Source organism: Faecalibacter macacae, from assembly GCF_003687725.1.
Classification (GTDB): Bacteria; Bacteroidota; Bacteroidia; order Flavobacteriales; family Weeksellaceae; genus Empedobacter; species Empedobacter macacae.
Map to the genome: position 1 here is coordinate 1 of NZ_RDOJ01000011.1, position 103,092 is coordinate 103,092.

93 protein-coding genes are annotated in these 103,092 nt (G+C 29.9%); 31 read left to right on the forward strand and 62 right to left on the reverse strand.

Annotated features, from left to right (window positions below):
* Positions 1-142 precede the first annotated feature (142 nt).
* The 9 genes from EAH69_RS08735 to ffh all read right to left on the reverse strand — a co-directional run bounded on the left by EAH69_RS08735 (position 143) and on the right by ffh (position 14,112).
* Positions 143-2,551 (reverse strand): heavy metal translocating P-type ATPase, encoded by a 2,409-nt coding sequence (locus EAH69_RS08735; protein ID WP_230466759.1) that lies wholly within the window; start codon positions 2,549-2,551, stop codon positions 143-145.
* 335 nt (positions 2,552-2,886) lie between these two features.
* Complete coding sequence (locus EAH69_RS08740) at positions 2,887-4,167, reverse strand: cryptochrome/photolyase family protein (protein ID WP_121934819.1); 1,281 nt, start codon at positions 4,165-4,167, stop codon at positions 2,887-2,889.
* 78 nt (positions 4,168-4,245) lie between these two features.
* Positions 4,246-5,391: a cytochrome-c peroxidase gene (locus tag EAH69_RS08745; protein ID WP_121934905.1), complete on the reverse strand. Its 1,146-nt coding sequence runs from the start codon at positions 5,389-5,391 to the stop codon at positions 4,246-4,248.
* Between the two features lie 9 nt (positions 5,392-5,400).
* Positions 5,401-7,005, reverse strand: coding sequence for a DUF6850 family outer membrane beta-barrel protein (locus EAH69_RS08750; RefSeq protein ID WP_121934820.1), 1,605 nt, complete (start codon positions 7,003-7,005; stop codon positions 5,401-5,403).
* 15 nt (positions 7,006-7,020) lie between these two features.
* Positions 7,021-8,346 (reverse strand): DUF4876 domain-containing protein, encoded by a 1,326-nt coding sequence (locus tag EAH69_RS08755; protein WP_121934821.1) that lies wholly within the window; start codon positions 8,344-8,346, stop codon positions 7,021-7,023.
* Between the two features lie 21 nt (positions 8,347-8,367).
* Positions 8,368-11,100, reverse strand: coding sequence for a TonB-dependent receptor (locus tag EAH69_RS08760; protein ID WP_121934822.1), 2,733 nt, complete (start codon positions 11,098-11,100; stop codon positions 8,368-8,370).
* 140 nt (positions 11,101-11,240) lie between these two features.
* Positions 11,241-11,573 (reverse strand): DMT family transporter, encoded by a 333-nt coding sequence (locus tag EAH69_RS08765; RefSeq protein ID WP_121934823.1) that lies wholly within the window; start codon positions 11,571-11,573, stop codon positions 11,241-11,243.
* A 200-nt stretch (positions 11,574-11,773) separates the two neighbouring features.
* Positions 11,774-12,574: a hypothetical protein gene (locus EAH69_RS08770; RefSeq protein WP_121934824.1), complete on the reverse strand. Its 801-nt coding sequence runs from the start codon at positions 12,572-12,574 to the stop codon at positions 11,774-11,776.
* A 164-nt stretch (positions 12,575-12,738) separates the two neighbouring features.
* Positions 12,739-14,112, reverse strand: a complete 1,374-nt coding sequence (gene ffh / locus EAH69_RS08775) for a signal recognition particle protein (RefSeq protein ID WP_121934825.1) — start codon at positions 14,110-14,112, stop codon at positions 12,739-12,741.
* Positions 14,113-14,240: 128 nt separating this feature from the next.
* On the opposite strand from ffh, the gene EAH69_RS08780 reads away from it, so the two are divergent.
* A complete protein-coding gene (locus EAH69_RS08780; RefSeq protein WP_121934826.1) occupies positions 14,241-14,612 on the forward strand; it encodes a hypothetical protein in 372 nt (123 codons plus the stop codon).
* Positions 14,613-14,666: 54 nt separating this feature from the next.
* Here the strand turns inward: EAH69_RS08780 and fumC are convergent, their stop codons facing one another.
* Positions 14,667-16,064 carry a class II fumarate hydratase gene (fumC, locus tag EAH69_RS08785; protein ID WP_121934827.1) on the reverse strand — a complete coding sequence of 466 codons (1,398 nt, stop codon included), beginning with the start codon at positions 16,062-16,064 and terminating at the stop codon, positions 14,667-14,669.
* 135 nt (positions 16,065-16,199) lie between these two features.
* Between fumC and EAH69_RS08790 the strand changes: the two genes are divergently transcribed.
* Positions 16,200-16,406, forward strand: a complete 207-nt coding sequence (locus tag EAH69_RS08790) for a hypothetical protein (protein ID WP_121934828.1) — start codon at positions 16,200-16,202, stop codon at positions 16,404-16,406.
* 61 nt (positions 16,407-16,467) lie between these two features.
* On the opposite strand, the gene EAH69_RS08795 is transcribed toward EAH69_RS08790, so the two are convergent.
* Positions 16,468-16,887, reverse strand: coding sequence for an SRPBCC family protein (locus tag EAH69_RS08795; RefSeq protein WP_121934829.1), 420 nt, complete (start codon positions 16,885-16,887; stop codon positions 16,468-16,470).
* Between the two features lie 113 nt (positions 16,888-17,000).
* Between EAH69_RS08795 and pafA the strand changes: the two genes are divergently transcribed.
* Positions 17,001-18,644 carry an alkaline phosphatase PafA gene (gene pafA, locus EAH69_RS08800; RefSeq protein WP_121934830.1) on the forward strand — a complete coding sequence of 548 codons (1,644 nt, stop codon included), beginning with the start codon at positions 17,001-17,003 and terminating at the stop codon, positions 18,642-18,644.
* A 37-nt stretch (positions 18,645-18,681) separates the two neighbouring features.
* On the opposite strand, the gene EAH69_RS08805 is transcribed toward pafA, so the two are convergent.
* Positions 18,682-19,662 (reverse strand): OmpA family protein, encoded by a 981-nt coding sequence (locus EAH69_RS08805; protein WP_121934831.1) that lies wholly within the window; start codon positions 19,660-19,662, stop codon positions 18,682-18,684.
* Positions 19,663-19,825: 163 nt separating this feature from the next.
* Between EAH69_RS08805 and EAH69_RS08810 the strand changes: the two genes are divergently transcribed.
* From EAH69_RS08810 to EAH69_RS08825, 3 genes are all read left to right on the forward strand, one after another.
* Positions 19,826-20,656, forward strand: coding sequence for a sulfurtransferase (locus tag EAH69_RS08810; RefSeq protein ID WP_121934832.1), 831 nt, complete (start codon positions 19,826-19,828; stop codon positions 20,654-20,656).
* A 12-nt stretch (positions 20,657-20,668) separates the two neighbouring features.
* Positions 20,669-21,370 carry an SIMPL domain-containing protein gene (locus EAH69_RS08815; RefSeq protein ID WP_121934833.1) on the forward strand — a complete coding sequence of 234 codons (702 nt, stop codon included), beginning with the start codon at positions 20,669-20,671 and terminating at the stop codon, positions 21,368-21,370.
* A gap of 258 nt (positions 21,371-21,628) precedes the next feature.
* Positions 21,629-22,450 carry a hypothetical protein gene (locus EAH69_RS08825; RefSeq protein WP_121934835.1) on the forward strand — a complete coding sequence of 274 codons (822 nt, stop codon included), beginning with the start codon at positions 21,629-21,631 and terminating at the stop codon, positions 22,448-22,450.
* A 189-nt stretch (positions 22,451-22,639) separates the two neighbouring features.
* On the opposite strand, the gene EAH69_RS08830 is transcribed toward EAH69_RS08825, so the two are convergent.
* Complete coding sequence (locus tag EAH69_RS08830; protein WP_230466760.1) at positions 22,640-23,740, reverse strand: putative type IX sorting system protein PorV2; 1,101 nt, start codon at positions 23,738-23,740, stop codon at positions 22,640-22,642.
* 103 nt (positions 23,741-23,843) lie between these two features.
* Between EAH69_RS08830 and EAH69_RS08835 the strand changes: the two genes are divergently transcribed.
* Genes EAH69_RS08835 through EAH69_RS08845 form a run of 3 tightly spaced genes read left to right on the forward strand, consistent with a single transcriptional unit; the run spans position 23,844 to position 25,951 of the window.
* Entirely contained in the window at positions 23,844-24,593 is a 750-nt protein-coding gene (locus EAH69_RS08835; protein WP_121934836.1) for a CDP-alcohol phosphatidyltransferase family protein, read from the forward strand.
* Entirely contained in the window at positions 24,580-25,338 is a 759-nt protein-coding gene (locus EAH69_RS08840) for a 3'-5' exonuclease (RefSeq protein WP_121934837.1), read from the forward strand. Before EAH69_RS08835 ends, EAH69_RS08840 begins: the two co-directional genes overlap by 14 nt.
* 4 nt (positions 25,339-25,342) lie before the next feature.
* A complete protein-coding gene (locus tag EAH69_RS08845) occupies positions 25,343-25,951 on the forward strand; it encodes a fumarylacetoacetate hydrolase family protein (RefSeq protein WP_121934838.1) in 609 nt (202 codons plus the stop codon).
* Positions 25,952-25,988: 37 nt separating this feature from the next.
* Here the strand turns inward: EAH69_RS08845 and EAH69_RS08850 are convergent, their stop codons facing one another.
* A complete protein-coding gene (locus EAH69_RS08850) occupies positions 25,989-27,083 on the reverse strand; it encodes a GEVED domain-containing protein (RefSeq protein ID WP_121934839.1) in 1,095 nt (364 codons plus the stop codon).
* Between the two features lie 111 nt (positions 27,084-27,194).
* Here EAH69_RS08850 and EAH69_RS08855 point away from each other — a divergent pair, with 111 nt between their 5' ends.
* Positions 27,195-27,830 (forward strand): DUF4919 domain-containing protein, encoded by a 636-nt coding sequence (locus tag EAH69_RS08855; protein ID WP_121934840.1) that lies wholly within the window; start codon positions 27,195-27,197, stop codon positions 27,828-27,830.
* Between the two features lie 34 nt (positions 27,831-27,864).
* On the opposite strand, the gene EAH69_RS08860 is transcribed toward EAH69_RS08855, so the two are convergent.
* Positions 27,865-28,521 (reverse strand): HAD family hydrolase, encoded by a 657-nt coding sequence (locus EAH69_RS08860; RefSeq protein WP_121934841.1) that lies wholly within the window; start codon positions 28,519-28,521, stop codon positions 27,865-27,867.
* Positions 28,522-28,669: 148 nt separating this feature from the next.
* Here EAH69_RS08860 and EAH69_RS08865 point away from each other — a divergent pair, with 148 nt between their 5' ends.
* The gene (locus EAH69_RS08865) at positions 28,670-29,245 is read left to right on the forward strand and encodes a hypothetical protein (protein WP_121934842.1); all 576 of its coding nucleotides are present in this window, start codon (positions 28,670-28,672) and stop codon (positions 29,243-29,245) included.
* Positions 29,246-29,320: 75 nt separating this feature from the next.
* Here EAH69_RS08865 and EAH69_RS08870 read toward each other — a convergent pair whose 3' ends face one another.
* The 5 genes from EAH69_RS08870 to EAH69_RS08890 all read right to left on the reverse strand — a co-directional run bounded on the left by EAH69_RS08870 (position 29,321) and on the right by EAH69_RS08890 (position 36,916).
* Positions 29,321-30,727: an efflux transporter outer membrane subunit gene (locus EAH69_RS08870; protein WP_121934843.1), complete on the reverse strand. Its 1,407-nt coding sequence runs from the start codon at positions 30,725-30,727 to the stop codon at positions 29,321-29,323.
* Complete coding sequence (locus tag EAH69_RS08875) at positions 30,727-33,882, reverse strand: efflux RND transporter permease subunit (protein WP_121934844.1); 3,156 nt, start codon at positions 33,880-33,882, stop codon at positions 30,727-30,729. The genes EAH69_RS08870 and EAH69_RS08875 overlap by 1 nt, the downstream gene beginning before the upstream one ends.
* Before the next feature lie 10 nt (positions 33,883-33,892).
* A complete protein-coding gene (locus EAH69_RS08880; protein WP_121934845.1) occupies positions 33,893-35,134 on the reverse strand; it encodes an efflux RND transporter periplasmic adaptor subunit in 1,242 nt (413 codons plus the stop codon).
* Between the two features lies 1 nt (position 35,135).
* The gene (locus EAH69_RS08885; RefSeq protein ID WP_121934846.1) at positions 35,136-35,630 is read right to left on the reverse strand and encodes a GbsR/MarR family transcriptional regulator; all 495 of its coding nucleotides are present in this window, start codon (positions 35,628-35,630) and stop codon (positions 35,136-35,138) included.
* Positions 35,631-35,866: 236 nt separating this feature from the next.
* The gene (locus EAH69_RS08890) at positions 35,867-36,916 is read right to left on the reverse strand and encodes a 2Fe-2S iron-sulfur cluster-binding protein (protein WP_121934847.1); all 1,050 of its coding nucleotides are present in this window, start codon (positions 36,914-36,916) and stop codon (positions 35,867-35,869) included.
* Positions 36,917-37,034: 118 nt separating this feature from the next.
* Between EAH69_RS08890 and EAH69_RS08895 the strand changes: the two genes are divergently transcribed.
* A complete protein-coding gene (locus EAH69_RS08895; RefSeq protein WP_121934848.1) occupies positions 37,035-37,400 on the forward strand; it encodes a methylglyoxal synthase in 366 nt (121 codons plus the stop codon).
* Between the two features lie 49 nt (positions 37,401-37,449).
* On the opposite strand, the gene EAH69_RS08900 is transcribed toward EAH69_RS08895, so the two are convergent.
* The 3 genes from EAH69_RS08900 to EAH69_RS08910 are packed head-to-tail and all read right to left on the reverse strand — an operon-like array spanning position 37,450 to position 40,913.
* The gene (locus EAH69_RS08900; RefSeq protein WP_121934849.1) at positions 37,450-38,154 is read right to left on the reverse strand and encodes a DUF4328 domain-containing protein; all 705 of its coding nucleotides are present in this window, start codon (positions 38,152-38,154) and stop codon (positions 37,450-37,452) included.
* Between the two features lie 36 nt (positions 38,155-38,190).
* Positions 38,191-39,357, reverse strand: a complete 1,167-nt coding sequence (locus tag EAH69_RS08905) for an AI-2E family transporter (protein WP_121934850.1) — start codon at positions 39,355-39,357, stop codon at positions 38,191-38,193.
* Positions 39,358-39,374: 17 nt separating this feature from the next.
* A complete protein-coding gene (locus EAH69_RS08910) occupies positions 39,375-40,913 on the reverse strand; it encodes a SulP family inorganic anion transporter (RefSeq protein WP_121934851.1) in 1,539 nt (512 codons plus the stop codon).
* A 159-nt stretch (positions 40,914-41,072) separates the two neighbouring features.
* Between EAH69_RS08910 and EAH69_RS08915 the strand changes: the two genes are divergently transcribed.
* Both EAH69_RS08915 and EAH69_RS08920 read left to right on the forward strand, forming a co-directional pair.
* Complete coding sequence (locus EAH69_RS08915; protein ID WP_121934852.1) at positions 41,073-42,851, forward strand: aminopeptidase P family protein; 1,779 nt, start codon at positions 41,073-41,075, stop codon at positions 42,849-42,851.
* 232 nt (positions 42,852-43,083) lie between these two features.
* Positions 43,084-43,401 (forward strand): molybdopterin cofactor-binding domain-containing protein, encoded by a 318-nt coding sequence (locus tag EAH69_RS08920; RefSeq protein ID WP_230466763.1) that lies wholly within the window; start codon positions 43,084-43,086, stop codon positions 43,399-43,401.
* Here EAH69_RS08920 and EAH69_RS08925 read toward each other — a convergent pair.
* The 3 genes from EAH69_RS08925 to EAH69_RS08935 all read right to left on the reverse strand — a co-directional run bounded on the left by EAH69_RS08925 (position 43,381) and on the right by EAH69_RS08935 (position 45,841).
* The gene (locus tag EAH69_RS08925; protein ID WP_121934854.1) at positions 43,381-43,851 is read right to left on the reverse strand and encodes a hypothetical protein; all 471 of its coding nucleotides are present in this window, start codon (positions 43,849-43,851) and stop codon (positions 43,381-43,383) included. The genes EAH69_RS08920 and EAH69_RS08925 overlap by 21 nt on opposite strands.
* 66 nt (positions 43,852-43,917) lie before the next feature.
* On the reverse strand, positions 43,918-44,904 hold the full coding sequence (locus tag EAH69_RS08930; RefSeq protein ID WP_121934855.1) for a lipoate--protein ligase: 987 nt from the start codon (positions 44,902-44,904) through the stop codon (positions 43,918-43,920).
* A gap of 112 nt (positions 44,905-45,016) precedes the next feature.
* A complete protein-coding gene (locus tag EAH69_RS08935; RefSeq protein WP_121934856.1) occupies positions 45,017-45,841 on the reverse strand; it encodes an enoyl-ACP reductase FabI in 825 nt (274 codons plus the stop codon).
* Between the two features lie 442 nt (positions 45,842-46,283).
* Between EAH69_RS08935 and EAH69_RS08940 the strand changes: the two genes are divergently transcribed.
* The 4 genes from EAH69_RS08940 (at position 46,284) to EAH69_RS08955 (ending at position 49,997) form a co-directional block, all read left to right on the forward strand.
* On the forward strand, positions 46,284-47,420 hold the full coding sequence (locus tag EAH69_RS08940; RefSeq protein WP_317124738.1) for a glycosyltransferase: 1,137 nt from the start codon (positions 46,284-46,286) through the stop codon (positions 47,418-47,420).
* Positions 47,417-48,181, forward strand: a complete 765-nt coding sequence (locus tag EAH69_RS08945) for a hypothetical protein (RefSeq protein ID WP_147439116.1) — start codon at positions 47,417-47,419, stop codon at positions 48,179-48,181. The genes EAH69_RS08940 and EAH69_RS08945 overlap by 4 nt, the downstream gene beginning before the upstream one ends.
* A 481-nt stretch (positions 48,182-48,662) precedes the next feature.
* The gene (locus EAH69_RS08950) at positions 48,663-49,013 is read left to right on the forward strand and encodes a hypothetical protein (protein ID WP_121934858.1); all 351 of its coding nucleotides are present in this window, start codon (positions 48,663-48,665) and stop codon (positions 49,011-49,013) included.
* Between the two features lie 96 nt (positions 49,014-49,109).
* Complete coding sequence (locus tag EAH69_RS08955; protein WP_230466761.1) at positions 49,110-49,997, forward strand: hypothetical protein; 888 nt, start codon at positions 49,110-49,112, stop codon at positions 49,995-49,997.
* A 52-nt stretch (positions 49,998-50,049) separates the two neighbouring features.
* On the opposite strand, the gene EAH69_RS08960 is transcribed toward EAH69_RS08955, so the two are convergent.
* From EAH69_RS08960 to EAH69_RS08975, 4 genes are read right to left on the reverse strand one after another with little or no spacing between them, the layout of a single operon-like run.
* On the reverse strand, positions 50,050-51,240 hold the full coding sequence (locus EAH69_RS08960; RefSeq protein ID WP_121934859.1) for an aspartate aminotransferase family protein: 1,191 nt from the start codon (positions 51,238-51,240) through the stop codon (positions 50,050-50,052).
* Entirely contained in the window at positions 51,240-51,764 is a 525-nt protein-coding gene (locus EAH69_RS08965) for a hypothetical protein (protein ID WP_121934860.1), read from the reverse strand. The genes EAH69_RS08960 and EAH69_RS08965 overlap by 1 nt, the downstream gene beginning before the upstream one ends.
* A gap of 41 nt (positions 51,765-51,805) precedes the next feature.
* Entirely contained in the window at positions 51,806-53,449 is a 1,644-nt protein-coding gene (locus tag EAH69_RS08970; protein ID WP_121934861.1) for an OstA-like protein, read from the reverse strand.
* A gap of 9 nt (positions 53,450-53,458) precedes the next feature.
* Positions 53,459-53,911 carry a Fur family transcriptional regulator gene (locus tag EAH69_RS08975; RefSeq protein ID WP_121934862.1) on the reverse strand — a complete coding sequence of 151 codons (453 nt, stop codon included), beginning with the start codon at positions 53,909-53,911 and terminating at the stop codon, positions 53,459-53,461.
* Positions 53,912-54,083: 172 nt separating this feature from the next.
* Between EAH69_RS08975 and EAH69_RS08980 the strand changes: the two genes are divergently transcribed.
* The gene (locus EAH69_RS08980) at positions 54,084-56,438 is read left to right on the forward strand and encodes an ATP-dependent helicase (protein WP_121934863.1); all 2,355 of its coding nucleotides are present in this window, start codon (positions 54,084-54,086) and stop codon (positions 56,436-56,438) included.
* Positions 56,439-56,578: 140 nt separating this feature from the next.
* Complete coding sequence (locus EAH69_RS08985) at positions 56,579-58,027, forward strand: alanine/glycine:cation symporter family protein (protein WP_121934864.1); 1,449 nt, start codon at positions 56,579-56,581, stop codon at positions 58,025-58,027.
* Positions 58,028-58,096: 69 nt separating this feature from the next.
* Here the strand turns inward: EAH69_RS08985 and EAH69_RS08990 are convergent, their stop codons facing one another.
* The 5 genes from EAH69_RS08990 to map all read right to left on the reverse strand — a co-directional run bounded on the left by EAH69_RS08990 (position 58,097) and on the right by map (position 61,818).
* Positions 58,097-59,314 (reverse strand): hypothetical protein, encoded by a 1,218-nt coding sequence (locus tag EAH69_RS08990; RefSeq protein ID WP_121934865.1) that lies wholly within the window; start codon positions 59,312-59,314, stop codon positions 58,097-58,099.
* 121 nt (positions 59,315-59,435) lie between these two features.
* A complete protein-coding gene (locus EAH69_RS08995; RefSeq protein WP_121934866.1) occupies positions 59,436-59,951 on the reverse strand; it encodes a YceI family protein in 516 nt (171 codons plus the stop codon).
* A gap of 23 nt (positions 59,952-59,974) precedes the next feature.
* A complete protein-coding gene (locus tag EAH69_RS09000) occupies positions 59,975-60,547 on the reverse strand; it encodes a YceI family protein (protein ID WP_121934908.1) in 573 nt (190 codons plus the stop codon).
* Positions 60,548-60,748: 201 nt separating this feature from the next.
* Positions 60,749-61,048, reverse strand: a complete 300-nt coding sequence (locus EAH69_RS09005) for a hypothetical protein (protein WP_121934867.1) — start codon at positions 61,046-61,048, stop codon at positions 60,749-60,751.
* 8 nt (positions 61,049-61,056) lie between these two features.
* Positions 61,057-61,818: a type I methionyl aminopeptidase gene (gene map / locus EAH69_RS09010; protein WP_121934868.1), complete on the reverse strand. Its 762-nt coding sequence runs from the start codon at positions 61,816-61,818 to the stop codon at positions 61,057-61,059.
* 159 nt (positions 61,819-61,977) lie between these two features.
* On the opposite strand from map, the gene EAH69_RS09015 reads away from it, so the two are divergent.
* On the forward strand, positions 61,978-62,397 hold the full coding sequence (locus EAH69_RS09015; RefSeq protein WP_121934909.1) for a hypothetical protein: 420 nt from the start codon (positions 61,978-61,980) through the stop codon (positions 62,395-62,397).
* Positions 62,398-62,845: 448 nt separating this feature from the next.
* Here EAH69_RS09015 and EAH69_RS09025 read toward each other — a convergent pair whose 3' ends face one another.
* Both EAH69_RS09025 and EAH69_RS09030 read right to left on the reverse strand, forming a co-directional pair.
* Positions 62,846-63,085, reverse strand: coding sequence for a hypothetical protein (locus EAH69_RS09025; RefSeq protein ID WP_121934870.1), 240 nt, complete (start codon positions 63,083-63,085; stop codon positions 62,846-62,848).
* Positions 63,086-63,172: 87 nt separating this feature from the next.
* Positions 63,173-64,096: a hypothetical protein gene (locus EAH69_RS09030; RefSeq protein ID WP_121934871.1), complete on the reverse strand. Its 924-nt coding sequence runs from the start codon at positions 64,094-64,096 to the stop codon at positions 63,173-63,175.
* A gap of 223 nt (positions 64,097-64,319) precedes the next feature.
* Between EAH69_RS09030 and EAH69_RS09035 the strand changes: the two genes are divergently transcribed.
* Positions 64,320-65,081, forward strand: coding sequence for a hypothetical protein (locus EAH69_RS09035; protein WP_121934872.1), 762 nt, complete (start codon positions 64,320-64,322; stop codon positions 65,079-65,081).
* A gap of 250 nt (positions 65,082-65,331) precedes the next feature.
* Here EAH69_RS09035 and EAH69_RS09040 read toward each other — a convergent pair whose 3' ends face one another.
* From EAH69_RS09040 to EAH69_RS09075, 8 genes are all read right to left on the reverse strand, one after another.
* Complete coding sequence (locus EAH69_RS09040) at positions 65,332-66,282, reverse strand: sulfite exporter TauE/SafE family protein (protein WP_121934873.1); 951 nt, start codon at positions 66,280-66,282, stop codon at positions 65,332-65,334.
* 12 nt (positions 66,283-66,294) lie between these two features.
* Positions 66,295-67,533, reverse strand: a complete 1,239-nt coding sequence (locus tag EAH69_RS09045; RefSeq protein WP_121934874.1) for a sulfate adenylyltransferase subunit 1 — start codon at positions 67,531-67,533, stop codon at positions 66,295-66,297.
* Between the two features lie 138 nt (positions 67,534-67,671).
* Positions 67,672-68,577, reverse strand: a complete 906-nt coding sequence (gene cysD / locus EAH69_RS09050; protein WP_121934875.1) for a sulfate adenylyltransferase subunit CysD — start codon at positions 68,575-68,577, stop codon at positions 67,672-67,674.
* A 12-nt stretch (positions 68,578-68,589) separates the two neighbouring features.
* A complete protein-coding gene (locus tag EAH69_RS09055; protein WP_121934876.1) occupies positions 68,590-69,294 on the reverse strand; it encodes a phosphoadenylyl-sulfate reductase in 705 nt (234 codons plus the stop codon).
* Positions 69,295-69,764: 470 nt separating this feature from the next.
* Positions 69,765-70,874, reverse strand: coding sequence for a serine hydrolase domain-containing protein (locus EAH69_RS09060; RefSeq protein ID WP_121934877.1), 1,110 nt, complete (start codon positions 70,872-70,874; stop codon positions 69,765-69,767).
* Between the two features lie 17 nt (positions 70,875-70,891).
* A complete protein-coding gene (locus tag EAH69_RS09065) occupies positions 70,892-71,323 on the reverse strand; it encodes a hypothetical protein (protein ID WP_121934878.1) in 432 nt (143 codons plus the stop codon).
* Positions 71,313-71,762: a hypothetical protein gene (locus EAH69_RS09070; protein ID WP_121934879.1), complete on the reverse strand. Its 450-nt coding sequence runs from the start codon at positions 71,760-71,762 to the stop codon at positions 71,313-71,315. Before EAH69_RS09070 ends, EAH69_RS09065 begins: the two co-directional genes overlap by 11 nt.
* Complete coding sequence (locus tag EAH69_RS09075) at positions 71,734-71,988, reverse strand: hypothetical protein (RefSeq protein ID WP_121934880.1); 255 nt, start codon at positions 71,986-71,988, stop codon at positions 71,734-71,736. The genes EAH69_RS09070 and EAH69_RS09075 overlap by 29 nt, the downstream gene beginning before the upstream one ends.
* Positions 71,989-72,087: 99 nt before the next feature.
* Here EAH69_RS09075 and ligA point away from each other — a divergent pair, with 99 nt between their 5' ends.
* Both ligA and EAH69_RS09085 read left to right on the forward strand, forming a co-directional pair.
* Complete coding sequence (gene ligA, locus EAH69_RS09080; protein WP_121934881.1) at positions 72,088-74,085, forward strand: NAD-dependent DNA ligase LigA; 1,998 nt, start codon at positions 72,088-72,090, stop codon at positions 74,083-74,085.
* Positions 74,085-74,639, forward strand: a complete 555-nt coding sequence (locus EAH69_RS09085) for a hypothetical protein (protein ID WP_121934882.1) — start codon at positions 74,085-74,087, stop codon at positions 74,637-74,639. Before ligA ends, EAH69_RS09085 begins: the two co-directional genes overlap by 1 nt.
* Before the next feature lie 318 nt (positions 74,640-74,957).
* On the opposite strand, the gene EAH69_RS09090 is transcribed toward EAH69_RS09085, so the two are convergent.
* The 8 genes from EAH69_RS09090 to porU form a co-directional block, all read right to left on the reverse strand.
* Positions 74,958-75,284 (reverse strand): hypothetical protein, encoded by a 327-nt coding sequence (locus EAH69_RS09090; RefSeq protein WP_121934883.1) that lies wholly within the window; start codon positions 75,282-75,284, stop codon positions 74,958-74,960.
* A 190-nt stretch (positions 75,285-75,474) separates the two neighbouring features.
* Positions 75,475-76,098 carry a hypothetical protein gene (locus EAH69_RS09095; protein WP_121934884.1) on the reverse strand — a complete coding sequence of 208 codons (624 nt, stop codon included), beginning with the start codon at positions 76,096-76,098 and terminating at the stop codon, positions 75,475-75,477.
* Complete coding sequence (locus EAH69_RS09100) at positions 76,091-76,306, reverse strand: hypothetical protein (RefSeq protein ID WP_121934885.1); 216 nt, start codon at positions 76,304-76,306, stop codon at positions 76,091-76,093. Before EAH69_RS09100 ends, EAH69_RS09095 begins: the two co-directional genes overlap by 8 nt.
* 79 nt (positions 76,307-76,385) lie before the next feature.
* Entirely contained in the window at positions 76,386-77,468 is a 1,083-nt protein-coding gene (locus EAH69_RS09105; RefSeq protein ID WP_147439118.1) for a fatty acid desaturase, read from the reverse strand.
* A 187-nt stretch (positions 77,469-77,655) separates the two neighbouring features.
* A complete protein-coding gene (locus tag EAH69_RS09110; RefSeq protein WP_121934887.1) occupies positions 77,656-78,051 on the reverse strand; it encodes an OsmC family protein in 396 nt (131 codons plus the stop codon).
* Positions 78,052-78,057: 6 nt separating this feature from the next.
* Positions 78,058-78,942, reverse strand: coding sequence for a pirin family protein (locus EAH69_RS09115; protein ID WP_121934888.1), 885 nt, complete (start codon positions 78,940-78,942; stop codon positions 78,058-78,060).
* A gap of 110 nt (positions 78,943-79,052) precedes the next feature.
* On the reverse strand, positions 79,053-80,234 hold the full coding sequence (gene porV, locus EAH69_RS09120) for a type IX secretion system outer membrane channel protein PorV (protein WP_121934889.1): 1,182 nt from the start codon (positions 80,232-80,234) through the stop codon (positions 79,053-79,055).
* A 232-nt stretch (positions 80,235-80,466) separates the two neighbouring features.
* Positions 80,467-84,363: a type IX secretion system sortase PorU gene (gene porU / locus EAH69_RS09125; protein ID WP_121934890.1), complete on the reverse strand. Its 3,897-nt coding sequence runs from the start codon at positions 84,361-84,363 to the stop codon at positions 80,467-80,469.
* A 167-nt stretch (positions 84,364-84,530) separates the two neighbouring features.
* On the opposite strand from porU, the gene gldJ reads away from it, so the two are divergent.
* From gldJ to EAH69_RS09140, 3 genes are all read left to right on the forward strand, one after another.
* Positions 84,531-86,144 (forward strand): gliding motility lipoprotein GldJ, encoded by a 1,614-nt coding sequence (gene gldJ / locus EAH69_RS09130; protein ID WP_121934910.1) that lies wholly within the window; start codon positions 84,531-84,533, stop codon positions 86,142-86,144.
* Positions 86,145-86,209: 65 nt separating this feature from the next.
* The gene (locus EAH69_RS09135) at positions 86,210-87,490 is read left to right on the forward strand and encodes a UDP-N-acetylmuramoyl-tripeptide--D-alanyl-D-alanine ligase (RefSeq protein WP_121934891.1); all 1,281 of its coding nucleotides are present in this window, start codon (positions 86,210-86,212) and stop codon (positions 87,488-87,490) included.
* A 34-nt stretch (positions 87,491-87,524) separates the two neighbouring features.
* Positions 87,525-88,058 carry a hypothetical protein gene (locus tag EAH69_RS09140; RefSeq protein WP_121934892.1) on the forward strand — a complete coding sequence of 178 codons (534 nt, stop codon included), beginning with the start codon at positions 87,525-87,527 and terminating at the stop codon, positions 88,056-88,058.
* A gap of 38 nt (positions 88,059-88,096) precedes the next feature.
* Here EAH69_RS09140 and ctlX read toward each other — a convergent pair whose 3' ends face one another.
* The 5 genes from ctlX to EAH69_RS09165 all read right to left on the reverse strand — a co-directional run bounded on the left by ctlX (position 88,097) and on the right by EAH69_RS09165 (position 93,677).
* Positions 88,097-89,035: a citrulline utilization hydrolase CtlX gene (ctlX, locus tag EAH69_RS09145; protein ID WP_121934893.1), complete on the reverse strand. Its 939-nt coding sequence runs from the start codon at positions 89,033-89,035 to the stop codon at positions 88,097-88,099.
* Positions 89,036-89,038: 3 nt separating this feature from the next.
* The gene (locus EAH69_RS09150; protein ID WP_121934894.1) at positions 89,039-89,953 is read right to left on the reverse strand and encodes a dimethylarginine dimethylaminohydrolase family protein; all 915 of its coding nucleotides are present in this window, start codon (positions 89,951-89,953) and stop codon (positions 89,039-89,041) included.
* An 82-nt stretch (positions 89,954-90,035) separates the two neighbouring features.
* Entirely contained in the window at positions 90,036-91,013 is a 978-nt protein-coding gene (locus EAH69_RS09155) for an amidohydrolase family protein (RefSeq protein WP_121934895.1), read from the reverse strand.
* Positions 91,014-91,169: 156 nt separating this feature from the next.
* On the reverse strand, positions 91,170-91,430 hold the full coding sequence (locus EAH69_RS09160; RefSeq protein WP_121934896.1) for a hypothetical protein: 261 nt from the start codon (positions 91,428-91,430) through the stop codon (positions 91,170-91,172).
* Positions 91,431-91,433: 3 nt separating this feature from the next.
* On the reverse strand, positions 91,434-93,677 hold the full coding sequence (locus EAH69_RS09165; RefSeq protein WP_121934897.1) for a RelA/SpoT family protein: 2,244 nt from the start codon (positions 93,675-93,677) through the stop codon (positions 91,434-91,436).
* 335 nt (positions 93,678-94,012) lie between these two features.
* Here EAH69_RS09165 and EAH69_RS09170 point away from each other — a divergent pair, with 335 nt between their 5' ends.
* Positions 94,013-95,914, forward strand: a complete 1,902-nt coding sequence (locus tag EAH69_RS09170) for an AMP-binding protein (RefSeq protein WP_121934898.1) — start codon at positions 94,013-94,015, stop codon at positions 95,912-95,914.
* A 28-nt stretch (positions 95,915-95,942) separates the two neighbouring features.
* Here EAH69_RS09170 and EAH69_RS09175 read toward each other — a convergent pair whose 3' ends face one another.
* The 4 genes from EAH69_RS09175 to recG form a co-directional block, all read right to left on the reverse strand.
* A complete protein-coding gene (locus EAH69_RS09175) occupies positions 95,943-96,455 on the reverse strand; it encodes an ankyrin repeat domain-containing protein (RefSeq protein WP_121934899.1) in 513 nt (170 codons plus the stop codon).
* Between the two features lie 72 nt (positions 96,456-96,527).
* Positions 96,528-98,051 (reverse strand): catalase, encoded by a 1,524-nt coding sequence (locus EAH69_RS09180; protein ID WP_121934900.1) that lies wholly within the window; start codon positions 98,049-98,051, stop codon positions 96,528-96,530.
* 283 nt (positions 98,052-98,334) lie between these two features.
* On the reverse strand, positions 98,335-98,493 hold the full coding sequence (locus EAH69_RS13945; protein WP_230466762.1) for a hypothetical protein: 159 nt from the start codon (positions 98,491-98,493) through the stop codon (positions 98,335-98,337).
* Between the two features lie 177 nt (positions 98,494-98,670).
* Positions 98,671-100,776: an ATP-dependent DNA helicase RecG gene (gene recG, locus EAH69_RS09185; protein WP_121934901.1), complete on the reverse strand. Its 2,106-nt coding sequence runs from the start codon at positions 100,774-100,776 to the stop codon at positions 98,671-98,673.
* 111 nt (positions 100,777-100,887) lie between these two features.
* Here recG and EAH69_RS09190 point away from each other — a divergent pair, with 111 nt between their 5' ends.
* From EAH69_RS09190 to EAH69_RS09200, 3 genes are all read left to right on the forward strand, one after another.
* Positions 100,888-101,484 (forward strand): thioredoxin family protein, encoded by a 597-nt coding sequence (locus EAH69_RS09190; RefSeq protein WP_121934902.1) that lies wholly within the window; start codon positions 100,888-100,890, stop codon positions 101,482-101,484.
* A gap of 189 nt (positions 101,485-101,673) precedes the next feature.
* Positions 101,674-102,378, forward strand: coding sequence for a LuxR C-terminal-related transcriptional regulator (locus EAH69_RS09195; RefSeq protein ID WP_121934903.1), 705 nt, complete (start codon positions 101,674-101,676; stop codon positions 102,376-102,378).
* Between the two features lie 66 nt (positions 102,379-102,444).
* Positions 102,445-103,008 (forward strand): TlpA family protein disulfide reductase, encoded by a 564-nt coding sequence (locus EAH69_RS09200; RefSeq protein WP_121934904.1) that lies wholly within the window; start codon positions 102,445-102,447, stop codon positions 103,006-103,008.
* The last annotated feature ends 84 nt before the right edge of the window (positions 103,009-103,092 follow it).

Sequence of the window (103,092 nt, forward strand, 5' to 3'; positions counted from 1 at the left end):
CTAATTAAAAATCAAAATATTTATAAAAATAACTTGGTTTTGTCATAGAAATCAGCTTGACAATATTTAATCAAAATAAGTCATTTCAGAATCGCATCAAGAAACAAAAAAGCTGGAAATTGACTTCCAGCTTTTTCTATTTCTAAATCTTACGATAATTCAGTAAAATACTATTGGTTACAACACTGATGCTACTAAACGCCATCGCAGCTCCTGCAACCATCGGATTTAAAAGAAATCCATTGTAATAATATAATACTCCGGCTGCAATCGGAATCCCGATTACATTATAAATAAACGCCCAAAATAAGTTCATTTTAATCGTTTTTACCGTTTGTTTTGATAAATGAATCGCCTGAACAACTTTATTCAAATCACCATTCATAATCGTTAATTGCGCGACATCCATCGCAATATCAGAACCATTTCCCATTGCAATGGAAACATCAGCTTTAGCCAATGCAGCAGAATCGTTGATTCCGTCACCAACCATCGCTACAATTTTTCCTTGTTGTTGCAATTTTTCAACAAATTCTAATTTTTGATTAGGTAAACAATTTCCGATGACACGATCAATTCCAACTTCATTTGCAACTTTTTCTCCTGCTTTTTGCTGATCTCCGGTTAACATATAAACTTCAATACCTTCTTTTTTTAGGTTTTGAATTGCAGTTTTTGACGAAGATTTAATTTGATCCGCAATTCCGAAAATTCCGATTAATTCTTGATCTTTTATAAAGACAGAAATCGAATAATTATGATTAATATATTCATCAATTATTTGTTTTTGATCCAGTTTTAAAGCGATATTTTTTTCATTCAACCAATCTAATTTTCCAATAGAATAGTTTAAATTGTTAAATGAAGTTTCTAATCCAAAACCAATAACTTCATCAATTTTCAAGTCATTTTGAATATTAATATTTGAAGGAATTATAGCTAAAATAGCTTTAGAAATTGGATGATGAGTTCCTTGTTCTAAACTTTTTAATACAGAATAATCTTCATCATTACCAAACCATTTAGATTCTACAACAGCAGGTTTACCTTCGGTAATTGTTCCAGTTTTATCTAAAATAATTGTGTTTACTTTTATTGCTTTTTCTAGACTTTCAGCATCTTTTACTAAAATTCCGTTTTTGGCACCTTTACCCATAGCGACCATCAAAGCCGTTGGTGTAGCCAATCCAAGTGCACAAGGACAAGCAATAACCAAAACAGTGATAGAGGTTAATAAAGCCAAGTTTAAATTTTCGGAAGGATTTGCTATAAACCAAACCAAAAATGTAAGCAAAGCAATTCCTAAAACTATAGGAACAAATATTCCTGCAATTTTATCTACTAATTGCTGCACTGGCGCTTTAGAGGCTTGAGCCATCTGTACTGAATGAATGATTTTTGCTAATACAGTATCATCACCAATTTTATCAGCTCGGTAATGAATCATTTGTGTTTGATTGATTGTTCCTGTAAAAACTTTAGCATCAATTCCTTTTTCAACAGGTAAAGGTTCGCCAGTTAAAGAACTCTCATCAAAAGCAGAATTTCCTTTAATAATAGTTCCATCAACAGCAATTTTTTCACCAGCTTTAGCAACTAAAATATCATTGATTTTTACTTCTTCAATCGCTTTGATTTTAATTTCATTACCATCTAAATAAGACACTTCTTTAGGTTGTAATTCCATTAAACCTTGAATAGCTTGAGTAGTTTTGAACTTTGCTTTTTCTTCTAAATATTTACCAATCAAAATAAAAACAACAATGATACCTGCAGCCTCAAAATAAATAGGAGCGTGGTGTGTTCCTGGTTGATGAAAAGTATGCGGAAAAATGTAGTTGTATAAACTGAATAAATAGGCAATTCCCGTACTTAATGCTACTAAAGTATCCATATTAGCCGTTCTATTCTTGAATTGTTGAACTGCATTTACAAAGAATTTTTGGCCAAAAATGAACAGAATCATCGAGCTTAAAATCCACATGGTGAAGTTTGCCCATTCCCAATCCATAAAAAACATTCCGATTACAAACAACGGAATTCCTAAAGCTACAGCTCCTAAAGTATTATTTTTTTGAAGTTCTAAACGCAAAGCCATCATTTCATCAAATGGCAAAATATCATCATCTTTATCATCCGGAACAACAAGTTCAAAACCAATTTGATCCAATTGTTCTTTTAAAGTTTCAGGATTTGTTTTTGATGGAATATACTTTATTGTACCAGATGTACTTGCGTAATTAACATCAGCAGAAATAACACCTTCTTGGCGTCTTAAAAATGATTGCGAACTTGAAGCACAAGAAGCACAAGTCATATTTAATATAGGGAAAGTTTCTGTTGTTGATTCGTATTCTAAACCAAAATCATCTAAAGTTTTGTATACAAATTCAGTGATTTTGAAGATTTTTTTCGCTTCAATTGAAATTGATTTTGAGGTTGTATCTATTGATACATTTTCAATCAATTCATTTGTTTTAATTTGATCTAAGACCTTTTGGTAATCGGTGTTTTGATCAAAATTTAATATATCTATTGTTAGGATTGACATGTAGTTTATTTTATATTTAAAGGTCGGAATTATTTAAATGATTAGCCAATATCATTCATCAATTAATTTTATGTTTCGATTATGATATTTATATTCTTAGAATAACTATTACTTATATTTATCCTGAACTTGATTCAGGAACTCATAAATGGGAAGCTGAAATGAATTCAGCTTGACAAATATGAATCGAGAAGTAATACATTATTAATAATTTTCATCTAAGTTCTCGATACAAAAATCAAAGATTTTCAGTCGTACTGACAGTAATAAAACATTCTTAGACAAGCTCAGAATGACAACTAGTCAAATTTCATTCTTCTGTATGGAAGAATCTTTTAATTATTTAATCCTTCCTTGTATGTAGAAATCGCTCTTTGACGAGCAAAATCATGTGGAACGATAGGTTCGATATAATTATTTTCCTCAAAATTTGGAATCCATTTTTTTATGTATTTAAAATCTTTATCAAATTTTTGTTGCTGCAACGTGGGATTAAAAACTCTAAAATAAGGAGTCGCATCACAACCCGAACTTGATGCCCATTGCCAATTACCAACGTTCGATGCCATTTCGTAATCATTTAATTTTTTAGCAAAATAAGATTCTCCCCAGCGCCAATCGATCAAAAGATGTTTGCAAAGAAAACTAGCAACAATCATTCTGACACGGTTATGCATAAATCCAGTTGCATTTAATTCTTTCATTCCTGCATCAACAATTGGATAACCGGTTTCTCCTTTACACCAAAGTTCAAATTCATTTTCGTTATTTCGCCATGAAATATGATCATATTTTGGCTTAAAAGCAGAATATGCAGAATAAGGAAAATGAGCTAAAATTTGAATAAAGAAATCTCTCCAGATTAATTCATTCAGCCAAGTTTCTAAATTATTTTCGATTGCTATACGAACACATTTACGAATAGAAATAGTTCCGAAACGTAACGGTAAACTTAATTTACTTGTAGAATCTAAACTCGGAATATCTCTCGTTTCTTTATAATTATGTAAAGAATCGAGTGGGATAGAAGGCTCGCTAAATTCTATATCTGTTCTATGAAAACCAATTGATTCAAGAGTAGGGAATTCAAAATTTGAAGGATAAAAACTTTCTAAATTAAGTTGAAATGCTTTATAATCATTTGCTGTTACCTTTAATTTCCATTGTTTTGAATAAGGCGTAAAAACAGTGTAAGGCGTATTATCTTTCTTTAAAATTTCATCATATTTAAAAATAACATGATCTTTAAATTGAAGTAAATTAAAATGTTGTTTTACCTCATTGTCTCGATTTATTCCGTAAGTTTCATAATCTTCGTTACAAAAAATATGTTCAATATTATATTCTTTTTTTAATTGAAGTAAAACATCAATTGGATTACCATATCTAATTAATAATGATGATTTTAATTGTAAAAGTTCAGTGTTGATATTTTCTAAACTTTGATGAATATAATCAACACGACGATCATATTTATCATTTAAATCATCTAAAATATTAGTATCAAAAATAAAAAGTGGAAGTACAGGATTTCCTTGATTTAAGGCATGAAATAATCCAATATTATCTTCTAATCTTAAATCTCTTCTAAACCAAAATATATTAATTGTATCCATTGTATAAATTTAAGTTTTAATAAAAAAGCGACTTTAAAACTAAAGTCGCTTTTCAAATTTAATATTTAGAAACCAGAATTATTTTGGTAATTCTGGAGCTCTCATTTTGTATTGATTCTGTTTTAAACTCATTAAGAAAGATTCTAATGCATCCATTTCTGCTGCATTTAAATTCAATTTCTGAACCAATGGAGAAGTTTTAGGGAATAATGAGTCATTCTTTTGTTTCTCGTTTGGTTGAAAATGGAACATTCCTGCGTTGTACATATTCAATACACCGCGAATAGTTGGAAATAAACCATTGTGCATATAAGGTGCATTTTGAGGAACTTCTCTTAATGAAGGCGTTTTAAACTCTCCAACATTTTTAGCTAATTTTGTTGTGTTATAAAAACCTAAATCTTCATATTCACGACCATAGTAAGTTAAACCAATATTATGGAATTTACTATCAGAAAATAAAGCTGTATTGTGACAGTTAATACAACGTGCTTTTGTACGGAAAAGGTGTAAACCTTCAACTTCTTGATTATTTAATTGCGTAGAATCTCCAGCAATAAATTTATCAAATCTTGTTTTTGGAGATAAAATTGTACGTTGGAATGTTGCTAAAGATTGTACAATTCTTTCGTTTGTAACTTTGCTATCACCAAAAGCATCTTTAAATAACTTTTTATACCCATCGATTTGACTAATTTTCTTCGTTGCAAAATCGATGTGATGATTCATTTCTTTAGGATCTTTAATTGGGAAAACCGCTTGCTCTTCTAAAGTAGTAGCGCGACCATCCCAGAACATCGCTTTAGTGTAAGCAACATTCATTAAAGAAATAGAATTACGAGTACCTTGTTGACGATCTTCTCCATAAGGAACACGTCTTGCATCGCCCCAGTTTTGTTCTGGATCGTGACAGTTGGCACAAGAAATTTGATTAGAATTTGATAAACGAGGATCAAAAAATAAAGTTTTACCTAAATCTGCTTTTTCTTTAGAATATGGATTGTTTGCAGGAAAAGGAACTTTTCCTAATGTCCCAATATCCTCAAAACCATCTGCATATACACTTGCATCTACATTTGGTTTTGGCCATTTAGATTGGTCACCACTTGAATATAATGTTTTTAACTGATCAATAGTATAACCTTGATCAATTACATTATTAGGTTTTAAAGCTAAAAAAGTAAAAGTAACACCTAGTGCAACTAAAGGAATTGCCTTCTTCATTCTCATTTATTAATAATTCAACTGAATACCGAAATTAACTTGGTAAGTAGTTTCTGTATTCAAATCAATAGTTTGATTTCTATTTTTATCTAACGCGAAGATACTTCTTAATTGCGTATATATTACGACATTTTTGTTATTTTTAACAGGTAAAATGTAGCGTACATCGGCTTTTGCGTCCAGTTTATCCATAGAATTGTAAACAAAATCGTGTGCGATTACTTCCTTATAAAATACATTATCTGTTGCACCAGTTAAGTTTAAGAAATCTAATTCATTTTTTAAAGCAGTGTAATAATTCAATCCAACACCTACATTAAATTTAGCATCATTTTTAGATTCAATGTCACGATTAGCGTAAATTCCGGCAGTTAATGAATTAATCTTTTGATCTACATAACCCAATTGATCCATGTATCTGTTTTGATTATATGCTGCAAATGCACCAACATAATATTTTACAATTTGGTTATTTTGTTTCAATAAATTAACATCAAAAGTAATGTTACGCTGACGGTTCATGTAATTAGTTCCTAAAGCTTTAACATCATAATTTTTAGATGTTGTTTTAAAACCACTTAATGAAGAACGTAGTATTTTATCGTTTATATTTTGTTTTAAACGAATTGCTCCTTGATGAGTAATTGTTTGATATTGAAAGCGTTTAAATTTATCATTCATAAACTTATCATCGTAGAAATTCTCTAAATTTTCTTGATAAGTATATTGTCCTGATAATAATGTATTTGCTGAATTGTATTGATATCCGGCTCCAGCTTTTTTATACGTTGTACGTGTATAATAACCAGAAGAATAATTTAAAAATGGTCGATTAATTACACGTCCAAAACCAGAGTTGTAACGTAAATAAGTATCTGGATATGCAATATTATTTAATTGCGAATTACTGTAATAATATGAGTAATCTTTGTCTTTTACAGCATAACCTGCCAAAGCAAATATTTGATGATTCCCATATGTATAACCTGCATGGATTTCTCCACTTAATTTTCTGTTAGAAATTTCTGGTCGTGGATCAACTTCACGCGCTAATTTATTGGCATATAAACCTGCTTTAGCAGCAAGATTAAAATTACCAAAGCTTTTAATTACTCCTGCGTTAATATCATATTGTTGATTATTCCAATTAGAAGAACGAGGTACAAAATAATATTGAGGATGTAAAACCTCCATATCATCCGTACGCGTGTCGTCTAAAGTATATGCTAAATCTTTTTCCGTATATTTTTGTAAATCTATAGAACCAAAAATCTTTAAATCTTCTTTTACATTAAATAAACCTTGACTTCTAAAACCATATCGCATAGTTTCTGAAGCTGTTTGTTTACGAGCAAATTCATTTTTCTTGAAGTTAAAATAAACTTCAGTTTGAGTAAAATTTTGAATATTTTGGTTTGCAAATGTAACAGGAAGTTGTTTTAATTGCGCTAATTCTTGCTCGTATAAAGGATTAGAATCTATCTTGATTGTATCCTTATCTTGAGCAATCGCAAAACCACCTAATGTAGTTGCCATTAAGACAAAAACCTTATTTGCATTTTTACGTGCAAATAAGGATATATCGTATGAATTTAAATCTATTTTAGATTTCATTCTTTATTTTTTAAATTAATTAGCAAAAGCTTTTGGTTCAGCTTTTATACTGATAAAGTCTTCTGTAGAATTATTCGTATCCTTTAAAATAATACGACCGTTAACAACTTTTTGTGTCTTTCTAATTACAGAAAAAGAACTAAACGCTCCAGCAGGAACGTATGTTACACCAGCGTCGTGCATTGCGTTTAATTTTTTAGGAACTAAATTATTTCCTAAATCTCTAGTCGTATCTAAACCGTCTAAAATTAAATTATTAGGTATTTGTAAGTATAAACTATTGTTCGCATTACTTGGGTTACGAAGCTTGTCAAAAGCTGCAACTTCTTCAGCAGAAGCTCTAAAAATAACATATCCATCTCTTCCTTGATTATCCAAAACCATGTCTTGACCTGAAACCCAATGTACAATTTCTAAATCTGGAACATTTGGATTTTGAATATCATAGCGGAATTGATTTCCTGTGTATGAAGTCAAATTCGCTTCAAAATCTGCGTTAGATAAATCAACAGTTAATTCAGGTTCTTGAATACTAACTGAATTTCCATTATTATCTGTATAATTTGATTTATGATTAATTGCTGTTGCTGCAATTGTAATACTTTCTCCTGGCTGAATTGGATACTGTTGTCCTGAACCCGGAATACGATAAACTGCATCTGCGTATACATAATCTGTATTAGCAGCGTTACCTTTTGTATTTCCTTCGCTCATTGCCCAATTTAATTGCCCAGAAGGTAAGTGGAAAGGATCAGTTCCAACTGTATTATTTCCAAATAATTGAGCGAAAATTAAACCATCAGCATATATAACTTCAGCCGAATTATTATAAATCTCTACGAATTGATCACGAAAAGATGCAGCTCTTGTTGTATGTGAACCTGCATAATAAACTTGTTTAATCACTAAACCACCAATTGTATTGGCTGAGAAGATTTCTACTGTAATTGTAGTTCCGCTTGATAAAATATCAATATTCTGTGTTACACCATTAAAAACAATATACTCATCCGAACCTGAATCATACCCAAAGTATTCCTCAAATTGAGTAGGAGTTAATGTAAAGTTTACAGTTGCTGAATATTTTCCTGGTAAAACTGCTGGTAAAACATAATTTCCGTTCGCGTCTGTAACGCCAATATATTCTACACCAGTATCAACATTTCTGAAAATTACATTGGCATTAACTGCATTTTTATCTGTAACAAAATCACCACCAAATTTAACATGCGCTGTAACACTTACAGGAGATAAATTCATCCCACCAAAATCATCATCCATACATGAGTTGAATAATAATCCTGCGATAAAAGGTGTTAATAATAGTAACTTTTTATACATTATATTGTTTTTTCTAGTTTATTAAAAAGAGTATTCTAATTTTCCTCCTAAAGAAAATTGAGCAATTGGATAAATTTGTTTTACACCATTTGTATCATAATAAGTCGGTTTTAAACCTAATACATTTGTCGTGTAAACAGAAACTTTAAATCCATTCATAAAATCCTTCGATAATCTTAAATGAACATTATGAATCGAATTTTGTAGACTTTGATCTCCTTTAACAGGTGTCTTGATTAAATGTCCGTACAAATCTGTATTCGTTTGATCTGCAACCGGAATTGCATGATATTGCATTTGTTCATCTAAATATCCTATTGGAAATCTATCTTGGTTACGATTATGATTCATTAACAAGATATGTTCTGTTCTAAGAGATAACAATAATCCTACTTTGCGTAAATGATAATTAAAATTAGACCCAAGTGTTAATTGGTCTGTCTTAGAAACTAGTGCATTATAAACTGCATATTTTTCTGGTTCTGTAATCACAGAAGAAATAGAATATTCAGTCTTATTTGGCGTATTTGTTGTTTTTATATACGAAGCATTTACTTGTATATCTAAGTTTAAAGGTTTGATACGATTAAATGTCATAAACGCTTCTAAACCTAAATCTTCAGATTGTAAATTATTTCTTAATTCGCTTGCGAAGAAACCAATATTCTCTTGTCCAATTACAGTGTAAGAGGCTGGAGTAGTGGTAGTATCTAATGCGATTTGACTAATAGTTCTGTAAAATGGATCTGAAATAGAAGAAATTCCGTCCGTCATTTTATTGTAAAAACCTGTCAGGTTTAATGTACCAAATTTGAAGTTTAAATCAGCTCCAAATTCTGTGTTCATTGAACGAATTGGTTTTAAATCTGGATTATCAGCAGGTAATTCAAAAGTCTGAATCCAACCAATTAATCCAGTTCCAGGAACAGAATAAATTCCGTCACCTAATAAATAATCATAGTAACGATTTCCAGTATATAATTGATTTAATGATGGTGTTTTACTTGCCATACCAAATCCTCCGCGTAAGCGTAAGAATTTGTTAAAAGCATAAGAAGTATTTACACGTGGTTGAAACGTTGAAAATCCTAATTGATTTTCGTAACGTAAACCTAAATCAAGTTTTAATACTGCATCATTTTCATAATATTTTGTGATTTGATCTTCCGCATACGCAGAAAATTGAAATACAGTTTTAGTATTTCTAAAGTTATAATCACGGTATCCTAAACTTCCGCCAGCTCCACTTAAAGTAAGATAATTAGGAACGCCGTTACCTGTTGTATAACGTCCGCGTCCTTTATTTGCACTTGTTCTAGTAGAAATACCCGCAGAAATCGTATGTATCCATTGGTTTTTACTTTTAATCGATTTATTACCTTCTAAGTTTAAATAAGTAGAAACTGGAATTCCTTCCACATTCATGTTATAAAAATATTGAGAAGGAACTATAATCGCTTGATGAATTCCATCAGTTGTAGCATCAGTAATCGCTGCATTACCTAAATTACGCCATTCTTCTTTGTAAGAATTTGACTTTTCATAATTAAGATTTGCATCAATATTAAACGTATCAATCCAAGATTTGTTAAAATTCCATTTTAAATTATTTGAAATTCGGATTGAAGTACGATCATCTTTTACCTTCGCATCAGAAAAATCATCTGGATTACTTTTTAATTCATCATTACGGTAACCAATATTTGCTGTAAGCGTATTGGTTAGAGTAGTTGCTGCATTATTCGTTTTCCAAGAAATATTTCCGTTGATACGGTTATATTTAGTTAAGCTATTTCTTGGATCTGAATTAGATTCTAAAAAGTTTATTTGAGTATTAATAAAGTTACGAGAACTTAATTTAAATCCTTTAGATAAATTGTATTCAGTTGTAGCATCTCTCATAGAAATCGATGCACGGTAAGGAGTTTCACCAACTTTGGTTTGAACTAAAATTAAGCCAGAAGTCATGTCACCATATTTTGCTGGCGCAATACCTTGAATTACTTTAATCTCTTCGATATTATTTGTAGGAACTTCTCTTAAATCGAAACCATAATTTGCGTTAGAGAAAGTGTTTTCAGATCCATCTCCAAAAGTATTTCCGGAATTATAGCTAAATGCTCCCGAAGTATTAGGAGAAAAGGTTTGCATATTCTCGTTATTAGACAACGGAATATCATTAACTACGATTGATGTACCAAACGCACGATTGGCAAAGTAATCTTGTCTATCGCCACTAGCATTTGATAATTTAGTAATGTTTGCATTATTATTTGCCGTACGGAAAACAATATTTTTGAACTGATTGTTATTAAAGTCAGGCGTAAACTGACCAGGTAACTGTTCTAAAACTTCGTTAATAGAAAATGCTTGTACATTTTCAATCGCTTCTTTTCCTAAAACAATTTCAGAATATTCTTTTTTACGTTTTGGAAAGATAACAACTTCTTCTAAACGTAAATTTTGTTTAAAAAGAGTAGTAGTTACATTATTAAAATCTGGATCAACAAAAACTTCAATTAAATCTTTACCTAATTGAGAAATAAGTAATGTTGTATTTTCACTTGAGACTTCTAATTGATAAGTTCCATCTTCTTTTGTATGCGTCCATTTTTTACTAATCGGTTCTTGAACCAATACGTTAGATAATGGTTTATTATTCTCGTCAACTACTTTTCCTGTAATAGTCTTCTGAGCCTGTAAACTTGATAACGTACCAAGTAATAAACCTAGTGTAAATAACCCTTTTTTCATTATAACTGAATTCGGGTGCAAATTTATTTTAAATTAATCTAAATAGCAATAAATTGGTTAGTTATTTATCTTTTTAGCTATTTAATCTCAATAAAAACAATGTTATGTTAAATAGAAAAAGTTAAAAGATTATTAAATAATTAATGACTTGTTGATTTTGAAAATAGGTTAATTACCAATACACCTGAAACTATTAATAATATACCAATAATAGCAGGTATATCTAGTTTTTCGTTATATACAAAATATCCTACAAGTGAAATTAAAACGATTCCTGCAGCAGACCAAATTGCATAAGAGATACCAATAGGAATACCTTTTAATGCATGGCTTAATAAATAAAATGATCCAACCATTGCAACCACAAAAATAATGCTTGGTATAGGTTTAGAAAATTGTTCAGTCTTCTTAAGAAATGATGTTCCCAAAGTTTCACATAAAATTGCTGCAGCTAAAAATAAATAATATTTCATTTTAGTTTATAATAATATCAAAAATACAATATTAAGATATTATTCCTTTTAAATAGGGATATCTTTTCTTCTTACTTAACATAATATATATTATAATAATAAAAATAACATAGTTATTTTATTATTAATAATCTTTATTATGTTAAATTGGATATTTATGAAGCACTATTATTAAAGGATTAATCTAAAATATCTTTTATTTAATAAACAGCTGTTTCAGGTTCTAAAGGTTTTCTTTTTGTGACGATTGGATAAATAAATTTTTCAGGTTTTTGTGCTGGAATATATTTCAGAATAATATAATCTGTAAACATAATGATTGATGAAAGATCTTTATTATCATAAATCACTTTTGGATTATTAATGATTGTATGATTATCGATTACAATTTGATGACCGTAACCTAATTCTGAAATTGTATCTAATTTAATACTTTCTTTTGATAGCTTTGATTGTATCATTCGATACAACATTACATCTTTTGGTTCTAATTTAAATTCATAACCTCCAGCATAATCTGTTTCGGCATATTTTAAAGGATAATTTTTTCCGGCTTCTATATTTACCTTAACTATATAATTTTCTTCAATTTGAATTTCATAAGGCATTGTAAAATTTTCTCTTTGTGTGTAATAGTAATGTAGTTTGTTACTTACGATTAATTCATTAAATTCTACTTCATTTTTCGTTTTATCATTAATTAAAGCTTTATAATTATGTTTTACAACTTCGTTATAGCTTTTAGGATTTGTTCCAATTATATTAGATGAATCAGCTATTTGTACAGTTTCAGTATCTACTAATTGATTTTCTAATTTTCTACTATTAAAATGATATTGAATCAAGTACGTATATTTTCCATCATTTAAACTCCAAACTAATTGTCTATTATTATCAACTAATTCGTAACGAACATCGATTTGTTCTTTATTCTTTAATTGATGGCAACTTATAAATGTACTTCCTATTAATAAAGTTATTGCGAATATTATCTTTTTCATAAATGTGCTTATTATTATAAATATAATAAATCCCGTATAATGAACTTCTAATCTATTTTAAATATTTATAACACTTGCTATTTAACATAATATTTATGTAAATAAAATAAAAAAAACCTCCAATTTCTTGAAGGTTTTTGATTATATAGAATTAATAATATTAATTACATTTTTGGCATACCACCAGGCATTCCAGGGAAACCACCTGCAGGCATATTTTTAGCCATTGATTCCATCATTGACTTTCCTTGAGACGAGTTCATGAATTTCATCATTTTACCCATTTCAGAGAATTGTTTCAATAATTGATTCACCTCTTGTAACGTTGTTCCAGAACCAGCTGCGATTCTTTTCTTACGAGAATTATCAATAATATTTGGATTTTTACGCTCTTTTGGAGTCATCGATTTAATGATTGCTTCTACACCTTTAAATGCATCATCATTAATTTCAACATCTTTTAAAGCTTTTCCAGCACCTGGGATCATTCCGATTAAATCTTTCATGTTACCCATACGCTTGATTTGTTGAATTTGTTTTAAGAAATCATCAAAATCAAAACTGTTTTTAGCAATTTTCTTTTGTAAACGCTTTGCTTCTTCTTCATCGAATTGTGCTTGTGCACGTTCAACTAACGAAACAACGTCACCCATTCCTAAAATACGATCCGCCATACGTTCTGGATAGAAAACGTCTAAAGCTTCCATTTTCTCACCAGTAGAAATAAACTTAATTGGTTTATCTACAACTGTACGAATCGTTAATGCAGCTCCACCACGTGTATCACCATCTAACTTTGTTAAAACAACACCGTTATAATCTAATACATCATTGAAAGCTTTTGCAGTATTAACAGCATCTTGTCCAGTCATCGAATCCACAACGAATAAAGTTTCCGTTGGATTAACCGTTTGGTGAACACGACGAATTTCTTCCATCATTTGCTCATCAATCGCTAAACGACCAGCAGTATCTATAATTACTACATTATTTCCGTTTTGTTTTGCTTGTGCTAATGCATTTTGTGCAATTTCAACTGGATTTTTGTTTTCTAAATCTGCGAAAACATCAACACCAATTTGTTCACCTAAAACCTGTAACTGATTGATAGCGGCAGGACGGTAAACGTCACCAGCAACTAATAAAACTTTTTTGTTTTTAGAAGTCTTTAAGTAATTAGCTAACTTTCCAGAAAATGTTGTTTTACCAGAACCTTGTAAACCTGCAATTAAAATAATAGCTGGATTCGCCTCGATGTTTAAATCGGCTTGCTTACCTCCCATTAATTCAGTTAATTCGTCATGAACGATTTTAACCATTAATTGGCTAGGATTTAATGATGTTAATACATCAGAACCTAATGCTTTTTTCTTAACTGTATCTGTAAAATCTTTAGCTACTTTGTAACTAACATCAGCGTCAACTAAGGCACGTCTTACCTCTTTAATCGTTTCTGCAACGTTAATTTCTGTAATCTGTCCTTTTCCTTTTAAGGTATGTAAAGCTTTGTCTAATTTATCTTGAAGACTTTGAAACATGTCTGTATTGTTTTTTTAAAGGTTTACAAAGATAATAATTTCTTTCTATTAGAATAGTATATAAATTATTTAGCTTGTTTAAAATAAATGTTTAATTTTAAACACTTGAAAATAAATATTATAAACGTATGAAACATTTCTATCTTTTTGTATTTGGATTATTATTCTCGTCAATTGTTACTTCACAGGCGCCGATTGATATACAAAATAATGAAGATACACCCTTTTATTTTTATACAATTCATTATGGTTTTAATAAAGATGTATACATATCAGATGTATATTCATTAGATATAGAACGTAATGATGTGTATAAATATTCTAAAGACAGGTTTGAAGATGTTAAGGATTATATTATCGAAAATGGTATTGCGAAAGAAATTCAATCTGGATATGAAAAAAATTATTTTAAAAAAGAACAAGCCGAAACAGAAAGAAAATATTTAATGTATCAATTCAAGAATCAAGATTATAAAATTATTACTTTTAAATATAAATAAGAAAAGCCGTTCTTTTAAGAACGGCTTTTCTATTTGAATAAATTAATTAATTTCTTATTTTAAAGAACCTACCATATCTTCTGGTTTAACCCACTCGTCAAATTCTTCAGCAGTAACATATCCTAATGCAATTGCAGTTTCTTTTAACGTAGAGTTATTTTTGTGAGCTGTTTGAGCAATTTCAGCAGCTTTGTAGTAACCAATTTTAGTATTTAAAGCTGTAACTAACATTAAAGAGTTATCTACTAATTCTTTAATACGTCCGTAGTTTGGCTCAATACCTTGTGCACAGTGCTCGTCGAAAGAAACACATGCATCACCAATTAAACGAGCTGATTGTAAGAAATTAGCAGCCATTAATGGTTTGAATACGTTTAATTCGTAGTGACCTTGAGTACCACCAATTGTAATAGCAACATCGTTACCCATTACTTGTGCAGCAACCATTGTTAATGCCTCACATTGTGTTGGATTAACTTTACCAGGCATGATTGAAGATCCTGGCTCGTTTTCTGGAATTAAAATTTCTCCAATACCTGAACGAGGTCCTGATGCTAACATACGGATATCATTCGCAATTTTGTTTAAAGAAACAGCTAATTGTTTTAATGCTCCGTGAGTTTCTACGATTGCATCGTGAGCAGCTAAAGCTTCGAATTTGTTTTCAGCAGTAACAAATGGGTGTCCTGTAAATTCAGCAATATATTTAGCAACTAGAACATCGTAACCTTCCGGTGTATTTAAACCTGTACCAACTGCAGTTCCTCCTAAAGCAACTTCAGATAAGTGAGCTAAAGTATTACGTAATGCTTTTAAACCGTAGTTTAATTGAGCAACGTAACCTGATAATTCTTGACCTAATGTTAATGGAGTTGCATCCATTAAGTGTGTACGTCCAATTTTAACTACGTTCATGTACTCAGCAGATTTTTTAGCTAAAGTATCACGTAATTGCTCAACTCCTGGAATTGTAACTTCTACAACAGCTTTGTAAGCGGCGATGTGCATACCTGTTGGGTAAGTATCGTTAGAAGATTGAGATTTGTTAACGTCGTCGTTTGCTTTTAAAACTGGTTCTCCTTCACCAATTTTACCACCAGCTAAAACTTGAGCACGGTTAGCAACAACTTCGTTTACATTCATATTAGATTGAGTACCTGAACCTGTTTGCCAGATAACTAATGGGAATTGGTCAGCTAATTCACCTGCTAAAATTTCATCACATACTGCAGCAATCGCATCACGTTTTTCAACTGGTAAAACACCTAATTCAGCATTTGCATAAGCAGCAGCTTTCTTTAAGTAAGCAAAACCTTCGATGATTTCTTTAGGCATTGAAGCCGATTCACCAATTTTAAAGTTATTTCTTGAACGTTCTGTTTGAGCACCCCAATATTTATCAGCAGGAACTTTAACTTCCCCCATGGTGTCTTTCTCAATTCTATATTCCATTTTTTTGTATTTATTTCGTTAATTGAAATGTTATTGCTTACAAATTTAAGCAATAGCTTTGTTAAAGAAAAGTGATAATTATTAGTTTTAATACTAAAAATAATATATTACTTTTGTACAACTAAATTATATGTCATGGCACAATTCTTAGGATTTTTCGCATGGTTATTTATGGAATTCGCTGGATTCTGGTGTATTGCTTTCTTAGCAACTATCCCATTTATCTGGATTCCAATGTGGATGAACAATACTCGTAAAGAAAAAGCTGGTATTATCACTGCAGAAGAACCACGCCAAACAATTGCAAATCAAGAAGGATACACTGTTTTATTCAAAAAGTAAGACCTTCATTTTTTCGAAAAAATGAAAAAGGATTCAATATTGAATCCTTTTTTTATATAATTTATTCAACATATTCTCTCAAAGAAATTTCTAAAAGTTCTTCCCAACCCGCTTCAAAACTATTTCTTGAAAAATTAGCATCATCTTGTGGAAAGCTTGCAATTCCGTCATGAATTAATTTAAGCTGACTATAATTTTCAAATTCTTTATCAGGATTTATTAAAAAAGTTACTTCAGATTCTCCTTCATAAATTGGATATGTCCATGTATAAACCAATTTATGATACAAAAAGACATCTTCAATTCTACATTCATGTAAATATTCACCGGCATAAAATTCAAATTGATTACCGACTTCTAATTCAAAACCTTTTACATCAAAATACCATTCTTTCATTGCATTTGGATTTGAAATAGCGTTCCATAATACTTCTATCGTGCAATTGTATTGCTTTTCAATAATTAAAGGATTTCCTATCATAGTTTGTGGTTTTTATGTTGATTAATCTCTTCAATTATAATTCCAAATTTCACATTTAGATAATATTGTAAGAAGATTAATAGTATTAAATTTGAAAGCTAAAATAAATACACATGAAATTCAATAAAACTTTTATAGGTGTTTTATCTCTATTCGCGAGTTTATCGCTTAATGCACAAGAAAAACATTCAGATAAACCAAAATTAGTCGTTGGAATTGTAGTCGACCAAATGCGTTGGGATTATTTATACCGTTATCAAGATCGTTATACAAAAGATGGATTTAATCGCCTTTTAAGCGAAGGATTTTCCAATGAAAATACATATATCCCCTACGTTCCAACGTATACTGCAATTGGACATAGTACAATTTATACAGGTTCTGTTCCTGCGATTCATGGTATCGCGGGGAATGATTTTATCATTCAAGCTACAGGACAAGAAATGTATTGTACACAAGATGATGAGGTTAATGGAGTTGGAACAACATCTAAAGCCGGAAAAATGTCACCTAAAAATCTATTAACTACAACAGTTACAGATCAATTAAAACTTGCTACAAATTTTAGATCCAAAGTTTATGGTGTTTCGTTAAAAGATCGTGGTGGAATTTTACCTGCAGGTCATTTTGCTGATGCTGCTTTTTGGTTTGATGGCGAAACTGGAAATTGGATTTCGAGTACTTTTTATATGAATGAGTTACCGCAATGGTTACAAAAATTTAATGATAAAAAATTAACTGATAAATATCTTGATAAATGGACAACATTATATCCTATTGATACTTATAAACAAAGTGAAAAAGATGGAAATCCTTACCGCGCGAATTATAAAGGAAATGATAAAATGATTTTTCCTTATGATTTAAAAGCAATGAAAAAAGATAATGGATTTGGATTGATTCGTTCTACTCCATTTGGAAATACGTTGACAAAAGATATTGCTTTAGCAATTATTGAAAATGAAAAATTAGGTAAAAATGATGCCGGAATTACAGATTTCTTAGCGATTAGTTTTTCTTCTACTGATTATGTTGGACACCAATTTTCTCCAAATACAATTGAAGCTGAAGATACTTACCTACGTTTAGATAAAGATTTAGGAGATATTTTTAATTATTTAGATAAAAACATTGGTAAAGGAGAATATTTAGTTTTCTTAAGTGCCGATCATGGTGGTGCTCATAATCCTAAATATATTCAGGATAAAAAAGGAAATGCTGGTTATTTTCAAACTAGTACAGTTAAAAAAGAACTGAATGCTAAACTTGAATCAAAATTTAAAGCAAAAGATATTGTAAGATCTTTATCAAATTATCAAGTGCATTTAAATTATGATGTTATCAATTCTAATGATTTAGATGAAGATAATATTCGTGAAGAAATTGTAAAATATATGCAAAAAGTTGATGGAGTTTCTTTTGCCGCAGACATGGACAATATTGCAAATTCTCCAATTCCTGCTATCATCAAAGAGCGTATGATTAATGGTTACAACAGAAAACGCTCTGGAGCTATTAATTACATCTTAGATCCACAATGGTATGGTGGAAAAGTAAATGCAGGAGGAACTACGCACGGAACTTGGGGATCTTACGATTCGCATATTCCATTTGTATTAATGGGTTGGGGAATTAAACCTGGAAAAAATTATAATCCAGTACATATGACTGATATTGCTCCGACTATTTCAGCATTATTAAAAATTGAAGAACCAAACGGAAACATTGGAAAACCTGTTGTTGAGGTTTTACAATAATAAATTTAAAAAGCGACCTGTTGAGGTCGCTTTTTTTCTATAATTTAATCAATTCTACTCTTCTATTTTTTGCTTTATTCTCTTCAGAATCGTTAGCTACTAAAGGATTTTCTGCGCCAAAACCTTTAGCAGAAAGTCTATTCTTGTCAATACCAGATTGAATCAAATCATTCATAACTGAATTTGCACGATCATTAGATAATTTTTTATTGTGATTTCCATCGCCCGAATTATCTGTATGACCTTCAATAGATATTTTTAAAGAATTATCTTTTTTCAAAGCTTCTGAAATTTGTGAAATCAACTCTTTCCCATCCATTGAAACGTTTGATTTATCGACATCAAAATTAATATATAAAATAGATTTTCCCTTTTCGTTTAAATCTTTTACAATATCATCTGCTGTAATTTTTTTAATGGTTTGATTTAATTTCCCTTCTTGTAATATATTTAATTTTCCAGTAGCATTGTCAGCAGTAAACTGAACATAGATATTTCCTTTATCTTTCGTACGAAGCACATAACATTTAACAGCTTCATTACCATAACCTATATCTCCTTCATCGCCGATATTTGGATCATTATCCTTTCTTGTATTATAATTATCATTGGTTAATTTACCATCAAAAACTTTTACTGCACCAATTGATTTTAAATAATCATCGAAACTTTTTATAAAATAATGCTGAGAAAAAGGAACTTCTCTTGTACCTCTAATATTTGCTTTGTAAACTTTCCCTTCAATAGGTATATATTGGTCTTTTATAGAAAAATAAATTAAATCAAAATCTCTAACTAAAGGTTTATTCATTTCCTCAATATTTTCAGGAAGCGAAAAAAATGGAAAATCGCCAATTTCAGTTGTAATAAAAGGGATTTCTTCTATAGAGAAAGAATTTGAAACTTGTATACTATCAGTTAAATTTCCTTCAACAGTATTAATATCAGTTTTATTTTCAGTTTTATTACATGAGAATAATAATACAGTTGAACTAAGTAATAAAATTAATCTTTTCATATTTTGTTAATTGATAATTAGATAAAGATAAAAAAGCTCTAAAAATAAACAAATTACTAAAAGTTAAATATTTAAAATATGAATTAAATACAACAATGAATTATATTAAAAACTTATAATTAATTCTCAAAAAATTATATTTTTACAGAAACACTACAAAACAATGAAGTATCAACATCCTGTAATTTCTGTACAAGAACTAGATGAGATTATTGAAAATCCTAATCTTATTTTATTAGATTGTTCAATTGATAAAGTTGGCAAAAAATTAGATGATTTAGATTTTGAATTGATTCCAAATTCACATTTTTTTGATATTGAACATCGATTTTCAGATCAACGATCTGAATTGCCGCATACACTTGTAGATGAAAAAACTTTCACCAGAGAAGCACAATTATTAGGAATTGATAAAGAGAGTATCATTGTTTGTTACGATCGTTGGGGTGTTTACTCAAGTCCACGAGCTTGGTGGATGTTCAAAACGATGGGATTTGATGAGGTTTATGTTTTAAATGGAGGAATTTCAGCATGGAAAAATGCAAAGAAATCTATAGCTAAAACTTATAAATTAACTGAAGATTTAGGGAATTTTGAAGCTCATCTAAATGAAAATTGGTTAGCTAATGTTAATGATGTTTTAGATGCAATCGATCAATACGAAACAAAAATTATAGATGCTCGTTCTTCTTCGAGATTTCATGCTGAGGTTGATGAACCAAGACCAGGTTTAAGAAAAGGTCATATCAAAAACGCTGGTAATATTCCTTTTGAAATGGTTTTAGAAGAAGAATTTATTAAATCTGATGAAGATTTAATAGAAATCTTCAATAAATATAACGAAAAAGAAGAATTGATTTTTACTTGCGGTTCTGGAATTACAGCTTCAATTTTAGCGTTAGCAAATCATCAAATCAATCCAAATCAAACGATAAAAGTGTATGATGGTTCTTGGTCCGAATGGGGAAAAGATCCTGAATTACCTATCGAATAAATAAACTATATCATGAAAAAACAATCATTACTATTTTTTACCCTTTTTTCTACTGCATTATTCGCACAAGAGAAAAATTTTATAGATCAACCTTTTATTGAAACTGCTGCTAAAGTTGATACTTTGGTTAGTCCAGATCGCATTTATTTAACTATAATTTTATCTGAAAAAGACTCGAAAAACAAAATTTCTGTAGAAGAGTTGGAAAATAAAATGGCATCGAAATTAACAAGTTTAGGAATTGATTTGAAGAAACAATTATCGATGCAAGATTTGGCAAGTAATTTTAAAAAATACTTTCTAAAACAACAAGATATTGTCAAAGCGAAATCATATTCGTTATTGGTTTATGATGCACAAACGGCGAGCAAAGTAATAGTTGGATTAGAAAACGAATCTATTTCTAATGTTTATTTGGACCGAACTGAATATTCAAAATTAGAAGAATTGAAATTAGATTTAAAATCAAAAGCAATTCTTAAAGCAAAAACTATTGCCAAAGCAATGACTGAGCCTATTGGACAAAAAGTTGGTTCGGCGATTTATATTTCTGATCATACGACAAGCAATTATGGACTTGCTGGTGCAGCTCCTGGAATAGTTGTTAGAGGAATGTCTAAGATGAAAGTAAATGAAACCTATCAACCCTTAGATATCGAGTTTGATAAAATCAACGTTGAAGCAAGTGTAAATGCAAAATTTAAAATCGAATAACGACTTTTTTAAAAAAGATCAAAAGTTATTTAGTATAGCATTTAAAACATTTTTTATCGTTTTAATACTTAATATTTTTTTTCATTTTATAAATATCAAACATTTTATAGTCGATATTATATTAGATAATTTAATAAGGATTTCTATTAGTTTTATGATCTTTCTAATACCTGTTTTTATATTTCCAAAGACGAGAAAATTTTTCTATTTCATGATTTATTCATTGATTGCCTATTCTATTTATTTAAGTTTTTAGCCATGTTAATCTATAAAAACTACGATGAGTCTACAGTAAAATTTGATAATCAAATAAAGTATAGTTTCTATATTCTAAATTTAATTCTTGTATCGGCCATTATATATATTTTGATTCAAGAAATCATCTTTGAGTTTGCTATCTTCTTTATCATCTATTGGTTTGTACTTGGATATTATATTTATAAAAAGACATTATCTGTTGAATATTTCGAATTGCATGATGAATATATTTTAACAAAAGGATTTTTTGATCGTAAATGGAAAAACACACCAATTCAAGAAATTACGTATGATTATAATTACAAAAAAGAAGTAGAATATTTAACGATACATTTAGGTGATAAATTATTTGAATTTGAAGCATCATCAAATCTGACGATTACTGAATATATTGAATCAAAATGTGAAAAAAATATTTTTTATAAACATTCATGGAAATATTATTTCTATCATATACTTTGTTTTTCTCCTTTTTTATTGACAATTCTTTTTGGTGCAATTTTAAAGAATGAACAAGATCAATTAATGCATGCTTCTGTCAAAGAAAAAGGTTTGATTGAAGTGAAAGATCAAATTAAAGAAATTCGTTTTAAAGGAAGAAGTGCATCTGCAACAATTGATTTAATAAAATACAATGAATTTGATTTCTCATATAAAAATGATTCAATTCGTTTAAAGAAATTAAAAGATGGTGATTCTATAAAATTCTATCTCTCTCCATACGAATATGAAAGAAAAATTATGAAAACAGAACCATTAAACTGGTACGATAAATACTATAGATATAAGTATATTTCAATTGAAGAACTTAAAAAATTATAATAAAACTTTGCCTTTTGAGTAAAATCCAAAAGGCATTTTTTTTTCAAATCTGAGTGAATTTCGCCACTTTTCTTTTTATTATCTTTTTAATGACACTTATTACTCTATTAAACCTATCGGATATATTATTTATATATAGTAATATATTAAAAAGTAAGGTTAAACCCATACAGTTTAACCTTTTAAAATTTATTTATTTAAATGACCAAAATCTAATCGAAGTGAAAAAATATTTGAATACAAGCCTAATCCTTGATCACCAAAATTAGTTAAAGCATAATCTATGGAAATTCCACCATATTTAAAGCCTACTCCAACATTTGGTTGAATACTAGTCTTTTTATCACCGTTAAATTGCTCAATTTGTTGTAGATTATTTAAACCACCTCGAACAAAAACCATATCATCATAACCTAATTCAAAACCTACCATTGGATTGATGGAGAAATTCCCCATAGATAAAGCAGCATTTGTTTCTTGAAATTCCATTCCAAGATCAACTTCTCCTAATAACGACCAACGATCATCAAATTGAAACTTCTTCCCTATCCCAACTTGTAATTTTGGTAAAGTTAATTCTGTACCTTCAGCAGGTAAATCATTTAAAATTGTTTCATTAGGGTCTGCAGGACCATCAACAACAATAGGTTTTACTTCGTCATAATTAATTTTCCATGCATTGAATGTCGTCGTAATATCACGAGCCATAGCACCTAAATACCATCCATCATCTGTACGATATTGCATACCTAAATCTAAACCAAAACCAATTCCTTTAGCAAATTTCCCAATATGACGATAAACCACCTTAGCGTTAGCACCTACTTGAATATCCTTGTTTCCTAAAAAATAACCTGCATATGACATTGTTAAAGCATAATCAGCTGTAGAAAACTTTGTTATTTTATCGTAATTAATATTTCCTTGATTATCGATTAATTCTGTTGTATTTAAAATATCATCAACACCAAAACGCATTAATGAAAACGCAACTGTCGAATTACTTTCTCGTAACGGAATTGCAACTGCAGCATAATCAAACTTCGCAATTGATTGGAAATATTCAGCATGCATTGCTGTAGCATCAACTCCCCAATAAACTTCCGTTAAACCTGCAGGATTCCAATAACTAGCGTTTGCATTTCCAATATTAGCAACAACTGCATTACCCATTGCAAATGAGCGAGCATCAACACCAATATTAAGAAATTCGTTAGAGTATTTTCGGGCTGTTTGTGCCTGAATTCCTAAACTTGTAAATACGCTTAAAAGGAAAACAATTTTTTTCAAAGGTCTTTTTATTATGAAATTAGAACTCAAAATTAAATGAATTATTGTATTTTCTTTACTATAAACGCTTTTGTTTGTACTTTTGTGACTGAAATTTATTTACATGAAATTATTTACAATCCCTAATTATCTGACATTATTAAACTTATCTTGTGGTGTATTGTCTTGTGTGTTAATCTCTTCAAGCAACGGAAACATAACTCCACAAACGGTAACAATAGTAATGATCTTAATGATGATTTCTTTGGTTGCAGATTTTTTAGACGGTATGGTTGCTCGTTTATTAAAACAAAGTAGCCCTATTGGTGGCGAATTAGATTCTTTGGCTGACTGTATTTCTTTCGGAATGGTTCCTGGATTAATGCTTTTTGCTATGTTTAATAACCTATCTACTGATTTCATTTTCGAGAATGAAAATTTAAAAATTTCAGCATTATCATTAGTTGCTTTATTAGTTCCAGCATTTTCAGCTTTACGTTTAGCAAAATTTAATTTAGATGAAGATCAAACAACATATTTTAAAGGATTAGCAACTCCTTCAAACACGTTATTTATTTTCTCTATTTTTTCATTATACTTCAATAACGGTAAAATTATAAGTCCAGAAATTGACACTTATTTATTAATCGCAATTTCAGTTATTTTTAGTATTTTATTAATCGTAGATTTACCATTATTTGCATTCAAATTTAAAGGATTAGGATGGCAAGAAAATAATTATAAATATATATTTTTAATCATTACAATTGCGTTGTTAGCTCTTTTTCAAGTTGCAGCAATTCCTTTTGTAATCTTATTATACGTAATCATTTCAATTTTATTTAGAAAAAAAATTACAAATGAACTTGACTAAAAACATCTGTTTCTTTGATTTAGAAACAACAGGAGTAAATATATCTAAAGATAGAATCGTAGAAATTTCTATCGTAAAAGCTTTAAAAGACGGTGGAAAAGAAGTTAAAACTTGGAAAGTAAATCCAGGTATTCCGATTCCTCCTGAAACAACAGCAATACACGGAATAAGTGATGAAGATGTAAAAGATGCACCAACTTTTAAAGAAATCGCACCTCAAATCATGGAAATGATTAAAGATTCTGATTTGGCTGGATTCAACTCTAATCGATTTGATATTCCATTATTAGCAGAAGAATTAATTCGTAATGATTTTGATTTTGATTTAACTAAACATCGTCCGATTGATGTTCAAGTTATCTACCACAAAATGGAGCCAAGAAATCTTTCAGCAGCATACAAATTTTACTGTGATAAAGATTTAGTTGATGCACATTCTGCAGAAGCTGATACATTAGCAACCTATGAAATTTTTAAGGCACAGGTAGAGAAATACGAGGAATTAGAAAATGATAATCAATTTTTAAGTGAATTTTCTAATCAAAAGAAAACTGCAGATTTAGCTGGATTTATACATATAGATGCGCAAGGAAATGAAACTATCAGTTTTGGAAAATACAAAGGACAAAAAGTTGCTGAAGTATTCCAAAAAGATCCAGGATATTATGCATGGATTCAGAATGCTGATTTCCCATTATATACCAAAAAAGTTTTTACAAGAATTAAATTAAAATCATCATTCTAAGAATATGAAAATTATATGTGTTGGTCGCAACTACGAAGAGCATGCAAAAGAGCTAAATAATGAAGTACCAGATGCACCAATGTTTTTTATGAAACCTGATTCGGCTATTTTAAGAAAGAATTTTCCTTTTGTAATTCCTACATTCACAAAAGAAGTTCATTTTGAAACTGAATTAGTAATTAAAATTGATCGTGTAGGAAAAATGATTCAGCCACAATTTGCTGATCGTTATTTCTCTGAAATTGGTTTAGGAATTGATTTTACTGCACGTGATGTTCAACAAGAATTAAAAGCAAAACAATTTCCTTGGGAAATTGCAAAAGCATTTGACGGATCAGCTTTTGTTTCTGATTTCTTCCCGAAAGAAAATTTCGATTTAACGAATCTAAATTTTAGTATGACAAGAAATGGAGATCAAGTACAAACTGCTAATACAAAAGATATGATTTTTGATATCAATACGCTGATTGCAGAATGTTCTAAATACTTCACATTAAAGAAAGGAGATTTAATCTATACAGGAACACCAGCCGGAGTTAGTAAAATCAACTCTAAAGACACTTTAGAAGGTTTTATTAATGAAGAAAAAGTTTTCGAAGTAAAGGTATTATAATACAAAAGCGTTACAAATTGTAACGCTTTTTTTTGTGTTATTTCTTGATAATTTTATGTGATTCTATTTCTCCTTTTTTATTAGTTATTTTAACAACATAAATACCTTTTTTAAAATGCTTAACATCTATCATACGCTTTGCTTCTGTTTTTAATATTTCTTTACCTGAAATATCAAAAATTTGGATAAACTTTACATTTTCTATAGTATTAATTCTTAAAATATCAACGACAGGATTTGGACTTAATTCTAGTTTAATAGTTGATAAATCATTAGTATTTAAATTCTCTACTACAGCTAAAGTATAGTCTTCTGTTTCGCCATAATATTGACTAATATCACATGATTTATCCCAAGTAGCTGTATTTTGATCAACTGTCACAACTCTTAATCTCATTCTATATTCTCCTAATTCTACATCAGATGGTAAAGTAAAAGTTCCATTAATTACTTGATTTGTGCCACTACCTAAATAATAAAATTCGTTTTCATCGAATTGAAAATTATTATTAAAATCAATCCACATTGATACAGATTGATTATACCAGCCGTAACCAATTGCTACATCAATTTGGTTAGTAGAACCTTTTTCTATATTTATTACGTTTGAGGTAAAATCATTATAGCCGTTAACACCACAAGCAGATTCATTTATAAAGTCATTTATTGAAACTGAATTTATAGAAGCTCCATCAGTACAATCTAATATTGGTTTACAATAATCGGTCGGAGTTGAAAAACATTTTACGCTTCTTATTTTAAGATCATCATAATCACTTCCGCAATTTGCATTCGTGTGCAAATAGAAACGAATTATCATATTTTCTGATGGAGTGAAATTAACTTTATTAGTTCCTGAAACCAAAACTTCATTCCCATTTTCATTTGTAATAGTTAAAAAATCAGAACTAATTGAACCTTGAAATTCATAATTAACACCTGCGGTTAATTGCACCTTTGAATACTCTCCAGAATATCCATATTCAGTAATATATTCAATATTACCACTGCAACTTGGTGTATATACATTTTCTGGATACTGACCGTTTGGTGCATCTGTACAACCTTGTATATCTTGTGCTGATAAACTTAAGACTACTCCTAATAATAAAGGTGTAAAAATTTTCTTCATAATATAATTAGTTAATTAAAATGAAGATATAAAATATTTATTACAATATACTATTTAAAGGAAAATGATTGTGTCATTACTTTTTGTACTTTAGATTATTATTTAAAAAACATGAAAATATTTTTATTTACTTTTATTTTATGCCTTCCATTTATTTGTAATGCACAAATGAATGTGAACTTAGAACGTATTGAAACACTTGCAAAAGATTCTACTAATTCAGATTTTTATTATCCGATTTTGAAAGAAAAATTTAAATCAGAACCCGAAAAGTTAAGTTCGCATCAAATTCAGACTTTATATTATCAGTCATTAAATGAATTAGGAAGTTTTAATTATAGTATAAAAACTTCTGCAGCTTATGCAGATTTTAAAGAAGTAAAATTCAAGAAATTTATAATAGACGCTGAAGCTAAATTAGAACAAATGCCAACCAATATTTCGTTATTATTTTTATTGTCTTTAGCTTATGGTGAAATTAAAGATGGTACGAGTAAAGCGAATAATTATGCAAAGAAATTTAAAATAGTAAGTGAGGCAATAGCACAAAATAAAAGTTTAACGAACAAAGATTATTTGATTGAATTAAATTGCATAACTGACGAATATATTTTGATGCAAACTATGGGAATTGACCCATCAAAAATGAAAAGAACTTCTGTAATTGAAAATGGTCATTATATTGATACATTTGAACTAAATCGAGAAAAAATATATTTTAAAATTTTAAATAAACTCAGTTTATAAAAAACAAAACCACTTCATATGAAGTGGTTTTTTATTAGTTTAATTGCTGTATATATTTTGCATCAATAGCATGGAAATCCTCACAAATCCAATTAGCTTTTGATAAATCTTGTCGTTTTGTATTTTGACTTACATAACCTAAAACTTTAATTTCGGCACGTACAGCTGCTTCAATTCCATTTGTAGAGTCTTCAATTACAATACATTCATCTTTCGTAGAATTTGCTAATGAAGCTGCGTGAATAAAAATAGCAGGATCTGGTTTAGATTTTGGAAAATCTTCTCCTGAAACTTTTGCCTTAAAGTATTGATTTAAGTTGAAACGATTAAATACTCTGTCTATCGTAGATTTAGAAGCTGAAGATGCTAAAACTAATTCGAAACCATTTGCATGTAAATCTTTAATCAATTGTTCAACTCCTGGAATCAATTCTAAATCTGGTTTTGTATCAAAAGCTTCATTAAAAATAGCTCTTTTTCGTAAAACTAAGTCATTTACATCTTCTGATAAATCAAATTTATCTTTTAATATTTGATAAACATTTTTAGTCGATTGACCTGTAAATGTTGCAAATAATTCTGGAGTAACAGGAATGTTTAATTCCTTATAATGTTCATGATATGCATAGTGATGTACTGGCTCTGTATCCACGATTACACCATCCATATCAAATATTACTGTTTTTGTCATTGTGTTTGTTTGTGCAAAAGTATGAATTTAGAAGAAAATTAAAAAAATCTTAAGGTATTATCCAATTAAATACTTAAAAAACAACTAAGTATAACAATATATTTTGTTATAAAAATTTATAATATAATTTTACAATAAACTAAATCTTATGAAAATTATTCTTTTTATTATTTTACATTTCTTTTCTAATTCTATAAATGCACAATATTTTAAAATATCTCCAAATGGATATGTTTTAGGAGAAAATAATCAAGGTGTTACATTAGAATTTCCTAATAGAAGTAAAACTAATATTTATAATGCATTATTAGGATTTATTAATGAACGACTTACTGAAACTGAACAAATTATTTCTCCACATAAAAATAAAAATTTTTTAAAATTTACTACTATTGACAACAATATTTTAAATACAAAATCTATTTTTGGTACTAATTCTAATATATACGGTTTTACAACATACGAAATAGAAATAGATCATGAGAAGATTAAACTAGTAAATATAATTCCTGATTTATATAAATATGATAATAAAAACCCATTAAGTATTAAAGCAAAATATAGTGCTTCATATTATAACATGAACGGTGAACCGAGGGAATTAACTGTAAAATATAATATTATTGGTAATGTAGAAAAATACTATAATAATTTTATTGATTCAATTATAACACACATTAATAATTCAGTTAGAACAGATCTGCCTACGATAATTATAAAATAAATATTACATACAACTTAAACAAAAAAAGCATCTCAAAAATGAGATGCTTTTTTATTTATTTATCGTGATGTAAGATTATTTCCATCCTCCACCAACGGCACGATATAATTCTACTACAGAATTTAATTTACCTAATTTAGAATTAATCATCGCTAATTCTGCATTTAATGCAGCTTCACGAGCAGTTAAAACTTCTAAGTAATTTGCCATTCCGTAGTTTAATAATTCTTGCGAATATTCTACAGATTGTTCATATAACTCTGCTTCTTTTTGCTTTAAAGGAATTTTTTCATCTGCAGCTTTGTAACGAGCTAATGCATCTGAAACTTCTTTACTCGCATTTAAAATTGATTTTTTATACGCTAATAAAGATACTTCTTGATTTGCTAAAGCAACTTCTTTCTGAGTCTTTAATTGTCTTTTCTGTAAAATTGGTTGAGCTAAACGAGCTACAACATTTGCAAATAAAGAATGTGCATCAAATAATTTATCAATATCAATTCCTTGTAAACCACCCGATGCAGTTAAAGTTAATGATGGATAAAAACTTGCGTTAGCAATATTTACATTTTCAAAAGAATTAATTAATGCATATTCAGCTGCTTTTACATCCGGACGATTTTCTAAAATTTGTGCAGGTACACCAACTGCTAAATCAGTTGTGATATTTTGACTATCTATTGTACCACGCTCTAAAACTTTAGGTGTTTCCCCTAATAAAACGTTTAATATATTTTCATTTACAGCAATATTTGCATCAATATCAACTATCATAGCTTTCGCGCTATATAATTGAGCTTCTGATTGATTTACTGCAACCTGTGTAACATTTCCAGCCTCTTTTAAAGCTTTCATCGTTTCAAAACTTTGTTCACGGAAACCAATAGTTTCTGTAACAGCTTTTTTCTGCTCATCTAAAGCAATTAACTGAAAATACGTATTTGCTATTGTAGTAACAATATTTGTTTGAATTGCTTTATGCGCTTCTATTGTTTGTAAATAGTTTGCAGTTGCACCACGGTAGTTACTTCTAATTTTACCCCAGATATCAGCTTCCCAAGAAAAATTTCCTGTAACATCATACTGAGATAACGATTGTGCTCCCGTAATACGCCCAAATTGTGTATTTGCTGAAGTACGTGTAAAAGTATAACCAGGTCCAACAGATAAAGTAGGTAAATAACCAGATTTACCTTGTTTCATATAAGCTTCAGTTACTGCAATATTTTGTAAAGCCGTACGAACATCTAAATTGTTTTGTAAACCTTTAGAAATATATGATTTTAATGTTGGATCACTAAAAAACGTTTGCCATGAAACATCCGCCATAGTTTTATCCTGTTGTGCAACAACATCAGTTCTGAACTGAGCTTCTGTTTGTACACCTTCAGGTCTTTGATAGTCTTTCGCTACAAAACAAGATTGAATAGAAATCAATCCAATTGCAAGCAATGTAACTTTAATTACTCTAAATTTTTTCATTAGTGAACTGATTTTTGTTCTTCGTTAACATTATCAAATTTAATTGGTTTGATTTTCTCTTGGATAGTTTGGAAAATCACAAATAATACAGGAATTACAAAAACTCCTAATACTGTTCCAATTAATAATCCAAATGCTGCACCAGTACCAACAGAACGGTTACCCGCAGACGAAACACCAGTTGCAAATACAAGAGGTAATAATCCAACAATAAATGCAAATGAAGTCATTAAGATTGGACGTAAACGTGCTTTAGCACCATCTATAGCAGCTTCTACAATTGTCATTCCATGTTGACGTCTTTGTAATGCGAACTCAACAATTAAGATGGCATTCTTAGCTAATAAACCAACCAACATGACTAATGCAATTTGGAAATAAATGTTATTTTCTAATCCAGCTAACCATTGTGCTAAAAATGCTCCCATAATACCACAAGGAACTGAAAGTAATACAGCTAATGGTAAAATGTAAGATTCATATTGACCTGATAAGATGAAGTATACGAATACCACACATAATGCGAAAATTAACATTGTTTGAGAACCTGCTTTAATTTCCTCACGTGTTAATCCTGTAAAATCAGTTCCGTAAGATGCTGATAATGTTTGTTCATTAACTTCATTAATTGCTGTAATCGCATCCCCTGTAGAGAATCCTGGATTTACTGCTCCAGTAATATTTGCTGATGTAAATAAGTTAAAACGGTTAACAGAGTTAGGCCCATACACACGGTTTAAAGTCACAAACTGTGATACAGGTGCCATTTGTCCTGAAGGAGTTTTAACAAACATTTTATCTAAACTTGCTTGGTTAATACGATCTTTTGGATCAGCTTGTACATACACACGGTATTGTTTACCAAAACGTGTAAAGTCAGCTGCATATAATCCTCCGATGTAACCTTGTAAAGTTGAAAAAATAGTACTTACAGAAACCCCAGATTGTTTTGCTCTTTCAATATTAACATCAATTTCGTATTGAGGGAAATTAGTGTTTAATGAAGTTTGCGCATACATAATTTCTGGACGTTGCATTAATGCACCCAAATATTCTTTAGCTACTTTATCAAAATCATTGATATCACCCCCTGTTTTATCTAATAATTTTAACTCAAAACCAGAAGACATACCAAAACCTGGAATTGAAGGTGGTTGGAAGAAAATCATTTGTGCATCTGTGAAACCAGCTGCAACACCGAACAATTTCCCTACAATTGTTTGAATTGCAGTATCCTCTGTTTTACGCTCAGCAAACGGTTTTAATTTAACTAAAACCATTCCGTAGTTAGAACCTGAACCTGAAATAATTGAGTTCCCTGAAATTACAGTAACTTTATCAATACCTGGAATTTGTGTAGCTGCAGCTTCAAATTGTCTTTGAACTTGATATACACGGTCCATAGAAGCTCCAGCTGGTAATTCTACATTTCCAATAATGAAACCTTGATCCTCGTTCGGTACGAAACCAGAGGGCATTAATTTACTAACACCTAAAATCCCTGCAATCGAACCAATTAATATCAATGCAGTAACCCATTTATGTTTAAATAAGAACTTGAATGAGTTTCCGTATTTGTGTGTAATTGAATTAAAAGCTCTATTGAATCCATCAAAGAACCTTTGAATAAAATTACGTTTCTTTCCATGCTCATTTTCATCATGTGCCTTTAGAAATAACGCACATAAAGCTGGAGATAATGTTAAGGCGTTAACAGCCGAAATTAAGATGGCAACTATTAATGTAATCCCAAATTGTTTATAGAATACCCCAGTTGGACCTGAGATAAATGTTACAGGAATAAAAACCGCACACATTACCAAAGTAATCGAAATAATGGCACCAGTAATTTCGTCCATGGCATTTTTAGTTGCCTCCATAGGAGATTCGTGTTGCGATTCCATACGTGCATGAACCGCTTCCACAACTACAATGGCATCATCCACAACAATACCAATTGCAAGTACTAAGGCGAATAACGTTAATAAGTTAATCGAGAAACCTGCTAAATTCAAGAAAAAGAATGTTCCGATAATTGAAATCGGTACTGCGATTAATGGAATTAACGTTGAACGCCAATCTTGTAAGAAAATATATACAACAATGAAAACTAAGATAAATGCTTCTATCATCGTAGTTAATACCTTAGAAATAGATGCATCTAAGAACTGATTCGTATCCATCATGATCGTATAATTGATCCCTTCTGGAAAAGTTTCAGATGCTTTTTCTAAAGTTTCATATAAAGCTTTATTGATTTCTTGTGCATTAGATCCTGGCGTTTGATAAACTGCAAAAGCTGCAGCTGGATTTCCATTCATTTCAGATGCTCCAGCATATGATTGTGCTCCAAATTCTATATTTGCAACATCTTTCAATCTTAATACTTGTCCGTTATCTAAAGATTTAATTACGATATTTTCATACTGAGCTTCCGTTTTATAACGACCTGAATAAGTAATTGTGTATTGGAAAGATTGACCAGAATTCTCACCTAATGCTCCGGCGGCTGCCTCTAAAGATTCTTGCGCTAAAGCAGCTTGAACTTCTGAAGGAATTAATCCATAATTAGCCATACGAGCTGGATCTAACCAAATACGCATTGCATAGGTTTGCGCCCCAAATACAGAAGCGTCCCCTACACCGTTAACACGTTTAATTTCAGGAATAATATTAATATTCAAATAATTCTGTAAGAATGTTGCATCATATTTTGGATTTGTTGATCCGAAAGAAACGAACATTAAGGCAGAAGTTTGTTGTTTTTGTGTAACAACACCTGAACGAGTTACCTCTGCAGGTAATAAAGGAGTAGCACGAGCCACACGGTTTTGTACATTTACCTGAGCTATATCTCCATCAATACCAGGTTTAAAAATCACATCAATAGAAGCAGAACCATTGTTTGATGCAGTGGATTGAATATAATCCATCCCTTCAACACCATTCACTTGTTCCTCTATTGGAATGATAACCGACTCCATAACTGTTTTTGCATTCGCTCCTGGGTAAGAAGCTGAAATTTTAACAGTAGCTGGAGCGATATCAGGATATTGAGTAACTGGAAGAGTAACTACTCCCAGAATACCCAATATCAATATCAAAATAGAAATAACCGTAGATAATACGGGTCTTTCAATAAACTTTTTTAACATAGGACAATTTTTAGAATACTGGTTTTGTAGATTCTACGATTTGTTCAAATTTTGCTGGTTTTGGAGTAATTGGTGTTTTATCGCGTAATTTACCAACTCCTTGCGCAACAACTTTATCTCCTTTTTTAACACCTTCTGTTACAATTGCCATATTCTGAGCTCTTGCTTGAACTTGGATTGGAGTTGCAATAGCAGAATCATTTCTAACTTTGTACACATAAACAATTCCTTGTTGCTCGTAAGTTGCAGCTTCTGGAACAACGATTGCATCAACAAATGTTTTAGGTACACGAATTGTTCCTGAGTTTCCGTTTGATAAAATTTTAGATGCATTGTCAAATTTAACTCGGAATTGAATCGAACCAGTTGTAGGATTAATTTGACCTGTTACAGTTTGAATTTTTCCTTTTTCAGGATAAACTTCACCATTCGCTAATACTAATTCAACAGGTGGAATATTATTTAATTTTTGTTGTAATGTTGCTCCTTCAGTTTTTGAAATGAAGTTTAAATATTCTTTCTCATTCATAGAGAAATAAGCATAAACACTACTTGTATTTGAAACAACTGTTAATGGCGTTAAATCTGATGGTCCAACTAATGCTCCTTGACGGAAGTTGATTGCTCCTACTACACCTGCAGTTTCACTTCTAACAACAGAATAATCTACATTCGCTTGTGCTCCTTTGTAATTAGCTTGAGCTTGTGATTGACCTGCTTGCGCTTGAGATAAAGCAGCTTTTGCTTGCGCAGCCTGAGCTTGTGCTTGTGCTAATCTAGCCTTAGCAGTTTCTAATTGTACATTAGAAATAATATTTTTTTGAACTAATGGAACTAATTTATCAACTTCAACCTGAGCAGCTTTTACATTGGCATTTGCAGATTGTACATTTGCAGAAGCAGCACTAACACTTGCAGAAGCAGCGCTTACACCAGATTTTGCAGCATCAGCACTCTGAGATAACACATTAGTCTCTAATCTAAATAAAGGTTGTCCTGCTGAAACATATTGTCCCTCATCTACTAATACTTGTGTAATGTATCCTTGGATTTTTGCACGAACATCGTTATTTACAACCCCTTCAATATTTGCTGGGAATTCGTCATAGCTCGTTACAACTTTTGTTGGTACGTCTACAATCTCATAAGCCGCTGGACCTTGTGGTTGCTGTGCGCCTTGACCGTCCTTTTTACCACAAGAACTAAGTGCAATAGCTAATGCACCAACTAACATAACGTTAACATTCTTCATATTACTTATTTTCTAGTTGAATTGTTTTTATATTATTTATCGTTTCTTCTAATAATTTTTGTGCTTCATTCAAATAATTCAAATAAATCGCAAGACATTTATTATCTTTTGTATGATTATTTAAATGATGATTGATTCTATGATCATTTATCTTATTTGTGTAGATGATATCATCAGTAATCATTTCATGTAAAAATTCTAACTTCTCAGGAATATAATTTGGGTTTAACCTGAAATACCGCTTTCTTGAATCTATCTTATTGATATATTCAATTTGATTTAAGGATAAAAGTAAATTAATAGAATTTGAGAGAGAGCTTTTACTCACTTTAAAAACTTCTAATAATATATCAAAAGAATATCCATCAGCACTTGATTGCATAACCATATATGCCAAAATCTTAGCAGGTAAAGGAGGAAAATTATAAGTTTTCTCTAAATGAGCACTAAAACTTTCAAACAGTTCTAAATCACATGTTATATTGTTTTCATCCATTTTTTACAATAATAATTTGCAAATATAGTAATTGGTTCGTTTTATACCGAACTAAATAGTCTTAAATAAATATTAATTACCAATACTATTAATAGATTTTAGTAATAGATATTCAGATTAAATATCAAATAAAATACCAATAGAGGAGTTTAATAATTTATTTTCAGATAGATATGTAAATATAAAAGGCTATTCATAAAATGAATAGCCTTTATAAAAGTATCTAATATGTTTTATTAAACATCATCAAAATCAATTGCTAAAGTACCAGTTTTTGGTCTAGAAATACACGCTAACGTCATTCCGTCTTCGTAATCAGAATCAGTTAAGACAAAATTTTCACCGATATGCACCTCTCCTTCAGTCACTTTACATAAACAAGACGAACAAACACCTCCTTTACATGAATATGGCGCATCGATATCATTATCTAACATGGCGTCAATTAAATTTTTCTCACGATTCCATACAAATTCTAATTCATCACCATCTAAAGTAACCTTAACATTTACTTCATTTACATCATCTTCTTTTTTCTCAAAAATTTCTTCTGGTTTGACTGAAGTTGTAAATAATTCAAAATGTATATGTTTCTCAATAATACCAGCTTCATTAATTTTCTTAGATAAAGTAAAAATCATATCTTCTGGTCCACAAATCATTGCTTCATCCACTTCGTTAATATCAATGATTTGATTTAAGATTAAATCAAATTTATGTTCATCAATACGACCGTTAAAAATAAAATTATCTTGTTCTTCTTCTGTATAGAAATTGTAAACATTTAATTGGTTTGGATACTTAGCTTGAAGTTCAGCTAATTTATCCTTAAACATAACTGTTTCATTGTTTTTGTTTACATAGAATAAGTTAAAAACAACCCATTCTTCTGTTTGTAAAGCAAATTCAGCCATTGACATAATTGGTGTAATTCCAGATCCTGCCGTAAAAGCCATTAACGTACGTTTTTCGTTCGGCTTATAAGGAATTGTAAAACGTCCGTTAGGTGTAGAAACTTTTAGTTCGTCACCAACTTTTAATTCATTTACTAAATAAGTAGATATCTTACCACCTTGCATTGCTTTAACACCTATGCTCCATTCTTTGTTTAAAGGAGATTCGCAAATCGAGTAATCACGTCTTTCACCATCAATATCTAACGTAATATATTGACCAGCTGTAAATGAAAAGTCTTCATGTAATTCTGTCGGAACGTCAAAAGTAATTTGAACAGAATCGGCAGTTAAGCGTTGAATGGCTTTGATTTTTAATAAATGAAATTTCATTGTTATATCTTTATTTAATGTTGTTGGACTATTTTAGAAATAAACCTGCAACTAATTAATATCTTGATTAAATTTGTACAAAAGTAGTATTTTCTCGAATAAAAATAAACTTACAAATATGGAAATTGCATTAATTGCACATGATGGAAAAAAAGCCGAAATGGTTAATTTTCTGATGAAACATAAAGAGGCATTACAAAATAATAAAATTACATTTATTGCCACAGGAACTACTGGAAAATATGCTGAACAAACTGGTTTAACAGTTACTAAATTCTTATCAGGACCATTAGGTGGCGATGCGCAAATTGCTGCAAGAGTCGTTGAAGGACAAACAAATATGGTATTCTTTTTCCGTGATCCTATGGGGAAACATCCACATGAACCAGATGTAAATATGTTATTAAGATTATGTGATGTACATAACGTTCCGTTAGCAACAAACCCTGCTACTGCTGAAATGTTATTAGATCATTTAAGATAAAAAAAGCCACTCGATTTGAGTGGCTTTTGTAATTTATAATGAGAAAGAATTATGATACTGTATCTGCTCCTATCTTTTTCAATTCTTCTAATTCCGCTAAATCTTCAAGTTTATCTTGTGTCTTTCCTAAACTCTGTATTAATAAAATTGTAAGAATTGCAGAAAGTAAAGTTATACCGAATCCAATAATATCATATAATTGATAATCTATCATCTGATCTAATGATTCATAATCAGTTTTAAAAGTTATTCTAGAATAAACATTCTCAACCCAAAAAAGAACCCACCATGCAACAATTACTGAATAGTTATTATAATTTTTTTGATGATTAGAATCTAATTCTTCAACTAGATAATCGTATTTAAGATCTATTTCTTTCGCTATTTTGACCGGTTTAAACCAATTTAAAATAGGGATAATGAAACCCCATAAAGCCATGTTTTCTTTATTTTCAATATAAACTCCTATTCGATTTAAATTTGCATATGAACGTCTGAACCAAAGAATAAAAAATACAATTGTTGCAATCATATTAATCATAACTAAAATATTGAAAATTGCATAAATAGTTTCTAAAGTAGAAATATCTTCAATTTCATTATTATTAAATTTAATTAATTGAAAATAGTAAAATAACCCAATAAATATATCAATAATTAGCAGAGCTGATAAACTATAAAAGCTCCATAATACATTCTTTTTTCGCTCTTTATTCGATAGTAATTTTAAGTAATCTTTTTCTTCAAGAATCATAGTAGTAATTTAGTAGAGTTATTATTGATTTGTATATTATTCTTCTTTTGATGATTCATCTTCAAGAACTGAATCGTCTGTAGTTTCAGGTAGAACTTCAATATTATTTTCTAATTCCTGTTCCTGCTCCTTCATTTTCTTATTTTCAATTTCAGGATCTCCTAATAAATATCCAAAAGATTCTAATTGTGGAATTGAATCAAAAACGACTTTAAGTAAAGCAGCTATAGGCAGAGCTAAAATGAAACCAGCAAAACCAAATAACATTCCCCCTAAAATAATCGCTAACATCGAAACCATAGGATTTAAAGAAACTTTACCACCAACTATATTTGGAGTAATAAAATTTCCTTCTAAAAATTGTACTACTTGGAACCAACCCACAATTCCTAAAGCATAATAAGGAGAATCCATCGTTGCTAATGCGAAAATTGCTGGAAAAATTGATCCAATAGCAATACCAACATAAGGTAAAATCATTAATAATGATGCCAATACGCCAAAAAACCAAGCATATTCTAACCCAATAAGATATAATCCAATAGTATTTAATATTGCAACAATTGCCATTACAGTCAATTGTCCTAGCATATAATTCTGAAGTGCATCATACATCTTTTTTAAAGTATCTTCTACTTTTTCTTGTGGTGTAGATTTAAAAGCTTTGATGAAAAATGATTTGAAAAAATCTCTATAATACAAAAAGAAAAATGCAAATATAGGAACAAGAATACCGGAAGTTAATACACTCCCAAATGACGAAAAGAATGTCATTGCATATTTACTAATTGTAGATAAACCTTGTTCTAATTCTTTTAAAGCTTTATCAGCTAATTCGTTCTGAGAAATTTGAAACGTTTTTGTTATCCATTTTAATGTATCGTTTGATAAAACTTGAAGTTTATCTATTATCGCAGCAGCATCTTTAGAAATATCAATAACTTGCATAATTATCAAATAACTAATTCCAGTAAAAAGCAATATTGCTAAGAGTAAACTAAAAATAGTTGAAAAAGTTCGATTAAATTTTAGGTTTTCTAACAATTTTGCAATTGGATAAACCATTACCGCTAATATAATAGAAAATAGAATCGGCAATACAATTGTTTGTGTAAAAAACAATATAACAACTATTAGTACAATAGCTAATAAACTTGTCGCTAAATTCAATGATAACTTATTAATTTGTATATTTTTATTCATAGTTTATTTTATAATATCTAGTGGTTTGGCATTACTTTATAAGTTGGATCTTCTTCTATATTTACTTCAATTACACCTTGTGCGTTATCTAATAATTGAATAGAATCTGAACTTAAATGTCTTAAAATGACTTTCTTATTTCTTGCAGCATATTTTGATGTAATTACACTTAAAGCATCAATTGCACTCATATCAACTACTCTACTCTCTTTCAAGTCAATAACTATTATTTCTGGATCATCAATCACATCAAATTTCTCGTAAAATGCAGTTACAGATCCAAAGAATAATGGACCATAAATTTCATAAATTTTACGACCTTCATCATCTACAGATTTCCTTGCTCTGATACGTTTTGCATTGTCCCATGCAAAAACTAATGCGCTTATTATAACACCTACAAAAACTGCTAATGCTAAATTATGTAAAACAACAGTTATTGCCGCAACAATTATAGCAACAAAAATATCAGACTTTGGCATTTTAAATAATAAATTAAAAAATCCCCATTTAAAGGTTGAAATTGCAACCATCATCATAACACCAACTAAAGCAGCCATCGGAATTTTTTCGATAACTGGAGCTCCTATTAATATAATAAACAATATCGTAATTGCACCAATTGCTGGCGCGATACGAGAACGTGACCCTGCATCTAAATTAACAAATGTTTGCGCAATCATTGCACAACCACCCATACCACCAAAGAAACCATTGGTTATATTCGCTACACCTTGTGCAATAGATTCTTTATTTGATTCACCTTTTGTATTTGTTTTTTCATCAACTAAAGTCAATGTTAACAAAGTTTCAATCAAACCTACAGATCCCATTATAATAGAATAAGGCAGAATGATTTGTAAAGTATCTAAAGTAAACGGAACCATTGGTATATGAAAAGAAGGTAAATCACCCTTTATTGCTGCTATATCTCCAACTGTTTTAGTATCAATATTAAATCCTAAAACTATAGCAAAAACAACCATTATTGCAACCAACGATGCTGGAATTACTTTTGTGATTTTTGGAAAAAAGTAAAATATTAATATTGTTAAAACCGTAAGTCCTAACATTGTATATAAAGCTGTCCCTTCAATCCATGTTTTTACACCATTTGATGTTGTTTCAAATTGCTCTAATTGCGACATAAATATTACAATTGCTAAACCATTCAAAAATCCATACATCACTGGTTGTGGTATAAGACGAACAAATTTCCCTAATTTAAATACTCCAACCAAAATCTGAAAAACTCCAGCCAAAGCAACCGCCGCAAAAATATATTCAACTCCATGAGATTGATTTAATGCTATTAAAGTGATGACTGTTGCACCTGCACCACCAGAAACCATTCCTGGACGACCACCAAAAATAGCGGTAACAATTCCCATAATAAAAGCAGCATATAAACCAACTAAAGGCGATAATCCTGCAAGAATTGCAAACGACAAAGATTCAGGTATCATCGTCATTGCTACCGTTAATCCAGCTAAGATTTCGTTTTTTATGTTAATTGGTTCGTTGGGTTTAAAATGATTTAGTATTGCTTCTTTCATAATCTTTATAAAGATGCGAAATTACTGCACTTTTTTTAGAATATTTTTTGATTTTATTAAGAAATTTAGAATTTATATCAGAAAAAGAAATTCGAAAATTCATTGGAAAATATGCGACTTTGTTTATACCTTTAGACTACAATTAATTCATAATTAAAAATGACACATTCAGAAAAGCTTCAAGCGATTCGTTCTTTAATGAAAGAACAAAACATTGACGCATATATCATACCTTCATCGGATCCTCATATCAGCGAATATTTACCAGATCATTACAAATGTATTGAATGGACATCTGGATTTACAGGTTCAGCTGGTACATTAATGATTACGCAAGAATTTGCAGGTTTATGGACTGATTCTCGTTACTTTGTACAAGCTAAAGAACAATTACAAGGAACTGGTTTTGAATTAGTAAAATTAAAAGTTCAACACGCTCCTGAATATGTACAATGGGTAAGTGAAAATTTACCTGCAGGTGCAAAAGTTGCTTTTGACGGAAATTTAGCCTCTTTATTAGTAGCTAATACAATCAAAAATACATTGGCTCCTTTAGGATATGCGATTGATGGCCACGCAGATTTATTAGGACCAATTTGGGAAAATCGTCCAAGTTTACCAGTAAATCCTGCTTATACATTAGACGTTTATACAACTGGACAATCTACAATTGATAAATTAAATGCAATTAAAGCACAATTAAAAGCGAAGCGTGCTGATGCACATTTAATCTCTTCTTTAGATGATTTAGCTTGGGCTTTAAACGTACGTGGAACTGATGTTCCTTGCAATCCTGTTGTTTTAGGATTTGCTTACATCAGTGATTCTGAAACTATTTTATATATCACTGAAGGTAAATTAAATGAGGAAGCTATTGCTGAATTTAATAGTTTTGGTGTTGAAATTAAGCCTTACGAAGAAGTTTATACTAAATTAAAAGGTTTAGCTACTGACACATCTATTTTAGTAGATCCAAAACGTACATGTTTTGCTGTTTATGATTCTATTCCAGAAGGTGTAAAAATCATCGAAGATATGAATCCATCAACTATGTTAAAAGCAATTAAAAACAATGTTGAAATTGGGCATACACGTAATGCAATGATTAACGATGGTGTTGCTTTAACGAAATTCTTTAAATGGTTAGAAGAAAATGTTGATTCTGGTGAATTATCAGAAATTTCAGTTGCTGATCATTTAGCAAGTTTACGTGCAGAGCAGCCAGGATTTAAAGATATTTCTTTTGGTTCTATTGTTGGATACAAAGCACACGGAGCATTACCACACTACTCTGCTACACCAGAAAGTAATTCTTTATTAGAACAAAACGGATTATTATTAGTTGATTCGGGAGGACAATACGAAACAGGAACTACAGATATCACTCGTGTTGTTTCTTTAGGAAATATTACACAAGCTGAAAAAGACGATTATACTTATGTTTTAAAAGGTACAATTGAAGGTTCGATGGCGATTTATCCAAAAGGAACTCGTGGTTACCAAATCGATGCAATTACTCGTCGCCCAATGTGGCAAACTTTACGTAATTATGGTCACGGAACTGGACACGGTGTTGGTTTTTGTTTAAATGTACATGAAGGACCTCACGTGTTTAATGGTACTGCAACGGATATTGCGATTGAAACTGGTATGATTACATCAATTGAACCAGGATTATACAAAGAGGGAGAATATGGTATTCGTATCGAGAACTTAGTTGTATCAAAAGATTTAGAATCAACTCAATATGGTGATTTTATGGATTTTGAAACATTAACTATTTGTTATATTGATACTGATTTAGTTGAGAAATCAATTTTAGATCAAGTTCATATCGATTGGTTAAACAATTACAATGAATGGACTTATAATCAATTAGAATCTAAATTATCTGACGAAGAAAAATCTTGGTTAAGAAATAAAACAAAAGCAATTTAATTTGCGAAAAATATAACTATTAAAAGGTGTTGGGATTAAATTCTAACACCTTTTTTATGTTTGAACAAATATTTTAAAAAAACTCTTAAACAATATATTTATCAATTGTTCCTAACTCTAATATTTTTAAAATCTTGCTGACATAAGCGATTTCTTTCATCGAAATATTGTTATCAATATTACAGAAAGCTAACATATCAAATACAAATAGATTTTTATCTGATTGGTTACTGTGGTTGATGGTGGTAAAATTATTAATGAAAAAGCTGCCGAAAATCAAATTATTGGAGCTGCTTTTGGTGGAATTGGAATGGCTTTGATGGAAGAACAAAATGTAGATACCAAATTAGGATCTTTAATCGGCCACGATTTAGCTGGTTATCATTTTGCTGTAAATGCAGATGGTCCTAAAATTGAAGTCGCTTTAATCAATAAACCAGATTTTAATATTAATCCAAATGGTGCTAAAGGAATTGGCGAAGTTGGTATTATTGGAACAGCACCCGCAATAGCAAATGCTCAGGCTTTTTTATCTAATATGATTAGGTGAAAATTTTAATTTAGTGATAATTATATCTAAAATATTTTTAAAAAATTTATACATAAAATTTCCAGTTATTACTCCAATTATTACATTTAAAATCCCAACAAAAACATAAATTAAATTCGATTCATACCAATTATAATACCCGTTCAAAATCCAAAATAATCCTGTAAAAAATAAACCTGAAATAAAAGAATTAGATAGAATAAAAAATATTCTAAAACCTGAATTAATAGATTTATTTTTTAATCCAACTAAAATTGAAGTTGATAAAATACCTAAAGAAATTAGTCCCAATAATAATCCAACCAAAATTATAACTAAAGCACAAATTAGTATTAGAAAAACTAACAATACTAAAAAGGTAAAAAGTATCATTAGAAACAAACCTGGCGCTCCATCTAAACCTTCATCTATCTGATTAATTTGTAAATAAATTGAAACTAATTTCCCCATAAGTTTAAAACAAAAAAAAGTCCAAGTTATTACTCAGACTTTTGAATTTATAATTTTATTTTTAGGTTATTTAAACAACTCAATAATCTCTTCTTTCGTAACTTTTCCAAAATATTCAGTTAAATCTATACTTTCAAACAATTTATTTAAAGTATTGATATCATGGTTTTTATTAATTAATAAGTTTTCAAATTCTTCAATTGGTTTTGAGGCAAAAAAGTCTCCAAATATTTTAGCTTTTTCAATTTGTCCACCTCTTTCAACATCTAAATGAACTTCAATAAATCCGGCTGGAACTTTCTTCGCATTTTTGAAATTGTATTTAGGCGAAAAACCAAAATTCCAATCCCAAGTATTATACTTCTCCTCTATTAATTGATTAACTCCTTTGATATCTTCATCCGATAATTGATAGATTGTTGCACCTTCATTTGTTTCCAACATTTCTTCGATTAGTAATTCTTTCAAATCATCAGTTATCATATCATCAGGTAAAAAATCAATCAAATTAGTAACACGTGCACGATTAGACTTTACCGCTTTATCTACAAATTTTAATGGATTAACTTTTAATGCATCACCTAAAACAGACATTTCAGAATTGAATAATATCGTTCCGTGTTGAATCATTTTACCGTTTCGTGCTAATTTTGCATTTCCACTAAATTTCTTCCCATCAACCAATAAATCATTACGACCTTCTAATTTCGCAGGCACATTTAATTCGTTCAAAAGATGAATAACAGGCTCTGTAAATTGTGAGAAATCCATAAAATCATATGTTCCTAAAAGTGTATGAAACGAAAAATTTAAATTCCCTAGATCGTGATAAACAGTTCCACCACCCGACATACGTCGAACTACTTTTATGTTTTTATCTTTAACATAATCTAAATTAATTTCAGCTAAAGTGTTCTGAAATTTTCCAACAATAATTGATGGAGCATTGATATACAATAAAAAGATATCCTCTGTTGGATATTTATATAAAAGATATTCTTCTAATGCAATATTGAAATATGCATCGTGTGAAGGAGAATCGATAATTAACATACTATAGTTTTTACAAAAATAAGAAGTAAAAAAGTCTTTTTTCTAACTTTTAACCATAAAAAAAGCCGGATAAATCCGGCTCTTCATTTTTTTGTATTTGATAAAAAGATAATTAGTCTTCTTTGTTATTTGCGTCCATAGCTTCAATAACTTCCTGAGAAACTCCAGTGTTACTGTAACCTCCGTCGTGGAATAAGTTTTGTAAGGTAACTTTCGCTGTTAAATCAGAGAACATAGCTACAATATAGTTTGCACAATCTAAAGCTGTTGCGTTTCCTAGTGGAGACATTTTATCAGCAAATCCCATGAAACCAGAGAAACCTTTAACACCGTTACCTGCAGTTGTAGGTGTTGGAGATTGAGAAATTGTGTTTACACGAACTCCTCTTTCTTTCCCCCAGAAATATCCGAATGAACGAGCAATAGACTCTAAATAAGCTTTGTTATCAGCCATATCGTTGTAATCTGGGAAAGTACGTTGAGCTGCAATGTAAGTTAATGCTAAAATAGAACCTCCTTGATTCATTGCATCTTTATCCCAAGCACATTTCATAACACGGTGGAAAGAAACTGAAGAAATATCCCATCCTTTAGTTAACCAATCGTAGTTTAAATCTGTATAATGTTTTCCTTTTCTTACGTTTACACTCATTCCGATTGAATGTAAAATAAAATCAATCTTTCCGAATTTAGCGATAGCAATATCAAATAATTTGTTTAAATCTTCCATTGAAGTAGCGTCTGCTCCTACAACTTCAGATCCTGTTTTTTCTGCTAATGCGTTTAATTCACCCATTCTTAAAGCTACAGGAGCATTTGTTAAAATGAACTCTGCTCCTTCTTCGTGACATTGTTCAGCCGCTTTCCACGCGATTGAATTTTGATCTAATGCACCAAAGATGATTCCTTTCTTACCTTTAAGTAATCCGTATGACATAGTATTTATTTTTTCAATCCAAATGTATAAGAAATATTCAAACAAACCTTAACATTTTCTAATTGTCGTTATTCATGCATAATAAATTTACGAATTTTCTTTATTTATCTATTGATATTCAATTTTTTAATTATTTCACTCCAAAATAGCATTTATTAAATTCAGCCAATGAAAATTCTGAAAAATTTCAAAAAAGTAGGAAATAAATATCATACGAAATGATATTTAAATTACATTTATCATAAAAAAATTAACCTACCATGTATAAAATATAACCTGAAAAACGTTATAATGAAACGCTTCTATTATTAAATAAGTTTGCTAAAAATATACAATTACAAACACTTCTAGCGAAGATTTAGATTATCATTATAATAATTTAAAGAATAATGATGTTACCTTTGTCACTGCATTAGAGATTTTAGAACATTTAGTTAATCCAATGGAAGTTTTAAGAAACTTACCTGGCGAAAAATTATTAGCTTCTATCCCAATGCGTTTATGGTTTGCTCCTGCTTATCGAAATAAAAATGATCCGAGAGATTTGCATTATCACGAATTTGAGGATTGGCAATTTGATATGTTATTGGAAAAAGCCGGATGGAAAATTATTCATCGCCACAAATGGACACATCCAACGAATAAAATTGTAATTCGTCCATTGTTAAGAAAATTACACCAAGATATTATGCCGTTTACGCAGAACGAATCAAAGATTTCGAATTTAAATAAATATTCAATTGTAATTCCAGCTCATAACGAAGAGGAATTTATCAAAATAACGTTAGATAGTTTGGTTAATCAAACTATTACACCATATCAAGTTGTTATAGTTAACGACAATTCTACCGATAATACACAAATTATCATCGAAGAGTATGCGAATAAATATGAATGGATTACATTATTTAATCGAATTTCTAAAGGCGAGCATCAACCAGGAAGTAAAGTAATACAAGCTTTTTTAGCAGGATATGAAATTATTAAAAAAGACTATGATTTTATTGTAAAATTGGATGCTGATTTAGATATTCCTACAAATTACTTTGAAACTATATTGAAACATTTTAATGCCAATCCGAAATATGGAATGGTTGGCGGTTTTGCATACATCGAGAAAAATGGAGATTGGATTTTAGAAAATCTAACAGATAAAGACCATATTCGTGGAGCTTTTAAAGCATATAGAAAAGAGACCTACAATCAAATTGAAGGTTTACGACCGCATATGGGTTGGGATACGGTAGATGAATTGCTGTGTCATTTTTATAATTGGGATATAAAAACGGACGATTCTTTACATATTAAACATCTAAAACCAACTGGTGCTGTTTATTCTAAAAGTGCTTTATACAAACAAGGAACTGCATATTATGCATTAGGGTATGGATTTTGGATAACTCTTATTGCCGCTACTAAATTAGCACTACGCAAGAAAAAATTATCGTACATTAGATATTACATCCAAGGCTATTTACAAGCATGGCGAAAAAAACAACCAAAAATGGTTACGGCTGAACAAGAAAAATTCATCCGAAACTATCGTTGGTCAAAAATGAAACAAAAGGTACTTAAATGAGAAAAATCGTTTCCTTAATTCTTTTAATCTTATTCAACTTCAGCTTTGCCCAATCAAAATTGATCACTGGAGCTGTGATTATTGATCAAGTAGACGAATATACTTCGCCATCTAATGTGCGAATCGATAACTTACGCTCTTTTGCTAAAACTGTAACAAACGCAGATGGATATTATTCTATTCCAGTCATGGTTGGCGACACAATTCAGTTTAGTTCTAGTTATTTGGTTCCACGTAAAATTGTAATTTCCCAGAATCTATATGATAAAGGAGTTTTACAAGCTCACTTAGACGTAGAGACAATAGAATTAAGTGAAGCTTTAATTGGTGGTTTAGACAAAAATTTACGTAATAATTTACATTATAGAAGAGATATTAAAGGTGAAATTTATAATCAGATTGGTTTAGATCAACGATTAAGAGATTTGGAACCTAAAAAAGATATCTCAAAATTTAGAGCAACTGATATTATGAATCCTGTTCGTTTAATTGGCCACGTAAATGGACATTACAAAAAACAACGCAAGATTCAGTTATTTGAACGTAATCAGAATATTTTAAATGAAGTAATTAATTACTTTCCTGATGAATTCTTTATCAATGATTTAAAAATTCCGGATTATAAAGTACACGAATTTTTACAATACGCAGATAAAAAGATAAATATCAAATCAAGAGTAATGAATCGACAATTTGAATTGATTGGTTTAGAACTTGAGCCTGTTGCAGAAATGTATTTAAAAGAGTTAAATCAATCTTAAAATTTATCACAATATAGTTTTTGGTTCAATATTAGAGTGTAAATACTTTATAATCAACCAAAAGACTATTAAAAAATTTCTATTCACTATTTTTATTTCACTATCCAGCATCGTATTTTCACAAACAATAACAGGTAAAGTTCAGTTTTATGATGCCTATTTTAACGACGATTATTTAGGAAATATCACAATCTTAAATAATAAAACAAATTAGAAATATAAAACTTCTACTGATGGTCAATTTGTTATTGAAGCTAATGTTGGAGACGAAATAATTTTAACTTCTCCTTACATTATTAAAAGAACAGTTAAAATTAGAAATCAAGCTTTAAAACCAAATTTTATCATCTATATTAAACCAGATTTAATTAGGTTAAACGAAGTTCGCGTCAATAATCTAAACAAATATCTAAATCAAAATATTTACGACGATCAAGCAAGTATCAATACTTTATATTCTAATTTAGGATTAGATCCAAATGTGCGTTTTCTTGAATCTACAAAAGATGTATCAAAATTTAAAGCTACTGATATTTTAAATGTTGGTCGTTTATACGGACATTTTTCTGGGAAAAACAAAGAGGAAAGAAAGATGAGAGAAATAGAATCCAAAATAAAATCTTTGGAGAAAGTTGAAAATCTTTTTCCTAAAGAATTTTACACAGAAAAATTAAATATACCGGATTATAAGATCAAAGAATTTATTCTTTGGGTAAATTCAAAACAAGACTTAACTAAAATGCTGAATAATTCGCCACGAGAAATGATTCAAGAAACACTATTTAAGTACAGTACTCAATATAAAAGATTACTTAAAGATACTAAGTCTTAATTATTTTATAAAATAACTACAAAAATGCGTTAACATTTCCGCCTTATCTATTGTTTCACTTATATTAGCTATCCAATTAAAGCAGATAGAAGACAAATGTCTACAAGAAGAAAAACAATTTTATTATCGCTACTATGTATGATATTTTATTTCATACCACAATTTGTCGATGCGCAACAAAAATGGATACAAGGAAATATCATCATTGATAATTCTGAAGAAGTTGCAGAAGGAGTTTATGTTACAAACAAAAGAACAAACCATACTACGAAAAGTAATTTTGCAGGAACATTTTTTATGCAAGTTCAGCCAAATGACACAATTATTTTTCGTTCAGATTGGTATGAAAATAGAAATATAATTTTACGTCCGGTTTTATATAACAAAGATCAAATTGTAGTGCACTTAGCCATTAAAACAATTAATTTAAGTGAAGCTTTAATTACTAAAAAATTAACTGGAATTCTTGAAAAAGATGTTACAGTTGGTAAAAAAGAAGATGATGTAACACGTATTTATCGATTATTAAATGTTAATCCTGATATCAAACCGATGAAAGATACAGCAGCTTTAAAAACTGGTTTATTTAATGGTGATATTCGATTAACTGGAATGGATGTTGGACGTATTTATGATGTTTTTTCTGGTGATCTTAGAAAACGTAAAGCTTTAATTGATTATGAAAATAAAGCATACAAAATCTCTGAAATTAGAGCTTATTACGGAGATAACTACTTTAAAATTGACTTAAATATTCCGGGTTATAAAATCAATGAATTTATTGAAACTACATTATTAAACACTAATAACAAGCAATATTTATTTAACCCAAATTATTTCTTAGTGCAAACAATTTTGAAAGATTATAGTCAAAAATATTTAGACGATTTATTTAAATCGAGAATTAACAAAGAATATAAAAAGGAAATTGACGAAAAAGAATTATTTATTGGTGTTCCATTAGATTCGATTCCAAGAGATTAAAATAAAAAAGCGAACTCAAAATGAGTTCGCTTTTCTTTCATATTGATTTGAATTATTCTTCTAAATCGTTTAATACTTCTTTTAGAATATTACATCCTTTAATAATGTCTTCGTCTGAAATATTGATTGGTGGAGTAATTCTTAAATTCTCTATACTATACATCAAAAAGAATAAGATTAATCCTCGTTTCATACATTCAGCCTGAACTTTTAATGTATATTCTGGCGATGATAATTCTGGCGCTAACATTAATCCACGACCATGAATTGTTTTAATTTTTGGATGTTGTAAATGCTCGCGAAATAAAGCTTCTTTACGATCAATATCCTGCATTAAATTAGTTTCCTCTAATTCTTCTAACAACGCTAAAGCTGCTGCCGCAATTACAGGATTTCCTCCAAAAGTTGTGATATGTCCTAAATGTGGATTCTCTTTTAATGTATTCATCACTTCGTTCGAAGCCATAAACGCACCAACTGGTAAACCACTTGCCATACCTTTCCCCATTGCTAAAATATCAGGTGTAACACCATAGTGTTCAAAAGCAAATAACCTTCCTGTACGACCAAAACCTGGCTGAATTTCATCAAAAATTAACTTCGCTCCGACTTCTTCGCAACGTGTTTTTAATTTTTTCAAATAATTATTTACTGGAACTCTAAATCCAGATGCACCACGAATTGTTTCTACAATTACACCAGCCGTTTTAGTTGTGATTCGTTGTAAATCTTCTTCGTTATTAAAGTCGATAAAATATACTTCTGGTAACAACGGTCTAAAAGCGGCTTTCTTTCTTTCGTCACCCGAAACACTTAACGAACCATGTGTATTTCCATGATAAGCATTTCTGAACGATATAATTTCTTGTCGACCTGTTGCTCTTTTTGCTAATTTAAGTGAAGCTTCAATCGCCTCAGTTCCAGAATTTACTAAGTAAACCTGATCAAGTCCATCTGGAGTCATAGCAACCAATTTCTTACATAAAGCTACTGGCTTTTCTTGTGCATATTCTCCATATACTGCAACGTGCATGTATTTATTAACTTGATCTATGATCGCTTGATTGATTCGAGGATGACTATGTCCTAACGTATTTACAGAAACTCCGGCAACGAAATCTAAATAAGCTTTGCCATCTTTTCCGTATATGTAAGAACCTTTAGCATAATCTACTTCAAAACCTGAAGCAAAATTTGTAGTTTGTGCTTGGTATTTAAAAAAACCGTCTTTTAAATTTTCCATTATTTTAATAATAAAAATACCCCAACTCCTACTGAGGCGTAAGCAGCAACAGTTAGTGCATCTGAACGTCCTTTAGAGAATTGTCTTACTTTTAAATTTTGAATATCCTTTTCGTGAAATTTTAATTCTTTCTTTGGTTTGCCTTTAACATGAGCTACAATTGTATCTCCCTGCCATTTAACAGCTTCCATTTTATATGTTTTATCAAAAACATCTACTTGGTAATATCCTTTTTCTTTTATGATTGATTTTACAGAAACATCTCCAGTTGGTGTTGTTTCTGAATTTTTTGTATTATCATTTCTCGAAGAAATATCCTTACTTTGAGTACTTTCTACATCTTGATTTATATTTGCAGATGATTTAGCTTCACGTGCTGTTCTAACAAAACTTTCGCGAACAGACATAGATGAATTATTATTTTGTTCAGCTTGCTGTTCAGCAGTTTCAGGTTCGTATACTTTGTACGAATAACAACTACTTAATAATAAAGATGAAACCAGTAGTAAGGTATATTTTTTCATGTGTTTTTATAGTGTGTAATCTATCCAAAGATAGAAATATATTAAGGTTTAGTAATAAAAATATCTTTCCAAGATTTTAAACTTTCAGCAAAACGCCATTTAAAATCTGGTAAATATCTTAGTTCTTCAGGAAATTTAGATTCTGGATAAGTTTTTCCGTTTGCTTTAACGCTACAAGCTATTGTTTCAATTTCTTTCCCTACAACATCTACCTCAATAATTCCACAATAAGTTACGTCAATTCCCATACGTTCTTTCAACTTTGTTTTCTTATCCGTATCATCCATATAACTTAAAGCAACTGCATTTCCTATAACACGCATAAAATCAATTTCGTCGTTATAAAAATATACAGTCATATCTTTTCCTTTAACTTGATTAAATTCGTTATCTTTTAAAGAATCAACTTTAGATATAGCAAAAGCATTTTCTAAGATATTAACCGAATCAAATTTCTCTGTTTTAGGATTTAAATAACCTTTAATAAATTTACCTGAAAGTTGATTTTCTCCAGAGAAAAATAAAGGATCTTTATGAAATTCTAACTCACCTTCCGTTCTTTTATAAACTAATGAATCTGTTTTTCCATTAACATTAGATTTATAAAAACGAGCATTGTGAAAAGCTCTTACAATTTCTGTTGAATCTTTGTCGTGACGACGTACAGCCATTAATGTATCTGCATGAACGTATAACGAATCTTCTTCGAAAGCTTTTACAAAATAAGCATCTTTTGTAAAATAAACCGAATCAATTCCTGAACGGAAAGCCTCTGCAAATTCACCTTTAATAAACATTTTTTGCTCTGGATCATCTAACGTAACATTACCAGTTGCTTTACCATAACCGGTTTTATCATTCGCATAAATATCCTTCGCTTTTAAAGTTTTTCCTTGGTAATGAATTTCAGAATTATCTCTTAACCAAACTTCACGCGTAATTTTATTAAAATCTCCATTACTTGTAATAACAAATTGTGTAGGATCTTTACGTGATGTTACTTTCGAATAATCTCTAAATGTAGTTAAACCTGTTTTTTCATTCGTTGTCATCTTACGAGAATAGATTAAATAATCCTTTGACGTAATATAAACTTCCGAATTAAAAACTGCTCCATTATCTTTTACATTATAAACTGCATCCTTCCCCTCTATTATCGTTCCATCTTTATCAATGGTTTTATAATTACCGGGTACAGTTACAGTTTCTGATTTACGATTATAGAAAATTTCGTTTGTATCAATATTATTTCCAGGGCTACGAACCACAACATTTCCTAATGCATGCGCAATTTCAGAAGTACGATTATACTCCATAAAATCAGCATCTACAGAAGATGTTGCATCTCTGAATTGTACATTATCCCAAGCTTTTGCAATTGTAGTATTCGCGTCATATTCCATTTTTTTAGCCGTGATATTTTTATCCTTGCTAACTAAACGAACGTTTGACCAAACGACAGCTTTATTTTTATCGTGATAATAAACTGCACTATCACAATAAAGCATATCTCCATTATGCTCTAAAACTACATTACCGTGAATTAATTGATTTCCTTCGTAATCCGTTGGATTACGTTCGGCGACATCGAAATTCTTTAAATTTAAACGAGGCTTTTGAGGTTTAACTTGCGCAAAAGTCGTTAAAGAAAGTAATAGTAATAAGAGCGAAAAACTATATTTCATTAATAGAAATTATTTAGATTTCTTTTTCCCGTAAAAATATAACGAGTGATTTTCGATTTCGATATCAAAAATTTCTTCAATCGTTTTCTTGATTGTTTGAATACGTGGATCACAAAACTCTAACACTTCTCCTGTATCAGTTAAAATAATGTGATCGTGATTTTTATCGAAATATGATTTCTCGTAATGAGCTTGTTGATCTCCAAATTGATGCTTACGCACAAGTTTAGCTTCCATTAATAATTCGATTGTATTATATAATGTAGCACGACTTACACGGTATTTTTTATTTTTCATTTTGATATACAACATATCAATATCAAAATGGTCATCTGTAAAATATATTTCTTCTAAAATAGCATAACGTTCTGGCGTCTTACGGTGTCCATTATCTTCTAAGAACTTTGTAAATACTTGTTTTACCGTTTCGTAATTGCTTAATTTTACTGATTCGTCTGTCATATAAAAAATTTGGGGTAAATATAGGAATTAAAAACGAATATAAAATATCCGTTTTTCAATTATACACAACGTTTCTTCTATGTTTCCATAAGGAATTTTGATATTTAAATATCAATGAAGTTTATCTAAATATATTTCATCTTTTAAACATGATAACTTAAATTTGCCAACGATGGAAAATTATTTAGACTTATTAAATGAGCCGCAAAGAAAGGCGGTTGAAGCAACAGAAGGTCCAGTAATGGTAATTGCAGGTGCAGGTTCTGGAAAAACGCGTGTACTTACGTACCGTATCGCGCATTTACTAAATAAAGGTGTAGATTCTTTCAACATCTTATCGCTAACGTTTACAAACAAGGCGGCAAAAGAAATGAAAGAACGTATCTCTAATGTAGTTGGACATTCAGAAGCTAAAAACTTATGGATGGGAACTTTTCACTCTGTTTTTGCACGTATGTTACGTGTTGAAGCACCACTTTTAGGATATCCTTCAGATTTTACCATCTACGATCAACAAGATGCTGTTTCAGTAATGTCTAAAATTATTACTGAAATGAATTTAGACAAAGATATTTACAAGCCAAAACAAGTTTTGGGTCGTATATCTCAATATAAAAATAATTTAATCACAGTTCGTGCTTATCATAACAATCAAACTTTAATTGAAGCTGATGCTGAAGCAATGAAACCTCGTATGGGCGATATTTATCGTGCTTACGTAGACCGTTGTTTCAAATCTGGAGCAATGGATTTTGATGATTTATTATTAAGAACAAATGAAATTTTAACACGTTTTCCTGATGTTTTATCTAAATATCAAGATCGTTTTAAATATATTATGGTTGATGAGTACCAAGATACGAATCATTCACAATATTTAATAGTAAAAGCTTTAGCATCACGATTCGAGAATCTTTGTGTGGTTGGTGATGATGCGCAATCTATCTATGCTTTCCGTGGTGCAAATATTCGAAACATCTTATCTTTTAAACAAGATTATCCAGATGCAAAATTATATCCTTTAGAACAAAATTATCGTTCTTCTCAAGTTATTGTTAAAGCTGCAAATACAATTATTGCGCACAATCAAGATCAATTAGAGAAAAACGTTTGGACATCTAACGAAGAAGGTGAAAAAATTGCTGTTTATCGTGCATTATCTGATGCTGATGAAGCGCGTTATATTGCTTCACAGATTTGGGAAAGACAAATTAGTGAGCATTTACAGCCAAAAGATTTTGCAATTCTTTATAGAACAAATGCTCAATCTCGTGCGTTAGAAGAAGCTTTACGTAAACGTGGAATTAAATACCGTGTTTTTGGTGGAACTTCTTTTTACCAACGTAAAGAGATTAAAGATATGGTTGGTTATATGCGATTATTAATCAATCAGAACGATGAAGAAGCTTTATTACGTACTATAAATTATCCTGCAAGAGGAATTGGTCAAACAACAATTTCTAAATTATTAGTAGCTGCAGACCAACATAACTTAACTTTATTTAATTTAGTTGAAAATATTGCTATGTATGCTCCTACAATCGGAATCAATGCAGGTACTTCTAATAAATTAAACGATTTTGGTTTATTAATCAAACGTTTCCAAGTAATGCTGAAAACACATGATGTGTACGAGGTAACTATGGAAATGGCAAAAACAACTGGATTACTAAGAGCTTTAAAAGAAGATTCAACTCCGGAAGGAATTTCTCGTTTAGAAAACGTTCAAGAGTTATTAAACTCAATACAAGGTTATGTTGACGAGCAAAAACAATTAGAAGATGGAGATGCTTCTTTAAGTGGATTCTTAGAAAACATAGCCTTAGCAACTGATGCAGATAATGCGGATGATGATGACAATCAAGTCAATTTAATGACAGTTCACTTAGCAAAAGGTTTAGAATTCCCAGTGGTTTTTATTCCTGGTTTAGAAGAAAATTTATTTCCATCAATGATGGCTGTAAATACTCGTGCTGAATTAGAAGAAGAACGTCGTTTATTTTATGTTGCTTTAACTCGTGCCGAAAAAGTAGCTTATTTTACATATTCAGTTTCAAGATTCCGTTGGGGAAAAATTATTGATTGCGAACCTTCAAGATTCTTGGAAGAAGTTGATGATGAATTCTTAGATTGGAAAAACTTACATATTCCATCACAAAGAAATTCAAATAACAGTGGATTATCAGCTGACATTTTTGGAGATGATAGTTACTCTGCTCCAGCAAGATATTCATCAGAATCTAGAGATAAATCTGCAGCAAGACAAAATCCAAATATGAGAAGAGCTACTCCTGCTCCACCAAAAGCGAATTTTAAACCTGTTGATCAAACAAAATCTGCAGGAGCTGGTGCAGCAAATCATTTGGGCTTACAGATTGGTCAAATTGTATTACATGATCGTTTTGGGCGTGGCGAAGTTAAAGATTTACAAGGGGAACCATCTGATATGAAAGCAATTATCCATTTTGATACAGCTGGAGAAAAGAAATTATTATTAAATTTCGCTAAACTTAAAATTATATCATAATTAAATAAAAAATTTATATAATTATCAAAAAAGCATACAATCATGTATGCTTTTTTTTATTTTGTTAAAAATAGTTAACATTCCATGTGAAATAATTGCTAAATTTTCTACAAATTAGCATCACAAAATAAAACAAACACATGGACGCGATTATTCAATCGATTAATAGTTACGTTTGGTCTACCGCACTTATTGCATTATGTGGTATTACAGGCGTTTACTTCTCTGTAAGACTCGGTTTCTTACAATTCACAAACATCAAAGAAATGGTTCGCTTATTATTTAGCGGAGAAAAAACTGAAAAAGGTATTACACCATTTCAGGCATTTTCGTTAGCTATATCTGGACGTGTAGGTACAGGAAACATTGTTGGTGTTGCCACAGCTATTGCAATGGGAGGACCTGGAGCTGTATTCTGGATGTGGTTTATTGCACTTATGGGTTCTGCTTCTGCATTTGTTGAAGCGACATTAGGGCAAGTATATAAACAAGAAATTGATGGTGAATACCGTGGTGGACCAGCCTATTACATCGAAAAAGGTTTAGGAGTAAAATGGTATGCTGTGTTATTTGCTGTTGTAACTATTATTAGTTGTGGATTTTTATTACCAGGTGTACAGAGTAATAGTATTGCATCATCTATGAATAATGCATTCCAGATAACTACAAATGATTTTGGTGGTATTCCAATCAATTATATCGGTTTAATAATTATTGCTTTATTAGCTTTAATCATCTTTGGAGGTGTAAAACGTTTAGGACAAGCTTCTGAATATATCGTTCCTTTTATGGCTGGAGCTTACATTTTAATGGCTTTAGTGATTATTGGAATGAATATTACTCAGATTCCATCAGTATTAAAATTAATCTTAGCGTCGGCTTTCAATATGGAATCACTTTACAGTGGAGTATTCGGAATGGCAATTGCTTGGGGAATTAAACGTGGAATTTATTCAAACGAAGCCGGACAAGGTACTGCACCACACGCTGCTGCTGCTTCAGAAGTATCTCACCCTGCACAACAAGGATTAGTACAAGCATTCTCTGTTTATATCGATACTTTATTCGTTTGTACAGCTACAGCATTTATGATATTATTTACAGGTCAATATAATGTTCAAAACGAAGCCGGAGAATTTATCGTACAAAATGTACCAGGTGTAGATTATACAGGATTTACACAAGCCGCAGTATCTCATCACTTTCCTGCTATAGGAAACGGATTTGTTGCATTTGCATTATTCTTCTTTGCCTTTACAACTATTATGGCTTACTATTATTATGCAGAAACAAATATTACATACATCTTTAAAAACGGTAACACTAAAGTTGTTATTTGGATTTTAAGAATTGTATTTTTATTAGCTGTATATTATGGAACCGTGAAAACAGCTGAAACAGCTTGGGCTTTAGGAGATATAGGCGTTGGATTAATGGCTTGGGTTAATATTATTGCTATTTTATTACTTGGTGGAGTAGCAATTAAAGTTTGGAAAGATTATCGTTCGAAAAAGAAACAAGGTATTTTAAACCCTACATTTAATGCAAAAGAAGCTGGTATTAAAAACGCAGATTTTTGGGATAAATAATTAAAAAATAATCATAAAAAAGGGATTTCAAGTAATTTGAAATCCCTTTTTTATTATCTATAAATGAAATTATAAAAACTTAATGTAATTAATTTTATTCACACTATTTTCTAATTGATTAATTCTGATTGTGTTTTCTAAAGATTGTAAATTTTCGTTACTTACTTTACTTAATTGATCAATTACGTCTTGATGAATCTTATCTACCGATTTATTGTCTTTTGCTTCGATAATATTATTCGCTTTTGCTTCATTTACAATCTTCGTTAAATTACCTACATAAGATTTATTGAATGATATATAAAAATCATATGTACTTTTAAAACGAGTTGCATATTCATCTAGATTTTCAAAATTATTGTTTATTGTAAAAACTGAAGGCTCAGATTGTAATAACACCTCAATATTTTTATGTTTTGCGGATAAGTTTAATAAATACTTCGCGACAAAATCTGGATTTAAATCTTCTAATAAATAATTTAGATATGCATCTAAATTCTCTGTTTTTTCGTTTCGTTCTCTAACTTTTAAACCAAGATTTTCACGAATAATCACAACATCTTTTACCATATCTTGTTGGATACTTTCCAATCCTTTTACATAAGTTGCGTTATTAACGCTTAATTCTTGATTTTGAGCAGACATTTCATTGAAATATTTTAGATATTTACTAATCTCTTTCTCAAATTTCTGAATATTAGCTAATTCACTTTCTTTAGCTGAAGCCTCATTTGTATATAAAATATTTAAGACAGAATTTGTAACCGTAGAAGCTTGCGAAGCAATCGGGACTAATTGCACTAATGGACTTGTTGTAATTGCTTCAATAATTTTTGTAAACTTAGGTTGTTTCTTTTTATCTGTAAAATTAGATTTATAAGAACTTTCTATTTTATCCTTAAAAGAAAAACCAAGTGGATTATCAGTTATACCACTTAAAGAATTGGTATAATTAACGTATGATGCAGTTTTAGAAACTGTTTTTAATATCTGGATTTTATCATTTAAATGACGGTAACTTTCTACTCCATTTGTAATATTATTTTTTATTGTTGTCCACTTTGTACTATTATTATAATTATTATTTTTCTGTAAAGAATTTAATAATTCCTCATGCAACTTTATAGTTTGTTGCAAAGATTCTTTATCATTTTTAAGTTGATTAATCTCTAAACGATATAGATCTAATAATTTTATAGTTTGATCTTCAACATGTGGTATAGTTTCTTCCTGAGCCAAAACAAAATTAGCACATAAAAAACTTAACAATAAAAATCGATTTTTCATATTTTAAAATAGTTTGAGCAAATATATTGAATATTAGATTTTGACCAAGAAAAACTTCATAAAGAAAGGCGTAACTCAAGAGTTACGCCTAAAATATTAAAGAATATGGATAATTAAAAAATTATGCCTTTACGAATTCTAAGTTTACTAATAATTTTACTTTATCAGAAACTACTAATCCACCAGCTTCAGTAGTTGCAGTCCAAGATAATCCGAAATCTTTACGATTAATTTCTCCTTCAAACTCAAAACCAACTCTAGTCATTCCCCATGGATCAACAATTTCTCCACCAAAATCTGCAGATAAAACAATAGGTTGTTTTGATCCTTTGATTTCAATTTCACCAGAAATCTTACCATCTACTATTCCAGTATTAGATTCAAATCTAATTTGAGGATATTGATCAGCTGAAAAGAAATCATCAGATTTTAAATGACCATCACGATCAGCATTTTTTGTATTAATTGAAGTGACATCTGCTGAAAAAGTAAATTTAGCATCAGTAAAATCATCTGCATTTGATTCAGCAGTTGCTGTAAATTGGTCAAAGCTGCCTGTAACAGTAGAGATAACCATATGTTTTACTTTAAATTGTACTTCTGAATGAGAAGCATCTAAATTCCATTTTGCCATGATTAAATATATTTATGTTGATTAAATTATTTAGCTTTTGGTGTAGCAAACTCTAAGTTTGAAGTTAAAGTAACAACATCACCAACAACAGCTTCAGGAATTGAAGTTCCTACATTAAAATCACTTCTTTTAATTTTCCCTTTAACTGTAAATCCGTAAGTTTTAATTCCTTGATTATCTACACTTCCATTATAAACTAGTGTTAGTACAACAGGTTTTGTTACACCATTTAAGGATAAATCACCAACTAATTTGTATTGATTTCCTTTAACTTTAGCAATTGATTTAGAAGTAAATTCTAATTTTCCGTTTTTAGCTACATTAAAAAAATCTGCTGATTTTAAGTGATTATCACGAGCTTCAATTCCTGTGTTAATTGATGCAACATCGGCAACAACATGGAATTTGGCATCTGATAAATCTGCTTTAGTGAAATTTAAATGAACATCAAAATTTTTAAATTCTCCCGCTACATCAGAAATAGTCATATGAGGAACTGAGAAATTTAATTGAGAATGATATTTATCGTTTGTATAATTTTGAGCAAATGCAGTCGCTGATATAGCAATAAACATTGCAGATAATAATAATTTTTTCATTGTATGTTGTTTCATTTGATTAATTGAACAAGGCAAATGTAGAATGGAAATTTCTACAGTGTCTTGATATAGGTTAAGAAATAAAATATTTTAAAAAATAATTTTAGACTATTTATTCAACTTCAATAAATATTCCAAAATAAAACACATAACAATTTGATATTAAACAAAAAAGCATCTACTTTTAGTAGATGCTCTTTATTATTTTACCGGGCTAAAGTACCAATAAGTCGAAGTCTTTTTATTTTCAACTTCTAAATATTCTGGTGTTGCCTGTGGGATTAAATCTAATTCTTCTGTCTTTTTTAAGTCAGTTAAAATCTGACGTAAAGGATAACCTTTTTTACGATCGTGCGGAAAATAACCTTTTTCAATTAGAAATGGCATCATATCCTTTGTTTTTACACGCTCTAAGTTATTTTCTACTAAATAAGCTTGGATATCAGCACTCATCATTTTTACGATTTCACGGTCGATTTGTTCGTATGTATTTTTCTTCATATAATATTTTACCAGTTTCCGTTCATTAGAGTTAAGATCATTGGTCCTTCCGAGGTTACTAAAACAGTATGTTCATGCTGTGCAAAAACACCAGGTTCATTCCCTATCATTGTCCAACCATCAGCTTGTTCAATTGCTTCGTAAGAATTTTCAGAAATAAAAGTTTCTAAAGCAATTACTGAGTTTTTACGTAAACGACGTTTATCATCAGGATCACGGAAATTTAATAAATCCAATGGTTCTTCGTGTAAAGAACGACCAACTCCATGTCCAGTTAAATTTTCAATTACATGAAAACGATGTTTTTTCGCTTCTTTTTCTATAATTCCACCAATATCAGCAATTTTCACTCCAGATTTTACAGCTCCAATTGCCTTTTGCAATGCAGAAATAGATGCATCAACAATTTTTTGGTAACCATTAATATCATCACCAACAACTATAGAACCACCATTATCAGCCCAAAAACCATTTAATTCGGCAGATACATCAATATTGATAACATCACCTTCCAAAATAATTTTATCCGCTTTTGGAATTCCATGACAAATTTCTTCATTTACACTTAAGCAAGTATAACCTGGAAATTGATACGTTTCGTAAGGTGCAGATTTAGCTCCAAACTTGGCTAAAATTGTAGCTCCGAATTGATCTAATTCTAACGTAGACATTCCTGGTTTAACATAATCTTTCATTTCTTTAAGAGTAATCGCTACAGCTTCACTTACTGCTTTCATTCCAATTAACTCTTCTTCTGTCTCTATAATCATTGCTTAAACTTCTATTTAATTTCTTTTTCGAAATCGAGTCCAAAATTACATTATATCCTACAATTTATCATTCAAACATTATAAAATAAGCCAATAAAGTCTAAAATTTTATATATGGAATTGATTTTAAATCTATGTTTAAATATTAATTTAACACAAATGAAAAACATAATCATTAACGTACTTGCTGTTTTACTAGGATTAATAATAGGAAGTGTTGTAAATGGAGGTTTAATTCAGATTAGTGGAACTATCATTCCTCCTCCCGCAGGAATTGATGTTACTACTGAAGCTGGTTTAAGGCAAGCATTACCATTATTTGAACCAAAACATTTTATTTTTCCATTTTTAGCACATGCTTTAGGAACATTAATTGGAGCCTTTTTTGCTGCATTAATTGCAACATCATATAAATTACAACTTGCTTTAATCGTAGGATTTATTTTCTTAATTGGTGGAATTTTTATGGTATTTTTAGTCCCTTCACCTATATGGTTTACAATCTTAGATTTATTAGTGGCATATATACCGATGGCTTTAATTGGTGGTAAATTAATAATTAAAAAAAATGAAAAATAAAACTCCAATTATTATTACATTCTTACTATTCTCAATTTATTTTTTAGTAAATCCTATTATCGAATTTAAATCAAATAATATTGAAATAAGTTCTAAAATTTTAGTCAGTATAGTATGGTTTTTAATATTCATAAGACTAGTTAATAAGGCTGAATTCAAAAAAGTTAGAGTTGTAAGTAAATTAACAATTTGGATCTTTTTTGCAATAAATATGCTGATTTGTTTTACAAATTTTGGAAAAAATACAAGTAGAAATACGTATTATACAATTAAACAAAATTCTAATAATGAATTCAATCAATTAAGAGAAACAAGCGGCTCTATTTATGATTACCGTACTAGAATTATATATTATGAAAATTACATATTTACTTTAGGTTATACGAAGTATTGATTCATATAAAATAAAAAAACGAACAATTGTTCGCCTTTTTATTTTATATGTATTTTATTTAGATAGATCATTTATCATTTGTTCATTTTCTTTTGTTTCAGCTTTTTTATCATATTTTTTCTTAATATAATCTGCAGCTAATGATACAGATACACCTCCTACAATACCATAAATTGATCTTTTACCAAGAAAACGAGCAACCGTAATTCCTGTAGTTGCAGCAGCAGCTAACATACCAGCTTTTGTTCCTTTTGTTCTTGAATTTGATCCTAAAATATTCAATAATGTTTTCATAGTAATTTATTTACAATGAATTAATCAAACAATATTCCAAAAATTTAGTCACAAAAAAAGCTTAGATTTCTCTAAGCTTTAATTTTATTAGTATTGAATAACAATGTAATCGATTTGTTTTTTCAATTCAACAAATTCAGTTAATAATTGTTCTTCTAATTCTTTCTCGATAACGTATTTGTATAATTTTTTCGAAATTTTAGCAGTTAAATCTTTTTTCTGCTTTTTGTCTTTAGAAGACTTTTTATCTTTTTTCGATTTTTTCTTATTTTTCTTCGACTTCTTTTTATCCTTTTTAGTCTCTTTCTCGTCTTTTTTAACTTCTTTACGGATAACTTCTAATTGTTCTATAACTTCTCTAAAAGCAGGTAAATCGTCAATTAATTCGTCTAATAATTCATCTAAATCAGTTGTAGCAGCTAACGTAATTAACTCTGCATGTCCATTATCTAAAATAATCGGACGTGGTACAAAATCTAATCCATCGTAATCTTCATCAATTTCTTCATCATCATCACCATCTATAACCAAATAAGATTCTTCATCTTCAATAGTAATTTCTTCATTTAATTCGTATTCTTCAACGATTTCATTACCATCTACAACAATATAAGAATCATCATCATCTAATGATATTTCAGAATTTTCTTCGTATTCGATTCCTTCTTCGTCTTCATAATCTTCTTCTTCATCAATTTCTGCAGGCTCTACAACTTGATATGTTTGCCCTTTAATCAAAACATATAATTCATCCTCTTCATTAGTAAAAAACTCTTCAATTTCAGAAAATTCAACAGTTGATGTAACATCATCTTTATGGATAAAGAAGATTAATTTTTCTAAAGCTTCAGCTACTAATTCATTTGATATATTAAAATCGATATCATCAAATAAACGAACAAACATAGATGCGATTGGACGGTATTTTTTCTCTACTTCAATAGAAGCAACTCTCTCCTCAATTAACTGAAATAATTGAGATGTGATGTAATAATTATGAATTGAACTCATAGCATTTAAATATTGTAATCAATCAAATTTAAGACTTCCCAATCATAAAAACAATATTAAAAAACAAAACAAATTCATACAAACACAATATCAGTAGATTAGCTATATTAATTAAACATAATCTACTCACTATTCACTCATAATGCTCCACTATGCTCCACCTATTAGTATAAAATATTTAACTATAAACTATTTGATTTATAATGATTTTAACTTATTTTAGATGAACAAATTAACACTTGATATGGCACGTATAGATAAGGATGGATTAATTAGAGGTAAGATTGGAGATTTTGTTTACAGAAATTATAGAGGGAAACAGATTGTACAACGTGTTTCTGATGAAAAAAAAACATCTGAAAAAGTAAAAAAGAACAATACTGAATTTGGCTACGCGAGTTCAAAAGAATCTGTTATTCGTAACTTTTTTATTGAGCAAATAGGTTTAGTAAATGATGGTAATTTACACAATCGACACCGTAAAGTCCTTTACGAATTGTTGATTCATAATTATACAAAAGATGCGAATCATCGAAAATTAATTGATGGTAATCCTAAACAGTTTATTGGTTTAAATTTCAATATCAATTCGAAATGGGAAGATCATATGCCATATTATCTTCCGATAAATGAAGACACAAATAAGTTAACTATTTCAATTCCTGAAATGTATGCAAAGTCATTTCAACAAAAAGTAAAAGACATCACTTTTGATCATCTGAAATTGAGTTTAGTATTATGTTCAATTGATCCTGACTTAGAAGAAAATCCTAATGCAATTATATATAATCAACGCGAATTTACGTTATTACAAAATCAAAAATTAGATCTAACTGTTTGGGAAATTCCTAACCTCCCTCCTAACCGATTTTTACTTTTAATCGGTAAAATTGAATATTTTGAAATGAATCCAGTTTTTGGTTTAAAGAGTTTAAAATCAAAAGAATTATGTCCGGCTTGTGTATTGTATGGCACTAAGTTTTAAACTAATAAAACAATAAAATGCGATCCTGAAATTAATTCAGAATGACGTTTAACTTAATAAGATAGGTTGTCAAGCTGAACTTGTTTCAGTTTCTCACATTATGAATTATGTGATCCTGAAACGTGTTTAAGCCAAAAATTAACTTAATAAGATAACTTATTTTTCTTAATTTGTCGAAGAATATATATTTCAAACAAAAACCTCATCAATCTAAGATTAATGAGGTTTTTTTATTATTATTTATTTTGAATTAAATCATCTTAATAATGATTCTAACACTTGCAATGATAACTAAAGTTGCTACTAAAATATAAGCGACTTTTTGAGGTAATTTTCCGGCAAGTTTTGCGGCAAAAGGTGCAGCAATCATTCCACCAATAATTAAACCTAAAACAATATACCAATAATCAACGCCTAAACTCGTAAAGAATGTCATTGTTGCGGCAAATGTTACAAAAAACTCAGCCATAGAAACTGTTCCGATTACATATTTTGATGGACGGCCTTTTGTCAATAAAGTTGAAGTAACAATCGGTCCCCAACCGCCTCCACCGAAAGCATCAAAAAATCCACCTGAAAATCCTAAAAACCCTAATCGTTTAACTTGTTTGCGAACAACCTTGTTTTTAAAAGCCAAAGCCAATAACCTCAACGCAATTGTAATTAAATACAAAGCAACAAATGGATAAGCAAAATATTCATATTCTTCGCCAATATAAATCACAAACAATGAACCTAAAACTGAACCTACAACACCTGGAATCGCTAACCAAATTAGCATTTTTTTGTTGACATTACCGAATTTATAATGCGAAAAACCACTGACAGCGCTCGAAAACATTTCAGCCGTATGAATACTTCCCGAAATTGCAGGAAGTTTAATTCCAAATGACATCATAGCCGAAGCACATGTAATTCCATAACCTAAACCAAGCGCACCATCAACCAATTGAGCAAAAAATCCAACCGCTAGCATAATGTAAAACTCATTTGGAATTTGATTCACAAAAGAACTTAATTCATTATAAGAATAATACGTAGCCAAAGCATAACCAAAGAAAACTGATAGAAAAATCGTACTTGTCCAAGTTGCAAAGCGTTTATATTTATGCGTTGGATTAGCTTTTTTTCGTTTCAGATATTCATCAATAATTGCAGACTTTGTTTCATTTGGAATATCATTCAGATTATAATCATTCATAAGCTTATAGGTTTAAAGAATCATTAAAGCTCCAACTGTATTATGTGAAGTTTCATCAACCAAAATGGCATTTCCTGTTTTATTGTTATCTAAAAAAGCATCATAAACTAAAGTCTGATTTGATTGAATTTGAATTTGAGCAATATCATTTAAACCAACTTGATCTGTATCTTCAAAAGTCCAATGATTAACATCCCAACGCTGAGAAATTGCTTTAATTTTAACTCGAACAGATTTAAAACGATGTTGTAGTAAATAAGGTTTTCCTAATTGAAGGTTTTGATTATCTAGCCAACAAATCCAAGTTTCGAATTTATTATTTTGTTGAACATCATCATTAGCAAGTATAAAACTATCACCGCGAGAAATATCAACATCATTTTCAAGATGAATCACAACATTATCTTCTGCAACAACTTCTTGAACATCTGTTAAATCACGTTCAAGACGAACAATTTTTGAAGGAATATTTGCAGGTAGAATTGTAATTTCATCACCAACTTTATATTTACCGCTTAGGACAAGACCTGCATAACCACGATAATCGTGTAAATGATCTTCTTGTGGACGAATCACATATTGAACTTGAAAACGAGAAGGTAAATTTTCTTGCGTATCAATAGTAATTGTTTCTAGAAGATTTAGAATTGAAGCTCCTGTATACCAAGGTGTATTTTCAGAATTAGAAACAATATTATCACCAACTAAAGCAGAAATTGGAACATAATGAACTTCATCATAATGAAGTTGTGGTAAAAGTGCTTCAAAATCAGTTTTAATTTTTTGATAAACTTCTTCCGAATACTCTTCAATATCCATTTTATTAATGGCTACAATCGCTTTTTTAAGGCCCATCAAAGATCCAATACTTGCATGACGTTTCGTTTGTGTAGTAACTCCATTTCGAGCATCAATAAGAATAATGATTAAATCAGAATTAGAAACTCCTGTAACCATATTACGCGTATATTGCTCATGACCTGGAGCATCTGCAATAATAAACTTACGCTTATCAGTTGCAAAATATTTGTAAGCTACATCAATTGTAATTCCTTGTTCACGTTCGGCACGAAGTCCATCGGTTACTAAAGCTAAATCAATGTCACTATTTTTTGAAATGTTCTTAGATTGTTTTTGTAAAACACCTAATTGATCTGTATGTATAGAATGTGAATCATAAAGTAAACGACCAATTAAGGTACTTTTACCATCATCTACATTTCCGGCTGTTATAAATTTTAATGTATCCATTGGATGAGTTTTGAGATTTGAGTAATGAGTATTGAGTGATTATTTTTGATTTAGAAGTAGAAATTAAAACTCTTGAACAGAATCAAGTTGTCCAGTTTAAAAATCTAATTACTAATATCTATCATCTAAAATCTAACCTTAAAAATACCCTTGCTTTTTACGATCTTCCATAGCGGCTTCCGAAACTTGATCATCTAAACGCGTTTGACCACGTTCTGAAACACGAGTTGCAATAATTTCTTCAATAATATCATCAATTGTAGATGCAGTTGAAGGAACAGCTGCTGTACATGTCATATCTCCAACTGTACGATAACGAACCGTTTCAATTCCGAAAGCTTCACCTTCTTGAGGCTGAATAAATTCTGATGTAGCAACTAAACGATTATTATACTGAATACATTCACGTTCATGCGCAAAATATAAATTAGGCAATTCAATATTTTCTTGTTTAATGTAATTCCAAACATCAAGCTCAGTCCAATTACTTAAAGGAAAAACACGCACATTATGCCCTTGATCAATACGACCATTTAAGATATTCCACAATTCAGGACGTTGAAGTTTTGGATCCCATTGACCAAAATCATCACGAACAGAAAAAATACGTTCTTTGGCTCTGGCTTTTTCTTCATCACGACGAGCACCACCTATACACGCATCAAATTCATTTTCTTCAATCACATCAAGCAATGCATAAGTTTGTAAGGCATTACGAGAAGGAAAACGACCTCCAGTTTCTTTTAAATTATATTTCTTAATGGCATCTTCTACAGAAGCAACAATTAATTTTTCTCCAATTTTATCGGCTAAATAATCACGAAATTGAATCGCTTCCGGAAAATTATGCCCTGTATTCACATGAACTAATGGAAATGGAAATTTTCCTGGACGAAAAGCTTTTAAAGCTAAATGAACTAAAACGATAGAATCTTTACCTCCAGAAAATAGCAAAGCTGGTCGTTCAAACTGAGCTGCTGTTTCTCTGAAAAAATAAATAGCTTCGTTTTCTAATTGTTTTAAATAGTTATTTTGATTTAACATAATCTCTGTAAATTATTTTGCGTGTAAACCGCATTCTTTTTTATTCTCATCTTCCCACCACCAACGGCCAGCACGAAAATCTTCTCCTTCTTTAATTGCTCTTGTACAAGGTGCACAACCAATGCTGATAAAACCTTGATCGTGTAACGGATTATAAGGCACACGATTTTCTTTTAAGTAATTGAAGCAATCTTCTGTTGTGAAATCAATTAATGGATTAAACTTAAAAAGTTGGCGATCTTCATCAAATTCAATTTCATGCATGGAATGACGATTATTCGATTGATCGGCACGTAAACCTGTAATCCAAACAGAAGCTTCTTTTAAAGCTCTATTTAATGGAATTACTTTACGGATATAACAACATTTTTTTCGTAAATCAACAGAATCATAAAAAGGATTAATTCCATTTTCAGAAATAAATTGTTCTAATTCATCAGTTGGTGGATAATACGTTTTAATTTTTGATTGATATTTCAATTCCGTTTTATTCCAAGTCGAATATGTTTCTGGAAAAACTCTGCCAGTATCTAAAGTAAAGATTTCGATATTGGAAAGATTCTGACTCATAATCGCGTGTGCAATTACCTGATCTTCGAATCCAAAACTTGTTGAAAAAAATATTTTATCTGAAACAGAATCATTCAGAAATTTCAGTTTTTCCTCTAAAGTCTTCTGCTCTTTTACTAATTGTAAGGTATCTTGAAGATGCTTCATTTTGATAATAAATATATTCTCTATGGTTTTTATAGAGATTAATAATGAAACAAATCTAAACAATTGAAAAAAATAAACAAATTATTTCTCTACTTTATTTATAGAGTTTATAGAAATATAAATCATGTAATAAAAAACCACTATATTATCAATAAAATATTATAGCATTTTTTATACTTTATCTAATCCGCTTCAAGAGTAAATTACGAATATGATAATAATTGTTAAAATTAGAAGATTTTGAATGGTTTTTAAGCTAAATAACGAGGTAAAAAGCTTGAATTTAATCCGAATTATAGATTATTTTAAATATTTAATAATTATTTAAACATATATTTTAATTTTATCTAAACCTCATCGAGAAGAAATTATGATATTCATAACAAATAAAAAAAGTCAAACCGATTAGATTTGACTTTCAATTTTATGAATTGGATTTGGATAGAAATAATTAATCATAAACAATTACACTATTTACTCTTCAATAATAATTTTTGGAACTCTTTTCCAATCACCGGATTTATAAGATAACTTTTATCTTGTTGCAAAGTAAAAACACTAATCGTCGCATTAGTTTCTGGAGAATATAACGCATCAGTTCCCCAAAAACCACCATGAGCATAAACTCTAAAACCTAAATCAGCGTAAAGCGTATTTGAAATACCTAAGCAATAATCTGTTTTATCAATCGGCAAAACATAAGTTGACATTTTATCTAATACCTTTTGATTTTTGATTATTTTGCCTTGGAATAAATTTTGGTAAAATAAAGCTGTTTCTTTTACAGTCGACGCATAACCACCACCGCCATAAAGATCCCAAGATGGATTGATTTGATAAGAATCCATATTATTTTTAGTAGAATATTGATGCGCCAATGCTAAAGTTTGATTTGGATATTTTTCTAAATTAATAAACCATGTTTTCGATAAACCTAATTCTTTAAATTTAAGTAAATCTCTCATCGATTTATAAAATGGTTTCTTAGTTTTTTGTTCTATAATTTCCGTTAAAAGCAAATAATTAATATCAGCATACAAAAAATTTTCACCTACTTTTTGAGGCGTTCCAACCTCAACAGCTCTTTTCATTTGTTCTTCTTTCGTCCAATTATAATTGGGATTCTGAAGAACAAAATCAAAATAAGATTGATTTGCGTAATCTTGAATTCCAGAAGTGTGAGATAATAAATGTTTAACAGTTATTTCTTCTAAATTATAGCCATCATCTTCAAATAGCTTTTGTGTATTTTTAGATAATAAATACTTAATGGATTGATTTAAACTAATTTTTTCTAATTCAACCAAACGCAAAATTGCAGCAGATACATAAGTTTTCGTATTACTAGCGATTAAAACTGGCTGTTGAGGATTTAATAATTCTTTCGTTGTTAGATCTGAAACTCCTTTTGCATAACTCCAAGATATATTTTGATTTGGTGCTTCGACATGGACCAAAATTCCAATTGCATCCTTATTTTTTTCGTAAATAGAATCAATTTTCTCTTTAAAAACGTTTTGTAATTGACTAAAAGCTAATATTGGCAAGAATAAAGTTGAAACGATAAATGGCTTATACATATAATGAATGATTTTATTTAATTATTCTGATTGATATTATTTTGAATTGGATAGAAATGATACAATAACATAAAGATTGATGAAGCAAGCCAAAACAAATAGCCTACTGGTGTAGATTCATAATCTATCACATCAATTAAATTAATTCTTAAAATCCAATCTAAACCAAATAGAAACATTTGTGAAAAAGCAATTATACTTAGTAATTTACCTAAATTGTTTTTCCAAAATAAAATCCAACTTAGTAAAATTGTAATATTCCCCAACCAACAAATGAAATCTACTTTAGCATCAAAAAAAGTTATATAACCACAAAGCATATATAAAAATCCTACTGCATGTGAGTAATTAAATTCTTCAAAAGATTCAGAAAGATTATACTTTACAGGTAAAGCAAGACTTAAAATATAACATCCTATACTCGACCAAAGCAAATACTTATTCTTCATTTAATAGAATGATTTTCTCTTTCTGATAAAGTTTTGTAGCTACAATTTGTAAAAGCATTGCAATAATCCAAAACCAATAACCAAATAAATTAAGCTCATAATCATGTACTTCCATAAAATCTAATTGAGTAACATGATTAATTCCAAAAAGAAAAGCTAAAACTGTTCCCGCTGAAACCAAATAATTAGCAAATTGTTTTCTATAAAATACCCAAGAAATTAATAATGTGAAGTTTGCTAACCAACAAAAGAAATCAATATAGGGAAAGGTCATCCAGCCTAGTAATAAGGCTTGATAACCATAAATTTCTCCGTAATTTATTAGTTTATCTAAACTTTCATTAAGATTAATATATAATGGTAGAAGCAAACTTATTGCAAAAACAATAATACTTGCGATTAAGAAATACTTACTTTTCAATTTTGTTTTCAATTTCATTAATTTGATTTCCTATCACCTTACCTACTTTTTTTAGTTCGTTTTTTGGCGCAAATAAAGTATAAATCGCCAAACCAACACCAATTCCTACTAAAGCACCAATTTTTTGATTTTTATTAATTCCTTTCGAAATTGCAATTCCGGCAGCAGCTCCAGTTGTAACAATTGAAACTGTGTTTTCAAAATCTTTCGATTTTGTATCGATGATATCTAAAATATTATTCATGTCTTTTTATTTAATAACTAAATATAATCACTCTTAATTTATTTTAAAAATTGTGCTTATAGATTCTACGAATTATATTTGCTTTCAAGTTTAAATACTATGGATATTAAAGAAAGAATTTTAGCATTACGCGAAGAATTAAATCAACATAATTACAATTACTACGTATTAGATACTCCTACTATTTCTGATTTTGAATTTGATTTGAAATTAAAGGATTTACAAAAATTAGAACAAGAAAACCCTATTTTTTTTGATGTAAACTCTCCTACACAACGTGTTGGTGGAATGGTTACAAAAAACTTCCCGACAATTCAGCACGAATTCAGAATGTATTCTTTGGATAATTCGTATTCGATTGAAGATTTACAGGATTGGGAAAAACGTCTTGAAAAGCAATTAGGCGACGAGAAAGTAGAATTTGTATGTGAATTAAAATATGATGGAGCTTCTATTTCTATTTGTTACGAAAATGGCGAATTAACGCAAGCAGTGACCCGTGGTGATGGTACGCGTGGTGATGAAATCACAAATAATATCAGAACGATTCAGTCTATTCCTTTAAAATTAAAAGGCAATTATCCTGAAAAATTTTATATGCGTGGCGAAATCACGATTCCTTTGGATACTTTTAAAATGATTAATGAAGATCGTGCAAATAATGGATTAGAATTATATGCAAATCCAAGAAATACAGCTTCAGGATCATTAAAATTACAAGATAATACAGAAGTTGCTAAACGAGGTTTACAATGTTTCCCTTATTATTTTATCGGGAACAATTTACCTTATGCAACACAATGGGAAATGTTACAAGCAGCTCACGATTTAGGTTTTAAAGTTCCAAATACTTCAAAATTATGTACAACTTTAGAAGAAGTTTTAGCATTTGTTGATTATTGGGATGTTGAACGTAAAAATTTATCATACGAAACGGACGGAATCGTAATTAAAGTAAATTCGTTTGCGCAACAAGATGAATTAGGCTACACAGCTAAATCTCCACGTTGGGCTATGGCATATAAATTTAAAGCTGAGGCTGCCGAAACAGAATTGTTAAGTATCGATTACCAAGTTGGTCGTACAGGTGCAATTACTCCAGTTGCTAATTTAGCTCCGGTTTCATTAGCCGGAACAATTGTTAAACGTGCGTCGGTTCATAACGAGGATATCATCAAGAAATTAGATATCCGAATTGGTGATATGGTTTACGTTGAAAAAGGTGGCGAAATTATTCCTAAAATTGTGGGGGTAAATACTGATGTTCGTCAACCAGAAACAAAGGAAATCGAATTTATAAAAGAATGTCCATCTTGTGGAACAGAATTGATTCGTAAAGATGGTGAAGCACAACATTATTGCCCAAATGATAGTGGTTGCGAGCCTCAAATCATTGGTAAATTAGAGCATTTTATTTCTCGTAAAGCTATGAATATTGATAGTATTGGTGGAGAAACTGCTGCTCTATTATATCAAGCAGGTTTAGTAAATAACGTAGCTGATTTCTATACCTTACAAAAAGAAGATATTTTACCATTGGATCGAATGGCTGAAAAATCTGCTCAAAATATTATAAATTCTGTTGAAAAATCGAAAGAACAGCCTTTCGAAAAAGTGCTTTATGCGATTGGAATTCGTCACGTTGGTGAAACTGTAGCGAAAAAATTAGTAAAGCATTTCCAAACGATAGATCGCTTAATGGCTGCAACGATGGAAGAATTAGTTTCAGTTGGTGATATTGGTGAAAAGATTGCAATTTCAATTAAAGATTACTTTAAAGATGAAGCAAATTTAGAAATCATTTCTCGATTAAGATCTTATGAACTTAATTTTGAAATGGGAGAAGCTGAAAAGCCTTTGTCTGATGCTTTAGATGGAAAAACATTCTTATTTACTGGAACTTTAACGAAGTTTACACGAACTGAAGCTCAAAAAATGGTTGAAGCCAACGGAGGTAAAAATATTTCGGCAGTTTCTAAAAACTTAAATTATTTAATTGCCGGAGAAAAAGCCGGAAGTAAATTAAAGAAAGCCGAAGAAATTGGAACAATCACTGTATTAACAGAAGACGAATTTTTAACGATGATTAACGGCTAATGGGTGCAGGATTAGCGGTGATTTTATTAGGAATCATCATATTATTATTGGTACCGTTTATCTATTTTGGGATTAGAATGGTTGGTTATCCAAAAGCTGCAATTGCAATTAGTTTAGGTGTTTTCCTATTAGTTTCTATTCCGCTTTTAAAATTTAGCTATCGAAGTCAAATGTATGATAAATATGATGCGTTAGTCGATTTTCATGATGCGAATATAAATGTGAAAGGCTCTTTGCGCGTCTTAGATAATGATATTTCAGGATTTAGATCAGTTGAACAAAATTCAACTTTTATAATGGATTCTTCAGAAGTAAATCAATACATTAAACGAATTGAGAATCAACCTGATTATATCATTTCACCAACTATTTTGGATTTAAGAAATGAAATGAATCGTTCGAATTCCGGAAAAATTATTCGAAGCTATAGACACAAGGATATGTTTATTACTGAAACTTATCAAAAAACAGATGAGTACACTGTAAAAACGTCATCGTTTACTTTTAAGAAAAATAATGATACTGTTCAGTTTTATAAAATGGAAGATTATTAAAATAAATAAGCCACTCGATTGAGTGGCTTTTGTTTTATATGAAATTCATTTGTCACATTGAACTTGTCGAAATGTGACAAATGATACAATGTAATATCTGATTTTTAGATGTTGAAATAAATATAGTTTAACGAAATTGTCTTATGTGGATTTAACATTAATTATATAAAGATTCTTCGACTAACTCAGAATGACATTTGTTCTCTCTGATTAAATTAACTTGTATATAAACACGTTTTCAAGATTAAATCCTAACTAAATGCGAAGCTGAAATGAATTCAGCTTGACACAACAATCAAACAGAATGACAATTGAAGATTAATCAGAAACAATAATATTTGCTTTATTTTCAACTATGAATTGATTGTAATTTCCTTTTTTAATCTGAATATTTTTAATGGAATTATTTCGAATCACAATTCTTCTTGATTCATTATTTTCTTCTGACCAAGTGTACAAATCTTTTTTAATTGTATGATTTAAATCCCAAACATATACTTTATTAAAACTCTTTTCAATCACTCCAGCTTCAGTATATTTAATATAAGAATCCTTATTATTTGATTGATTTTTAAAAATCAAATCGCCATCTTTTACCTCATTATTATAATAAACTAAATTTCCATAACGATCTTCTTTATCCATTAAATTTAGACCATAAAACAAAAGGCTAATAGTTGAAAAAATTAAAGCAATAAATATACTTAATAAGACTTTAATTGTGGATTTCATAAGTGTTGTTTTTTTTAAGTTTAAATAATTGATTATTAAATATATTAACAGTATTTAATAAAGTTTTACTTTAATTATAAATTTTAAAGATTTTAGAATTAAATCATATCCCATTGATCTCATAAATTTTATAAAATTTCTTAGTAGAATATTCTATTTTCTTTTGAAGTTGAGCAGAATCAAGTTTAAAGTCTTCAAAATCTTTTGCTGTTTTAGGATGAGTTAAATACATTTTTAAAACTGAATCTTTTCGATGTATTACACCATATTTATATTGGTTAATTTGCAGCGTATCTAAATAGATTGTATCATTATTTATTGTGTAGTTCCCGACTTTTCGATTAATCCCAAAACATACTGATTTTTGGAAATATTTACCATTCTTTTTAAACTCAAAACTTGATGTACAACTTGCAACACCTTCTTCATGAACAAATAGTAGATTTTCTCCGTAAATCATTTTATCATCAATCAAACCAAAAGGCTTATAAATAATTAATCCTAATAAAATACTGCTTATTCCTAAAATGATGATATGAAAACGTATTGGATTGTTCATCCATTTATACAATCCGATCAATATCAAAATTACAACAGCAATGAAGATAATAACCTCAATGATATATAGTATAAAAGAGATTAACCCTAAATCAAAAAAACCTTGGACTTGGATTAATAAAAATAAGGTCATTGATAAACCAAAGATCAATTTAAAATATTTAGACATTCCGAATTATTTTAAAAATTCCTAAAACAAGACTTACAATCAATAAAGCGAATGATAAATACATTAATCCGATTCCTAAAAATAGCGTTATATTTAAGAATGAATGAGGAAAATAACCAGTCCAAGTTAATGCATTAATTATCCAACCTAAGATGATTCCTAAAATAGATAATAAAAATAATTTCGTAAAAGGATAAGTGCTAAACATAAATATAGAACGTATCGTTTATAATTCTATTGCATAAAAAAAGCGACCTCATCAGGTCGCTTATATATTTATTTTGATCTTATTTAGTTGTTTCGTGGTAACGATTTGCTCTTCTAAATGTTCCTAAATCATTGAATCGAACACCGTGAGCTTTCATTACTTCGTGGGCTTTTTTACGAGCAATATGACGTACATAAAACGTTTCATTAACTACAAAATGGTGAATTGCATGCGTCCAACCGAAGAAGAAACAAAAAATTTGGAAAGGATATGTCCACCAAACGTTTAAGATTTGTGTCTGTTCCATCACGTTTCCTTTTTCAACATCACCAAAGTAATGTAAGTTTGAAGTAATAAAATGTAAAGAAAACTGACGTAATAAATTTGGTAATAATACAATGTAAATAATTGGATTACTCCATTGTAAAACAGCATCAATCCAACTTGGTAAAACAAAATCTGTATTGAAAATTCCGTTGATAAAATTTACTACCGCATCCGCAGAATAGATATACAATAAAATATGAGCGATAATAGTTAAAGGAATTAAACCAAAAACTCCGTAAAGTTTTAATTTGTTTGCAACTTCAAATTTTAAATTTCCGTTTGTAACCTCTTTCTTGATATCAGAAAATAAACCAACAACTCTGAATAAATTTCCTAAAACTAAATCTGGAGTAAAAATTAATCGTTTTAGCGACCATTTTTCACCGTTTGTAACTCCACGCTCTTCAACATCATGTAAAGTTCCTGAAAAACGATGATGATGAAAGTGTAATGTTCTACGGAACCATGGATTTAAAGTTAAAGGTCTTAAAATCCAAATCCATCCTAACATAAAGTTATGGACAGCTTTATTACTTTTAAAGTACATATAATGGATTAAATCGTGTTCTAACTCATGTAATAATCCAAATAAAAATGCGTTTGCAGGAATTAAAACCCATGCAGATACAATTCCTATATACCATAAATAGCCTAACAATAAACTTAAAACTACTGCAAATGCAAAGATTGCAAAACCAATAGCGTTTTGATGTTTTAAAATAGGATATTTCGCCTTTAAATCTTTATATGATTGTGTAATTTCTCTACGAATTGCACTTGTTCTTTGTTGATGCGTCACGTTATCAATGTTCTGATTATCCCGCAATTTAATCATTTATGAGCAGAATAAATAGTACTTCTTACATCTTAACTATTTTTAAACATAATTTATTCCATTTTGAATAAATTCATTTAACTTTTAAAAACTCTATATCAAGCTAGTACAGAAAAGGATTTAGACAAATAAAAAAAGAGAAAAAATCCTAAGATCTTTTCTCTTTTTGATGAATAAAGTTAAAAATCTAAATTAACTCCACGATAGTTTCAATTTCGTGACCTTTTTCTAACAATTTATGAACTGGACATGCATTAGCAATTCCGTTAATTCTTTTTGCTTGTTTTTCATCAAAAGTACCTTTTACTCGAACTATTCTTTTAAAAGTTACAGGAAATGAAGAATAATCGAAATCTACATCTACTTCAACAGAATCGTAAGCCCATTCTTTATGGTTAAAATACATTTGTAAAGTAATTATTGTACAAGAAGATAATGCACCACCAATTAATTCCATAGGTGTTACAGCTGTATCTTTACCACCTTTATCAAATGGTTCATCAACAATAAAGTTTAATCCTCTTGTAGATAATTCAGTAATATAACTTTCTTTGGTAGAATTTCCTTTAATTTCAACACTCATCTTATCTTATTTTTTAGTTTTATAATCAGGCATTGGAACATAATCGTTATCTCCTGGAACTAATGGAAATTTATGATTTGTCCAATCTTCTTTTGCTTGCTCTAATCTTTCTTTTGAAGAACTAACAAAATTCCAATAAATGAAGCGTTCTTCTGGAAAAGGATCTCCACCAAATATATAAATAGTAGTTCCTGCTTTTAAATTTAAAGTACAAATTGAAGCATCTTTAGCTACTAATAATTGTTTTTCACCATAAGATTGACCTTCATCTATCACTTCACCTTCAAGTATATAAAGAGCTGATTCTCCGAACAATCCACTCCCTAAATTAACCTTTCCATCAACTTTAGCTTTAGCTTCAATATAATACAATGGAGAATGTACTGGAACTGGCGATTCTAAGTCTTTATATTTCCCAGCAATTAATTTAAAATCGATTCCATTTTCTGACCAAGTAGGTAATTTATTAGATTCAATATGAGTAAAACTTGGATCAATCTCTTCTTTTTCTTTGGGTAAAGCAATCCAAATTTGTAATCCATGTACAACCTTATCAGTCGTACGTAAATATTCTGGTGTACGTTCTGAATGAACTACACCTTTACCACCATCCATCCAATTTACAGCACCTGGTGTTATTTCTAAATCATTACCCAAACTATCTTTATGTTGAATTGAACCTTCAAATAAATATGTTAAAGTAGACAATCCGATATGTGGATGAGGTCCAACATCTAAATTTTGATAATCTTTTAAATGTGTTGGTCCCATATGATCAATAAATACAAATGGACCAACTGCTCTTTTTTGACGGAACGGTAATAAACGACCAACTAGGAAGTTTCCTAAATCCGCTGCTCTTTCTTCTATTATTAATCCAACGTTAGACATAGTGATTGTTTTTACAAATATAGGTTTTAATCTTTTTTTATTTTGTTGATGTAAGATAATAAAAAAGTCAGCCCAATGGACTGACTTAATATAAAGTATTGATCGAAATCTTAGTAATCGTAACTATTTTGAGTTTCTCCTCCGAAATTCCATGAAACTCCGAAACGTAATGTATTTTCTAATGCATTATTCGTTTTAGATGTTGGAATTAAATAAGAAAAATCAATTCCGAACGAATTATATTTTAATCCAGCTCCTAATGTTAAGTGCTGACGATCTCCTTTCATTGCATTTTCATGAAAATAACCTGCTCTAATAAATAATGCTTCGTTATAAGAATATTCAGCTCCAACAGAATATGTTATTTCTTTCAACTCTTCAGAACCTCCACCTGGAGCATCACCAAATGAACTAAAAATTCCGTCAATAGGACCTTTGTTTGGAATGTAACGGTAACGTACATTTCCTTCTTCGTCAAATTCATATTGAGGTGTTGGAACTAATAATTTAGCAAATTCAGTAGTAACTGCAACTTTGTTATAGTCATCAAATTTGAAATCATAACCAACTCCTAAACGTAAATTTGTAGGTAAGTATGATGAATTATCTTCTTGATTAGAATAATCTAATTTTGGACCGATATTAGAGATTTGGAAACCTGCACGTAATTTACCATCGAAATTATTAGTACTCATTGTTTCTGATTGATAGAAACCTGCAATATCTACTGCAAATGTATTTGCTGGCTGAACTGTTGCATCATTTAATCCGTTGAATAAGTCTGAACGAATAAAACGACCTGTAACAGCCATCGAATAATAATCTGATAAACGTAAACCGTATGATAAATCGATAGAGAATTCGTTTGGTTTTGCAATACCGTCATTTTGTATTTGACCAGTTGCTGCATTTAAACTATTCAACTCAATTTCACCCATGTTAAAGTAATAAATACTTGCTGCTAAGGTACTACGTTCTTCAGTTCCTAAAAATGTGAAATAAGTTGCGTTTAACAAGAAAACATCACTTGTTAAAGAACTCATATATGGTGTATATGTAAATGCTACTCCTGAATAATCTTTACTAAATGCATATTTTGCAGCATTCCAGTATTGAGAAAAATTATCTGCTGATGTTGCAACCCCTTGATCTCCTAATGATCCTGCACGTGCATCAGGTGAAATTCTTAAAAAAGGTGCACCTGTTAAAATTGGGTTTGGTTCATTTGGAATTTCTTGCGCAAACAAAGCAACCGACATTAACATCAATAAGCTACTGGTAATCTTTTTCATGTATCTATTATTAGTTATTTATTTATTATAGTATAAAAGCCCGCAAATATACAGTCCTTTTACGTAATAAGGGATTAACAATGTTAAAATTTATACTTATTTATACTGTTGAATTTATTATTACAAACCGTATTTTTAAAATATAAGTGATTTAGTTAAATTAAAATCTAATAGATAACGAAATAAAATATAAAATATTGTAAAAGGCCAGTTTAAAAACTGACCTTTTTAATTATTTAAGAATTACTAATTTTTCTATTGCGGTTGCTGTTCCTTTACAAGTTTCAGAATTTAAACCTCTAACATTTGCTTTATAGATGTATGTTCCTTTTCCAATTTTATCTCCAAAATCATCCAATCCATCCCATTCTATTGCATATTTTCCTGTACGATAACCTTCTCTAAAAGGTTCTGCTGAAACCGTTTGTTTTATTGTTTTTACTAATCTTCCAGAAACTGTAAAAATCTGCACCATTACTTCTAATTCAGAATCACAATTATGCTCGAAATGGAAAAACGTATTATTAGTGAATGGATTTGGCCAGTTTAATAATTTATCAATATGCAATTGATTTGAGCCACTTTCCATTACAACAAAATCTAAAGTTGCTGTATTAGAATTATTATTAATATCCCAAAATTTAAGTTCAACTTTATGACTTCCTAATTCAAGATTTTTTAATTGATAAATAACTTGTCCTTTTTGGAAATCTTCAAAATTTTTATTGACACATGGATTACTGTCACCAGATTCAAAATATTCATTTAAAACATAAGAATCCTGAATACGACCATCTAAAGTTGCAACAACATCATGTCCAATACTTGATCCTGTTGCATTTATCCCTGTATTATCCGTTAAACAACCGATAAGATAAGGATCACGATCTGTAATACCACCATTCGCAAAGTTTAAATTATTCATGTATAATTTTCCTTGTGGAATTTCATCATCATTGATACCGTTTTCATTTAAACCACCAACAATCACTTTAGAATTCATTACAGCATCTCTATTTTCACTGTATGCATAAAGGACTAATTTACGTTCACCAACTTCGTAATTAATATCTTTTGGTACATAATATTTCATTGTAAATTGACCGTCAGTTACTTTGGAATTCCCTTTATAGATTGTTTTAAATTCTTCTGTAAATGAATAAGGTACAAAACCTCCGTGGCCTTTATTATTTCTTAAAGCTTTTTCTACTGGTTTTTCATATAAAATATTCTGAACGTTACCATTAAAATTACCATCTAAAGCAAAATTTTCATTCAAAACTTCTCCCTGAATTTCAACAAAATCTAATGCTTTAATTTGATGTGAATTATAATCAACATCTACTCCATTAACCTTAAAATTTGTAATTCGGATATCTTGTTTCGGACGAGAAACTGAAACCATTGGATCTCCTAATAAATTAACACGAGAATGATCTGAAGCTGTTACTGCATAAGATTTCTTCGCATTCATTAAAGCTTTTCCTGTTGATATATTTTGATGATTCTCTAAACGAAATAATTCTTTTAAAATATACCCATTAAAAGCAGATCCGTAAACTGTACCAATTGGACGATTTGTAGTTAACATAGTTAAAGCTCCACCATTGTTATTTTTTAACATCATTTCTCCGGCAGAGTTGTATTGTGGCAAATCCCAAACTGTAAAATCACATGTAATAGTCGCAACAATAGGAACACGTGCGAAAGTATTTGTAAAATTTGAAAGATTTGTTAATTCTTCTCCTGTAATAATACGTTCCTGAGCCCAAGATCTTGGACCTCCATGACCGTAATACATCATGAAATTTGTGCCTAACTCAATATTATTAAGTATAGCACTATTTATCATTGGATAACGTAAACCAGCTGAAGTTTGTTCAGGTTGATACGCATCAATATATAATTTGTTTACAGCATAAAATTTATTCTGATTTTGATCAAAAACTGAATTAAAATCTTGATCAAATCGAGGTGTATTTACTTCAATACTTGCATATTCTGGATCATCAGAAATTGCTACAATCTTAGTTCTCCAATCGCCGTACGAATTTCCTTTGTTCGGAATTTTTTCATAATACGAAATAATCTTATCAACTAAAGTTTTAGCTTCAGATAAATTAGATGCAGGTAAACGACCAATTGCAATATCTAAATTATTCGCATTGTATGTATATGTACCATTCCCAGCGTCTAATGCAAAATTAGCTTGGTCGCCTAACATTGCATAATAATCATCTGAAGTAATCGAACTTTCTAAAGACTCTGAATTTAAATTATAAAATGACGGTATAAGATTAATATTTCCTTGCACTCTATCTTTCGGATCATAAGTTGTAGCGCCTAAAAGAATCGCATATTCTAATGGATTTCCATTGTCTTTTAAGTGTTTTAAGAAGTCACGAATCGCTATTGGATCTTTAGAACCAGATGAAAAATCATTATAAATTTCGTCCGTAGTAACAACTGCTACTTTTATATTATTGTGTTGTTCTCTAAATTGTGCTAACCTAACTGCTTGTTCTTTTAAACTTGGATGTGTTATAATTGCTAATTTAATGTCATTAAAAGCCCTTATTTCTTGATTGGCTACACGTCCAACAAATGCCACATCTGTATATAAATGCTCGTCTTTAAAAGCAATAAATTCGTTTTTAAAATCTTGCGATGTAGAAGAATAATTATATGTCGAATGATTTGGAATGATTTGATAAGTTGATGAAATATCAGATACATCCCAAACTTTTACACCTGAATTATTAGAAAGATTAAACCCAAATGTTTCACCAGTATTTATATTAGATAAATTCCTGAATGAAAACTGAGCATTACCATATTGTAATCGTTCTTTGTATTTAACTTCTATGAAATTGATAAATGCTAATCCTCCAGGGTTTGAAGCATTATTATATGCAATATTGACATTAAAATCATTTCCTTGAATAGGAAATTGTACTTGATTTGTTCTGTTGTTAAATGCAGAAGTATTAAAATTTTCTGAACCTAGATTAGAGCCATTCAAAGTTATAGATGCAGAAGTATTTAGTGCATTCTTACCCACAACAGAATATTTTAAATATCCTGTTTGTCCAGCTTCAAGATTATTGGTTTTAAAATTCTTAGTAAATGTATTACTACCATTTAACATTTCACCAACCCATTGACGACCAACTTGGTTAATATTTAACGAATCTTTTTCATGAAATTGATACGCATCATAAGAGTTAAAATTAGTTACAGGTGTTGTTGTGTTTTCACGAGCCGAAATACGCTTACCACTATTACCATCATATGTTATATAATAATAAGAATAGTCATCATATAAGTTATAACGTAAAAAAACATCAGCTAAAGAACTCTCATTCTGTCTAAACCATTGATGAGGTCCTTTTGCATAAAAAGATATATAATCGTTTGTATCAAAAGAATTGTCTTCACTTCCTATAAACTCGATAGGAATTTCTTGTAAAGCACCGTAACGAAATTCGCTCGCATTTTCCATCATACGACCGCTTCCATTTCCATAAATTTTTAAAGTTGATAAATTATATCCTGAAGTAGGAATTCCATTTGTTGTAAAAAAACTTTTATTTAATTTAAAAACTCCTGTTCTATCCACTTTAATTTTAAACCAATTCCCATCCTTTAAGACACTACTTCTACTATCTTCAAAAACTCTATATTGTGACTCGACACGATTATTATTTGTTGATTTTTTTAAATCAAATGAGTTAATTCTATGGATTGATTCGCCTTTTTTAATGTAAGGAAATACAGAAATTAAAGTTTTTTGAACATTATTTTCAAAAAATATTTGTCTTGATATATTTATTTTATCAGAAACAATTTCAAATGCTCTAAATTGTACTAATTCAGCTGTTGTTAAAGGAGTTGTATTCGCATTTATTATTTCAACTCTATCGATTCTTTCATTTAAAACTATATTAAAGTTTGGCGTATAGTATTCATTAAGTGAATATTCATCTGAATTATTGAAAAACGGAACCTTTATATTTTGACCATTAGTTAACGCATAGTCCTTGTTATTTTCCCAATTTATTTTGTAATTTTGGGAAAATAAATGACCATAATTTAATAATGATATTGCTAGAATTATGTATTTCTTCATATTTAGAAAACGATTATAGCACAAATATATTTTTAGATTAATAAAATAAAAAAATAAATATTTCGTTTGAGTTAAATAAATATAGCGTTCGGCTTTGTTAAATTGCTGTTAAATGCTTTTATTTGCAATAAATTTAATATTTAGAAAACCATAAGTATTCTATGAAAATGAATAAAGGACGTATTTTTTCTTTAGTGCTTGCAGCAGCATCTCTTACAACTTTTGTAGGTTGTGCATCAAGTGGTGGAAAGAAAAAAGGAGGTGGAACAAAAACTTTCACAAGCCGTACAGGTTGGAAACCAAATGATAGCAAAGGATGGTTTTTTTCCGGAAAACAGAAACAGAATGTTAAAGGGTGGCCTGGTATGGTTTACATTGAGGGAGGATCTTTCACAATGGGACTTACTAAGGACGATGTAATGCATGATTGGAACAATTCTCCTGTTCGTATGCAAGTAAAATCTTTCTTCATTGGAGAAACTGAAGTTACAAACTACGAATACCGTGAATACTTAACATGGTTAAAAGTAGTTTTTCCTCCAGAAGAAACATTATATAAAGATATCTATAATGGTGCTTTACCTGATGAGTCTATCTTCAATAATACGTTATCACGTGATGATTTCTCTACTGAAAATTATATGTTTTCACAAGAGTTTAGTTACTATCCAGTAGTAGGTGTAACATGGTTACAAGCAGTTAACTACTGTGATTGGTTAACAGATCGTGCTAATGAAAGAGAATTAATGAACAAAGGAATTCTTGCTAAAGATTACTATTCAAACGAAGAATACAACTACGGTGAGAAAACTTTTAATACAGAACAATATAAGAAAAATGATTCTAACGTTTCTGAAGCAATTGATTCTACTAAACTTTTAAAAAGTTACCAAATTAAATCAACTAATACACGTATTCAAAATGCTAATCGTTTAACACGTTCTGACGATGTTCAACAATTCAGATTACCTTCTGAGGCTGAATGGGAATATGCTGCATTAGGTTTAGCAGGAAACAGAGAATTTAACCAATATAAAGGTAAAGAAGTTACTCAAAACACATTCCGAGAAGAAAAAGGGAGAAACAGAGGTCAATATTTAGATAATTTTAGACAAGGTCGTGGAGATTATTCTGGTATTGGTGGATTCGGTAACGATGGTTCTGCTATTACAAATGACGTTAAAAAATTCCCATCTAATGATTATGGAGTTTATGGTATGTTAGGAAATGTTTCTGAGTGGACTGCTGACATCTACCGTCCTATTATTGATGATGAAGCGAATGATTTTAACTATTTCCGTGGTAATACTTTTAAAAAGAATATCGATGATGGAAATGGAGGTTTCGTAAAGTACAATGAAGAGAACATTGAATATGACACTTTAAATAATGGTAGATTAGTATACAAAGGATTACCTGGTTCATATAAAAAAGAAATCACCAAAGATTATGGAAATCATAGAGATGGTGATACTAAATCTACTTTAAACATTACTAATGATGAAAACATTAAAACAAGTGATATGTATAATTCACCTGTACGTAGATTTATTGTTGATCAAAATGGTAAAGTTATATTAGAGAAAGATTCATCTCAACGTACATCTGAAATTTCTGATGAAGTCCGTGTAGTTAAAGGAGGTTCATGGAGAGATCCTATTTATTGGCTAGATGCTGGTCAAAGAAGATATATGCACCAAGCTGATGCTACATCTTGGATTGGATTCCGTGTAGCTCAAGATTACAAAGGATCTAAAGAGTCAAAAAGAACTCGAAGATAATCACACAAAATAAATATAATTAAAAACTCGGTTCATGTAACCGAGTTTTTTTATACCTTTATTCTATGAATATAGCTGCAATTTTTGAACTATTTTTAAATAATAGAAAAATAACAACGGATACTAGAAAAATAGAAAAAGGAACAATATTTTTTGCCTTAAAAGGAGCTAATTTTAATGGAAATCAATTCGCTAAGTTAGCAATTGAAAACGGGGCATTAGCTGCAATTGTTGATGAAAAAGAATATGAAGATTCATCAAAGAACATATATTATGTTAAAGATTCATTAGTTGCTTTACAAGATTTAGCAAGAGCTTACCGTAATTATTTACAAATTCCGTTTATTGCTTTAACTGGCTCTAACGGAAAAACTACTACAAAAGAATTAATTTCTTCCGTTTTAAAAGAAAAATATAAAGTACATTATACTTTCGGAAACTTAAATAATCACATTGGTGTGCCATTAACAATTTTATCTATTCCTAAAGGAACTGAAATAGCTGTTATTGAAATGGGTGCAAATCACCAGAAAGAAATAGAACTTTTATGTACAATTGCTCAACCTGATTTTGGATATATTACGAATTTTGGAAAAGCACATTTAGAAGGTTTTGGTGGATTTGAAGGCGTTATTAAAGGAAAATCTGAATTATATAATTATTTAGAAATTAATGATAAAAGCGCATTTGTTAATTTAGAAGATTCAATTCAAATCGAGAAAACTCAAGATATAAATATTATTTCATTTGGTATTGAAAAAGGGAAATACAACATCTCTCCTATTCAAAGCAATTCTGACTATATAGCTGTTAAATTTGATAATACTGAAATTCAGACTAATTTAACTGGAGCATATAACTTTAGTAATATATCTTGTGCAATAGCGATCGGAAAGTATTTTGAATTATCTACAGAAGAAATTAAAAGAGGTTTAGAGAATTATATTCCAACAAATAATAGATCACAAATAATTGATAGAAAGTTATATAAAATTATCATGGATGCATACAATGCAAATCCATCAAGTATGGAAGCTTCATTAAAGAATTTCTCTACTTTTGAAGGAACTAAAACAGTAATTCTTGGTGACATGTTTGAATTAGGCGAAACATCTGATAATGAACATAATAATATAGCAAAATTAGCTTTAACTTACGGGTTTGAACAAATTTATTTATTAGGATCAAACTTTCAGAAAACTGATATTCAATCAGATAAAATAATAAAATTTAATAATAGAACAGATTTTGAAAATTATGTTAAATTAAATTTTAAATATACAGATAACATTTTGATAAAGGGTTCACATGGTATGAGATTAGATCTTTTAACAGGTTTAATATAATAAATAAAATTCATTAATATTTTAATTAACCCTTATGATTTCATATATATATCTTCTAGCAATAAATATTAGTCCTTTTATCTTTAGTCTTAATCAAAACAAAAATGATGGATTAATAGATTGGTCAGAAAATAGAAAATTAACATTCAGTGATTTTAAAGCAAAACCAAAAACATCGAAAGGTGTTGAAGGTGAATTATCAACAAAAATTACTTGGACTGTAAGAGAAGAAACTGGTAAATTACCAGAGTATAAAATTTATAATAAAATGAACCCTTATGAATCGTGGGTTTCTATTAAACACGAAGAATTATTAAAGGAATATCAATTTCTTTGGAATCTTTCAGAACTATACACACGCAAGACACGTAAAGAAATTGAAGCATTAAAATTTAAAAAAGTCAAGAACAAAGAGCAATATAAAAGTATAATTGTTAAGAATGTTCAAAAATTTCAAACCGAAAGACAAAAATTTAAAGGGACATTACATAATCAACCCGATTTATATAAAATACTAAACAATCAATATCAAGATTCTTTAAAAATATATAGCAAATATGCTAGATAGAAAAAGCGATTCAGTATAGAATCGCTTTTTGAATTTTATTATACTTTAGGTAAAAATACTTCCGCCATCATACAACGAGCAGAACCACCACCAAGTTTTTCTATCAAATCAATTTTAACAGGTAAAATTGGATTGTATTTTTCTATTGCACTAATTTGCTCAGTTGTTAAAGAATCAAAAGCAGTTTGTGACATTACTAAATATTTTTGCCCTAACCCTCCTACTTGTAACATATTACCTGCAAATTGATGCATTTGCTCTTCAGTAATTGCAATTATCTCTTTTTCAGTATCTTTAAGATTTTCTACAACGTATTTACGTTGTTTTTTATCATCAATTGTAGATAAACAAATCACTGCATATTCATCTGCAACACACATCATAACATTAGTATGATAAATTGGCAAACGCTCTCCATTAACAGTTTGATTGGCTGTAAATATAACTGGCGAATACTCTAATTCTTCACAAAACTCTATAAACAACTCTTCATCAGTACGTTGTGAAATTGCAGCATAAGCTATTTCATTTTGACGATCTAAAATAATACTTCCAGTACCTTCTAAATAAATCTCTTCGGCTTCAGCTGAAGTATAATCCAACACATCTATTATGTTAAATCCCTTTTCCTCTAAAAGTGCTAATACATCCTCTTCTCTACGTTCAAGCCTTCTATTTTCAGCATACATTGGGTATTGAACTACTGTTCCATCTTCATGAAATGAAATCCAATTGTTTGGAAAAATTGAATCTGGAGTATGTGGTTTATCTGTATCTTTTATCGTAATAACATTTACTCCTTTTGATCGTAAAGTAGAAACCATATTTTTAAACTCAGCTAATGCTTGGGCTTGAATTTTTTCAGCTTCTTCGTCTACTTGATTTTGAAAATAATTATTTACAGCTGTCTGTGGATTATAATTAAAATTCACAGGTTCAACCATCAAAATAGTGTTTGTATATTGTTCTCTTTTCATCTTTTATTTTCTAATTAACGGCATTGTTGAACAACGTAAAAGTCCACCCATCTTAGAAATATTTCTATAATTAATTGTCTCAACTGTCATTCCCCAAACATTTTGTAAATGATCATTTAATCTTGTAAAATTTTTCTCTGTTACTACAATATCTTCAGCAATAGAAAATACATTTGGAGTCATCCAATACATTTCTTCTTTCGTAACTTCAAATAAATTATCCTTTCCAAAAATATCAACAAGAGTTTGAAAATCTTTTTCAAACAAAAATCCGTCTTTATATATAATGGCTTTATCTTTTCCTACTGGTTGAAATGTACAATCTAAATGTAAAATTCCTTCGTACGGATTTGTATCATGTTTTTTCAAATCAAAATTTAAAACTTTTTTGTTCGGAAATTTTTCTTTGATATAATTAACAAATTGAATGTTTGTTCTACCTGTCTTATAATTCTTAAAATCAGGTTGATTATAAGTTCCTACAAAGATATAATCATTGTACAAAATAACATCACCACCTTCTACATATATGTTTTCATCAAGATATGTGATTTTATTTCCTTTAAATTTTTCTTTGATTTGATCGTAAGCTTTTCCTTCTTCGGCACGATCGGGAATAATATTCGAAACAAAAAATTCATCATCAATTACAAATCCTACATCACGTGAAAACACTTGGTTTACATTTTCTATTAATGAAGGACGTAAAACTTCAACATCATATTTTTTTAAAACAGATTCAAATTCAGTCATTTCATCAACCAAATCTTCCTCTATAGGAAAATCATTATTAAAAACAGTTTCATAAGATTTTGCATCGAATGTTTCTTCTAAAGTCGGAATTGCACCGTTTAATTCTGCTCTTCCAAGAACAACGACTTTTAATTGTGCTGTTTCATTCTTAACGTTTAATTTCATGGCTTTTTAAATTTAGTAAAATGATGATCCAAAAAAAATCTCGCATAAAGCGAGATTTTAATATTCTGTATAAATATACATTTTATTTTTTAATTCCTAAGGCTTTTAAACCATTATCAGTCGCAATTTCTGCTAATTTATCTACATCATAGAAGTGACATGACTCTAACATTACACGTAATTCAGTAAGTAAATGTCCGTCAGAGAATGGTTTATAAATATCGTTGATGTTATCTGTACCAAAAGCTACATTAATTCCCCTAGGAATCATCTCATCAACTGGTGTTACAGAATTGTGAGACGGAGCTAAACGTTCTGTACGATTATGATCGATCCAAGCAGTTGGACATGAAATAATGTGCATATCTGCTTCTTTAATTAAATCATATAATTCAAAGCGATATTTTCTTGGATGTGCTGCAACAGAAATTGAGTGAACTGCTGAAACTTTCCCTTGCATTCCATGTTCAATTGTTTTACGAGCTAATTGTTCTGTTTCTTTCTCTTCATCTGTATTGAACTGATCTACGTGAACGTGAACTAATTTATTTTTTACTTTAGCTGTTGATAGTAAAATATCTAAATGCTCATCTTCTCTACCGAAATCTTTTGCTGGTAATCCTCCAATAATATCAACGAAATCTGATGACATATCAAACCACTGACGAGCTTTAGGGTCAATAACTCCTTTTAAAACTTGATTAGCGAATCGAATTTCGATGTCTTTTCCGTAGTTATCTTTTAAACGTTGAGCCGCTTGAATTGAACGATCTTCGATTACCTCATCACAATCAATGAAAGAACCAATTGCTTGTGCACCTTGCTCTAACATATAAGTAATCGCCTTTTCCATACGGAAATAGATATCATCTACAGACGAATTACGCTTCATATCATCTACTAAATGCCATTTTTCCTTTAAGTAAGAATTTGATAAAGCGAAAGTATCTGGCGTTAAAGAATAAGCACGATCTAAGTGTGAATGAGCGTTAACCCATCCTCCTTTTGCTTTTACCTTTTCTAAAACTTCTTCGATTGGATTGTAATTCTTTGCGTTCATTGTATTGTGTGTTGTTTGTTTTCGGGGTGTAAAATTAAAACGGATTTGCCTTATTTCTTAACGAAAATGATAGGATTTATTCTAAAAGATTTCTGTAACTTTGTGCCTTTATTACTAGTCTCAACGAAAAAGTCCGACATTATTTGTCGGACTTTTTTATTTTTTATTGGTTATTTTAATCAATCCGTCTGGATATTTAGGATCATCTTTAATTATAACTATATTTTCTATCAAATCTAAATTTAGTTTTAAAGCAATAGATTTATCAGCAACTACTCCATCAATCATAAAGGTTGGATCTTTAGGTGTTTTAGAAATTTCTTGAGTACTTCGATGTAATTGTTTTACAACTTCTTTCTCCTGAGCTAAGGCTATATTAACAAAAAATATAGTAAATAGTAAAAATACTTTTTTCATAAATTAATTCTTATAAGTTCTTTTTACAGTTTGTATACCTTCAATTTTTTCTAATTCTTTCATTACTTCTTCTAATTGAGATTTATTTTTAACTGAAAGTGTAATCTTTCCATTAAAAACACCCGCCTCTTCTGATAAATTAATGCTATGCATATTTAATGCATTGTTTTTAGAAACAACTAACGTGATATCAGAAACCATACCTGGACGATCTAAACCTTCTAGCACTATTAATGCTTTAAATTCTTGCTGGGAAGAGTCTATCCATTTTGCTTTAATAATTCTGTACGCATAATTAGCTTGTAAAGAAACCGAATTTGGACAATCTACTTTATGTACTTTAATTCCTTTAGAAACAGTAATAAAACCATAAACCTTATCTCCAGGAATTGGACTACAACAAGTAGCCATTTCATAATTTAAACGCTCTTCGTCATTACCAAAAACAAGACTGTCTAGTTTAGTTTTATCTACAATTTCTTGTGGTTTTGGTTTTGAAGGCGATGAACTAAACGTTGATTTACGAAAACGATTAAACAATCCTGTAAAACCAGTATTATTATCTACGTATTTTCTTAATTCATTATTATCAATAACACCAATTGCGACATTATAAAATAAATCTTGACTTGAGTTTAATTTAAAAAACTGCTGTAATTGATTCACAGTTTGCTCAGAAAAATCAACTTTAAGATGTCTAAGTTTTCGCATTAAAATTTCTTTACCTTCATCTGCAACTTTACGTTTATCAGAATTTAAAGAAGCTTTAATTTTACTTCTTGCTTTAGATGTAATTGCGTATTCAAGCCATTCAATTTTAGGTTTTTGCTGAGAAGATGTTATAATCTCGACCTGATCTCCGGATTGTAATTTATAAGAAAGTGGATATAATTTCCCGTTTACTTTTGCTCCTAAACAACGATCTCCTACGTTGGTATGTATTGCGTATGCGAAATCTAATGAACTTGCTCCTTTTGGTAACGAATGTAAATCTCCTTTTGGAGTGAAGACATAAATTTCTTTCGAATACAAATTAAATTGAAAACTATCCATAAATTCGATAGCATCTTTTGTATCCTCTTGCTCAAGCATCTCACGAACTTGATGAATCCATTCATCAACTTTTGTATCTTCTTCGTTATAATTTTCTTTGTATTTATAATGCGCAGCGATACCCATTTCAGCAACTTCGTCCATACGCTCTGAACGAATCTGAACTTCAATCCATCTTGCTTCTGGCCCCATCACAGTTACGTGTAATGATTCGTAACCTGTAGATTTTGGATGAGTTATCCAATCTCGCATACGTTTAGGATTCGGAATATAAATATCCGTAACCATTGAATATATCTTCCAAGCTAAGAATTTTTCATTCTTACGATCCGATCGATAAATTATTCTAATCGCAAATAAATCATATACTTCTTCAAAAGGAATTCCTTGTTTTACCATTTTACGGTAAATAGAATTTATAGATTTAGAACGACCTTTTATTTCAAAATCAAGACCTTCTTCATCTAATTTTTCCTTTAATGATTTAATAAAATCTTTAATATATTTTGCTCTATCTTCTTTTGTTTCAGTTAATTTACGTTCAATTGCATAATATTCTTCCGGTTTTGTATACTTTAAACTTAAGTCTTCTAACTCAGATTTAATATTATACAAGCCCATTCTGTGCGCTAAAGGAGCGTAAATAAAAATAGTTTCAGAAGCGATTTTTAACTGTTTATCTTCACGCATACTTTCTAGTGTACGCATGTTATGTAAACGATCTGCAATTTTGATTAAAATAACACGAACATCTTCAGATAGAGTTAATAATAATTTCTTATAATTCTCTGATTGTATCGATACATCTTGTTTATTTAATACTGAAATCTTAGTAAGTCCATCAATAATTTTAGCGATTTTCTTTCCAAATAATTTTTCAATATCCTCTATCGTATAATCAGTATCTTCTACAACATCATGCATTAAAGCTGCTGCAATCGAAGTTGCTCCCAAACCAATTTCATCAGCTACAATTTTTGCAACAGCTATTGGGTGATATATATAAGGTTCACCTGTCTTTCTTCGCTGATCTTTATGTGCTTCTACAGCTAAATCAAATGCTTTTCTAATTAATTTTTTATCATCATCAGACAAGGTTACGTATGTGTTTTTCAACATCTCTTTGTAACGTCTTGTAATCTCAATATTCTCTTGCTCAAGCTGTTCTTGAGTCATCACTAACGGAGCTGCCATCTTTATTCTAGTTTTGGGTAATAGTTAGCCTAGCCTTTAACTTTGCTTTAGGATTATTCTACTAAATATACGTTAATTTCTGATTATATCTTTTAAATTATATTAACAATTAATGATTCTAAATAATCATTTCCCTTCTACTTTATAAAATATTAATAACACTAAAATAAAATTAGAATCAAATTTATAACCAAAATTAAATACACTTTTATTTAGTTTGATTTTAAAACAGATTTGAAATTACATTTTCACAAAATAGAATAAAATAGATTTTTATATTAGATTTCAATTACATACATTCATAAATAATAAAACACAAACAATTTACACTTAACATGAATTATAATAATTTTTATGACAATAGTATTCAAAACCCTATTGATTTTTGGAAAGAAGAAGCTAATAAATTAAAATGGTCCAAATACCCTAATGAAATCCTAAAACAAAATGAAAATGGTCATTATACTTGGTTTGTTGATGGAGAAATTAATTTAAGCCGACTTATTTTAGAAGAAAATATAAATGCTGGAAGAGGAAAACAGAATGCAATTTTATATGATTCTCCTGTTACCGGTATCAAACAAAAAATTACTTACAATGAATTGCATGATAAAGTTAGCAGATTTGCAGGCGGTTTAACTAAATTAGGTTTACAAAAAGGTGATGCTGCTATAATTTATATGCCAATGGTACCTGAAGCATTAATAGCTATGATAGCTTGTGCAAGAATTGGTGTAATACATTCAGTTGTGTTTGGTGGATTTGCAGCTCCAGAATTAGCAATTAGAATAGATGATGCTCAACCAGATGTTATTATTTCAGCTTCATATGGAATTGAAATTGACAAAAAAATCAATTATAAACCTCTTGTTGATGAAGCAGTAAAAAATACATTATACAAACCAAAACATCATATTTATTTTGAACGAGAAGGTCATACTGATGATCTATCCGCAGAACATATTCATACTTTTGATGATATGTATAAGCATGAACCTATTGATGCAATAGAATTACCAAGTACTCATCCTCTTTATATTTTATACACTTCAGGAACAACTTCAACACCAAAAGGTGTAGTTAGAGACACGGGAGGATATGCAACTGCATTAAATGCAACCATGAAATATTTTTACGATGTACAACCTGGTGATACAATACTTACTGCAAGTGACATTGGTTGGGTAGTAGGACATTCTTATATTGTTTATGGACCATTATTATACGGAGCAACTACCGTTTTGTATGAAGGAAAACCAATTAGAACTCCTGATGCCGGAGCGTTTTGGAGAATGGTTGAAGAATATAAAATTAAAAATATTTTTACTGCTCCAACTGCAATTAGAGCAATTAGAAAAGAAGATCCTAACGGAGATTTATTCAAAAAATATGATACATCAAGTCTAAAAAAACTATTTGTAGCTGGTGAAAGATGTGATACTTCAACTTACTATTGGTTAAAAGATATAACTCAAAAACCTGTAATTGACCATTGGTGGCAAACAGAAAGTGGTTGGCCAATGCTTGGTATTTGTAATGGTTTAGAAGAAAAAATTCCAGAACCTGGTTCTGCCGGCTTACCTGTATTTGGTTATGATATAAAAGTTATTAATGAAGAAGGTGAAGAACAAAATGCTAATATTGAAGGGTCAATCGTAATTAAGTTACCGCTACCTCCTGGTTTTATGAGTAGTTTATGGAGAAACGAACATCGTTTTATTAAAGCTTATTTTCAACAATATTCTGGTTATTATTTAACCGGAGATGGTGGTTATAAAGACGAAAATGGATTTGTTTTTATTACAGGTCGTACCGATGATATTATCAATGTAGCTGGACATCGATTAAGTACAGCAACAATGGAAGAATTGGTTTCTTCGCATCCAGATGTAACCGAATGTGCGGTAATAGGTATAAAAGATGAATTAAAAGGTCAAATTCCAATTGGATTAATCGTAACAAAAACTGATACTTCAAAATCCGAAGAAGAAATAGAAAAAGATTTAGCTCAATTAATTCGAAATGAAATTGGTGCTATCGCTTGTTTTAAAACAGCTATTCAAGTTCAACGATTACCAAAAACAAGAAGTGGAAAAATTCTTAGAAAGACATTAGCTCAAATTCCTGATGGAGTTTCATTAACTATTCCATCAACAATTGATGATCCAACAATTTTAGAAGAAATAATACACGAATTTTCTAGAAGAAAAATTGGTGTAGCATTCGAGACAGTATAGTAAAAGGAGAACTTTCGTTCTCCTTTTACTATTTTAAAAGATTTAAAATCTCATTATTTTCCTGTAAAATCGCATGATCTTTTGCTGTTTTACCATTATTATCTTTAATTGATAAATCAACACCTTTTTCAATTAATAATTTAGCAATATCATTACGACCGAATGTAACTGCAAAAATTAATGATGATGCATTATTAAAGTTAACTTGATTTACATCAGCTTTATATTCAATTAATAAAGAAGCTAATTCTGTATACCCTTTAAACGCTGCGCCCATCAAAGCATTATTCCCTGATTTATCTTGCGCATTTGGGTTTGCTCCTTTTTCTAATAATAATTTAGCTGCTTCTTTATTATTACTATATACAGCTAAAATTAATGGTGTAAATCCACGTTCATTAGCTTTATTAATATCTGCTCCTCCACTAATTAATTGCTCTATTTCAGCAACGTTATTTCCTCTTGATGCAGCATATAAATCCTGTGCCATTACTACATTTTTAGCAAAAACTAAGGCTAATGTTAAGATAAACTTTTTCATAATTGATTGTTTATTTTGAAAGTCATGGAGCCGAACTCAATCGACTCCAATCTATATATAATATTTTAAATATTATTTTGGTAAGTATTGCTTAACATCGTTCATAGAAGTATTTGTAGCCTTCATTAAACGTGTTCCGTACTCTGTATTTGCTTGGTAGAAGTGAGCAATCATTTTGTGAACGATTACTTTATTCTTAACTGCATTTAAAGCTCCAGATAAATTTTTAATTAAATTTTCTTGATCTTTCTTAGAGAATGATTTGTATAAATCACCAGCTTGAGCAAAGTTATTTTCTTTGTCAATTTTTCCTTGAACTGTAGTAGTTCCAGCTGGGAAAACTGATTTAGAATATTTGAATTTTGCGTTATCTACAACTGCAGGTACATTTGTAGATGGTTGGTAATTAACATCTCCTTTTTGCTCACGGATAGACATGTAACCATCTTGGTTGTAAGTCTTAACGTTATTTTTAGCAGCGTTCACAGGAATTTGTTGGAAGTTACCTGTTAAACGGTGACGTTGTGTATCAAAGTAAGAAAATAAACGACCTTGTAATAATTTATCTTCAGATGGCTCAATACCAGGAACTAATGTACCAGGAGAGAAAGCAGCCTGCTCTACTTGTTGGAAGTAGTTAGATGGATTCTCGTTTAAAGTCATTGTACCAACTTTAACCATTTTAGCGACAGATTCTGGCCAAACTTTAGTAACATCAACTGGGTTGAAGTCTAATTTGTCAAAATCTTCTCTTTTTAACATCTGAACGTATAAATCCCATTTTGGGAAGTTACCTTTCTCGATTTCGTTGTATAAATCTAATGTTGCGTGCTCAATATTAGTTGCTTGAATTTTAGAAGCCTCTTCAGCTGTTAAATTTCTTTCACCTTGAGCTGGTTTGAAGTGGTATTTTACATAAGTAACTTCTCCTTTAGCATTAACCCATTTGTATGCATGTACACCATTACCTACCATTTCACGGTAGTTAGCTGGAGTTCCGTAATCTGAGAATAACCAAGTTAACATGTGAGTTGATTCTGGAATGTTTGAGAAGAAATCAAAAACACGATTAGGATCAGAAGCACCATTTGTTAATGGAGATGGTTTGAATGCGTGAACCATATCTGGGAATTTGATAGCGTCACGGATGAAGAAAACTGGTAAGTTGTTACCAACTAAATCGTAGTTTCCTTGCTCAGTATAGAATTTTACTGCAAATCCACGAGGGTCACGGTAAGTTTCAGGAGAACCTGCTTGGTGTGTTACTGTTGAAAAACGTAAGAATAATGGAGTTTTTTTACCTGCTGTAGATAAGAAATCTGCCATTGTAACATCAGAAAAGTCTGCAGAAGCTACAAATTCTCCGAAAGCTCCAGCTCCACGAGCGTGTACAACACGTTCTGGAATACGCTCACGGTCAAACGCAGCTAATTTTTCAATTAAATGGATGTCTTCTAATAAAACTTGTCCATTGTTTCCAATTGTTTTTGAATTTTGGTTGTCTCCTACTGGCGTCCCAGTATTTGTAGTTAATTGTTGTGCGAATCCTATCGTAGATAAGAAAGCTAACCCTAAAACTAAACTTCTTTTGATCATTTTATATTTGTTTTGTTCTATTACTAAATTTTTACAGGACAAAACTACAAAGTGATCAATTATAAATAAAATCTATAAAATCTATGCTTTATAATTAATTTTTATAATAATTGAATTTAAAGGGTTTAGTGAGATAAAATGTCAATATTGTATATATCGATTTATCAATAAATTTAATCTATACTGCATAAACAGTGAGAAACAAAGTAAATATACAAAAAAAAATAGCTTACAAACTTTGTTATGTAAGCTATTCTACTTTAGATTTTTCATACTATAATTATTAACGTGCTCTTTGAAATAAAAGATTAGGTTTTGAAGTTATAGAATGATTATTTGCTAATACCATCAAATTTTGGTGATGATTAAAAATCCATAAAGAATTTCCTTCAATATCTACACCTTGTAATGATTTTACATCAATTGTGTTGAAATACCTCATAATTAAAATTTTTAAAATTAAACTTTTGTTAAAATAATCAAATTGTGTTAAAATTCAATAACAAGCTAAAGTTATGTTTTACAATCTTGCTGTATTAAACGTTTGCTATATCTTAAATAATATATAACATTTATTATGCCAAAAAAATAACTATGTTTTATTTTTAACAAATTCTAATTAAGAAATTTGACTCCAACCTACTTTTTCTTTAAAATTATCTATAAAGAAATTACGCATATTTAAATGTTCAGGTAGCATTAAATTAGGATCATGTTTTAAAATATGTTCAACACAAGTTCTTGCTGCTTGTAATATCTTCTTATCTTTTGTAATGTCTGCGATTTTAAAATCTAACACACCACTTTGTTGAGTTCCCATCATATCGCCAGGACCACGAAGTTCTAAATCAATTTCTGCTAATTGAAAACCATCATTCGTTTCACACATTGCCTCTATCCTACGCTGACTTATTGGATTTAATTTACCTCCTACCATCAAAATACAATACGATTGTTCAGCACCACGACCAACACGACCACGTAATTGATGTAACTGAGAAAGTCCAAAACGTTCAGAATTTTCAATAATCATAACTGAAGCATTAGGTACATTAACACCAACTTCTATAACTGTAGTTGCAACTAATATCTGAGTTTCACCACGTTTAAAACGCTGCATCTCAAATTCTTTATCCTTAGCTTTCTGTTTCCCGTGTACAATTCCAACAGCATATTGTGGCAATGGAAAATGTCGTGTAACAGATTCAAATCCATCCATTAAATCTTTTAAATCTAATTTTTCAGATTCCTCAATTAGTGGATAAACAACATAAACCTGACGACCTTTCTCGATTTCTTTTTTCATAAAATCGAACAATTGTAAACGATGCGCATCCGTTTTTGAAAGTGTTTTGATAGGTTTACGCCCTTGTGGCAATTCATCAATTATAGAAACATCTAAATCACCATACATCGTCATCGATAATGTACGAGGAATTGGCGTTGCTGTCATCACCAAAATATGTGGAGGAAGTTTCGCTTTACGCCAAAATTTAGCTCTTTGTGCAACTCCAAATCTGTGTTGTTCATCAATAATTGATAAGCCTAAATTATGAAATTGAACGGTATCTTCTAATAAAGCATGCGTACCGATAATGATATGTAATTTTCCACTTAAAAGATTCTCTAATATTGGTTCTCGTTTCTTTTTTGTTACAGAGCCTGTTAAAAGAGCAACTTCAACATTCATTTCGCCCAACATTTCAACAATACTATTGTAATGTTGTTGAGCAAGAATCTCAGTCGGCGCAATCAAGGCCGCTTGGAAACCATTATCCAAAGCAATTAACATACTTAATAATGCCACCATAGTTTTTCCAGAACCAACATCACCTTGCAACAAACGATTCATTTGTGCAGGATGTTTTAAATCTAATCGAATCTCTTTTATTACTCGTTTTTGAGCTCCAGTTAATTCAAATGGTAAATGATGATTATAAAATGTATTAAAATAATCTCCGATAAGTTGAAATGGATTTGATTTATTCTTCGCTTTATTCTGAATTTTCTGCGAAAGCATACTCATGTTCAGAAAAAAGAATTCTTCAAATTTTAATCGATTTTCTGCTTGTTTTAAGTCATCTAAATTTGGAGGAAAATGAATTGTTTTATACGCTTGTTCCCTCGACATCAATTTGAAATGTTGAATTAAATTTTGAGGTATATTTTCTTCAATCTTAATATGTTCATCAAAAATTGCAGTAACCATTTTCTGAATAATTCGATTAGAAATCCCTTTCTTTTGAAGCTTTTCTGTACTCGAATATACAGGAAATAAACCTTGTGGAGCTTGTTTCGCATCTTCAATTGTTTCTATTTCTGGATGAACAATACTATAATTTCCATTAAATTCTTTCAGCTTACCGTAAACAACAATTTCCTTAAAAATATCATTTTGAAGTTTTTCACGTTGCCATTTCGTAATTTTGAACCAAGTTAACTCTAAAGTTCCTGTTCCATCCTGAAATTTTGCAACTGTACGTTTTACTTTCCCTTGATTGATATCTTGAATAGAAACAATTTGACCTTTCAATTGAATTTCTGCAGCAGTAGATCTAATTTCGCGAATCGAATAATACTTTGAACGATCTACATATCGAAACGGAAAATGATTCAATAAATCTTCGTATCTAAATATACCTAATTCAGCCTGAAGAGTTTTAGCTCTTTCAGGACCACAACCTTTTACATATTCTATTGTTTTTTTCAGTGGATTACGATACATTTCTACTGCTTTATGTTGCGAATTTAGTAATTTTTAGCGACAAGAAATGTCACGTTACATACAAATCAGAACCATAAATTTAAACTATATTTGCTAAAAATAAGAAGAACAATGACTTTATTAGATTATATAAAGAATGGATATAGTTTTGAAGATTATCTAGAGAATATTGAAGATCAATTAGAAGAACAAATTGAATTAGATGATCCAAAAGAATTAGTACCTTATTTCGCTATAAACTTAAAGCAAAGTAGAGAAATCAGAAAGAATTTTAGATACAATCCAGGAATGGAAAAAAAGGCAAAATCTTATGATGCTGATTTAAAATTCTTAATTATTTCTGAAGGTTGGTGTGAAGATGCATCACAAATTGTACCGATTGTAGACCGATTAGCTGAAACAATAGGTGTTGAATGTAAATTTGTTTTCCGCGATGAGAACATTGAATTAATGGAAGAATATAACACCAATGGTTCTCATTCTATTCCAATTGTAATTGGTGTAACGCCTGAAGGTGAAGAAGCATTCCGTTTTGGTCCTCGTCCAGCACAAGCTATGATTTATACCAATCGTTTCAAAAAAGATCCAGATAAATACTCAAGGGAAGATTTTGAGGAAGATTTAGATCGTTTTTACTTGGAAAATCATGGTCAAGATATTATTTCGGAAATTTTAGAATTAATTGAAGATTATACAAATTCATTATAAAAAAAGAGAGGTTATTATAGCCTCTCTTTTTTTATTTCAATTACAAATACTTATAAACTTATAACTTGCTATAAACAATCTACTTTTAATTAAAAAAATAAAGTATAATTTATAAAAATATTATATGATTATCAAATATAATATCAAGATTTAATTACTTATTTTTATAATAAACACCTTACTACATTAATGAATAACTCTAATCCAAAAACTAAAGTCGAATGGGACTTTTGGTTTAAACATCCTAACAATATTGATGCTGAACCTGCAAAAAAACCAAAAATTAATCCTAGTTATTATTTTATTTTTAACTGTTTAACAAATGAAATTCTTTATACAAGTGATAGTTTTAAAGAAATATTAGGATACGGTAAAGAAGATTATACTTTCCTTGAAGTAATTGATTTTCTTCATCCTGAAGATTATAATTATGTAATGGAATGTGAAAGGAAAGCCATAGAATTTAACTTATCACTTTCTGAAAGAGAACAATTTAGGTTCGTAGTTACCTACACATATAGGACAAGAATTTTAACTGGTCAATATATTCGTGTAAAACAAAGTTATCATGCCTTAGAAGTTAATGAAAACGGAAATATGACACGTGCGTTGGTTTTCCATGAATTACTTAACATCAACGAAAAAAAACCTGCGGATGATTTTAAAATTTTTGACCGTCAAACCAATAAATACGTTCAAACAGATAACCGTTTCAATTTAACAAAAAGAGAAAGTGAAATTTATGATTTAGTTAAAGAAGGTTATACAAGTACTGAGATTTCTGATAAATTACATTTAAGTAAATATACAGTTGATACACATCGCAAAAATATCTTATCTAAAACAAATTCACGCAATTTTATGACCTTGGTAAAGGATGAAATCATTTTATAAAATTTGTGCAATTTCATTTTTGTTATCATCTTTGCTTTTAGAAAAAAGTTTTAAAGAATTTTATACATGAAATCAAATAAACAAATTCTTTTAGCTGTAGCAGTAATCATTGGTTTAATCGCTATTATGTTTACTCCTGTTGGAACAGCAATCAAGAATATGATGGAAGGAGATGATCATTTAGTTGCAGCAAGAGATGCAAATTTAAGTGAAAGTGATTATGATATTGACTTAGCTGGACATAACGGAGCTACAGATGCAAACTTATTAGATTTTAAAAAATCTGGTGAAGTAGTTTTTATAAATTTTTGGGGAAGCTGGTGTCCTCCATGTGTTGAGGAAATGCCAAGTATTCAAAAATTATATGAAGCAAAAGGACAAAAATTGAAATTTGTTTTAGTTACTATTCAAGACAAGCCGAAAACATTCAATGCTTTTTTACAGAAAAACAACTATACAATGCCGGTTTACGAACCAACAAGTCCAATTTCTTTAAATATGTTGCCACACGTTTTTCCTACAACTTACATCTTAAATAAAAAAGGTGAAATTGTATTAAAAGAAACGAAAACTCGTGATTGGAATGATGCAGAAATCAATCAATTATTAGATAAATTAATTGCTGAATAAAATTAAAAAGCCACTCAATTGTACACTGCCCCCAAAAAGTTAGACACTTTTGGGGGCATTTTTTATGGCAAGAAAAGTAAAATA

Bases quoted from the DNA above. Each gene is read 5' to 3' on its own strand.
- EAH69_RS08815 (WP_121934833.1), top strand. From the start codon at position 20,669: ATGAAAAAACAATCATTACTATTTTTTACCCTTTTTTCTACTGCATTA.
- EAH69_RS09105 (WP_147439118.1), bottom strand. From the start codon at position 77,468: ATGATTAAATTGCGGGATAATCAGAACATTGATAACGTGACGCATCAA.
- EAH69_RS09095 (WP_121934884.1), bottom strand. From the start codon at position 76,098: ATGTCTAAATATTTTAAATTGATCTTTGGTTTATCAATGACCTTATTT.
- EAH69_RS08900 (WP_121934849.1), bottom strand. From the start codon at position 38,154: ATGATTCTTGAAGAAAAAGATTACTTAAAATTACTATCGAATAAAGAG.
- EAH69_RS09035 (WP_121934872.1), top strand. From the start codon at position 64,320: ATGAACAAATTAACACTTGATATGGCACGTATAGATAAGGATGGATTA.
- pafA (WP_121934830.1), top strand. From the start codon at position 17,001: ATGAAATTCAATAAAACTTTTATAGGTGTTTTATCTCTATTCGCGAGT.
- EAH69_RS08860 (WP_121934841.1), bottom strand. From the start codon at position 28,521: ATGACAAAAACAGTAATATTTGATATGGATGGTGTAATCGTGGATACA.
- EAH69_RS09195 (WP_121934903.1), top strand. From the start codon at position 101,674: ATGAATAACTCTAATCCAAAAACTAAAGTCGAATGGGACTTTTGGTTT.
- EAH69_RS09140 (WP_121934892.1), top strand. From the start codon at position 87,525: ATGATTTCATATATATATCTTCTAGCAATAAATATTAGTCCTTTTATC.
- porV (WP_121934889.1), bottom strand. From the start codon at position 80,234: ATGAAAAAGATTACCAGTAGCTTATTGATGTTAATGTCGGTTGCTTTG.
- map (WP_121934868.1), bottom strand. From the start codon at position 61,818: ATGATTATAGAGACAGAAGAAGAGTTAATTGGAATGAAAGCAGTAAGT.
- gldJ (WP_121934910.1), top strand. From the start codon at position 84,531: ATGAATAAAGGACGTATTTTTTCTTTAGTGCTTGCAGCAGCATCTCTT.
- EAH69_RS08765 (WP_121934823.1), bottom strand. From the start codon at position 11,573: ATGAAATATTATTTATTTTTAGCTGCAGCAATTTTATGTGAAACTTTG.
- ffh (WP_121934825.1), bottom strand. From the start codon at position 14,112: ATGTTTCAAAGTCTTCAAGATAAATTAGACAAAGCTTTACATACCTTA.
- EAH69_RS09165 (WP_121934897.1), bottom strand. From the start codon at position 93,677: ATGGCAGCTCCGTTAGTGATGACTCAAGAACAGCTTGAGCAAGAGAAT.
- EAH69_RS08865 (WP_121934842.1), top strand. From the start codon at position 28,670: ATGAAAATTATTCTTTTTATTATTTTACATTTCTTTTCTAATTCTATA.
- ligA (WP_121934881.1), top strand. From the start codon at position 72,088: ATGGATATTAAAGAAAGAATTTTAGCATTACGCGAAGAATTAAATCAA.
- EAH69_RS08875 (WP_121934844.1), bottom strand. From the start codon at position 33,882: ATGTTAAAAAAGTTTATTGAAAGACCCGTATTATCTACGGTTATTTCT.
- EAH69_RS08825 (WP_121934835.1), top strand. From the start codon at position 21,629: ATGTTAATCTATAAAAACTACGATGAGTCTACAGTAAAATTTGATAAT.
- EAH69_RS08985 (WP_121934864.1), top strand. From the start codon at position 56,579: ATGGACGCGATTATTCAATCGATTAATAGTTACGTTTGGTCTACCGCA.
- EAH69_RS09200 (WP_121934904.1), top strand. From the start codon at position 102,445: ATGAAATCAAATAAACAAATTCTTTTAGCTGTAGCAGTAATCATTGGT.
- EAH69_RS08970 (WP_121934861.1), bottom strand. From the start codon at position 53,449: ATGAAATATAGTTTTTCGCTCTTATTACTATTACTTTCTTTAACGACT.
- cysD (WP_121934875.1), bottom strand. From the start codon at position 68,577: ATGTTAAATCAAAATAACTATTTAAAACAATTAGAAAACGAAGCTATT.
- EAH69_RS08975 (WP_121934862.1), bottom strand. From the start codon at position 53,911: ATGACAGACGAATCAGTAAAATTAAGCAATTACGAAACGGTAAAACAA.
- EAH69_RS09060 (WP_121934877.1), bottom strand. From the start codon at position 70,874: ATGTATAAGCCATTTATCGTTTCAACTTTATTCTTGCCAATATTAGCT.
- EAH69_RS08890 (WP_121934847.1), bottom strand. From the start codon at position 36,916: ATGAAATTTCATTTATTAAAAATCAAAGCCATTCAACGCTTAACTGCC.
- EAH69_RS09110 (WP_121934887.1), bottom strand. From the start codon at position 78,051: ATGAGTGTTGAAATTAAAGGAAATTCTACCAAAGAAAGTTATATTACT.
- EAH69_RS08770 (WP_121934824.1), bottom strand. From the start codon at position 12,574: ATGAAAAAGATAATATTCGCAATAACTTTATTAATAGGAAGTACATTT.
- EAH69_RS09075 (WP_121934880.1), bottom strand. From the start codon at position 71,988: ATGAATAATATTTTAGATATCATCGATACAAAATCGAAAGATTTTGAA.
- EAH69_RS09015 (WP_121934909.1), top strand. From the start codon at position 61,978: ATGAAAAACATAATCATTAACGTACTTGCTGTTTTACTAGGATTAATA.
- EAH69_RS09090 (WP_121934883.1), bottom strand. From the start codon at position 75,284: ATGGATAAAGAAGATCGTTATGGAAATTTAGTTTATTATAATAATGAG.
- EAH69_RS08805 (WP_121934831.1), bottom strand. From the start codon at position 19,662: ATGAAAAGATTAATTTTATTACTTAGTTCAACTGTATTATTATTCTCA.
- EAH69_RS08840 (WP_121934837.1), top strand. From the start codon at position 24,580: ATGAACTTGACTAAAAACATCTGTTTCTTTGATTTAGAAACAACAGGA.
- EAH69_RS09150 (WP_121934894.1), bottom strand. From the start codon at position 89,953: ATGAAATTAAACGTTAAGAATGAAACAGCACAATTAAAAGTCGTTGTT.
- EAH69_RS08740 (WP_121934819.1), bottom strand. From the start codon at position 4,167: ATGGATACAATTAATATATTTTGGTTTAGAAGAGATTTAAGATTAGAA.
- fumC (WP_121934827.1), bottom strand. From the start codon at position 16,064: ATGGAATATAGAATTGAGAAAGACACCATGGGGGAAGTTAAAGTTCCT.
- EAH69_RS09190 (WP_121934902.1), top strand. From the start codon at position 100,888: ATGACTTTATTAGATTATATAAAGAATGGATATAGTTTTGAAGATTAT.
- EAH69_RS09160 (WP_121934896.1), bottom strand. From the start codon at position 91,430: ATGAAAAAAGTATTTTTACTATTTACTATATTTTTTGTTAATATAGCC.
- EAH69_RS09155 (WP_121934895.1), bottom strand. From the start codon at position 91,013: ATGAACGCAAAGAATTACAATCCAATCGAAGAAGTTTTAGAAAAGGTA.
- EAH69_RS09025 (WP_121934870.1), bottom strand. From the start codon at position 63,085: ATGAAAACATTATTGAATATTTTAGGATCAAATTCAAGAACAAAAGGA.
- EAH69_RS08810 (WP_121934832.1), top strand. From the start codon at position 19,826: ATGAAGTATCAACATCCTGTAATTTCTGTACAAGAACTAGATGAGATT.
- EAH69_RS08795 (WP_121934829.1), bottom strand. From the start codon at position 16,887: ATGATAGGAAATCCTTTAATTATTGAAAAGCAATACAATTGCACGATA.
- EAH69_RS08745 (WP_121934905.1), bottom strand. From the start codon at position 5,391: ATGAAGAAGGCAATTCCTTTAGTTGCACTAGGTGTTACTTTTACTTTT.
- EAH69_RS08755 (WP_121934821.1), bottom strand. From the start codon at position 8,346: ATGTATAAAAAGTTACTATTATTAACACCTTTTATCGCAGGATTATTA.
- EAH69_RS08880 (WP_121934845.1), bottom strand. From the start codon at position 35,134: ATGAAGAATGTTAACGTTATGTTAGTTGGTGCATTAGCTATTGCACTT.
- EAH69_RS08930 (WP_121934855.1), bottom strand. From the start codon at position 44,904: ATGTTAATTATCGATTCTCCTTCACACGATGCATATTTCAATATTGCA.
- EAH69_RS08945 (WP_147439116.1), top strand. From the start codon at position 47,417: ATGAGAAAAATCGTTTCCTTAATTCTTTTAATCTTATTCAACTTCAGC.
- EAH69_RS08870 (WP_121934843.1), bottom strand. From the start codon at position 30,727: ATGAAAAAATTTAGAGTAATTAAAGTTACATTGCTTGCAATTGGATTG.
- EAH69_RS08960 (WP_121934859.1), bottom strand. From the start codon at position 51,240: ATGGAAAATTTAAAAGACGGTTTTTTTAAATACCAAGCACAAACTACA.
- EAH69_RS08895 (WP_121934848.1), top strand. From the start codon at position 37,035: ATGGAAATTGCATTAATTGCACATGATGGAAAAAAAGCCGAAATGGTT.
- EAH69_RS09170 (WP_121934898.1), top strand. From the start codon at position 94,013: ATGAATTATAATAATTTTTATGACAATAGTATTCAAAACCCTATTGAT.
- EAH69_RS09135 (WP_121934891.1), top strand. From the start codon at position 86,210: ATGAATATAGCTGCAATTTTTGAACTATTTTTAAATAATAGAAAAATA.
- recG (WP_121934901.1), bottom strand. From the start codon at position 100,776: ATGTATCGTAATCCACTGAAAAAAACAATAGAATATGTAAAAGGTTGT.
- EAH69_RS08915 (WP_121934852.1), top strand. From the start codon at position 41,073: ATGACACATTCAGAAAAGCTTCAAGCGATTCGTTCTTTAATGAAAGAA.
- EAH69_RS09085 (WP_121934882.1), top strand. From the start codon at position 74,085: ATGGGTGCAGGATTAGCGGTGATTTTATTAGGAATCATCATATTATTA.
- EAH69_RS08735 (WP_230466759.1), bottom strand. From the start codon at position 2,551: ATGTCAATCCTAACAATAGATATATTAAATTTTGATCAAAACACCGAT.
- EAH69_RS08965 (WP_121934860.1), bottom strand. From the start codon at position 51,764: ATGAAAAAATATACCTTACTACTGGTTTCATCTTTATTATTAAGTAGT.
- ctlX (WP_121934893.1), bottom strand. From the start codon at position 89,035: ATGAAAAGAGAACAATATACAAACACTATTTTGATGGTTGAACCTGTG.
- EAH69_RS09180 (WP_121934900.1), bottom strand. From the start codon at position 98,051: ATGATCAAAAGAAGTTTAGTTTTAGGGTTAGCTTTCTTATCTACGATA.
- EAH69_RS09115 (WP_121934888.1), bottom strand. From the start codon at position 78,942: ATGTCTAACGTTGGATTAATAATAGAAGAAAGAGCAGCGGATTTAGGA.
- EAH69_RS08835 (WP_121934836.1), top strand. From the start codon at position 23,844: ATGAAATTATTTACAATCCCTAATTATCTGACATTATTAAACTTATCT.
- EAH69_RS09040 (WP_121934873.1), bottom strand. From the start codon at position 66,282: ATGAATGATTATAATCTGAATGATATTCCAAATGAAACAAAGTCTGCA.
- EAH69_RS08905 (WP_121934850.1), bottom strand. From the start codon at position 39,357: ATGAATAAAAATATACAAATTAATAAGTTATCATTGAATTTAGCGACA.
- EAH69_RS09065 (WP_121934878.1), bottom strand. From the start codon at position 71,323: ATGAAGAATAAGTATTTGCTTTGGTCGAGTATAGGATGTTATATTTTA.
- EAH69_RS09055 (WP_121934876.1), bottom strand. From the start codon at position 69,294: ATGAAGCATCTTCAAGATACCTTACAATTAGTAAAAGAGCAGAAGACT.
- EAH69_RS08790 (WP_121934828.1), top strand. From the start codon at position 16,200: ATGGCACAATTCTTAGGATTTTTCGCATGGTTATTTATGGAATTCGCT.
- EAH69_RS08750 (WP_121934820.1), bottom strand. From the start codon at position 7,005: ATGAAATCTAAAATAGATTTAAATTCATACGATATATCCTTATTTGCA.
- EAH69_RS08780 (WP_121934826.1), top strand. From the start codon at position 14,241: ATGAAACATTTCTATCTTTTTGTATTTGGATTATTATTCTCGTCAATT.
- EAH69_RS08925 (WP_121934854.1), bottom strand. From the start codon at position 43,851: ATGGGGAAATTAGTTTCAATTTATTTACAAATTAATCAGATAGATGAA.
- EAH69_RS08935 (WP_121934856.1), bottom strand. From the start codon at position 45,841: ATGTCATACGGATTACTTAAAGGTAAGAAAGGAATCATCTTTGGTGCA.
- EAH69_RS08910 (WP_121934851.1), bottom strand. From the start codon at position 40,913: ATGAAAGAAGCAATACTAAATCATTTTAAACCCAACGAACCAATTAAC.
- EAH69_RS08885 (WP_121934846.1), bottom strand. From the start codon at position 35,630: ATGGATGAAAACAATATAACATGTGATTTAGAACTGTTTGAAAGTTTT.
- EAH69_RS08760 (WP_121934822.1), bottom strand. From the start codon at position 11,100: ATGAAAAAAGGGTTATTTACACTAGGTTTATTACTTGGTACGTTATCA.
- porU (WP_121934890.1), bottom strand. From the start codon at position 84,363: ATGAAGAAATACATAATTCTAGCAATATCATTATTAAATTATGGTCAT.
- EAH69_RS13945 (WP_230466762.1), bottom strand. From the start codon at position 98,493: ATGAGGTATTTCAACACAATTGATGTAAAATCATTACAAGGTGTAGAT.
- EAH69_RS08990 (WP_121934865.1), bottom strand. From the start codon at position 59,314: ATGAAAAATCGATTTTTATTGTTAAGTTTTTTATGTGCTAATTTTGTT.
- EAH69_RS09005 (WP_121934867.1), bottom strand. From the start codon at position 61,048: ATGAAGAAAAATACATACGAACAAATCGACCGTGAAATCGTAAAAATG.
- EAH69_RS09100 (WP_121934885.1), bottom strand. From the start codon at position 76,306: ATGTTTAGCACTTATCCTTTTACGAAATTATTTTTATTATCTATTTTA.
- EAH69_RS08940 (WP_317124738.1), top strand. From the start codon at position 46,284: ATGGAAGTTTTAAGAAACTTACCTGGCGAAAAATTATTAGCTTCTATC.
- EAH69_RS08980 (WP_121934863.1), top strand. From the start codon at position 54,084: ATGGAAAATTATTTAGACTTATTAAATGAGCCGCAAAGAAAGGCGGTT.
- EAH69_RS08855 (WP_121934840.1), top strand. From the start codon at position 27,195: ATGAAAATATTTTTATTTACTTTTATTTTATGCCTTCCATTTATTTGT.
- EAH69_RS08845 (WP_121934838.1), top strand. From the start codon at position 25,343: ATGAAAATTATATGTGTTGGTCGCAACTACGAAGAGCATGCAAAAGAG.
- EAH69_RS09070 (WP_121934879.1), bottom strand. From the start codon at position 71,762: ATGAAATTGAAAACAAAATTGAAAAGTAAGTATTTCTTAATCGCAAGT.
- EAH69_RS09175 (WP_121934899.1), bottom strand. From the start codon at position 96,455: ATGAAAAAGTTTATCTTAACATTAGCCTTAGTTTTTGCTAAAAATGTA.
- EAH69_RS08850 (WP_121934839.1), bottom strand. From the start codon at position 27,083: ATGAAGAAAATTTTTACACCTTTATTATTAGGAGTAGTCTTAAGTTTA.
- EAH69_RS09000 (WP_121934908.1), bottom strand. From the start codon at position 60,547: ATGAAAAAATTATTATTATCTGCAATGTTTATTGCTATATCAGCGACT.
- EAH69_RS08955 (WP_230466761.1), top strand. From the start codon at position 49,110: ATGTCTACAAGAAGAAAAACAATTTTATTATCGCTACTATGTATGATA.
- EAH69_RS09030 (WP_121934871.1), bottom strand. From the start codon at position 64,096: ATGAGTTCAATTCATAATTATTACATCACATCTCAATTATTTCAGTTA.
- EAH69_RS09045 (WP_121934874.1), bottom strand. From the start codon at position 67,533: ATGGATACATTAAAATTTATAACAGCCGGAAATGTAGATGATGGTAAA.